The organism is Phocaeicola plebeius DSM 17135, assembly GCF_000187895.1.
In the GTDB taxonomy this organism is placed as follows: Bacteria; Bacteroidota; Bacteroidia; order Bacteroidales; family Bacteroidaceae; genus Phocaeicola; species Phocaeicola plebeius.
Genome location: NZ_DS990132.1, coordinates 1 through 115,343, shown reverse-complemented (window position 1 = coordinate 115,343; position 115,343 = coordinate 1). Strand labels below are relative to the sequence as shown.

The following is a 115,343-nucleotide window of genomic DNA, read 5'->3' as shown; positions in this document are numbered from 1 at the left end:
TGTGCAGTAGTAGAGCAGTTAGCATACATCCAGTCCATACCGTTCTTTGCAAACAGCGGCATCAATGACTGAGTCAGCTCTTCAACTGTTTCATTGAATGCTTCCGACGGAGTATGTCCGTTTTCACGAAGTACTTCATACTGTGCCAGCAGCAATCCCTGGATAGCTCCCATCAAAGAACCACGTTCGCCAGTCAAGTCAGAAGTAGCTTCACGCTGGAAAGTAGTTTCAAACAAATAACCTGAACCGATACCGATACCCAATGCGATGGTACGTTCGTATGCCTTACCCGTAGCATCCTGGTAGATAGCATAAGAAGAGTTCAAGCCACGGCCTTCCAGGAACATGGTACGCAAAGAAGTACCTGAACCTTTCGGAGCTACCATGATTACATCTACATCTGTCGGAGGAACTACGCCAGTACGGTCATTCCAAGTGATGGCGAAACCGTGAGAGAAGTACAGTGCTTTTCCTGCAGTCAGACAAGGCTTGATAGTAGGCCATACAGAAATCACAGCTGCATCCGACAACAAACACATAATTATAGTAGCTTTCTGGCAAGCTTCTTCAATGCTGAACAAAGTTTCTCCCGGTACCCATCCGTCAGCCACAGCTTTGTCATAGGTCTTACCCTGACGCTGTCCGACAATGACGTTGAAACCGTTGTCACGCAGGTTCAAAGACTGGCCCGGTCCCTGTACACCGTAACCGATAACTGCAATGGTTTCGTCTTTCAATACTTCACGTGCTTTTTCCAATGGAAACTCTTCGCGGGTCATTACATTTTCAATAACTCCGCCAAAATTCATTTGTGCCATAATTTTCTTACAATCTTTTTACGCAGCCTGAAGCTGCTAGTTGTTAGTATAATGTTAATCTCTAAAAATCACTTTACTCCGGACTACGACCTCCGAGCCGTTTTTCTTCACCTCTACATCGTATTCGTTTTCGCCCGTCTGCTCCCGATAGAAGCTCAAGGTATCTCCGTAATAACTTTCAGCCACATAGGCCATCTCAAACCTACGGATACGCTTTTCACGGAACATTTCCATAGGGAACAAATCCAGAATATGCTCGATGTACTTGATACTGTTCACGTGGCCGTTCAAGTCAATGTCACTGTATTTCACCTGACATTCGCCCACCAGCTCCGGATGACTCACCTTGATGCGTCCGGGTTTGTCAATCGGACAGTCCTTCACGCACACATAGTCAACTATCGACCCGCCGTGCAGTGTCAGCAAATCGGCCGGCTTGCGGGTTTCCATACTGATCATGGCCCATATCGAACGAGCATAACCAATGGCTTTTCCGTCTTTATCCAGGATGGCAAAATTTCGGTCCGTAAACAGACGGTACACATTTTCCACCCACGTCTGTATGGAGAAACTTTCGTATGCGCGAGGCATATCCTCCAGTTCAATTGCCAGTCGGGAAAGTACCCACGTGTAATGATTCTCATTCAGCGTGGCAATACCAAATCCTCTGTCGGCTGCATGAAACCCGGCGCAGTTCAGCAAATGGTTGCCCAATACGCCCATGGTCAGCCGTTCCATAAAATCCACATGAAACGGTTCGGCTACAAACCGGTAAGTTCCAACTTTACTGTCCTCTGTCATATCTCAATCTTTTTGATTCTGATACCGTTCTTCGCGGTGTGCCAGGTACTCATTCACCCGTTCAAAGCAACTTGTCGAAACGGCAATACGCCCGGAGCGTACAAACTGCAACACACAGTTCAGCTGTTTCAGTTCCTGATACAACGACGTGATGTCATCGCTCATTCCCACCATTTCCACGATTGAAAAAGTAGGATTCACCTCTACGATATGAGCACTGTAACGACGAATCACCTTCGAAGCTTCCGGATTGGCCTGAAACTCCGGAGTAGCAACCTTGTACATGGCTACTTCACGCTGGAAAATCTCCTTATCCGTGAAATAATGCGCCTGAATCACGTCTATCTTCTTCTCGATTTGTGTCACCACCTTATCTATCACATCTGGAGTAGTCCAGCAAGTAATGGTATATTTGTGCACTCCCTTTATGGAAGAAGCCGACACATTCAGACTTTCAATGTTTATCTGACGACGGGTAAACACAGCCGTAATCTGATTCAATATACCGGCAATGTTTTCCGAATGAACGATGATTGTATATAAAGTCTTGTTGCTATTCATAATTCACCTCCTTCTCCTCTCAACATTCCATTAACATATAGTTGACCGAACTTCCCGGAGGAGTCATCGGCAACACGTTTCCTTCTTCTACCACACAAACCTCCAACAGGAAAGGACCGTCGGTCGACAACATTTCCTGAATGCCGTCGTTCAGTTCCTCACGGCTCATCACTCTTCGTGAAGCAATTCCATAAGCCGAAGCAATCTGCATGTAATCCGGATTCATCATCGGAGTAAAGGAGTAACGGCGATTAAAGAACATAGCCTGCCACTGACGCACATTACCCAAGTAATTGTTGTTCATCAATATAATCTTAACCGGAGACTTCTGTTCCATCACCGTACCCAGTTCCTGCATGGTCATCTGTAAACCTCCGTCACCCATAAAGGCACACACCGTACGATCCGGACGACCGAATGTCGCACCAATGGCAGCCGGAAGACAGAAGCCCATGGTTCCCATACCACCGGAAGTGACGATACTGCGAGGTTTAGTGAATTTGAAATAACGGCAAGCCATCATCTGGTTCTGACCTACATCGGTCACCAGAATCGCTTCATTATGGGTAGCTTCGCTGACTGCATTTACCACTTCACCCATATTAATCGGTCCGTCCTTCGGGAATACTTCTTTTTCGATTACCTGATTGAATTCCTTCTCCTCGTATGGCTTGAAACTTGCAATCCATTCCTCATGTTTCTGCGGCTGAATCAATTCAGTAAGTAAAGACAAGGTGCGTTTGCAGTTTCCTAATACCGGTACATCTACCGCCACATTCTTTCCGATTTCTGAAGGGTCTACATCCAGATGAATTATTTTGGCCTGCTTGGCGTACGTTTCCAGTTTTCCCGTCACACGGTCATCGAAACGCATACCTACGGCAATCAGCACATCACATTCGTTGGTCTTCACATTCGGGCCTAAATTACCGTGCATACCCAGCATACCTTTATTCAGGCGATGATTGCTTGGCAAAGCCGACAAACCCAGCAAGGTGCATCCACACGGGATATCTGCCTTTTCTACAAAATTTTGCAACTCTTTCTGAGCATTACCCAATTCTACTCCCTGGCCAACCAGCACCAACGGACGTTTAGCTGCATTGATTAAGGCAACCGCCTCAGCTACTGCCGTAGAATCAGTTTCAGGATCCGGGTCATAACTGCGAATGAAATCGACGTTTACCGGCTCATAATCCGTCATGTCCACCTGCGCATTCTTGGCAAAGTCGAGTACCACCGGTCCCGGACGTCCACTACGTGCGATATAAAACGCACGAGCCACTGCCCAAGCCACATCCTCCGCACGGCGAATCTGATAGCTCCATTTGGAAATCGGCTGCGTCACGCCCACCAAGTCAACTTCCTGAAAGGCATCCGTACCCAACAACCCAGCTCCCACCTGACCGGCAATCACCACAATCGGTGTACTGTCAATCATGGCATCGGCTATTCCTGTAATGGTATTGGTAGCCCCCGGACCACTTGTCACCAGGCAAACACCCACTTCTCCCGATACACGGGCAAAACCTTGAGCCGCATGTGCAGCCCCTTGTTCATGACGAACCAGAATGTGATTCAATCTGTCGCGATGGTCATACAACGCATCGAATACCGGCATGATAGCCCCTCCCGGATAGCCGAAAAGCGTCTTCACACCTTCATGCTCCAAAGAGCGCATCAATGCTTCCGAACCTGATATTTTTTCTTTACTCATAAGCCTCTCTTTATTCTACGATTCTCACTCCACCTTTATCTGCTGAACTCACCATGCTGGCGTATGCCTTAAGTGCCTTCGAAACTTTCCGGTCGCGTGTCACCGGTGTCATCGGACGCTGAGCCAGTTCTTCATCCGAGAGCTTCACATTGATAGAGCGGTTAGGAATATCTATTTCAATGATGTCACCATCTACAATCTTACCGATGTTACCTCCGGCAGCAGCTTCCGGAGAAATATGTCCGATACTCAGTCCGGAAGTTCCTCCACTGAAACGTCCGTCGGTAATCAGCGCACATTCTTTACCCAAATGTTTGGATTTAATATAAGAGGTAGGATACAGCATCTCCTGCATACCCGGACCACCTTTCGGACCTTCGTGAGTAATGACTACTACATCGCCGCTCACAACCTTACCTCCCAAGATTCCCTCACAGGCAGCTTCCTGTGAATCGAACACCTTGGCCGGTCCGGAGAACTTCCAGATGCTTTCATCTACTCCGGCTGTTTTTACCACACAGCCATCCTGTGCGATGTTTCCTTTCAATACAGCCAAGCCACCATCCTTGCTGTACGCATGCTGCAAATCGCGGATACATCCGTTGGCACGGTCGGTATCCAGTTCCTTATAAGTGGCATTCTGTGCGCCTAACTGAATACAGAACTTTCCGCCCGGTGCACTTGAATAAATGCGCTGTGCTTCTGCATCGACTTCCGGTACACAAACAGCATATTTTGCAATAGCTTCCGCCAGTGTCGTACCGTCTACACGGCGAACCGTAGTATCCAGCAATCCGCCTTTGGCCAGTTCACCCAGAATGTTCAGGATACCTCCGGCACGGTTCACATCCTGAATGTGGTACTTCTGTGTATTGGGAGCCACCTTGCAAAGACAAGGCACCCGACGTGACAACATATCAATGTCGTCCATCTTGAAATCCACCTCCGCTTCGTGAGCCACAGCCAGCAGGTGAAGCACCGTATTGGTAGAACCACCCATGGCAATGTCGAGCGTCATGGCGTTCAGAAAAGCCTGACGAGTGGCGATACTGCGTGGCAGCACACTGTCGTCTCCTTCCTCATAATATTTATAAGCATTCTTTACAATCAATGCGGCTGCATCCTTGAACAACTGCTTACGGTTGGCATGAGTAGCCAAGATGGTACCATTTCCCGGAAGTGCCAGACCGATGGCCTCATTCAGGCAGTTCATAGAGTTGGCAGTAAACATACCCGAGCAGCTTCCGCATCCCGGACAAGCATGACGTTCAATTTCAGCTACGTCTTCATCGCTCACCGTAGAATCGGCCGACTTAATCATGGCATCAATCAAATCCAGATGCTGTCCGCCCCACTCTCCAGCCTCCATCGGTCCGCCAGACACGAACACAGTAGGAATATTCAGACGCATGGACGCCATCAGCATCCCCGGGGTAATTTTGTCACAGTTGGAGATACATACCATCGCATCTGCCTTGTGTGCATTCACCATATATTCTATGCTGTCGGCGATGATGTCGCGCGAAGGCAAAGAATACAACATTCCGTCATGCCCCATCGCGATTCCGTCGTCGATGGCAATGGTATTAAATTCAGCCGCAAAGCATCCCAGCTTCTCAATTTCTGCCTTGACCTGCTGACCGATTTCATGCAGGTGAGTATGCCCCGGTACAAATTGTGTAAAAGAATTCACGATGGCGATAATCGGTTTTCCCATCATTTCCTTTTTCATTCCATTGGCCACCCACAACGCTCTGGCACCTGCCATGCGGCGACCTTCCGTGCTCATCGAACTACGTAACTGATGTTTCATTTTCCTCACTCTTTAATTAAAAAGCCTCTCTCATCGTCTGGTGAGAAAGGCTTTCCATATTATCATAACTGCATGATTACATACACGAAACCTTCTCACCTCTTGGTGCCACGACCACGACGCGAATAATATGCAGGACTGCCAGGTTTACCAATGTATTCAGTGTAATCATATCTGTCTCTTCTCGTTTTTTGTTTACAGATGCAAAGGTAAAGGGTTTTTTGTAACATGCAAATAAAATGACACTTTTTTTTCGAATAAATTATTATTCGTAAGAAACAACACATTTTTTGTTGTCAGTTTATCACCTCCATTATTTCTATATACTATATATATTCCTACTGCTTCTCCCCCTACAAACCTCCACGCTTTCAACTTTTCTCCTCCTACAGAAAGACCTTTTTCAACATTCATTTATTTAAGAATTCCTCTCGATATACCTTATTTTATTTCATTTAAAGAAACCAATTCTTATTCTTTTTTAATATCTGCGCGTTTTTTAGAAAAAACATTTGTATATTGATGATTTTTTATATCTTTGCCACCAATTAAAATTCAACTTTAAAAACAACTAAAGCTATGAAACATTTTGGAAAAATGATTGTTGGTGCTTGCACCGTTTTAACCTTAACTTGTACACCTGCTCAATTGCTTGCTCAAAGCCTTTCACCTTCCACTCAGTGGGAATGGAACAAAGGTACCATCGTTATAAAATCTCCAGAACGCCCTACAGGTCAGGAATCCGTAATCGGTTTGACTGTACCTAAAATGAACGTTGTACGTGTAGGTTTCGTAGGACTGGGAATGCGTGGTCCGGGAGCTGTGGAACGTTTCACTCACATTGCCGGAACTAAAATCGTAGCTTTGTGCGACTATGAAAAAGAACGTGCAGAAAGATGTCAGAAATACCTTCAGAAAGCTTGTCTGCCCGAAGCTGCAGTATATTCAGGCGCAGAAGGATATAAAGCACTCTGTGAACGCGAAGACATTGACCTGGTATACATTGCAGCCGACTGGGATCACCACTTCCCGATTGCCAAATATGCCATGGAACATGGAAAGAACGTAGCCATCGAAGTTCCGTCGGCTATGAATCTGGAACAGTGCTGGGAACTTATCAACCTGTCTGAAACCACTCGCAAGCACTGCATGATTCTGGAAAACTGCTGCTATGACTGGTTCGAAATGAACACCCTGAACATGGCACAGCAGGGAGTATTCGGAGAAGTACTTCGCGCACAAGGAGCTTACATCCACAACCTGGATGATTTCTGGCCTTACTACTGGAAAAACGGAAAAGAAGACAAACTGGGATGGCGCTTGCGTTACAACAAAGAAAACCGTGGCGACGTATACGCTACTCACGGCCTTGGCCCTGTAGCTCAGGCATTGAATATTCACCGTGGTGACCGTATGACTACCCTGGTAGCAATGGATACGAAATCGGTACACGGAAAAGCATTGGTAGAAAAAGCAACCGGCGAACCTTGCGATGAATTCCGTAACGGTGACCACACTACTACACTTATCCGTACAGAAAACGGTAAAGTAATCGAAATCCAGCACAACGTAATGAATCCTCAGCCTTACAACCGTCTATATCAGCTGACAGGAACAAAAGGATTCGCTAATAAATATCCGGTAGAAGGCTATGCAGTAGACGCTGCTCAGATGAAAGCTTCTGGCGTACAGCCGAAAGTAGACAACCTGAGTTCTCACTCATTCCTTCCGGAAAAAGAAATGGAAGCACTGGTCAACAAATACCAGCATCCTATCTTGAAGAAATACGGTGAAATGGCAAAAGAAGTAGGTGGACACGGTGGTATGGACTTCATCATGGACAGCCGTATGGTATACTGTCTGCAGAACGGTCTGCCATTGGATATGGACGTATACGACTTGGCTGAATGGTGTGCATTGGCCGAACTGGGAGCCATCTCTATGGACAACGGATGTGCAGCTGTAGCATTCCCCGACTTTACTCGCGGACACTGGAACGACGTGAAAGGCTTCCACCATGCATTTGCTACTCCGGAAGATGAAGCTGCTGCCGAACTGGCTGCTGAAACTGCTACCCTTTCACTCAAAGCACAGGGTATGAAGGAATGGTTGGCAAAATCAAAGAAAGCTGAAGTATCAAAAGAAGAAGCTGAAGCACGCGTAAAACAACTTTCTACTCAGTTGGAAAAGACACAGAAGAAAGCTAACGGTGCTGAAAGCAAGGAACTGAAAGATGCCGTAAAACAAGCAGAAAAGATGCTGAAACAAGCTCAGAAAATGCTGAAATAATCATATTTTACCAAAGGTATTAGTTCCTATATACCTAAAACTAAAGGCCGGTCTCAATTTTGAGAATCCGGCCTTTTTTATGCGGCTATCGTAAGATACGACATACTTCTTTAATTAAAAAGAATCCAGTATAATGAATACTTCAAAAAATATCTCGGTACATTTATATTTATAATAGAATTTATACCTTTGATTGCAATATTACTTTTCTGATAGTCCCCGACACACTAAGTATCGGCAGATAGATAAAGATACCGATAACCGACATAACCAGTCCACCGATGGTTCCGGCGGCCAGCGGGAACCAGAACGGGGTCTTGTCGCCTATCATGAACGGCACGAATCCGAGGATGGTCGACATCACCGTCAGGAAGATGGGAATGACCTTCACATTCCATGCCTTGGTATAGGCCCTCAGCGGTGGCAGCCCCGGGAAATTCCTGCGAATGGCATTATACTCGTTCAGGATGTAGATGCTTGCGTTCACCGTAATACCGCACAGCAGCACGAAGGAAGCGAAACCTCCCTGGTCGAAGTTCAGTCCGAACAGATAAAACGTGAGGAACACCCCGATATACGACACCGGAATCACGAAGATGATGGCCAGCGGCTGGATCAGCGAGTTAAAGAGGATGGCCGATATGAAGAAGATAATGGAAATGACAATCAGCAGCAGGAAATACTGGCTGTGGTCTTCCTTCCCCCAGCTCCAGTAGACACTGTCACTCTCCACGGTATACCCCATCGGAAGGCGTTTCCGGAGGGTCTCGATGTCCTTCTCCAGCAGTTTCTTGCCCTGTTCCGACGAGCCGATATACTCATATTGCAGGCAGAGCCTGTACTGCTGGTTCTCCTTGGCCACCTGTTTCGGGGCCTGCCCTTTCGCCAGCACGGCCAGATCAGAGAGCTTGTACTGCTTGCCCTTCACCAGAAACGGCACCGACATGAAAGCCCATACATCATAGTCCCGACTCTGGGCGGACGACAGCCGCAGATACTCCACGCCGTTGTCGTAAAGGATGCTGCCCGCCAGCTGGTCGCGCATGAATACCGGACGCAGCACCGCAAACAGGTCGTAGGCCGTCAGGTTCTCCTCCGCCATCCTGCGCTTGTCAAACTCCAGATAGAACTCCGTATAGTCGTCCTTCCACCACGAGAACTCCGAACTGACGGTCACCTCCTTGATGCGGCGGTGGGAAAGCAGCAGCTTCTTCATCTTCTCAGCCCAGCGGCCCAGCTCGTCGTAGTTGTAGCCGTACATCTTTACGCGGAAACTGCCGGCACTCTCCCGCACGTCGTTGCTGAAGCCCTGGTCCTGCAATCCGTACACGCTCCAGCTTCCCCCGCCCAGGGTCAGCGACTTGCTCACCACGTCCGACTTCAGCACATAGGGAAAGCCCGTATGGCTGTACTCCTTCTTGAAGAACACCTGGATACTCGCCCGGCGCGCATTGTACACCGATGTCTGGAACTGGCGTATCTCCTTGAACCCGCTCAGGTAGGTCTCCATCTTCTTGATCAGCACGTTCATCTGCTCCAGCGTACTGCCGTTGGGCAGGGTGGCGTTGATATACAGCACCACCTCGCTCTCGTCACGGTTGAAGTAGCTGCCGTCGTACACCTTCTCGGCAAAGAGACGGAGAGAACCGCCCAGCACCTTGTCCACTACAGGCTTGATGTCTTCCCGGTAGGTCGTATTGTCGAAAATCTTATTATACCATTCCGCCCATGCCCCCTTCTGCTCCGCATCCTCTATCTTCTCCGGAAGCATGAACACCGGAAGTCCGAAACCGAGCACCAGCAGAAGGAAGGCGACCGCCCGATAGCGGCTCAGCAGCACGATCATCCCCCGGTAAAAGCGGGTGAAATGCACGGCCCCCCGCTTCACCCACAGCCGCGGATGCGCCGGCTTTCCCCTTTGCAGACCGATTTTCTCTATCATCGGAGGCACGAAGAACAGGGCCACCAGCAGCGAGATGCCCAGGTTGACAATCACCACCGCCGCAAAGTCCTGCAGGTTCAGGCGTATCTTCTCGTCGAGGAAGAAGATGATGACCAGCGCCCCGATGGTAGTCAGCGTGGCCGCCAGCACCGACATGAACGCCTTCAGGTTGCGCCTTCTCAGAATATGGTCGGTCATGACGATGATGTTGTCTATCACCAGGTTCAGCGAGATGGTGATGCCCGCCAGCGAATAAAGCTGAATTTCCAGCCCCAGCGCATAATAAAGGATGACGGCCACGGCAATGTTCACCGCCAGCCCGGCCACTATCAGGAAAAGATACCGCAGGTTGCGCGTAATCACCGCCACGAACAGCAACAGGATCAGCACGGTGATTCCCGTACGGAAATAAATCGTGTCCAGCTCCTTCGAGATGTATTCCGTGGCATCATAGCCCGTATGGATTTCGTACCCGGCCGGCATCACGGCCTCCGCTTCGGCTATCACCTTCCTGACCTTCTCCGCCAGGGCCAGCTGGTTGGCCGTTTCCGAGGCGGTGACGGACAGATACACCGAGTTCAGCCCGTTGATGCGGTAGTACGATGTGGGTTCCTCCTCCGTGCGCGTCACCCTGACCAGCCGGTCCAGCGGCACCATGCTCCCGTCGGCCGCCTTCACCGCAATCTCCGAAGGGACAAACCCCTCCGGACTGCCTTCGGTGGTACGCACCAGCCGTATCCATTCCGTCCCGCGGGCCGTCTCCAGCTCACAAATCCCCAGAAACTCCCGGCCGTACCTCTCCTCAATGGCGGTCAGGATATCCTGCACCCCCACCCCGATACGCTCCAGCTGCACATTGTCGTACACGATACGCCACTCCATGGGCGTGGCACCGCTCAGTTCCACCTTATACACCCCGTCCAATGCCGCAACCAGCGGCTTGATGTGCTCCTCGCCGTACTTCTGTATCACGATGGGCGTGGCGGGAGCGTTCAGCGTGTAGGTCATGAAAGGACGCGAGGCGTTCCCGTCGCTCCGCTGCGTGGAGATGAGCGGATAACTCACCCCTTCGGGAAGCTGCGCCCACAACTGCCGGATAAGGGTGGACACCTCAAAGCGGGTCACCCCGATATCCGCATGGCGGTCCAGCTCCATGTCGATGCGCCCGCCCCCGTTGTCGGAAGTGGAACTGATGCTACGGATACCGTTCACCCGGGCCAGCATGCCCTCCAGACGGCTGGTGACCTCCGTCTCCACCACCCGGGCCGAATTGCCAGGCATGGAGAACGACACCGACAGCCCCGGCATGTCGCGCGAAGGCGAGAGCTTCACCGGCAGCAGAGGCGCCAGCGCCAGTCCCACCAGCGACAGGCACACGAACGTCACTATCAGGGTGAACGACGACCAGACCAGCGGCCGGCCTTCTGTTTTCTCTTTCCTGCTCATAGCCCCTTCATCTCAAACGGTTCTCAAAATCAAAACGGTCGGAAAGTGACATGCCCGTCTCAAAGTCGTGCAGCGTGAGCTTGCGGATCTTGTAGTAGTTCAGCCAGTAGTTCTGGAGCGCCTGTATGTAGTTCTTCCGCGCCTCCTGCTGGCGGTTCAGGGCCAGCGTCAGGCTGCTGATGTCCGACTTGCCGATGATGAAACGCCTGCGCGTCTGGTCGTAGGCCAGCTCCGCCAGGTCGAGCGCCTCCGAGGCACTGGCTATCAGGTCCTGCTGCACGTTGAAGTCACTCACCGTCATCATCACGTCTTCCTCCAGGCTGATTTCTTCCTGACGGGCGGCAATCTTCACCACATTCAGATTATTCTTGGCCATGTTGTACTTGCCCTTTCTCACGCCCCAGTCTACCAGCGGAATGGAAACCGTGAACGACACCAGGTCCTGCTGAAGCAGGTTCCGGTACGCCGCACTGAAGTTGTCGGCCACCTGGTTGAAGCCCACGCTGGCATTGAAACTGGCGTTGAAGCGCGACTCCTTCCGCGTGCGGTCCACCTCACGCTCCGCCTCCAGCACGTTCTGGCGCTGTTCCAGGTACGTCGGATTGTTCTCCCGCGCCAGCACCATGGCCCGGTCGGCCGGCACGTCAACATACCGCGGACGCGACGGAAGCTCCAGCTCGATGTACGCGTTGCGGTCCAGGTTCAGGAAGGTAGCCAGGGCCGACATCGCACGCTTGCGCGCGATCTCCGCATTCTTCAGCGTGTTGCGCGCGTTCACCTTGTCCAGCTTCAGCGTCAGCAGGTCAGCCTGTGAGATGGCCGCAATCTTCTGGCGCTGCTCCCCGACGGCATACAGCGTATCGGTGGTGGCCACATTGTCCCGCGCCAGCTCATAATCGGCCTGCGCCATGGCAAGGGTAAAGAAATAGCTTACCGCTTCCTCCGACACGCTCTCTGCATTGTAGAGATACTGCTTCTTCACCTTCTCAAACTTCAAAGGCTCTATCTTCCGGTCCCAACGGAAGGCATTGAAGCCCAGCAGTTCCTGCTGGTAGCCTATACGGAAAGGGATGCTGGAAAACTGCGTCGATTTCGTATCGCCGAAGTTCCGCATGTAGTCCAGCTGCGTGTCCACATAGAACGTACCGCCCAGCAGGTCGAAGTTCTGCGCCACACTCAGCCCCGCGCTGGCGCTCAGCATCTGCTGCTCGCGGTACACGTCGACATTCTCCTGCGAGTCGTAACGCTGCGTGATGTAGCGGTAATACTGCGCCGGGGTCATGTTCAGCGTGAGGCTCGGCAGACGCGCCGCCTTGTAGCTGCGGTACTCCCAGTAGCCCGACAGGTACATGTTCTGATAACGGAAAGCCGACAGCGAGCTGTCGTTGGCCATCGTGATGGTCTCCTTCAAATCCAGTCGCAGCACGTGCTGGGCCTTCATTCCCGCCGCACAGAGCAGCAGGAACAGTATGCTAAATCTTCTTGACTTCATGTTTTCTATAGATAAACCAGTAAATAAGCGGAATGACAAAAAGGCTGATGACGAGGCCCACCATCATGGTGCCGATCATCGCCACCGAAAGCGGACGCTGCATTTCCGAACCCAGGTCGGACGTGAAGAGCAGGGGCACCATGGCGAACACCGTGGTCAACGTCGTCATGATGATGGCCCTCAGCCTCCGGTGTCCGGCCGTATGGATGGCCTCCAGCAACGGCATGCCTTCCCTGCGCAGCTCGTTGATGGAGTCCAGCTTCAGGATGGAGTCGTTCACCACGATACCGCAGGAAACGATGATGCCGATGGCCGACATCAGGTTCATGGTATGCCCCGTGGCCCACAGCAGCACCAGTCCGAAGGCGATGTCCATCGGAATCTCCGCCAGCACGATTAGCGGCTGGAGGAAGCTCTCAAACTGGGCGCAGAGGATGAAATACATCAGCAGCACCGAGATGAACAGAATCACCGTCAGCTCTCCCATCATCTTCCTGTTCGAAAAGAAGCTTCCGCCGAACGACACCTCCCAGCGGCTGTCACCATCGACCGCCCTGCGTATGCCGTCCATCACCTGCGGCACATCCTTCACCTCATAGAAATTCACCGGAATGTACTCCCCGTTGCGTCCGGCGGTAATCTCCTTCAGGTCCTCTCCGGGAACGATGCGCACCAGCTCACGCAGCGGGATGTAGTTCCTTTCTCCCGAAGCCGCGTCCGTCCGGGTCTCCACCAGCGTCTCCGCCAGGATGCGGTTCACGCTCATCTCCCTTCCGGCGATGCCGATGGGCAGATACTGCTGGTACGAACGCAGGGTAGAGACCTGGTTGTCCTTCAAGGCCGTACGGAGTACCCTCACCACCTCGTTATAGTCCACATTGTACAGGAGCAGGCGGCTGCGGTCCACCTCCATGTCCAGCTGGCTGCGGAAAGGCGTGCCCTCGGGCGCACAGCCGGTCTCCCGGGCCATGGCATCCTCTATCTCCCGCACTTCCCCCGCCTCCGGAACCGATGCGCGGTCGGCCCTGCGGAGCTGCGCCACCAGGTCGGGTTCCCCCGTAACGAAAAGCTTCTCGAAGATAGTCACCGGCGGCGAAAAAGTCACTACAGCCGCAGGGTAATCCTTCCGGACGGCCTTTTCCAGAAATCCGGTCAGTACCGGAATCTGCTCCGGCTCCGCCGTCCGGAAATACAATTCCGCCTCGGAAGTGGAAAGTTCGTTCTCCGTGCCCAGCAGATAGTCCTGCATGCCCACGTAGGCCGTATGCTCCACCACCAGCGAATCGGCCTGGGCCAGCATGGCGTTCACCTATGGGGCATAGAACGAAGCGGTTTTTTCAATGATCGGGGAAAATGGGCGAAAGGCTTTGAGAACCAAAGGGTTTAGGTGTGGTCTGGAAAATGGGCTGAATATTTCGAAGCGGTTTTTTCCTTTACATGGGCTTACATCTGCTTTACGTTTGAGGAGCTTTTCTTCGGATCTCCGGGCGATTGCTTTACATTGGGCTTGCAGATGGGGCTAAAACGGCCTGGAAAGGCTTTGTTTTCGGCTGTGTGGCTGTTTTATGGCTGGGTTGATGGATTTTGTTATATGATGATGTGAACGGCTGTGTGGCCGTTTTTTTGTGCATATTTTAAAATGTAATGCCTTAAAATTCTTCCAAATAAGCATTATTTGGTATATTTGCAGCATAATAGAAACGAATATGGCAAAAGTGATTCATGTGCATTTGCTGCATAAAATAGACGGGACGAAGCAGAAAGACTGGTATTTCAGCAGTATATCGGCTGTTTATACGGTTCTGACGGCAGATCAGGTGGGAGCAACCAAGAACTACCTGCTTCATGCCGGGCTGTCTGGTAACGGCACAATATGCACGAAAAAGGCTATAATTAAGCAATCTACGCTCATTTCGGGCGGTAGTAAGGGCAATGGTTAGAACGACATAATAACGCCGTTAGAAAGGCTTGTAGGCGTTATTTCTTTGAATGCTGATTGGGGAGCTTATGGCTCCCCTTTTTTATGCCCTTACGGGTGGTAATTTAGAGTTTAGGGTTACTATTACGGTTACTGTTTAGGGTTACTACTTTAATGAGTTTAGGGTTACTTTTAGGGTTACTTTTTCGGATTTTGTAGGGTTAGCCCGAAATAGGAAAGAATGTAGCAAAAGTAAATAAGTGCCGTTTTTCGCTGTTTTCAGATAGGAAAAACGACACTTATTTTATCGATACACATTATATATATAGCGCGAAGCCTTTGATTTACAGTTGTTTTGCGTCCTGATACTCTGTAAATGCCTCTAAAAGTGTGTGCGTGCGTCTTATTGTGCCTGTTGGGTGATATGACGCATGTGCTTCCTCATTAGAAGAACTTGCTGATGCTTCCAATGACTTCAAAGACATTCATGATGCGTGATTTGTCGAATTCCTGCTCATCGTAGTCCTCTGTATTAATGGGAATGAAGCGCAACTTGCTTGGATCCGGCGACCTGCGCAGGATTTTAATGGTACGGATAGTGTCCAGTACCACTGCATAGATTTCTCCATACTGGATGTCGTTGAGTGTGCACTGTCGCAGGGCGATGATGTCGCCATGGTTTATTTTGGGCTCCATGGAGTGGCCGGTGACATTGCACCAGAGGCTGGCTTTTTCGAATCCCCTTATTACGATGTTGGTGGCGGGTATGTTTACCTGAGAGTTGAACACCTCATCGAATCCCCCAATAAAGTCCACATCGTAGTATGGTGTGCCGACAGATGGGTTCATGGATGTGGTAGGCATGAACGAAGGATTGGCTTCGTCTATTGTTTTAATGCCGTTCAAATCATCTTTCAACATGCTTCCTGCACCAGTAAGCAACCATCCTGTTGAATATCGGGGATAATTTTCAACTATTATACTAAGCCATTTGGCTTGAATGTCGGTCCCGTTATTGATTGCTCTTGAAAGCACGCCTTTACTTGCGCCAATAGTTCTTTCCATGGCGCCAATAGTTATCCCCTCATTGGAGGCTATTTCTTGTATTCTTGATAAAATATTGCCCATAATTGAAAATTATCCCCGTTTTTATTTCTAGGGTTGAAAATTATCACTATATTTGCAGCGTGTTTAAGATGTAAACAGCGCGCCAAATATACAAAAAAGGCGTGTGATTAGCGAATTTTAAGGATTAAAGTTAATGAAAGAAGAATTGATTTTGAAGGTGAAGCCGGAAACGCTGGATAGCCTTATAAATGCTTTGGTTGATATAACCAGTGAAATGAAAGCAGCTGCACCCGACCCGCAGGTGCGATTCGGGGATGAAGTTTATATGACTTGTCTGTGTCTGGAGAATACGGTATTGGGCGCTATTCGACAGGTAGAGCTGAAGAAAAAAGAGGGCAAAGAGATTGCCGGATAACTGGCAGCCCGGAAAGACGGGCAGGGGCGGCAGGCACGGACGGAAAGTTGGTAAACCGAAATGAGAAAGCGTAGAAAGCCGCAGGGGTTCGATTCCCCTCGCCCCACGATATTAACCTCTAAAAATTAGATTTATGGCAAAGAATTTCAATCAAGGGAGAGCTGAACGCCAGTTCAAGCAGAAGCTTCGCACGATGATAAGCAGTGCGGCCCATACACAGAACATTGCCGACCAGACTATGGATTTGGCCGGACAGTTCATGACAGAGGATGCGATCAGCAACTCGAATGCCTACCGGGTGATAGAGAATGTGAGCTGTGCGTGCGAAGAAGCCATGCAGGTGCTGATTGAGGAACTGAAAAAGGGAACACGCCTTTACGAGATACTTCCGGATGATTCGGATGACATCAAGCGGAAAGCTATTGAGGAATTATAAATAACGACTAAAAAGCAAGCGATATGAAAGGATATATTTTAAACGATTACGAACGGTCTATCAGTATAAAGAATCTGAAAAGTATCATAGGTACTCCTATGTACAAGAAACTTGCAGCAGGGACTCTTAGATTTGGGGCTTCAAACAATGGGAAAGGCGAACGTCTTGTCTTAGTGGATAGCATTCCTTTGAAATATATGAGCCAAGAAGCGAGAGCGGCTATCCTCTTCTGTTCGGAGAGAATGGTTCAGCCCGTAATATGCGCGAAGAACAAGAAAGGTCCCCGGGCTTATCGTAAAGAGAGGACAGTGACTGTGCTATCTGAACCAGCGGAGGTAATTGCCGAAATTCGTCAACTACTATACCAGCTTGAATGCCAAGTGCCTGAAAATAGATTCCCCGCATCTCACATTCCTCATCAGGGTGATACCAGTGAGTATTCCGCTTGCACTCGAAGCCGAGCGGAAGCAGGACATCGATTATTTTCTGCGCAATGTCATTGCAAATGCTGTCGGTTATCTTGCCCTCTGTGCGATGAGGGTCTATTATAATGGAAATTTCAAGTAAGAACATGGTGTTACCGTTAATAAACAGCGGTAAAGATAATAATAATTAAAGGAATTGATGTATGAGAAAGCAGATTTTGACAGATAACGAGACAAAGACCTTCCTGATGAAGACCTTTAAGTGCAGCCGTCAGGCTGTGTGGCAGGCACTGAATTTTGTCCGTGACAGCGACCAGGCCCGCCGGATCCGTACCCTTGCCCTGAAGCGAGGCGGTAAACTGACCGACGGGAACTTCATCCCGAACTGCGAAACCACCTTTGAAGAGTGCGAGAAAACCATGACCTGCACCTTCGGTCCCCGTGTAAAACTGGTAGTCCACCGGAAGACCAACGATGTGGCCGTGTACGTGGACGGAAAACGGACCGAAACCTACCAATGTGAGTTTGTATCAGACTTCATGCAGCTGCAGCACGAGACCCAACAGATGGCAGCCGCCTTATAAACAGAAATGAAATGGAGTATTATGGAAAGATATTGTGCATATCCTACAATGACCTGACCTACGACGACCGACCGGTGATGGTGAACGGGAAGGCTGACTACAGCAGAAGCCGCACGCTGAAAGGCGTTCATCCTTCCACTCTTTCCGAAGAAGAACTTGCTCCCATCCTGTCGGTACCCAATTACAAGAAATTAGCGGCAAAGAAAGAAATCAACGTAGTGCGACCCGGCAAGGGGCTTGGAAGTTATGCACTGGTAGAGATAGCGACCATGCCACTGCGGTTTCAGGAAAGGATAAAACTAAAATACGGAGATATGAAAGAGGACATAATCAGAAACTGGCTCGGCAGCCATTACCACATTGATGCGAAAGCCCGGGAATTCTACACCCGGTTCCGCTTTGACAACGGTGATGCCCTTCCGCCGGAACACATCCAGGAATATACGGTGAATGCTTCGGTGATTGAAGCTGTGATGCGTGCCATGGAGGATGCCACCTTTATGCGGAAGGCGATGAAGGCAGGACCGGTGAACTGGGGCGAACTGGCAGGAGCTATCAGTTACTATCAAGCAGAGTTCGGTCATACCTTACCTGTGAGTTCCAACCGCTTCAAGAAGCGTGTGAATGACTTCAAGGCCAACGGCTACGAAAGCCTTATCAGCCGCAAGTTCATGAACCAGAACCGAAGGAAGGTGACCTACGACATTGAACGCCTGCTGCTGAGCATCGATGCCCAACCGGAGCAGCCTTTCAATACCACTGTGTGGGAGCAGTACAATCTATTTGTACAAGGAGAACTGGAGCTATATGACCCCGAAACCGGCGAGGTGTTGAATCCGGCAGACTTTACCGACAAGGATGGAAATCCGCTGGTATTGAGCCCGGCTACGGTAGCCAACTACCTGAACAACCCCAAGAACAAGGCCCTCAGAGCCAAGCTTCACATGAGCCAATGGGATTTCAACAATGCCTACCGCCCCTACCATTTGCGCAGCATCGGTGAGTTCTCATTGAGCAAGGTGAGTCTTGATGACCGCGACCTGCCTCGCCCGATGAAGGACGGCAACCGTGTGAAAGCCTATTATGCCTACGATGTGGTGAGCGGCGCTGTGGTAGGATATGCCTACAACCGGTACAAGACTACCGAGTTGTTTTTGGACTGTATGCGAAACATGTTCCAGACCCTGGACCGGAACGGCATGTATATCCCCGCCGAGCTGGAAGTGGAACACCACCTGGTAAGTGATTTTGCCGACGGCTTGATGCAAGCCGGTACCGTTTTCCCCTTGATCCGCTGGTGTAACCCCGGGAACTCTCGTGAAAAACGTGCCGAGCATAAGAACCGCGAAAAGAAGTACGGCGTGGAGAAACGCACGCAGGTAGGTATCGGTCGCTGGTGGGCCAAGCTGGAAGCCAACCGCCCGAAGGAAGAGAAGGTGTATGACGAAAAGAACAACACCTACAAGGTGAAGGCCTACAGCTATGAAGAACTGGTAGCCGATGATATACGCGCCATCCAGACCTTCAACGCGCAACCTCACCCCAACCAAAAGCGCTATCCGGGCATGAGCCGTTGGGACGTGCTTTGCGCCCACCAGAATCCGAACCTTGCACCTTGGGACAAGGCCGTTCTTTACCGGTTCATCGGGCAGCACACCGAAACAACCATCCGGCAGAACACCTACTGCACGGTGATGTACAACCAATACGGACTGCCCAGCCCGGAAATCATCGAAAAGCTGGAGCCGAGGAACTACAAGGTAGATGCCTATTATCTGCCCGATGCCGACGGAACCATCAACGAGGTATATATCTACCAGAACGGACGATATATCGCCACCTGCAAGCCCGTAGCCCGTTACAATGAGAATACAGCCGAGCAGACCGAGTACGACAAGGCAGCCTATACCGAACAGTCCAAGTATGTAGCTCAATTCGACAAGATGATGAAGGACGGCAAGATTAAGCGTGTGGGCATCCTTGCCAAAGAGGAAGCAAAGCTGATAACAGAGGTACAGGCGGAAGCCGTTCCCCTTCCTACCCAAGCCGAGGAAGAAGATTACTCAGCCTATATGGACATCAGTGCCTTCGAGCATGATGCAGTAGCCAAGATATAATTAACGACGTTAGAACGAATTTAAAACAGCATTCAAATGGAAATAACAAATGAAGTAAAGCAGCGTATTGTGGCAGCGATAGCCGCCGACCGTGAGAATTACCCCAGTGACAACCGTCATGCTACGGCACTGGGCATAGCCCCCAGTGTGTACAATACCATCAAGCGGGGCAATTATGAAAAGCAGGTCAGTGATGCCAACTGGGTAGGCATAGCCCGAAGACTGGGCGTACAACTGCGTACGGAAATGCCCTGGCAGGCAGCACAGACCCCGACCTATGTGTTTGTGAGCAAGCAGCTGGAAGTGTGCCAGGGAAGCGGGCTGAGCGCCATCCTGTGCGATATGCCCAATATCGGCAAGACCTTTACAGCGAAAGCTTACGTGAAGCAGCACAAGCACGCCGTATATGTGGACTGCAGCCAGGTGAAGACCAAGTTGAAGCTGATACGCTACATTGCCAAGGAATTCGGCGTGACCAGCAACGGACGCTACAGCGACGTGTATGAGGACTTGGTAGCCTACCTCCGCACGATAGATACGCCCCTGGTTATTCTGGACGAAGCCGGCGACCTGCAGTATGAAGCCTTCCTTGAACTGAAGGCCCTGTGGAACGCCACCGAGCGCTGCTGTGCGTGGTATATGATGGGTGCAGATGGGCTGAAGGAAAAGATCAACCGCGCCATCGAAGGCAAGAAGGTGGGTTATACCGAAATGTTGAGTCGCTACGGTGACTCCTACAGCAAGGTGACCCCAGACGATGCGCAGGAACGCGAAAAGTTTCTGAAGGCACAGGCTGCCATTGTAGCCAAAATCAATGCCCCGGACGGTGCCGACATTGCCAAGATCGTTCACAGCACCGGAGGCGGCTTGCGGCGCGTATATACCGAAATCGAAAAATTAAGGAGGATGCAAGCATGAAACTGAAAAGAGCCTACAGCCCCGGTGAGGTGCTGAACATGAAAATACCCCGGTATGAATTTACCGGGGATTGGCAAGCCTCGATAGGTAACCCTGCCAAAAGCGGCGTGTGGATTATCTGGGGTGCCAGCGGGAACGGAAAGAGCAGTTTTGTGATGCAGCTGGCCAAGTACCTGTGCGGCTTTGGACGCGTGATCTATGACAGCCTTGAGGAAAGCACCGGCCTTTCGTTCCAGATGAGTCTGAAACGACATAAGATGGATGAGGTGCGCAAGCGGTTGGTTATCCTTGACCGCGAGTCGATGGAGCAGCTGGAGGAACGTCTGCAGCGCCGGGGCAGTCCCGGCATTGTGATTATCGACAGCTTCCAATACAGCGGCTTGAACTACAAAACCTACAAGGAGTTCAAGGAACGTCATCCCAAGAAACTGTTTATCTTCATCAGCCATGCCGAGGGGCTTCATCCGGCAGGTAGAAGCGCCCGCAAGGTGGAATATGATGCCGATGTGAAAATCATGGTAAGCTGTTTCAAAGCCTGGTGCAAAAGCCGCTTTATGGAGCGGCCCGGTGAGCCCTACGTGATATGGGAAGAAGGTGCTGCCAAAACATTGAAGGACGATAATATGGAGGATTATTTGAATGATGGAATGGGAGAATAAGCTGTACCAGATACTCCTGAAAGAACAGGAAGCGGAGGCCGTGGTGGACGATTGGGTAGAACGTAACATACAAAGCGACCTCCGTCTGCGCAGGACCAAGACAAAGGGACACGTAGTGATAGAAACCAGGGATGTGATGTTTGCTCGGAATATTCAGGTATGGCATCCGTCCTGCCAAATAAACATTAAAGATTTGAAGTGATGGAAAAGAAAGAAGAAAAGAAAGTGTGCTGCATCTGCGGCAAAGAGTATGAGGGCTACGGATACAATCCGTTCCCGGTGAAAGAAGAAGGCTGCTGCTGCCAATCGTGCAACTACAGTGTGGTGGTTCCGGAACGGTGGGAACGACACAAGGCTTTTCAACGTGGTGAAGCGACCGGTGCCGGGAAAGTGTACATCAGCGGAGCCATCGCGCACTATGATATGAATGAGCGCAAGGAAGCCTTCAGCCGTGCCGAGGAGAAACTGATGGCACAAGGCTATGATCCTGTAAACCCTTTCAGGAACGGATTGCCGGATGAAGCTCATTGGAGAGCCCACATGCGGGCCGACATTGCCCTGTTGCTGGCTTGTGACTATATCTACATGCTGAAGGACTGGGAACTGAGCAAGGGAGCCAAACTGGAGCTTGACGTAGCCAGTTCGTGTGGCATTAAAGTATTGTTTGAATAACCTTTTAATAGTGAATGTATGGAAGAAAAACAGAAAGTTCAGGTCGTATTTGAATTTGACCGTTCCGAGTATGACGCGTATCTCTTTTTGATGAATCAAAAGAAGACGAAAGAGGTAGAGCAAATATGGAACACCATGAGCGGTGAGCCTGTGGTTGCGGATATTGATTTGTTTGAAGAGGACAGCCAGTCTGTAAAACTTATGATGATAAGTTTGGCAATTCTTTCAGTGGAGAAAAAAGTGAAAGGATGATATGGCACAGGAAGTAACCAATTTCGCCCGGTTCTATGCATTGTTCAACAAACTGCCTTATCAGGGCGATCGGGAGGAATTCAAAAAACAAATCGTGCTGCAGTACACGTGGAACCGGACAGACAGTCTGAAGGAAATGACGGCCAAGGAGTATGAAGTTTGTTGTACTGCTCTGGAGAAACTGAGCGGACAAGACGAATGGCGGCAGAAACTTCGCGAGGAACTGCGACGGAAACGCAGCGTCTGCCTGAAGCTGATGCAACAGTTGGGTATAGACACCACCGACTGGAACCGGGTGAACGAATTCTGCAACAACCCCCGGATAGCCGGCAAGCCCTTTGTTCAGGTTAGTACAGCCGAGCTGGAACAACTGGCCATCAAACTGCGAGCTATCCAACGAAAAGGAGGTTTAACCGATAAATAGAGCAATATGGATAAAAAAGCACATGAAGCGCTTGAGCGTATAAGAAAAGACGTGACCCTTACGACATCCGATATGGAGAACCAGGATGCAGCGGAGTTTTTCAACGAACTGGCCGACTGGGCGTATGCCAATGGGGAGGCCATGCTGATAGACGATGAACCGGAAAAGCAGGATGATTATGAGGATAGATGACCAAGACAAGCTGATAAAAGCGGGGTTCTGTATAATACGAAAGGATGATTATCCAGGCCCGAGGATAAAGATGTGTACCGGCATAAACGGTGGCTGGAAGACATACAAGAAGTTTGAAACCAAAGCAGAAAGAGACAGGACATTCGCTTTGCTGCTGAAGGATGACAAAGTAATAGCTGATTAACAACTAAAATGATTTAAAATGGAAAAGAACAATCAAAGTGTGGACATCAAGTCCCTGAGTAAAGAACAGCGAGCAGCCCTCATGGCCCAGCTGCAGCAAGAAGAGAAAGAAGACCGCATCGCCCGTCGTGAAACTTACGAGGCATTACGCGGTGAGTTTATGCACGAAGTAAAGACCAACGTTCTTGAGATGGTGAATACCGTGACCGGGTTCCGCGGATGGCTGGAAAAAGAAGCCGATGCCTTTACCAAGGTGATGAAGGAATACGGCCAGGTGAAAAGCGACGAACAGCGCAGCTATACCATTACGGACGGAGACTTCCGTCTGGAAGTGAAAAGCAACAAGGTGAAAGGCTTCGATGAACGAGCCGACATGGCAGCCGACCGTCTGATTGACTATTTGAAGCGCTACATGCAGAACAGCGAGAAAGGTTCTGATGATCCGATGTATCAGATGGCCATGACCCTGCTGGAGCGCAACAAGATGGGCGACCTGGACTACAAGAGCATTTCAAAGCTGTATGAACTGGAAGATAAGTTCGATGAAGAGTATGCAGACATCATGCGCCTGTTCAAGGAAGCTAATGTAGTGCAGCGCAATGCCACCAACTACTACTTCAGCCGCCGCAACCCTGAAAACGGCGTATGGACCCGCATTGAACCCAGTTTCTGCCGTTTGTAGCCGAAACCCGTTAACCCTATAAACAGAAAGCGCCGCAGTTGTTATAATTGCGGCGCTTTTGTTCTTAAAATAGATGGAAATCAGTTATTTTTGTAAGAGAAATAAAATGTATGGGCAAAGGACGGGATAAAGAACTGATCAAGCTGCGTGACGAGGCACTATGCCGTCGTTACTACTATTGGACAGAAATACAGCGGTTGCGGTTCGACGATGCTTTAAAAGTGTTGTCGGAGCGCGAATTCTTTATATCCGAGGAACGTATCATGACCATCATCCGCCGGAAATCACGTGAGGGAACAGACTACAATCTGAAGCCTGTTCCCAAGGTGAAAGCCCCCCGTCTGACTGCCGCCCAGCTGGAACTATTCCCCATAAGATGACGGCATGGCCGATTCATCGTGCAGTGTGAATGAGAACGTCATTTCATAGACCTTGATGTAATGCGGCATGGCATACGAACGGCTTTTCTCGCGTACCAGCGGCGAAGCGTTGTCCGTGCATTGCAGACACTGCAGCGACTTGTATAATTTCTTGGCCAGCTGCTGCCTTTCCCTCACCTTGTCATACGTGCCGGATGCGTAGCTTGTATCGTCGTAACAATCGATGGCCAGCCGGACGGTCAGTGCGGATTCGCTTTTCTGTGCCCCGTATCCGAGGTCGTGCCAGTCGGAGTTTGTATTTCCGATTAATACACAAGGGAAAGTGACCGGGTACTGGTCTTCTTCTGCTCCCATTTCCAATTGTCCGTAGTCCTCGTCGATGAGAGAGAGTTCCGGCATTTCCTGTGCAATCTGTTCCATGATTGCGATAAAAATTTCGTCCATATCGTTATTGGTTTAAAATGTTGGTAATTTCCTGGTCCACCTTTTCCCGGATACGCCGGTTCAATTCTTCGCTTTCGCCCATGAACTGGCGCTGCGGGATGCGGATGTGCAGTTTCTTTTTTTGGGTAAGCGCCATGTTCCTCCAGAACTGTGCCTGCGGATTCAGTTCCTTCGGCTTGGAACGTCGTTTGACGCGTTTCTTTTGCCCTGTGCCGGTTTTTTTTCTTTTTCCCGAAGCCTTGTAGAACTTGGCCCATGCAAAGCGCCTCATGCGGTCTGTGACGGTGACATCGATTTCCCCGCCCCAGTTGTTGATGGGTGCATAGACCACCTCGTTGAATACCCTTACCCGGTAGTCTGCAGGTGTATATCCGACCGATTTGAACAGATGTTTCCTGCCGGAGAGCAGCGTTCCATAATTGCTGGCGGCATCGGAACCTCCCGAGGACAGCCGTTTGGCTTTGGGCCAAGGGTGAAGACCGCCATTGACAAATCCACCCTGCCGGAAGTTATCCTGAAAATGGTCTTTGGCCATTCGTCCTACCATGACTGGCATTTTGCGGCGCATCATACTGTCCAGCCTGTCACGTTTCCGCTTTATCATTTCCGTAAAATCTTTTATGTCCATAATCATCAGTAATTCAAGAATAATTTATAACTTTGCAACCGAGGCTTCCAATATGCCTTTTATGCGTTATGAATATACCGGAACAAGTAAAGAACGAGGCCCGTGTACTTATTGAGCAATACGGTGACACCTTCGAATACCTTGGTATTTATGAAGGCCAGGAAGCCTATGTGTTCAAGTTTCCGGGGGACTCCTGTACCGGTTATCCTTTCGTCTATCTGTATGACGGTAAAGACGCAACCGAAATAACCGGTCCGTTATCCCTTGACGTTATCGATTCATGTATCGAAAATATCGAGGAAGGAGACATCGAATAGCTTATTGTCAATTCTCAGGACTCCCCTGCAGTTGTGGGAAGTCGCAGCTCCTATTTCACATAAATATTTTACGTCTTTCCATTCCATTCCTGAACCGGCAGAATTATCGCTTTGGGGTTCGATATACCTTAGTTCACCATCCGCAAACCGTTGCAGGATTGTAGCATGACCTCCTCCACTTTTCCAGCCGATGCACAATTCATACACGCCTTCTTCCTTACATACCTCATTGAAATACTCCATGTACCTTTTAGGGGTCATTTTCAGGTATCCTTTGTGCGCAAGCCAGCTGTTTATACTTATATGTTGCGCCGGAGTACCGTCGGTGTTTTTCCAGACTTCAAAAGCACGTCCATTACTCAGATATTCAAGTTTAGACCCTGCGACATTGCCTTTGGCGGTAATATCCCATCCACGTAATCGTAAAGCGTATGCCGGTGCGCAAGTCTGGCAGTTGATACTGTATGGAGTATCCCGTTTTTTATCGTAATCGCTGTTCTTCCGGTATCTGTTTCCCCTTTTATCGCGGTATATTCCTTTGGAATCCAAAATATACTCTTCCACATGTTTGGGATTTGCATTCTGTTTGTCCGCCTTATCCACATCCATAGGTTTTCCTTTTTTGATTTTAAGAGCCTTTTCCATTTCGAGGTTGTTCCGGGCAATGGCCATTTTTTCCTCCCCGGTAAGGTAGTCCGGCATTTCCGCAATCATCTCGTCAATACGGGCCATAAGTTTATCCACCGCTTTTTGGGCACCCTTGTGGGCTTCTGCCTGATATGGATGATTGTCGGAAAACAGTTTGCCGTCCGTTCCCGGATTGTTATCCAGTCCGGGCTGGGGCTTGTTCTTGTCGTCTTCGTCCGGAAGTGGTGTCGGCTCCTCGTCGGTGGCAGTGAGGTCGCACTTGCAGTTCCACCGGTCGCCCGGTCGGTGGATGTTCCAGAACGTGTCATCAATCGGCCGGATGGTATTCCAGAACGGGCGGTGGTCAGCCCCCGGATGAATGGAGGTGGACGGTAGCCATTTGAGGTTGGGCAGAATATCGCGTTCGCGCAGGAACTGTTGCCAGTCAGCCGCCTGATGCGCCCGGATGACCGCCGTATCATACTCCGTCCGCAGCCAGTGACGAACCTGATGGGAAGCAATGGGCAAGACTTCCTGTACCCATTTGTCGAACGGTTTTAAAATGCCGTTTGAATCCAATAAAAGTCGTGCCATGTCATTCTGCATACGATGTACCTTGAATGCCGAGAATACGGCATTGTTCCGGAGTATGGCATTTCTGAAATCCTCGTCCGGAGTAATGGCCTTGGATTTGCTGAACCCTTCCTTTGCCGCCTTGTCCATCTTTGCCCATATTTCATTGAACAGGTTGATTTCGATTTCGGTTGCCGGATGAAAGTCCCTGCTGTATATGTTCAGCAAGGCACGCCGCAGCACCTCTTCGGAGAAGTCAAACTCCATGGAGATGCTGCCATTATCAGCCGTATACAGTCTGTCGACTACCAGTCTAAAGCTGCCCCGTCTGCCGGGGCTTTCACGAAAAAACCTTTGAGCCAGTTCCGGAAGTTTCTTTTCTGTTTCGGTGTCGGTTCATCATCCCGTCCCTTATTCGCTGGCTCCGGCTCCTTCTTCGGGCTTGGAATCTGGTCGGCTTGTTCAGCCGTCTTTTGTTCCGCCTTCAGCTGCTCGTAATTGGCCGGTTTGTCGATACCGAATTCCTCATAGAGATAGTCGTCGTCGATGGGGATGTTGAAGTTCTTCTTCAGCTGCGTGAGGATGGATATTTTGGTACCGGCATCCGTTTCCTTCGGTTCGGGGAAACAGAACGTACCCCCTTCGGTGTTGATGCCCATGCGCAGCAGAATGTCCGTCATGTCGTAATTCAGCACGTTGAGCACGTACTTCCGGTCGGCCTCCAGTACCTTGTCCTCTACTTTCTTATGAACCGTACCCAAAGCCTGCGTGCCTTTTTCGGACGATTCGGTGGTCAGCGTATTGCCCAGTATCAGTTTGGAAATTTCGTTGTTGCACCGCTCGCAGAGGCGTTCATAGACATCGGCAGACCCTGTTTTGTTTCCGGCTTCCGTGAGTTTGAGTTCCGTGTCCTTGGCATGGAAGAACTGCGCCAGACTTCCGGCATTGGCCGCATCCTCCATGGCCCGCTGGCGTGACTCGTCGTCGTCGGAATCATAGATATATTCCTGGATAGGCATGCCGAATACCTCGGAGAACTGTGCCCAGTCGCCCGTAGTGTTACGTTTGTAGATGACCCAAGGTGCAGCCTTGGCCAACAGCCCCAAATCGGACGGTGAACCCACAAACAGCAGGTCGGTATATTCATTCCAGGAATGGCCGGTAATGTCCGTCTGGTGGCGCAGGATGAGTTCCCTGACCGGATCCACATGCTTGCGTGGTACCAGGTCATAATCCACCCACTCCTGCAGCTTGTAGAACTGGCAGAGCGAGAAGCCCCAGAATTTCGCATCAAGGATGTCACCCACCAGCCGGTTGAACCAGGGCGACTGTATCTGTTCGTTGATTTTATCGTCGGGCTTCCCGTCCACCCGGAATTCCATGTTGGAGCACAGCACGGCATTCTTTCGCTTTTCGAGCACACAGGAAAGGTGGGTATCCATCAGAATGTCCTCGTAGAGGTCATAAAGTTTGTAACGTCGCGAGAAATCGACATTCTCGGCCACCCTTACGGCTGCCATGTAGTCGGAAATGTCCAGCCCGAAGCGTTTGGGCTGTGTGAGCACAATCACATTCGGTCTCTTTTGTCCCGGCAACGTGAAGTTTCCCCCTACGGTGATGATGCCGGCTTTGTTGTTTTTTCTGTTTTTCTTTTTCATGATGCTTGCTTTTTACCAGTGGTTCGTTCGTTTGCGGTTGCTTTGAATGCGGAAATCCGACCTGCCCGCCCTTTGTTCCTCGGGCAGCAGCGGAGCCCCTTCGATTGAAATGTCCTCGTCGGCCACCGCCTTCATCCATTCCACCGCCCGTTCGTAACGATCCTTGCGTACCTGGGAAAGTTTCTGCGGGTTGTGGATGCAGAAGATGTGATAGACCGCCATGTCGATGACCATCATCAGCACGAGCTGGTTACGGTTCTCGCCGGTGGCTGCAAAAATCTTGTTGCAGTCGTAGCGTTTGCCCAGATAACACCGCATTTCGGCAATGGCCCTGTCCTCGCAAACCTCAATGACCGTTTCGTCTTCGCGAACCAGTGCGTCGAGGATGTCTCGGTGGATGCTCGCATCGTAATCGGTAAGTTCAACAAATTTGCTCATAGTCCTATTGTTTTAGAGTTGTCATAATCTTTTCTTATTCCGTTTTCTTACATCCTTCCGTGATCGGAATACGGGCGGTTCAATGCGCCTGATCAGTTCGTCAATGATACGGTTCGCCCCTTCGACCGCATCCGGTCCGTCGGCCGGATAGCGCATGGTCAGGGTGAACAACTTGAATTGATCCTCCAGTTCCTTCATGTGCGGATTGTCCCGTTCAGCCTCGTTGAGGATGAGGTTCCCCTCGCGGTTGAGCGGTTCAAGGTTGGCCTCGATGCGCGTAGCCTTGTCCGTCTTCTTCTCCTCGTCGCCCCGGATGAACAGCGCAATCTTCTGTTCGCGGCGTACTTTTGCCACCAGCGGTTTGAACACCTGTTGGAAGAAAGGGTCCTGCAGCTTGTTGTTCTCCATGTAGCAATAGACATTGGTCTTGCCCCCGACAAATTCAAGCATCCGGACATACCAGTCAATGAACTCCGCATTGAGCGCCTGTGCCAGGAAAGTCTTGATGACGTAAAGCCTGCCACCCAATTTGCCACAGAGCGAAACCGTCTTGAAGGATTTGCCTTTCTTACCCTTGCTTTCGCCCGGTGCCGGGTCGCCATACACCACGAGGAACTTGAATTTGGAGAGTGCCGGAACCTTGCCGTATGCAATGTTTTCGAATACCTCTCCCACGGAAATCGGGTTGTTGAAATATTCTCCCTGTGCCGCCTTTTTGGATATTTTGGACAGTGTGCGGTCGATGTCCTCTTCCGAGTTCTTTTCCGGCCATGTGGAAAAACCGTTTTTGTCGCGGATGTTCACGATGTCCCAGGAGTCGGCCATTTCGCCCGCCCTCACCACGCAGCAGTCCTTGGCGATGATGTTTCCGCAGAAGATGACCAGTGTAGGTTCGGAAATGGACCTTGTGGGATACAGCGCATTTTCCCACCAGTCCCAGCGCTTCTGGATGATGTCCGGGTTCTTGGTATCCTCGTCCGTATCAAAGTCATCGACCAGCAGTACGTCGGGACGTATGGCCTCGTTTCGCGAACCACGCGGAGATTGTCCGGCACCCAGTGCGCGGAAAGAGACCTTCCCTTTGGTGGTGAATTCATCCTCGGTCCATGAGCCCGGCAGTTCCTGTTTGCCGTAGTATGCCATGATGCGTCCGTTGGCTTCGAGATTGGCCCGGTAGGGATCGAGCAGGCGCACCGCATTGTCCTTGCTGTTGGAGGTCAGAATCACATTCTTTTTGCGTCCGGTAAGCGTGAGATTCATGACGATGAACATGGTGACGGTGGATTTGGCCAGCTCACGGCTCCAAGAAAGCACCTCAAACCATTCATCGTGTGCAATGATCCGCCGGATAGCCTTTTTCTGGAAGTCGGCAAATTCATATTTGACATAATTCGGAAAAAAGAACTTGATCCATTCTATGGGATGTTTCTCAAGATATTCCCGGTGTTTTTCCCGTTCGGCTGCCGTCATGTTCCTATCGACCGGTGTAGCCCTTGCGATGTCTTCTTTGTACTTCTCCCAATCGAGGAGAGCGAGTCTGTCAGTCTGTTTCATTGTCTATCCCTTTATAATTTGTCTTTAATGTACGCATCGGCCAGGCGTGTAATTTCCTTTGCCTTTTCGAGGTCGGCCGCCCGTACCCAGTCGATGAGCCCGGTGAGGACACTGATGATGTCGGCAATGCCCACTTCCTGCTCCATGTTGCGTATGGCCGCCGACAGTTTCCCGAGGATGTCAGCCTCCTTGGATGAGGGGAACCGTTCCCCTTCGGGCCGTTCGGCGATGGCCTTGTTTATTTCGGCCACCTGCCGGTAGAGGTTAGCCACCTGTTCCTGCCTTGTGAGCGTAAGCCCCACCTTCTGTTCCTCCCACTTCCCGGCCCGTACCCAGTTGGACACGGACACCCGTGACACGCCCACCCGGTCGGCGATTTCCTGCTGTGTGAGGTTTTCCTTGAGGTACAAAGTTTTTGCCCATTCCTTTTTCTGGGCATTCGTCAAATCTGCCATAAATCGTCCTTTTTAGTTGTAAATCACGTTACAAAATTGCATGAAAAAGCGGGGTTTGTAAAAGCGCGTACGCATGATGACGGGTTACAGCGTTATGATAACGCCAGAAAACGTTATGATGCGGACGCGGTTTCTTGGTGCCATGGGAATGTTCTATTTTCGCACCATCGAAAGGCGGGGAAACCGCTGGTAAAGACATGACGATGAGCAGATTTTTCAATATTACAACGAGTGACGACGGCACCAGTACGATATTCCTGTACGGGGACATCGGAGACTATACGGAGGTGCAAAGCGGGCGCATAGCCCAGGAACTGATGGAAGCCGAACGCGTGAGCCGACGCATCCATGTGCGTATCAACAGCAACGGCGGGGAAGTGTACAGCGGCATTGCGATATTCAACGCCCTGCGCCATAGCCAGGCCGACATCCGCATTTATGTGGATGGCATAGCCGCCAGCATGGCCAGTGTGATAGCCCTTTGCGGCAAGCCCGTAGAAATGAGCAAATATGCCCGTCTGATGCTGCACAGTGTGAGCGGCGGGTGTTACGGCAACAAGCAGGACCTGCAGCGTTGCATGGAAGAGATAGAAAGCCTGGAAGGCAGCTTGAGTGAAATCTATGCCGAGCGGCTGGGCATGAGCAAGGAAGAAGTGAAACAGACCTATTTTGACGGCGAGGACCATTGGCTGACCGCCAAGGAAGCCCTGGACCTTGGTTTCATAGACGACATCTATGATGCAGACCCCGTGCCGGCAGACAGTACACCGGCGCAGATATATACTTTATTCAATAACCGGCTCGTTGAGCCACAAAAAAACAGAGAAGACATGAATCTGGAAGACGTAAAGAAACGCCCGCGCTTCAAGGACTGCGCGAGTGATGCGGATGTGTTCCGCCTGATGGACCAACTGGAGGAAGAGGCAGGCAAGGTACCTATCCTTACGAAAGAGAACACCGACCTGAAGGCCAAGGTGAAGACCTACGAAGACAAGGCTGAAGCCGAAGACCTTGCCGCCCGCAAGCAGCTGCTTGACGCAGCCGAGCAGGACGGTCGCATTGATGCGACTACCCGCCCCATCTACGAAAACCTTTTGGCCAATGACCGCGAGAACGGCGAAAAGGCCCTGGCCCAACTGCCGGTAAAGCGCCGTGTGATGGAAGACCTGCATCTGGAACCGAATGGTGAAGAAAGCCCCTGGAACAGGCGTATGCGAGAAATTAAGGACAAACGTAAAAAGTGATTGAACTATGGCAATAATTGTAAGAAACACGAATTACAGCGGCGAGGTACTGGAACAGTTGCTGACGCTTGCCGCTACGAGCAATGAGATTGTGGAAAAGGGGCTGATCATGGTGATTCCCGGTGTGGAGAAGAAAATCAGCCTGCCGCGCCTGAAGACCGGCAAGATGCTCCAGAAGCGCAAGGAGAACCCCGGCGTGGAGGATTCGAAGGGCAACTTCAACTACGACGAAAAGAGTCTTGACCCGGTGGACTTCATGGCCTTTACGGTGTTTAACCCCCGCACGTTCGAGAACATCTGGCGCAAATGGCAGCCGAAGGGCAACCTGGTATTCTCGGAACTTCCGCCCGAAGCGCAGAACGCCCTGCTTGCCGAGTTGGCCAAGCGGGTACAGTTTGAACTGGGTGACCACTATGTGAACGGTGAATATGGGGATGATGACGACCACTTGTTTAACGGCATCCTGACCCAGATGGCCAAGGATACTGAGGTGATTGTGGTGGACAGCGCAGAATCGACCATGCTGGGCAGACTGAAAGCCATGCGTGCGAAGATTCCCGTGGCCATCCGCAACAACCCGGACCTCCGCATTCTGATGAGCGTGAACGACTTTGACAAGTATGATGACGAGCTGACCCAGCGCGAGTCCAAGAACACGAGCGAAACCGATGTGAATGCCCGTCGCTACAAGGGCATTACCATTGAGACGCTTGCGGCCTGGCCCGATGATCTGATTGTGTGCACCCTCTGTTCGCCCGATGCCGGCGGCAACCTGTTTGCGGCTGTGAACCTGCAGGACGATGAAGACGTGATTCAGATTGACAAGATCTCGAACGCGAGCGAACTGTACTTCTTCAAGATGCTGATGAAGGCTGACACGAACATTGCCTTCGGTGAAGAAGTGGTGGTGCTGGACAAGCGAAGCAACCCCGTGTTCAAGGCGAGCGAGAAGAAGATTTCAGTTGACCCTGCCAGTGTGACCCTTGAGGCAACCGGTGGCAGTGAAGAAGTGACCGTGACCGCCAGCGGAGAATATGAGATAGGCAGTGCCCCTGCCGGCTTCAAGGTGGAAGCGACGGATAAAGGCGTGAAGATTTCGGCCGGTGCAAACAGTGGCAGTCAGAAAACCGGTACACTGACCCTTACGCTCAATGCCGACCGCAGCAAGACGGCCAAGATTACCATTACCCAAAACCAGAAAGGATAAGATGGTATGGCAAAATTGAAGTATCTGGTAATTCACTGTACGGCAACCCCGGAGGGGCGTGAGGTATCATCGGCGGACATCCGGAAGTGGCACACTTCGCCCGTAAGCCAGGGTGGCAGAGGTTGGAAACAGGTGGGCTACACCGACCTGTTCCACCTGCAGGGCGGTGTGGAACGCTTGGTGAACAACAACGAGGATGCGCAGGTGGATCCCTGGGAAGTGACCAACGGAGCCAAGGGGTACAACAGCGTGAGCCGCCACATTGTGTATGCCGGCGGTGTGGCCAAGGACGGCAAGACCCCGAAGGACACCCGCACCGGCTGCCAGAAAAAGGCACTGGAGAAGTATGTGAAGGACTTCCATCGCAGATTCCCGGATGTGCGCATTGTGGGACACAACGAGCTGGCGGCCAAAGCCTGCCCCAGTTTCGATGTACAGAAATGGCTGAAAGAAATAGGTATTAACCAATAATAAAAGAAGCAATCAATGAAACGAATTATGCTGTTTATGATGCTGATGCTGGGAACAGTATCGGCTGTGATGGCCCAAGGGGCCGATGTTCCGGCAACGGACTATGACGCAATGATTGGCACCTTTGCCGGTTTCGTCGGCGGTGTGGTGGTGCTTACTGAAGGGTTGAAAGGTTTGTTCCCCAACATGAAAGGCTGGGTGACGCAGCTGGTGAGCTGGTGTGTGGGCTTGGTGTGCGCGATGCTACTGTGGTGGCTTGATGCCGGATTTGTGAGTGATGTGAGCTGGGACATTGCCTTGCTCTATGGTTTTGGTGCCTCACTTGTAGCCAATGGGGTAGCCGACACGGGACTGGTGCAATGGGTTATCGGACTATTCCGAAAGAAACGCGAGGAAGCAGAATAAAAGGTTGACTGACTAAAAAACGGGTGGTATGGACTTTAGCGAGATCATGAACATTATTCTTAGCGGCGGCCTTGTGGGCACTGCAGCAGCCATCGGTTCCCTGCGTGCTACGGTGAGGAAAGCGAAAGCGGAAGCGATGAAAGCCGAAGCCGACGCAGAGGGTGTGCGTGTGGATAACGCAGAACATGCCACCCGCGTTTTGGTGAGCAATATTGTGGTACCCTTAAAAGAAGAACTGAATGCAACAAGAAAAGACCTGCAGGCCAACAAGCGCGAAATGGCGCGACTGCGCAAGGCCATTGACACTGCCAACAGTTGCCGCCATCATGATGACTGTCCTGTGCTTGGCGGGCTGCGCAAGCAGCAGGAAGAGCACGACGGTGGAGAAGATACAGACGGAATCGGCAAGCACCGACAGCGCGAGCGGAAGCCGACGGGCGGGACTGGTGATGGCGGGTATACCGGCGAGTTCGGTGAAGCTGTCTATACCTGCGGACAGCCTCCGTAAACTTCCTGAAGGTGCCGTGTACCGTGGCAAGAGCGGACAGGCGAATCTGACCGTAGGCAGCGACGACAGCGGGAACATCGTGGCCGAAGCCTCGTGTGACAGTCTGCAACAGCTGGTGCTATGGTATGAAGAAGAGCTGGCGCGCATCCGTAGCGAAACCAAGAGCGAAATTTCAAATGACGTTCAAACAGTAGAAAAACGCCCTCCGAACCGGATGCGGACGTTTATCACAGGTGTATTGGCCGGCTTATTGGCCGGTGTGTTATTAACCATCAAACTTTATAAACGATGAACAAGAATTTCATGTACGGCATAGGAGCCGTAAAGTATAAGGATTTCACAATCGGGTATATTGAAAAGAACTCGTTTGACCTGGGCGGCAAGAAACCCGAGGCCGCGAAGATCGAGGCCGAACAGGTGCAGGGTGCCCCGGTGCTGGTCATCCCACAGAGTAACGGCGGCATCGCCCCGACGTTCAATGTGATCCAGATGAACTATTCGAACCTGCACAAACTGCTTGGCGGCAGCCTGCATTATAAGAAAGAAGACTCGGAAAAGAAAACTCCGATCGGCTGGACAGCCCCGTCGGAGGTGCTTGTCATGCAGGGACCATGGGAACTCTCCCTCGTGTCCGGACAGAGCGTACTGATTCCCAACGCCACGCTGCTTTCCAATCCTGCAGGCAAGCTGACCCTTACAGAAACCTCCAAGATAGAGGTTACGCTCGAAGTGGCGATGCCGGAGGACGGTTCGCAGCCTTACGGCGTGTTCGATACGGAAGCAATACCGGACGAGTGGGGGCAGTACAAGCTGCCGCCGGCGGAAGCCGCGGCTGCAGCATCGCTCCAAAGTGAGGAGGGCTAACGTATGGCTGACCGTTTGGAACAACTGATAGAGATGGAGTGTGCGGACGCGCTGCTTGACAGCGGCGTGTCCGTACCTCTTAAAAGGTGGAAGCTTCCGTGGCTGAAACGCCCGGTGGAGGTGCGTGTGACGATGAAGCGTCCGAGGCTGCGGGGTCAGATTCTGCTGGCGCGGGAATACCTGAAGACGGGTGTCAAACCCGATTGGCAACCGAAGGACAAGACCGAGGAACTGGCCTTTGTGGCGGAGCATGGTAAGGCTGTGAGCCGCCTGCTGGCCTATATGGTATGCCGGGGATACGTGTCGCGGCACGTGGGCATCGGGGTGACAGCGTGGGTACTGCGGAACTTTGTGGAGTGGCGTTATCTGACGGCCATGTTCCGAACATTCGAGCGTCTGATGGGCACGAAGGATTTTATGCGTATTATCAGCTCGACAGCGCGGGCGAACCCGATGACTCCGAGACTGAGCCAGGCAAGGAAGGGGAGTTAAGAACCCGGTATGAAGGTTCCCATAGCCCTTTCGGCTTCGTGTGGCAGATTGCATCGGCGACCGGCTGGAGCGTGGATTACATCCTTGATGGGGTGAATTACCAGACGCTGATCATGATGCTGAGCGACGCGCCGCGGTATGTGCGGAAAAAGCAAGGCGGCGGAAACGGTGCTCCCAGACCGGAACACAGCGCCGAGGATGAAGCGAACGATATAGTAGGATTTTTTCAAAGCAAACTGGAATGAGCAAACCTGTAGAAGTTGAATTTTTGATGAAGGACAAACTCACGCCCGGCATGAACAAGGCCGAACGTGAGGCGCTGGAACTGCGTAATACCGTCAGGCTGCTGGAGGCTGAACTGGAAAGGCTGCGCCTTGCCGGGGAGACGGCTGCCCCCAATCTGGACCAGAGTGCCAATATCGCGCAGATCCATGCACTGGAGAAGCAGCTTGAGGAATTGCGCGGCAAACTGAAACTGCTGCAGGAGGAATCGGAATCCGTGCAGGTCACCCCTGCAGACATGCCCAATGCACAGCGCCAGTTCAACGGGCTTCACAACAGCATCCAGCAGATGGCCCGTGAAATGCCTTCTTTGGCCATGGGACCGCAGATGTTCTTTCTGGCCATATCCAACAACCTGCCGATTTTTACGGACGAACTGGCCCGTGCCCGTAAGGAATATGATGAGCTGCAGAAGTCAGGCAAGAAAGGCACACCGGTATGGAAACAGGTCCTGTCCTCGCTCTTTTCCTGGCAGACGGCCATGACCACCGGCATCATGCTGCTGGTAATGTACGGTGATGAAATCTGGGATTGGACGAAAAACCTGTTCAGTGCCAAAAAAGGCGTGGATGAATTCAACGTATCAGTCAAGGAAATGACCGAGATAGAGAAGGACGGCCGTGCCCAGATGGTGCGTACCCGCTTCGAACTGAAATCGGTCATCGATGAAATAAAGAACTTCACCGGCAGCAAGGAACAGGAAAAGGCGAAGGTAGAGGAACTGAACCGCAAGTACGGGGAATCTTTCGGGTATTATAAAACACTTTCCGAATGGTATGATACCCTTATCCAAAAGAGCGAGGACTATGTACAGGTCCTGCTGCACCAGGCCAATGTCCAGAACCTTGTAAAAAAAGCTGCAGAAGCCGATGAAGAGGTGAATAAAATCAAGGCGCAGAAACCGGAAGAGGCGGAAAGCGCCATGGGTTTTTTCGGGAAATGGGGACAATATATCATACAGTCAAGCATGGCAGAATCCGGGCAGTTCTATGATGCACAGGCTGCCATTAAGAAACATGATCAGGAAGCTTATGACATACTGTTGAAAAATGCCGAAAACAAACGCGACGGTTATCTGAAAAAAGCGGAGGAAGAGGTAAAGAAAGCGGCAGAAGCAGCCAAAAAAGGAAATATCGGCGGACATACCGACCCCGAACAGTCCGGGAAGAATCCGGAAGCGGAAGCCAAGCAACGGCTTGCCACAGAGCGCAGGCTGGCGCAGGATCTTGCCGCCCTGCAGGCCGAGAACCGGAAGGAAGAGATAGACCGTATGCAAGCCGGTACCGAAAAGAAACTGGCACAAATCGAATATGACTATAACGCCCGGAAAGAAGAGATAAACCGGCAGGAAGCCGACTGGAAGCGTGAGAACAAGGAAGCCGGTCTTTCCACCGGAGATAACGGACTTACCCGGGAGCAACAGGATGAACTTGAAAAAGCCCGTGCCTCAAACACCGAGTCAAGGAAAAAAGCGGAGGCGGACGTGTACAGGGAAGAGGCGGAAGCCATGCGTGACTATCTGAAGGAATACGGGACCTTCCAGCAGCAGAAACTGGCCATCGCTGAAGAATATGCCGAGAAAATCCGCAAGGCACAGTCCCAGGGAGAAAGGCTGACTTTGGAGAAGCAGCGTGATGCGGCTGTGCACAAAGTGGACATGGAAGCCCTTACCCAGAAGATAGACTGGGGAGCAGCGTTCGGGGATTTGACCGGTCTGCTTGCAGACCAGATGAAGAACCTGCTTGGCGAGCTTAAACAGTATGTCAAGACGGATGAGTTCAAAAAAACGGGAGCCGCAGACCAGCAGGTCGTTTACGATGCCATCGAACGGATTCAAAGCATGCTCCCCGGTGGCAACGGGACATTGGATTTTGCCCGGCTGCAAACGCAGATGCACGCTTTGGGGGATGCCGTAACACGCGTGCAAAATGCGGAACTGCAGCAGGAAGCGGCATTCATTCGGTTAAAAGCAGCGCAGACCGATTACAACAAGGCTCTTGAAAGCGGTAACCAGGCAGAAATAGAACGTACTAAAATCGCTCTTCAAATGGCCCAATCGTCCAGCATTTCAGCTGACGAAGAATACCTGAACGCCACCTCTGAAATGAAGGCGCTTGCCGGGGAGGTGAAAAGTGCCTCCCGGGACACGGTTGACGGGTTGAACATGGTATCCGACGGGTTGCACGGCTTTGCGAGCGGAACCTTGCAGGGATCATTTGAAGGAATCCAGAACATGCTTACCGGTCTTTCAAAACTGAATATCGGAGGCAAGGTCGGCGATGCCATCAGCCGGATGTCCGAAACCCTGTCAAGTGCCGGAGTCATCGGACAAATCATATCGGCCATTCTCTCCATACTGGATTTGCTGAAAGACGGTATTGGCCCGATTATCTCATCATTGATAGATACCATTTTCAATGCGATAACCGGAATACTCGACAATATCCTCAGCGGAGACCTGTTCAAACAGATAGGCGGTTCCCTTGTGAATGGTATCGGAGGACTGCTGAACACGGTGTCTTTCGGAGGTTTCAACAAACTGTTCGGCATCGGCGGGAACGCCAGGGAAGTGCAGGCGGCTATAGACCGTCTTACGGACCGGAACGAGAAACTGCAGACTTCCATCGAAGACCTGACCGATACCATTAAGGCAAGCAAGGGGACAAAATCGGTGGAAGCTTACCGGGATGCTTACAAATACCAAAAAGAAACGAATGCAAACTATCTGCAGATAGCAAAGGAACAGGCACGCTACAGCGGAAGTCACCACAGCTGGAACTACTACTGGGGCGGTTTCAACCAGGCACAGATAGACAAACTGAGCGGACAGATCGGCCGCCAGTGGGACGGGAACCTGTGGAGCCTGAGCCCGGAGGAAATGAAGGCACTGCGCAGCAACGTGGATATGTGGACGCAAATCCAGAATACCGGTAAGGGAGGCTATGGCGGGCGACTGACCGAGAAACTGGATGACTACATAGACCAGGCCGGCAAGCTGGAGAAACTGACCGACCAGCTGTATGAAGGGCTGACGGGCATTTCGTTCGACGGTATGTACAGCAGCTTCATCGACAACCTGATGAACATGAAGTACGGTGCCAAGGATGCGGCGGAGGATATATCCGAGTACTTCATGCGGGCGATGCTGAGCAACAAGATCGGTGAGATGTACAGCGACAAACTGAAAGGCTGGTGGGAGAAGTTCGGCAAGGCCATGGAGGACAACGAACTGACCGAGGCGGAACGGAACGCGCTGATGGAAGAGTACATGCAGTATATGGATGAAGCCCTTGCCCTGCGTGACAACCTGGCGGCAGCCACCGGTTATGACAAGACGCAGCAGGGCGGTACGAGCCAAAGTGCGAAAGCGGGCGGCTTTACGGCCATGACGCAGGACCAGGGCACGAAGCTGGAGGGCATGTTCACCGGCGGGCTGCAGCACTGGAGCAGCATGGACGACCGGCTGGAAAGCGTGGTGGAGAAGATGGACACGGCTGAAGGGCATCTGGCCCGGATAGCCGAGAACACCGGTGTGAGCGCCGGACACCTGGGCGAACTGAAGGAAGTGATAAAGAAAATGATACGTGACGGACTAAAAGTGAAGTGATATGGGCAATATACTGAGCGGACTGGTGCTGGTGAACGGCACGGACATCTGGACGGAATACGGCGTGTTCCTGGTGGAAGACCGGCGCGGGGGCATGGAGAACCTGACGGCCATCCTGACCCCGAGCAAGGCCAAGAAGGATACGGCTGTGGACATACGGGAAGAGCACGGGGAAAAATACAGCCCCGTGCTGACCCCACGGAATGAAGCGCGTGACGTGACGCTGCATTTTGCGCTTTACAACAAGACCCAGGCAGGCTGGATGAAGCAGTACTTTGCCTTTGTGAATTTCCTGAAGCAAGGGAAGGACGGCTGGCTGGAGATCCGTTTCCCCCAGCTGGATCTGCAGCTGCGGGTGAAGTATGCCGACTGTACGAAGTTCACCCCGCTGACCTATCTGTGGACGGAAGGTGTGCATGCCGGAAAGTTCCGGGTAAAGTTCCGGGAACCGAAACCGATTATATAACCATTCAAACGCTATTAGAATATGCTTCTAACGATATATGATAAAGCCGGAACCAAGCGTGCGGATGTGGCCGTGAACGACAGCTCGACGCAAAGCAAGGAAGTGCAGGGAGACAATGTGCTTTCCCTGTCGTTCAGCTATTATGCCTTCCTGCCCCTGGACGTGAACGACTACACGGACTATCTGGGCGAACGGTACTGGCTGACAGAACGCTACACGCCGAAGCAGGTGAGCGATGGTGAATGGGAGTATAACCTGAAGCTGTACGGTATCGAGAGCCTGATCAAGCGGTTCCTGGTGCTGGAGACGACGGACGGGGACACCAACCCCCTGTTTACCCTGACGGCCACGCCCCGCGAGCATGTGGCGATGGTGGTGAAGGCTATCAATGACGGCATGGGCCACATTACCGACTGGAAGACGGGTACGGTGGAAGGTACGGAGCTGATTACGATAGACTACGAGGGGATGTACTGCGACGAAGCGCTGAAAGCCATCGCGGAAAAGGCAGGCGGCAAGGTGGAATGGTGGGTTGAGGGGCAGACTGTGAACGTGTGCCGCTGCGAGCACGGGGAAGAAATCACCCTTGGCTATGGCAAGGGGCTGACCTCCCTGGAAAGAGATACGAGCAACACGGCCAAATTCTATACGCGCCTGTTCCCGGTAGGCTCGACCCGCAACATCGATGCGGAGAAATACGGCAGCCCGCGTCTGATGCTTCCCGGCGGCAGGAAGTACATCGAGCAGGGCGTGGAGGAATACGGCATCTATGACCATTACGAGCAGGATGCTTTCAGCGGCATCTTCCCCCGTCGGGTCGGTACGGTGAGCTCGGTTCGCAGCGAGGAGGTGGCAGACGATGAAGGAAACAAATTCACCGTCTATTATTTCCGGGACGGGGAACTGGACTTTGACCCCAACCAGTACGAGCTGGCGGGTGAGACAAAACGTGTGTCGTTCCAGACTGGCGACCTGGCCGGACTCGGGGAGAGTGACGACCACTATTTTGAGGTGAACTACGACAGCGCGGCACGTGAATTCGAACTGATCACCATCTGGCCCTACGATGACGACACCCAGCTGCCGGGCGGCAAGCTGGTGCCGCGGGCAGGCGACACCTATATCCTGTGGAACATCCGGATGCCGGATGAGTATTACCGGCTGGCCGAAGAGGAGTTTGCGGTTGCGGTGGACGAGTACAACAAGGAGTACTGGCTGGACATTGCCGCCTACAAGGCCCCGACGGACCCTGTGTATATAGAGGAGCACGGCATCGACCTGTTTGTGGGCCGACGGGTGAAGCTGGAGAGCCGGAAGTATTTTCCGGAAAAAGGCTACCGGCAGAGCCGTATCACCAGAATCAGCCGCAAGGTGAACGAACCCGGGCAGATGGACATCGAGATAAGCGATGCGTTGCAGGTGGGCAAGTTTGACAAGGTGACGGACAGCATCGGTGCGCTGAAGAGTTATACGAAATCAAAGACGGAAGGCGCAGCCCTTCCGGACATCATACGGAGTTGGGACAAGACGTTGCCCACGGACAACAACCTGTTTTCAGCCAGGCGCAGCCAGAAAGAGTTCCTGAACAAGAGCAAGCCGGATACGGCCAAAGAACCCATCCGCTTTCTGAAGGGAGTAACATTTGGCGAGGCTTCCGGTGGCAAGCCCTGCGGCAGCGTGGACGGTGAGGGCAATGCCGAGTACCTGACCGCCGTGATCCGCGAACTGCTGCGTAGCACGGAGTTTGTGGACGGGCTGACCGGTGAGGGCTGGCAACTCTGGATTGACCAGCTGACCGGATTGACGAACCTGACGGTGGACAAAGTGACTGCCCGGCAAAGCCTGGTGGCACTGGAACTGCTGATAGAGAAGGCCCGCAGCGTGTGTGGGCAGCTGGTGGTGTCGGCAGCCAACGGCAAAATCAAGGACGTGGTGAAGCAGGGCGACAACTACCGCATCGTGTTTGAGCAGGAATCGGGTTTTGTGGCCCATGACCTGATGCGCTGTGCCGTTACAGGCGGAACCCGGCTAAAATCCTACTGGGTGGAGGTGGCCTCGGTGATAGCCAACGGGGTACTGGTCCCGGTAAGCGAGTTTGGCGGGGTGAAGCCGGAGGCAGGTGATGAGTGCGTGCTGATGGGCAACACGGAAAACCCGCTCCGGCAGAACCTTATCTCCATAGCGGCCACGGAGGACGGGCAGCCCCGTATCGACATTCTGGACGGGGTGAAGGCCAAGAACTTCAACGGCTGCCTGCGCTGTCGGTTGGGTAAGCTGGACGGCATCAAGAGCAGCGCTTTCCCGGCAGACAACCAACCGAAGGGAAACGGCCTGTATGCTGACAACGTGTGGCTGAAGGGCACGTTTGTGCTGATGACCGGCGAGGACATCCTGACGCGGTTTGAGATAACCGAAGGCAAAATCCATTCGGCCGTGGAAAGCTTGCGCAAGGAAATACGCGAAGACCAGAGCTATCTGGACAACAGCAGTTTTGCCGACGGCATGGACAAATGGAAGACGGGCAGCAAGGCTACGCTGTTCACCCTGGGCGGACGCTGGATCTGGGCGAACGGAGGCCCTTACGGCACAAAGCCGGACGGGCATGCCGAGATACGGACCGACGGCAAGGTGCCTTATGCCTATATCCGGAACAATTACATCATGCAAAGACTGAAAGACTTCCGTCTGGTACCGGAGTACCGGCAGACGAACAGCCAGGGCGAACGGGTGCCCGGCGTGGTGTATCTGTCGTTCAGCTACCGGGTTATCAAGGCCGGAAGGTTGAAAATAGAATTTGTGGGTGCTGACAAGACCGGATTTGAGAACTTCAACATGTTCGGCCATGAAGAAGACCTGCCCGTGGGCGGTGAGAAGATGTTCACGCTGGACGGGCTATGGAACGGCACGGGCGACTTCAAGCTGTCGTTTACGGGCGTGATTTACATTTCGCTGCTGGTGTTCAGCACCAACAAGGCGGACGCACTGGCCTATAAGTACCGCACGCTGTTCGAGCAGAGCGAGCGGCTGGTGAAGATTTCGGCCGCCGTGTTCGACAAGGACGGTGAGGCGCTGAAAGAGACCGGGCTGGTGATCAAGCCGGAGGGCTCCGGCCTGTACGCGCAGGATAGCACCGGCAAGGTGGCCCTTATCGGTGTGAGCGTGGAAGGGACCGGGGCGGACGGTGGGAGCGTCAGCAAGATAAAGCTTACCGGTGACGAGATTATACTGGAGGGGTCGGTCACCGCCAACGGATATTTCAAAATACTCAAGGATGGAAGCATCGAAACCCGGAATGCCAAGGTTTACGGAACCATATATGCCGATGACGGGAAGATCGGTGGCTTTACACTTGACGACGGGCGGTTGTACTGGAAAGCCGGTGACTATTTCGGCAATGACTCGCGCAGCCTGAAACTCGGCGTGTCGCAGTCAGATATGGAAGGCATCGTGGATGTGGCTTTCAACGCGGCCACCCAGGGGCGGTTCGGAGTGAAGGCCGTCGGTTCCAATATGGGCGGTGCCGCCATCTATGCCTCCAGCAAATCGGATGGGCTGACCTATCCGATAAGTGCCAACACCTATGCCGGATATTTTGACGGCGGCGTCCATGTGAACGGTGCCGTGTACAGTAATGATATGCTTTCGAACAATTACGGCACGGGCTGGACGCTTGGCAGTGACGGTACTTATACATACAGGAAAGGGGTGAGCGGAAATTTTAGATGGACTATAAAAGGTGAATTCGGCATGTCCACGAACTACAATCTTGAGGTGGTTAACGGCATTGTAGTGGGCATGACACACATATAACAAATTCGGTTGAGATATGAAAGTGAATTTTTATGACAGTTTCAAGGATTTTGACGGCCTGCCGTTGCAGATCAATGGTGAGATGCAAATTGTCGGCCGTATTGTAGCGCAATGCCTGTTCAACGGGACGGGGATCCGCCCGAGTGGCAACCAGCAGACGGATGCCGACAAGAAATTACGGGCATACCGCCTGTGCATACAGATAATGGATGCCGACGGGGAAATTGATATAACGGCGGAAGACGCGGTATTGATAAAGGAAGCGGTTTCCGGGCTTACCCCGGGGTGCTATTCACAAGTTGTAAAACTGATAGAGGGATAGGCTTATGGCAGAAATGACACAAGAAGAACTGGTCCAGGAAGTGCTGGACCGTGTACTCCAATCTTCTACCGGCGTGGAGGACTTGGAGACCGTCACCTCGCTGAGCGGTGTGAAATCACTGCCCGGTGAGAAGGACGGCAAGATGGTGAACGTCCCCCTGGAACTGATAGGCAAGCCTGCGAACGATGCCGCCGCCCGTGCCGAGGCTGCCGCCAAGAAAGCGGAAGGAGCCGTAGCCGGACTGGAGGAAAAGACCCAGGCCGCGACAGAAGCGGCCACCAAGGCCAACGAAGCGGCAGCCAAGGCAGAAAATGCCGCTGCCAAGGTGGAACAGACTACGGCAGCAGCCGTCGGCGGAGCTACCGCACGCTTTTCCTCATGGATGGAAACAGGCAATGTTTTACCTGACAAGAGTACCAAACCGGGCGGCAGCGTGGTGTATGTGGCGGATGCCGGGAAGTTCGCCTACCACATGGATTCCACCCTGTACGGGGACTGGGACGTGGCGGGTGTGCCTCCTGCCGGCATGTTCATGAATGCTGACCGGACAGCCATCCTGCCGGACAAGCTCTACCTGTTGGGCGATGCCGTATATACCGGAACGGGAGGCAGCCTGAGACTGCTGGCCTACCGGCATGAGGTGATGAGCGGGGAAGCTTACGAGGCACTGCAGGACAAGGATGCGAATACGCTGTATCTGATTTATGAGGAGGATTGACGATGATAACCATAGGCGGTAAGGAAATAACGGCTGCGTATGTGGGGAAACGTGCCCTGTCGGCTGTCTATGCCGGGGCAAGACTGGTATGGTCTGCGATAAGCAGCTGTTTCGGACTTGGATACTGGAAAGGCGACGAGCCGTGGAACGGATCGGACGCATGGAACGGTAGCAGTAAAACTGATAAATGAATGATTATTATAAAAGGACAGTATTATGGCAAAAAGGAAAATAAGCGGAATCATCAACGCGACTGAACATCCGATGAATCTTGAAACACCATGGAATCAGAAACAGCCGGACGGCACCTATCATGCCTATGCAGGCGATGACATCGAAGCGTTCCTGAAGAAGGAACTGTCAAACCGTACCCCTACCGAGGAACTGGTGAGCGGCGAGACGAAACCTCCTACATCCGGAACGGTGTTCGATGCGATGGTGGGTACGGTGACGGACGTGGATGTGCAGGACAGCGAGGACGGCACCCAGTACGTGATGACCGTCAAGCAGAAGGACAACCAGGGCGGCGAGAGCTCGAAGGAAGTGCGCTTTTCCAAGTACACGGATGACGACAAGGTGGTGGTGAACATCGACCTGACGGACAGCGGCGGTGCGGGACTTCCCGCCTCGCAGTATCTGGCACTGGGCAGCGGCTTTGTGGTGAAATACTCCGTGGGTGTGGGTACTGCCGGTGGCGGTACGGTGGACGGCTACAGCGACCTGAAAGCCCGCGTAATTGTGAAACGCGGTTCGACCGTCATCAGTGAGTTTCGGGATGCGGAGTTTGTGGGTGTTACAGCTGGACAGAGCTATACCTTTGACGCTTCGCCCTACCTTCAGGATGCCACCGCCTATACCGTGCAGGTGGAAGCGCAGGCAACCTACCAGGGCGGCACGCTGATGAAGACGGCCACGGCCAAGGTGACCATGGTGGCTATGGAATTAAGTACCACTTATTCGGTGGGTAACGGACTGGCCGACGGGGGATATAAAAATGATGTGAACATTCCATTCACAGCCAAGGGTACGAGCGGAGAGAAGAACATCTACTACCGCATCAACGGCGGACAGGCCTTTACCCTCGGCCTTTCGGCCGGAAGCGGTGTGCAGCAGAAGAACGTGACCGTTCCCCTGTCACAGATGCAGGACGGAACGAACGTGGTGGAAGCCTATGCCCTGCACGAGAACTCCGGTGTGACAAGCGAGGTTCATTACCTGACCCTGCTGAAGGCCGGAGCAGGTGTGACGGCCTATGTCGGCATGATGTTCAGCCACCGGGCTTCCGGATTCCAGCGCGACTGGAAACATCCGGAGCTGGAGGCCGAGCAGTTCACTGCCTGGGACTTCACGTATGCCGGCTACGAGCGTGATGCGTACACGGCACGTGTGAAGGTGATGAATGGGGACAGCATTGTGAAGGAAGACCTGCTCCAACGCGGTGAGACCGGCAGCTACGGACGGACGAACGTGAACGTGGAACCGCTGGACTACCGTGTGTCGTGCGGCGATGCCGTGCTTGAGGTGAAGGTAAACACCACATCGCACCCCGACATAGAAGCCACCCTGGCCCCGGATGCCGTGTGCACGTTCGATGCTTTCGGGCGAAGCAATACGGAAAACAACCCGGCAAGCTGGGTGAGCGGTGACAAGCGCATGGAGTTCCGGGACGTGCTGTGGAGCGTGAACGAATACGGTGCCGGTAGCGGCTGGCACAAGGACCGCCTGCTGCTGTCCGGCGGTGCAGGCATGACCTTGACGACTGACGGCGGTTACCGTCCCTTCAACGAGGCGGAGAAGCCCGAAGGGTTTGCCATACGCGATGTGGGCATGACGCTGGAGATAGAATACAGCACGGCCAACGTGACGGACACGAATGCGGAGCTGATCACCTGTCTGGGACAGCTGGACAACGGGAATCGGTACGGGCTGATTGTGACTCCGGAAGAGGCCAAGTTCCTGACCGGTGTGGTGACCGAGGCGATGGATGCCGGACAGGTGCTGCGCTATGAGGACTCGGTGGGTACGAAGTTCCAGCCTGGCACGAACATCCGCATTACCTACGTATTCTATCCCAATGTGCAGACGAACGAACAGCGGACGCTCATCGGTTTCTATGTGAACGGTGAGGAATCGGCTGCCTCGAAGTGGCTGGACAAGGTGAACTTCAATATCCAAAGCCAGCTGGAGTTCAAGTCGGCGGGTGCCGACCTGAACGTGAAGAGCGTGCGCATCTATAACAAGGCGCTGACCTCGGACGAGGTGCTGAACAACTACATCGTGGACCGCAACCACCTGGAGGATGCCGACGGGGAACCGGGCGTGCGCTCGCTGGATGAGGACAACCGCGTGCTGAACGAAGGAGACACGGTGAGCATGGAGAAGCTGATGGGGCTGATGAAGAAGCGCCGGAACTCGATCCTGGTACTGATAGGCACGGGCAGTGTGGGAAGTGAAACTCCGAGCGAGAGCGACACGCTGAACGTGGTGGATGCACTGGCCCAGCTGAACGACAAGAAGGCCAACAAACTGGTAAGGGAGGTCCGTTTCTATAACGGAGAGGACAGGACGCTTGACTTTATCCTTACCAACGTATATGTCCGTATTCAGGGTACTTCTTCCGTGAACTATGCCAGAAAGAACTTCCGTTTCTACTTCCAGAAGACGGCAAGCGGCTGGACGGTTACATTGAGCTACGGGGAGATTGACGGAAACGGCAGGCAGAAGAATCCGGTGGTAACTACCGGCAAAAAAAATCTCTTCAAGTTACGCAGGAACTCCGTAGGCGCGAAGCTGGCATGTTCCAAATGCGACTTCTCGGACTCGTCCATGACCACCAATACCGGAGGTGCGAAGCTTATCAATGACGGGCTGAAAGAAATGGGGCTGCTTACTCCTGCCCAGCGTTACGCCAAAGACCATGGGCTGGATGATGATTACCGTTCGGCCATCGACGGCCTGCCGTGCGACCTGTTCGTAGCGAAGAGTGTCGACGAAGACCTGACCTATTACGGCCAGTACAACATGAACAACGAGAAGAGCGACAGCTACCCCATCTTCGGGCAGGATGAGACCATCGGCGGCGAGAAATGGGGCGAGGGCGACACGCTGAACTACCTGGAAGCCGACGAGGAAGGACACAAGCAGTACCTGCCTGTCTGCTTTGAAACGCTGAATAACTCGAATCCGCTGTGCCTGTTCCACTGGTTGCCGAGTACCGAACCGGAGCATAAGGATTTCATGGACTATAACTTTGACGGAGGACTGGAATTTAATCATCCGAAAGATACCTTCTGGACGGACGGAGGCGGTGACGCGGAGGAAGAACCGAACCTGAAAGACCACCTGGGTACGGATGACAAGTACGACCGTATGTACAAAGCCACCGACCGCATGATGAGCTTTGTCTACCGGTGTGTGAAGGAAACGACTGCGGGCAAGAATATGGTTTACAGTACGGAATCCCATTCGTTCGAGGGGGTGGACTATGAGGACGACGGCGACAAGTTCCCTACCGCCAAGTGGCAGAGCGATACGTTCAGGAAAGAGGCCGGGAAGTATTTCGACCTTCCCCACCTGATTGCCTACTATCTGTACGTGCAGTTCAACCTTGGCGTGGACCAGCTTGCGAAGAACATGCTTATCCGCACATGGGACGGTGTGAAATGGTCGATTGACTATTATGACGGCGACTGCCAGTTGGGTTCTGACAACAAGTCGTTCCTGACCGGGAAGTATGACGACAACCGCCAGACGAAGCGCGACGGGGCTTATGTGATGCAGGGTCATAACTCGTGGCTGTGGAACCTCATCGTGGCCAATTGCTGGGACATGATTGTGGAGATTATGGTGAGCGGATGGAACGGGGGCGCAAGCTTCATGAGTGCCTTCAGTATCCAGAAAGCCATTGACCATTTCGATACCGAACAGATGAAGAAGTGGTGCTCACGCCTCTATAACAAGTCCGGTATCTTCAAATACATCTACCCGTTCCTGAACGAAATGCCGGTAGGTGCTGACGGTGCCAAACAGACGTATCCGCAAATCTACGGTCTGAAGGGTTCGTTAAAAGCACACCGGAACTACTTCATCCAACGTCGCTACGATTTAAAACAGGTGGAATACGGCTATGTATCCACGCTTGGCGCCCAGTTCTACCAGTCCACGTCCTCGCTGGACAAGGCCTACACGCTGAAACCGATGCAGTACCGTCTGACCATTCCGTACCGTGTGCAGCTTTCCACCAGCAATGGCGTGCAGGCCGACAGCGGCGTGGTGGATGCGGACGTGCTCCACTCGTTGCAGCTGACCCGTGCCTTCGGTGAGAACGACCCGCTGAAGATTATCGGTGCAGCCAAAATCAAGGAGCTGGTTTGGCATGAGGATGCGTTCGCAATCGGCTTCAACTTCGGTCTGCTGACCTCACTGGTAAAACTCGACATGAGCGTGGAGAAAGCCAGCGGTTACCGGAATGGCTCGTTCATGGCTTCGACGAACGGCATGCTGCTTCTGGAAGAAGTGAACTTGCGGAACAACCGGCTGGCCCGGAACGGGGACAACGGCAATGTGGCTACTTTGGACTTGAGCTGGCAGGGCCGCCTGAAGAAACTGGACGTGAGGGGTACGGGGCTGACCCGTGTGAAACTGGCCACCGGTGCGCCCGTTGTGCAGTTATGCCTGCCGGACACGATTGAGGAACTGTTCCTGGAATATCTGACCAAGCTGTCCGACAGCGGCCTGATACTGGAAGGCATCAATAATGTGCGGGGCTACCGCTACACCAACTGCCCCGGCATCGACGGGTTCGCTATGCTGGAACGCCTGCACCAGGCCAGACTGAACGGCAGCGGCAAGCTGGAGCGCTTCGTGCTGGAGATAGACCGGGAAGACGACGGAACCCTGCTGAAGAAGTATTACGACTACGGAACGTATACGCAGACGGGTGCTGTGGATGACCGGCATTCGGGACTGAGGGGCAAGCTGACCCTGACGAAGTATCTGGCTGATGAGGAACTGGAGAAGTATGCCGCCCGTTATCCAGAACTGACCATCAAGCAGCCGCCCTATACGATGATCGAGTTTGACGACAGCGTGGCCGACGATGCCAATATTTCAAACCTGGACAACAAGACGGGATACAAGTTCGGGAATGCGTACAAAATGAGCGGGCATGTGAATGCTATCCTGTCCAAGCGCCACCGCGTATTGGCCAAAGTGACCAGGATGCCTACGAGCCGGAAGGTGGAGATGGCCGGGCAGCAAGTGGAGGTGAACAACCCGGACGGCGAAATGACCTATTTCCCCCTGCATGACGAAAGCTCGAACTTCTATGCCGATGCGGAGGACATGAACGACTGTACGGTGGCGAAGCTGGACGGCAGCGAGGGAGACTGGATGATGTATGAGCCGTTTTACTGGAGCAAAGGCATCAACGATTATTTGAACAACAAGAAGTACGCCTGCTACAGCAGCTACCCGGAGGACGAAATGCCCCCTGTCCCGGAGGCGACAGTACTGACGCTGGATGCCATTAAGGAAACGCAGGGCGGCTGGCTGGGTGAACGCAAGATTATGAGCGGAAAACCTACGTTGATGGAATCCTATACGACTGACAAGGCTTATTCGGTATGTAAGGTGGACGTATCCGGCTACAGACGTGTTCGATTCCCGAGCGTTCCAGGAACGGGACTTATAGGCAGCGTATTTGTGGATGATGCAGGAAATATCCTGAAGAGCCTTGTGGTGCCGACCATCGGCTTGAAATTTGAAGCCGGCATGTATCTGATAGCAGACGTTCCGGAACGTGCGACCGCTCTGCATTTCTCCATTCTGAACACGGCTGAGTTTGACTGCGTGGTACTGAGCAACAGCGACAAGATAGAGGACATGGAACCGGATTGGGTGGCCAATGAGGAGCATCTGTGTGCCGTAGTGGGCAGTTCAGTAGTGGGAAGCAAACTGCGTGCCTGCATCACCGGAGCTTCGACCACGGCAAGCATGACCTGGACGGACTTCCACTATTACAGCCAGCAGCGTGGCATGCAGCAGATAGATGCCCTGATGCACAGCCGCATCGCGAACCTGAGCTATGCAAAGTACGGGCGTAGGGACATGCAGGAACAATGCGGTGCCGGTCAGCATAACAATAACCGGACAACGGGTGGAACGGCCGACCATGGAATGACAGACACCATCGGCTATGACGAAGCGTATGTCATCAACAACAAAATCACGAATTCGCTGATTGACGGCCTGGTGCATCAGTATGCCTGGTATAAGAGCCGGGACGAATACGGACAGGCGACCGTGGTGCAGGTGAACAATATCTGCTGCCTGGGCTACGAGGACATCTACGGCAACAAGTATGACATGATGGACGGCGTGGATCTGCCGAATGACAGCGGCAACCAGGGCAAATGGCGCATCTGGATGCCTGACGGCAGTATCCGTATGGTACAGGGCAAGAAGGACAGCGGTCAGTGGATTACAGGCGTGGCGCACGGCAAGTATATGGACATGGTTCCGGTAGGTAATTTGAACGGATCATCTTCCACCTACTATACCGACATGTACTGGATAAGCACCGCTACAGTCCGTGTGGTCTATCGCGGGTGCAGCAATGCGTATGCGAATGGCGGTGTGTCGCATGCGTATGCGAATAACGATGCTTCGAGTACGGGTGCGTATGTCGGCTCGCGTCTGGCCTTCCGCGGCAAAATCGTCCGGGCGCAAAGCGTGGCAGCGTACAAGGCGATACGCGAGGTGGCGTAAGCGCAAAGCGCCAAAGCGTGGAGCGAAGCGACTAAAACGAAAGAACGGGATTCGGATGGTTTCCGAATTCCATTTAAAAGGTATTCAAATGCCGGCGAAGCCGGTCGAAAAAATAGAATTTTGAGGTATATGAAAAAGATTATCGCATTTTTAAAAATGAGTAACCGTTACAAGCATCTTATCGGTGGTTTGATGGTAGGTCTATTGGGATTTACTCCTTGGACGGCCTTTTATGCTGCGGCCATTGCAGCTTCCTGTCTGGAACTGAAAGATACTCTTCGGGGAAGTCCTTGGGACTGGATTGATTGGGGGCTCACCGTCGCGGGTGGCAGTATATCCGTTTTATTTTGGATGATAGTGTAATTCGTTTATCTGTTTTGCCTGTTAAATCAGTAACTTTGCAAGCGGTAGAGTTCCCCAATAGTCCGTGTGGTCTATCGCGGGTACAACAATGCGAATGCGAATGGCGGTGTGTCGAATGCGAATGCGAATAACGATGCTTCGAGTACGGGTGCGAATGTCGGCTCGCGTCTGGAAATCTAACAAATCGGCGTACAGCAGCGGGGACGTGTCCCCGAAGCGGTGCCGAGGGGAGCAAGCCACAGCAACAGCACCAGAAAAGGTGGAAAGCTGAAAAATCACGCGTCGGGTGGAGTTTGGTAGGCTGTTATCAGTTCGAAGAAGTCAGACCCGGGGAAAGGAAGGCCCTCATCTTCCATGTTTATTAACCAATAGCTTATGCGCAGGGAAGGATATATTATCGAGGAAATCATCGAATACTCCAATATGTCGGAGGCATTCGATTCGGTACTTCGCGGAACCGATCGTAAGAGGTCAAGGCAGGGACGATTCCTGCTTGCCCATAGGGAGAAGATTATCACCGAACTGACGGCTTCCATTGCGGACGGCTCATTCCGGCTGGGCGGCTACCATGAGAGGGAAATTGAAGAATACGGTAAAAAACGTATTTTGCAGATCCTGTCCATGAAAGACCGCATCGCTGTGTTTGCCATCATGAATGTGGTGGACCGCCACCTGCAAAAACGTTATATCCGGACAACCGGTGCAAGCATCAAAAGGCGCGGTACTCATGACCTGATGAACTGCATACGTACCGATTTGCAAAAAAATCCGGAAGGCACGCTTTACGCATACAAATTTGACATCCGGAGGTTTTATGACAATGCGCGGCAGGACTTTGTTATGTGGTGCTTCCGGAGGGTGTTCAAGGACAAAAGGCTGTTGGTCTTGTTGGAGCGGTTTGTTAAGCTGCTGCCGGAAGGTATCAGTTTCGGACTGCGCAGTTCACAAGGGGCAGGAAATCTGCTTCTGTCTGTATTTTTAGACCACTATCTGAAGGATAAGTACGGGGTTCGTTATTACTATCGCTATTGCGATGACGGACTGGTACTCGGTAAAACGAAAGCGGAATTGTGGAAGATTCGTGATGCTGTTCACGGGCAAATGGGAAAAATAGACTTGGAAATAAAGCCGAATGAACGGGTGTTCCCTGTGGAAGAAGGCATTGATTTCCTTGGCTATGTTATCCGTCCCGACTATGTAAGATTGCGGAAACGCATCAAACAGAAGTTTGCCCGGAAAATGCACGAGGTAAAATCGAGAAAAAGACGGCGGGAACTGATTGCCAGTTTCTACGGCATGACGAAGCACGCCGACTGTAATAAGTTGTTTAAAAAATTAACAGGCAAAGAAATGAGAAGTTTTAAAGACTTGAATGTCGCTTACAAGCCGGAAGACGGTAAAAAGCGATTCCCCGGAGTGGTGGTAAGCATCCGGGAACTGGTAAACTTACCCATTGTAGTGAAGGACTTTGAGACCGGTATCAAAACCGAGCAGGGAGAAGACCGCTGTATTGTGGCCATCGAAGTGAACGGCGAGGCAAAGAAGTTCTTCACCAACAGCGAGGAAATGAAGAATATTCTCGCACAAGTAAAGGAAATGCCGGATGGTTTCCCGTTTGAAACGACCATCAAGACAGAGACATTCGGCAAAGGTAGAACCAAATACGTGTTTACATGAGAAGAGTTGAAGGAAGTTCCGGGGTTTCGCTGATGGAATGCACGAACCCGGTTAAAGACAAATGGCGCATCCGATGGGATGTGCAGGAAAAAGAGAACGGCTCTGCCTCCTACATGGAAGAGGAGTTCGGGCATAAGCCTACTGATGAGGAAATCCACACATTGGTTATGTCCTGGTATAACAGCCAGACTGATGCGGCTATCCTATCCGGATTCGCCTATAATGGTGCCCATGTATGGCTTTCTGTGGAGAACCAGTACAACTATAAGGCAGCATACGATTTGGCCGTTCAGACGGGCGGAGAAACCCTGCCAGTGACGTTTAAGTTTGGTTCGGATGAACAACCGGAATACCATACTTTTACTCAGTTAGAAGAACTGAAAGATTTCTATACAAAAGCAGTAGGATTCATTCAGACAGTTCTGGCTGAAGGCTGGGAAAAAAAGGACAAGTTCAATTTGGAATTATATCGGATTGAGTGATTGACAATCCCTTCGGGGGAGGGATAAAAAAAGCCCCCGGCCTGTTAATATAGACGCCAATCATTTATTAACACAAAACGCCACGAGAGTGCGCGACCGGGGGCAATGCCCTCTGCCGCACTCTCGTGGCGTTTTTACGCATTAAATAAATGATTGGCATTGCAAAAGTACAAAAATGATTGGATATGACATTGTTTGAAGCACTTAAATTTAACAGAGAACCGCTTGAAATGCTTATAAGTTTGGGCGGCAAGCAGGATGACCTTCGATTCATAGACTTATATACGGAGTATGAGGTCATGAAAAAACAAGGTGAAAAGACCACTTATGCAGTGGCGTTTTTGGCAAATAAATATTCGGTAAGCGAACGTAAGGTGTATGATGTTATCAAACGGTTTGGAAAGCACTGCACGCTCGGTGCAGTGTGATTGATGTGCCGGGGATGCCTTGTGTTGTCCGGTAGAGCTACCTTTGTACAACCAAAAATAAAGCTCATGAATAAGTATTACCAGACATTAGACAAGATACTCCAAACGGGCAAAATCCAGACCAATAGGAAAGGGCGTATCAAGTATCTATTAAACGAAAGGCTCATGCTAACCCCCGCTGATTTACTTGACATATTTGAAAGCCACGGGATAGCCAGGAAAAAGCTGAAAGAGGAATTGAAACTGTTTATGCAAGGAGTCCGGGATGTGGAAAAATACAAAGAGGCAGGGATTACCTGGTGGGATTATTGCGGCCATACCCTTGTAAACAGCTATCCAACTTACTTTGAAAAGCTTCCCCCCCTCATAACCAGGATTAACCGGGAAAAGCGCAACAGCAAGAATTATGTCCTGTTTCTTGGAGAAACCGGGGTGGAAAGCAACCAGGCACCCTGCCTGAGTCTTGTGCAGTTCCAAATTGATGAGGGAGAATTGGTGCTATCTGCATATCAGCGTAGTTCTGATGCGAACCTTGGGCTTCCGGCTGATATTTATCATCTTTATCTGATGGCAAGGCAGGTGGAGCTTCCCCTGAAGTCCATAACCCTTGACCTTGGAAATGTGCATATATATGAAAATAACATTGACCGGACTCTGGAACTGTTATCCGGAGTTGAAAACATTAAATTTGACTTGAACGTATGAAGAATATGAATTTATCTGCACCACTGCCATTTGTAGGCCAAAAAAGAATGTTTGCTAAAGAGTTTATTAAAGTTTTGGAACAGTTCCCTGAAGATACCGTGTTTGTGGACTTGTTTGGCGGTTCCGGACTTCTTTCGCATATAGCCAAAAGAAGCAAGCCCGATGCTACTGTTGTCTACAATGACTTCGACAACTACCGGTTCAGACTGAAAAATATCCCACAGACAAATAAACTGCTTGCCGATATTAGGGAGCTGGTGGGTAATTCGATACCCAAACATAAACCAATTAAAGGGGAACTTAGAGAACGCATTTTTAAACGTATCGAGGAAGAAGAACTAAATGTTGGGTACGTGGATTTTATAACCTTATCATCCTCACTTATGTTCTCCATGAAGTATAAATTGTCTGTAGCCGAAATGCGCAAGGAAGTCCTTTATAACAACATTCGCAAGACCGGTTATCCGGAGTCTTCTGACTACTTAAAAGGGCTTGAAATTGTATCATGCGACTACAAAGCAGTATTCAACCAATATAAGGATGTTCCCGGAGTCGTCTTTTTAATTGATCCGCCTTATCTTTCCACTGATGTTGGTACGTACAATATGTATTGGCGCTTGTCTGATTATTTGGATGTTTTAAAGATACTCGAAAAGCATTCCTTCGTTTATTTCACATCCAATAAATCCTCCATACTTGAACTGTGTGAATGGATTGGAGCAAACAAAACCATTGGCAATCCTTTTGAGGGTTGTACAAAAAAGGAATTCAATGCCCACATGAATTATTCTGCCGAATATACAGACATGATGCTGTATAAGAAACAGGAAAAATTAGTTCATAAAACAGCTGCTTAGCACTGAACAAAGATACAATTTTTCAAGTAGAAGGCCAAACTTTTGAGCCTTATTTTAATGCCGTTATAAAGCCATTTTTTATGAAATTATAAAGCCGAAACAGAGGTCATTACAAAACTTTTGTTTCGGCTTTTTGAGTGTTGCGCGCTTTCCTTTTTTGAACGCTTCGTTTTGTCCTTTTCCCTGAAAATCGAACGCTTCGTTTCGGATTCTGCGGAAATTTGGATTTGCGGATTATACACCCTGCGGTTGTTCTCGTCCACATGGATATTCTCGTTCCATTCTATGCCCACCACCACCTCGTTCTGGTCAATCTCCGGCATACGCTCCTTGTCAATCACCATGAACATCAGCACACACAGCGGCAGCGATACGATGGCAAGAAACATGGTAACAGTCTTATGTGCAAACACCCACTCAATACCCGCGTCATAGAACCGTGTCAGCCATTCGTTCTTCAGCAAGTTCTTAAAGTTGGCGGTAAACCAGTTGTGCTTCCTGATGCCCGTACGGTAGAACAGCACATACAGCACGGGCAGCAGCATGATGCCCGTAAAATACGACACCATCAGTCCCGACGTGATGGAAAACGCCTCGTCCATGAAGATGGCCCCGGCTATCCCGCTCATGAACACCAGCGGCACGAACACCGCGATGGTGGTGAGCGACGAGCTCAGCATCGGCGTAATCATCTCCGAGGTTCCCGCCACGGCCGCACACTTCAGCGAATACCCCTTCTCACGGTACTGCGACACGTTCTCCGTCACGATGATGGCATTGTCAATCATCATACCCACCGCCAGGATCAGTCCCGAAAGCGAGATCACGTTGAGCGAGACCCGGCAGAGGTAGAAAAAGAAGAACGTGATCACCACCGAGGCAATCATGGTGATGCCGATGACCAGCGGCGAACGCACGTCGCCGATGAAGAACACCGCCACGATGAAGATGAACAGGAAGCCCAGCGTGAAGTTCTGCTGCAGGTTCGATATGGTATAGTCCAGCAGCTCCGTCTGGTTCCGGCTGATGCTGAACTCTATGTCGGGATAGATGCGGGAGAAATAGTCCGTGGTCTCCTTCAGCTCACGGCGCAGGTTGTCCATGTTCTCCTCGCCCTGCTTGATGATGGCCAGCGTCACCGCCCGCTTTCCTCCCGCCAGCGAGCGCCCCGTCTCGTTGCGGGTAACCGTCTGCACGTCGCAGATGTCCCCCAGCTGCCTCACCTGTCCGTTGCGGTTGAACCAGATCTGCCGCACGTCCTCCGGCGTACGGAGGATGGAGGCGATGCGGATGTTGTATTCATAATACCCGTCGCGCACCAGCATGCTCCCCGGCTCCACGTTGTTCGACGAGAGGATGGCCTCCAGGTCGGCAATGCCCATGCCCAGGCTCTCCATCCTGCCCATATCCGGCACGATGCGCAGCATCTTCTGCGGCACCCCCGTCATGTCGGCCATGGCCACCTGCGGCAGCTGTTCGATGCGCCGCTTCACCACGTTCTCCGCCAGCGTGCACATCTCCAGAAAGGCGTCCCCGTCCGTTTCCCGGTAAGGCACATCCTTCTTCAGCGTCATGTTCAGGTAGAACACCGGGATGTCCGTCGCGCTCGCCTTGACGGCCTTCGGCCTTGCCGCATCCCTGGGCAGGCTGTTCATGGCCGCGTCAATCTTCTCGTTCACCTCGATGAAGGCCAGGTCGGTATCCGTGCCGAAACCGAACGACAGGCGGATGATGCCCGAACCGTCGCGCGTCTCGCTCCGCATCTCGCTGAGCCCCGACACCTGCATGAGCTGCCTTCTCAGTGGAGCCACCATCGTGTTCTCCAGCTCGCGGGCCGACGAGTTCTCCCCGCTCACCTGCACGGTGATCTGCGGAATGTCTATGTCCGGAAGCAGCGATACGGGCAGCGAGAAGTAAGTCACCAGCCCCACGATGAAGCAGGCGGTGAAAGCCATGAGTACCGCTATCGGTCTTTTTATCAGAAATCTTACCATAGTACGGACATGTTTTAAGGTATCACTTTTACGGGAGCCTCATGCGCAAGGTTCACATTTCCGGTCACGATGACCTGTACCCCTTCCTCCATGCCCTCGCCTGTCACGGTATATTCGGTCATGTTCTCCAGTCCGGTGGTCACATAGTTCCACACCGCCCTGCCGTCCTTCAGGGTAAACACCACCTGCTTGCCCGTGCGCAGCACCACCGCCGTCTTCGGTACCACAAGCTGGCCGGGAACGGAGCGTTTCACGCTTACACGCACGTTCATGCCGTCGAACAGTCTTGCACTGCCGTTCACCCTGGCCCTTACACTCACCAGCCCGTTTTCGTCCACCAGCGGGTTGATTTCCGACACCGTACCGCTGCATGCCCCGGCTGTCCCGGCAAACGGGGCCACCTCCACCCGGTCTCCCCGCCTGACAAGCGGCAGCTCGCTCTCCAGCACCTTGAAGGCCACCTCCATGCCCCCGCTTCCTATCACGCGGCAGAAGGGCTTCGTACCGTCCGGACGGTTGAAACCCCGCGTCTCCAGATTGGCCACCACCCCGTCGAACGGTGCGGTGATCACCGCCTGCTCCAGCTCAAACTTTGCCAGCTCGTATGCCGCACGGCTCTGGCCGTAGCCGCTCTTCACCTCGGCAAGCCGTACTATGTCTTTGGGGATTACCTGCATGCGGTCGGGCGCATACCCCTGCCCTATCAGCACATCCTTCATCTCCAGTTCCGACTGGCGCAGGGCTATCTCCGCCTTCTCCAGGCTGTTCTTCAGGGTGAACAGGTCGAGTTCGGCTATCTTCTGACCCTTCTTCACCGCATCGCCGTTCTTCACATAGATATGTGCCACAGGCTCCGATGTGAGGCGGAACGAGAGGTCGGCATACTGTGAGGCCGTCACCTTACCGTTGCTCACCAGCTCATGGTTGAACGTGGTCCTCTTCAGCGTCATGACCGTCACCTCGTTCGCCTGTGAAGGCAGAACCGTTTCCACTCCTTCCTTTTCCTTTCCGGAAGTGTCGTCTTTTTTCTCACCGCAGCCTGTCAACATTCCGGCGGCAAGCAGCAGCACATATACGTAGTGTGTTCTCATACATATCTCATTTAATCCAAATCCAACTTATATTTTCTGATTACAAAATCGTCATCCTTCATTGTCGAAGCAAACATATATTTATCATTCCTGTCAATACAGAATGAACAGACAGGCATATCCAATGTATATTTGTGCAGCAATTTACCATCCCAATTAAATACATATAAAATATCACTGAAATAATTGGGTAAGCCTTTATACAAATTTTCCTTCAAAGCTTCTCCATGCGTATAGGGAGTCATAAGACAATAAATATAGTTTTCAGTCACTTTAGTTACAGCCCCCCTCAAACAACGGTCATCAATAACCCTTCTGTCATTAGACGCCTTATAAACCGGATAATCTGCACATAGAGGTATTCGTTTAGATAAATGAGTTCCATCCATCTCCAAAATCTCTATAAATCTGCCAAGTCTGCAAGTATAAACGAACTTGCTTAACGATGGATGTTTAGCTAGTTCAGCATCGCAATATACCAAGAAATCAGCCGGTTTCACATAAGTAGCTACATTTATACCAGGAAATGTATAATTGATGGCTTCAACTTTATTCCTCTTAAAATTTATGGCTGATAAAATCTTATTATCGGTAAGTTCCCCTCCTGTTGCTATACAGATGCTGTCATTAAACATCACAAAATTGGGAAAGAATAAACAATTATGATTTAGTGGCATATCGACCACTTCCCATTTATCCTTATCAAAAGGATACTCTTTTCTTATTTTATATACCTTACTGATTGTACCAGAATAATTAGCGATAAACAATGAACTGTCCGTAACCTGATAAGAAGGATTGACAACCTCCCATGCTCCATTGCCTTTGGTTAAAAAAGAACCTTTTTTCCTCAAACTATTACCATCTAACTCATATATAGCATACAACTTATTTTGGGATAACTCTTCAATAAGAAACTGATTCTCGTCTATGAAATCTATTTTCATTCCCCAAATATCTGAATCACACTTCAGATATTCACCCTGAAGCTGAATTGTAGGCAATTTCTGAATTGTGTTATCTTTATCCTTGCTTTTTTTCGAAGAACATGAAAACAACAAAAGACACGTACAGATTATATAAAATAAATGCTTGACCATAATACTTTTCTTTTAATGTCTAATAACGAACATATTTAAAAAATAAATCTATAAACCGGGGGCATCAGCACCGCTTCGCTCTTTTACATTATCATTTTTAATTTTATTTTCGCTGTAATTATTGCTTGCTGGTTATCTGATAAACGTCTTTAACATTCTTATTCTTCCTTTTTAAGCGTAACTACTATAACTTTCAGGCCTTTCAGCTTCTTATAACGCTCAATCATCTTATAGTTGTTAGTTATTTTGACAGATTCTATCTTCTCCGGTGGAATCAAAGATAAAGGACTCTTGTCTGGATCATGTACATAAATTTTATTATCAATGACAGTGACTATCGTTGAATGTGTTATCGAATCACACTGATATTCTATTTCAACTTTAGCAGAATTTCTTTCCACTTGTTGCGCGTTAAGTTTTCCCCCAAAGCACAAAAACAAGCTCAAAAACAACCCCAAAAACAAACTCAAATTCATATTATTATAAATCATAAATATTAATGGTATTAATTACATAATCGGAAGTCTCGGGACTGATTCCCAATAAAATAATCTGGTCTTCACTGGCCGTAATCATACTGTATTCCTGTGGAAAAACAATCATTTTTACCGGGTTTCCCTTCCAGTCAAATGAAGCAACTTATCTCCTCCGGTTATGTAAGAATCCCTATCTTGAGACTGTTTCCCGCTGAAAAGCCCGACACAATACTTATCTGTTACGGCCATACCGAAAAAACCGCTCACATTCTCTCTCAGAAACGATACCGATGAAGAAGTGCTCGTGGAACTATTCACAAATTGAGGATATGAAGCCACATTCTGTTTCAAAAGCTTGGGGTGGCTTATATCGCTCATGTCATAAAACATTGCTATTTGTCCATCCCTCTCCCCTACAGCGAACACTTTTTCTTTCGCATTATACACCATCCCCGCAGGTTGGTAGGCAAAAGCATTATCCTGATAACTGCAACCGGGCTTAGAATCATCCTTAGGATAATCTCCAAAAACACTTACTTTCTGTCCCTCCTTGTTGTATATAACGAAATGCTTGTTTTCTTCAATAAGACCAGTCGCAACAAAATATTCATTGGACAAAGCTATAACCTTAAAGGGAAACATTTTGTCTGAATGTGCAAGCTCAATGCTCGAACAGCACACCGTATCCTTCTCATAAGAAAACCAAGCAAATTCTTTCTTATTCTCATCATACAGCCCCAACTTCCCATCAAATGAACTGGCTGCCGAAAACCATAAATACTCATGAGGTCCTTGCCCCCTGTTGGCAAACCGACCAATATACTTCCCAGTTGTCCAGTCAAAAGCCGTAACCAGCGGCGATGAATACATATCTACCATAAAAAGTTTCCCACCAACATAATACATGTCAATAGGCTTCCGTATACTGTCTACATCAAAAGAAGGTTTATGCACTTCCACTTTTAGGGATTCAGGAAACAAATCACACATAGAGACAAAAGACTTGGTACAGGAAGATAGTACAAGTCCCCAGAACAAACTGTAAATGAATACTTTCATTGGAATGAAAATGATTAGTTCGTAATACTAATAAGAATAAAAAATAATCTCAAATAGAGGATATGAAACTATCTTGCTCATAAGCAAGCTGCAACGTAAAACCCTCATTTTTTTGCTTTAATTTCTCTTTATCATATGACTAATAATATGACAAATTTTTATTTTAGTTTTAATCTACTATAAGGCTCTCAGCTTTATATTTCACCGTCAGAACTGCACTTTTCTCATGGGTTAATCACATTTAAATTTATTTCATGTTCGGTAATAAAAATTCCGTTTCATGCTTCTACCACTGAATTTAGCTTAAAGCATACCGTAAAATCAAGAAAGCTTCTTCATTTTGTAACTCCCCTTTTTTTATACAATACAGATATCTATCTTGATCTATACAAAAGCCAGAAGTCATTCCCTGCCCCACTTCCCAAACATGGGTCACCATCCCATTCCAATCAACTTGTGCAATTTGATTATTCATAGCATCACCTGTTTCACCATCTTTCAGACTACGACGAAAATAAGCATAATCAGAAGTTGCATAGCATTGAATATAACCCACATAATTTTTTCGATCTAATAGTTTACGAAACTGCTTCTCATTATTATCACCGTCTTTCCCTAAACAAATAACATTTTGTAATTTACCTTGCAAATCATACACTTGAATCATGTCAAAATAATACATTGAAACAAATATTTTATGCAAATTCAAATTACATAAGACATTTGCACTATACATTAACCATAAATTATCTTGCACTTTGTCTGTTAAAGCTGATGAAGGTTCTGGATACACAGGCACATTGGTTATTCGCCTTGTGCGTAAATCATAGATTTGAAACAAAGAATTTTTCTCTCCAATATGTTTTCCCACCAAGTACTTCTGATTTAAATTCAGACTTCCCCATCCTAAATAATCTTCAGGCAATTTAGTAAAAGAACCCAATGAATCAGAATATGCTATGAATCTGTTCTTCTTATTCATATCGTACATTTCAATTCCTTTCTGTATTGCCCTATTCTCATAATTATTACGCACAAATTCAGGAGAAAGAACATCTTCCGGACCATTCCCTACCGTCCCCATCCGTTTTAACAACTTGCCAGTCCGTTTATTAAATAAATGAATAAAAGTATCCGCTTTTGCCATAACAACATATAACACATCATCATATATATCCATTTCCACAGGATACTCCTCCATCAACATAAGGACTGTATCCGGTGAATTAAGTTTCTCCACAGAAACCACCCTGCTACTATCTGTATCAACCCTAGCTTCATCTGAATAAGAAGAATCTCTTTTTGAGAGACACGATGAAATAAATATACACAAGAAAAGAACTGAAAATAACCGTTTCATACACAATTCTACTATTTATTACTCCTTAATTTTATATTATAAGAAACTTACAAGCAATAAGATGTTCTTGACCACCAATGGATATCCAGAGGTTCATGCTTACATGGAGTTCCACACTTTACAGCCTTAGGCTTATCTGCATCATAATTCGCATTCCAACAAGGATCCCCTGAACCTATATTTTCACCACTAGCCAATGCTTCCACATTAGCCATTGCCAAATCTGACATTTCTACTTCCTGCTGTGAAGCATATACACTATACCCAGCAACCAAAGCAGATACGGATGCGAAAACTAATTTCAAGAAATTCTTTTTCATTTTACTTTAAATTTTGTTTGTTGACTTTTTTTCGTTTATTCACACATGAAGCGACCAATCCCAATTTACTAAATCCAATAATAGATGAATCTACTTTATTCAAGACTGAGGCAAAGGGAAACATACCAATGTCGGCTCTGGATTATTGGCAATGCCATAAATAATGCCCGATTGTTCATCTACGCAAAAACAGAGCAAAGGCAAGTCGAGCTGATACAGAGCCAAGCGATTCCCTGCCCAGTCATAGACATAAATATAGCCACATTCCCATTCTGCCAAACCATAATCTTTAAAAGAGCGACCGGAATAAAGTGCATAAATACGGGATTCAGTCACCGATAAATCCCGATAACAGACAGGAAGTTTCCCATTATGAACCACAGAATAGGAAGCCTGTCCTCCACTATAATCAGGTTTATAGTCTGCATAACGGTCTATCACAACCTTATTCCGTACCAAATGCCTGTCACGAATCTCGTATAGAAACAGCATCTTGGCACACATGGTAGCAAAAGCCAACCGGCCTTTAGGAGTCACCCTTATAGTTCCTTGATACGCCAACGCACGATTAAAAACGGATATTTTTCTCTCATTCTCATCCTTATACGGATATTCTCCAGCTCTATCCACAGGTACTCCCTGGTTGTCAAAAATAGCAAACATCGAATCATTGAAACAGCCATTACCTACAAATTGATCCTGCCCGTAAGGAATGACATCAAAACTCCATGCATCCGTCCATTTTTTCACAGTGGAACTTTTCATACGATTGTTCAGACTGTCCCATTCCATCATCTTAATTTCCTGTTTCATTACATCGTATCCACATACCGTTTTATCATCATAAGGCTGAAGGCTTGTAGGGTGAATAAATTCATCCGGACCCTGCCCTTTTGCTCCAAATTGTCCTACATATTTCTTCTGTTTCAAATTCACATAATGAAACATTGAGTCCGACTTATAATCCATAATCAGCAAACCGTCTCCCATTTTTTGTATACCACCAGGAGATCCCAATAACAAATCGGGTATTTTAATCGTCTCATGTTGCAAGGTTTGGGATACAATCTCAGTTTCTGTAGATGATGAACCGCAACCTGCCAATAAAACAAGAAGACAACAGCTTATAAATATTCGATTCATATTTATCAAGATATAAAATCAGGTATCAAATTCCGTACGCATTGTTTCTCATCATAGAACGACACCCTCTTGTCAGAAAGAAGTCCGAAATGAAGAGAAGCATGCTGATTCATTTCAAAAAACCTTATTCGTTCCCACCAGATAAAGCAAACTCTACTAACAGATTCTCCTCTCTGTTGGCTATCGCATAAACCATATCATCAGAATTGGATACACATATTTGCGACAATGGTAAATCCGTTTCATATTTGCTCACAGGGTTACCATCCCAATCTATCTGATATATCACATTTCCCATAAAGGCTTTTTCCTTATAGTCTTTCAACGTCCTATCCGAATACAACAGATAAACATATCTGTCCGTAGCATAAGCACTGATAAATCCCATCTTGTTTTCTGCACTCATAGGAGCGGTACGATATTTTTCATTCTCTTCAGTCCTGTATATAGGATATCCTCCGACCCACTGGTATGTTCTGACTATCGCTTCCGGCTGTACAGAACACAGCATAAAAATAGGAGCAAAATTTATGGCATAGACAAACTTATCCAAAGAAGGCTTTGAACGTAACATTCCTTGATAGGCCATTCCTCTTAAACGGTTATCTATCTTCTTTTCTTTATCATCTCTGTAAGGATACTCATAAAAATACTTTTCATCGCTTCCCCCTTCGATCAACGCGAACATGCTTTTCTCATAAAATCCCAGCCCCACAAATGTGTTATTATACTTCGATAATAACATGTCAATGCTGTTAATCGTATCACTGGTTATTTTAGTATAATACGGCAACCCCTTCTTCACATTTTCCAGATTTATCCGTATCAGACTATGTTTATAATAGTCATATACGCAGACACACGAATCGGTTTTATCCTTTTGCAAGGAAGCCACCTGTAGGAAATCCCGACTTCCCTGTCCTCTTTCCCCAAACCGGTAGATACGTTTATTGTCTGACAGATCGACCATCGTAAACAGACTGTCTCCCAGATCATCATAAAAAATGACAGAAGAATCAGCATATATCATATAGAAAGGCCTGCCCATAATAAGCTCTTCCGACAAACAGTCCTTAACAAGCACACTTTTTTTATGAGTAAACAGGGCATCAAAATCTTCCATGCTTTCAGATTTTTGACAGCCGACAAGGACAAGCATAAAAAACAAATACAGAAAAACTCGATTTTTCATAATCATCTTAACAGAATAATTGTAAAAATTGAATCAAGAGATTTATCCCTTCATAAATTCAAAGGAAACCGAACCAGAACCGGGTCCGGATGATAGGCTATCGCATACAAACTACCGTCATCTTTGGATACCTCGATTACCTTCAATGGCACATCCGACTGATAACGTTTCTGTAGCGTACCGTCCCATCCGTAAACTTCTATCGTATAACCACTGAATGCCGCATCCTTATCATCCCGGTAGTTTTTTCCGGAATAAAGCGCATATACATACTTCTCCGTGGCACACACATCCAGATAGCCTACAGGAGTGTCCGTTTCTATTGCCGGACTATTATATTTATATTTTGGGAACGATTCCTGAATCTCTTTGACAAGATTCCAGTGCTCACCGGACTGCTCATAAAAAGTCAGGATCTTGGCTTTGTATATGGCCTGCACAAAACGGTTACGGCGAGGACTGGCTGCCAGTTTACCCTGATACACATCACCAAGGACAAATCCGTCTACCTTCCTTTCTTCTTCATCCCGATAAGGATATTCACCAAAATCACCTACTTTCTTTCCATTGCCGTCCAAAACGGTAAAACGGTCGTGCTTATGCAAGCCGGTTACAATGTAACGGTCGTGCTGCACCGGCAGCATCTCAAAGCAAATCAAAGAGTCCGCTAAAGAGAACAAAGATCGGAATGAGATTCCCTCATCCCCATGCTGCATCATGAAACATTCCTTCTTGCTCACGTCAAACAGAATCGGACGATTGTTTATATCCGGATTAACAGCACCAACAAGCAGAAACTCACCCGGTCCCTGCCCGATTTTGCCATATTCGGACACCTTCTTGTTTGAAAGATGTACGAAATGAAGGAAACCATCCTGATTCGAGTCTACGATGACCAACACCGAATCATTCTCCCAGGACATGTCCTTTACTTTACCCAACAACAGTTGGTCTTCATCAAGCACTACTGAATGATGCAAGTCTATTTCAGGCACGTCTTTTCCCTTATCAGGCTTGCAAGATACCAGACATGTTAAAAGTACTATATTTAAAATATATTTGTACATTAATCAACTCAATTTAAAAATAACGGAATACTCAATCAAGGTAAAGAAAATTTTACAAGAACAGGGTCAGGATTATTTGAAAATGCATATATCGCCCTGTCATCCTTATCCACACAGAACCGGAATACAGGCAGATTCAAAATATATTTTTTATATGCCTTACCCCTCCAGTCGAATACATAGACAATAGTTCCTTCAAAAGATTTCATGCCCTCTTCTTTATATGTCTTACCTGAATATAACAGATAAACAAAGTGATTGCTGGCAGTGGCATCTATAAACGTCCTGATATTATCGGCACTGATAGGAGCCGCCCTTGCATCACCTTCCTGCATGGGTTGATATTGCGGATAACTATATTGATATTCACATACTTTTCTTACTGATGTGGAGTCTATATGATAAAAATATACAATTTCAGCACTGTTTACAGCATAAACAAACTTATCATTCGAAGGATTATTCTGAAGAGTTCCCTGATAAGCCAGCCCCCTTAAACGGTTCTCAATCTGTTTTTCCTGTGCATCGCGATAGGGAAAATCTCCTAATTTCTGCAATATCTGATTGTTCTTTTGCAGATAAAACATGCAGTCATCGTAAAAGCCAAATGACAGTTCTGTATTAAATTTTGTAGGAAACAGCTTGATGGTACCCGGAAAAGTATCTTTATAGCAAACTTCCGGCTCATTCCTTTGATTCAGGAAGTCATCGACACTCAAAGCAGACAACCTTTTATTCGTATAGTCAAATACGGCACTAGCCGTATCACCACATGGCAAATATTCCATAGGCATTATAAATTCATTACCCCCTTGGCCTTTCCTCCCTAAACCAAGCACCTTATTGCCATGATTCAGGTCTACCAGATGAAATATATTCTCCCCAGCTATATCGTCATACACAAAAAGCATCGAATCAATATATTTCATGCTAAAAGGTTTCCCCCATAAATGTCCATCTGTATTCAGCACTGTGCATTTTATTGTATCACCTCCTGAGAATAACGCATCAATACTACTTTTATCCACATTCTGAGAACATGAGAATAAGCATACAGAAAAAACTACAACAAGACTTCCTAACATAATCCAATAGGTTAAAATAATGAATAAGCCAATTTTGTTTGTACCAAAATTAGGGAAAAATGGAGATACAAAATCTGAAAGTTTTCTGAGAAGAAATTATTTCACTGACAAACAACTGTTTAGAATTCCCTTTTTCAGAAAACTTTCAGATTCAACATCTAAAAACTAAAAAAAGAATCTTTTTCATACGCACTCTCATAATTAAATATACCAAAACAATTTCTGCTTTCTCAAATGTGTCCTGTCATTAAAACGAATACCTTACCAAATAAAATATAGCATCAATCCATAAAACAGAAACACATCTCAAAAATAGATATTTATATGATTACAAACCGACCCAAAGTATAGATATAAGATAGACAGGCTTCTAAACCAAAAGGCAAGGAAATACTTGTATATTAAGCATTTAAAAAATAATCAGACTCTTATAAATAGACAAATGCATTCATCAATATTCCCAAAGCCAGACATCAAGACTTTTTTCCTTCAGATTTTCACCAAGCACTGAACAAATCTTATTCTTTATACGTAATTTACTCCTGGATACTGAGGCAGGAGCTATATTCAAGAAAATAGAAATTTCAGTAATGGAAAAACGGAGTTTGATTAAACTACATAATATTATTTCATGTTCGCTAAGGACAGACACCTCTTTCGACAAACGTTGTGTAAATTTCTGAAAAATATTGTCAGCTATTTTACACACATCCTTCAGTTCTGTTTCATTCAAATAGACAGGTTGCAGATGAAGTTTACGTAAGAATGGTGCTTGCGTCAACAGCAAAGAGCATAGTTCTTTTTCCCTCTTTTCCAATAACAGAACCCTGTCAGATAAAGTCTTTACATCAGACAGTTCACGACCTGAGATGGAATAGGAAGCAATCTTTTCATGTAGCATATTTTTCTCCAACGACAAACGCTCATTTTCCTTTTTCAGCTTCTTAAGTGCCTCTACCTGCTCAACATAAAGTTCTTCTTTCTTATTGTTCTGCTCGAACTGTGACTGAAGTTCTGCAATATATGATTCGTTCTTTTCAACTTCTAATTCTTTATCATGTAGTTGCAAGGCTAAACGGGTTAACTTTTCTTCTTTCTGATGTATGGCAATTCGTTTGTGCAGATAAATATAAATAAGTAAAATACCCAATAACAGAACTATTACTATAGTAAACATCCACCAATAAGTGATATTAGATTTTTCCAGTTCTAACCTTTGCTTTTCTGTTGTCAGTCTTTCATTGTCATATTTTTCCTTGTATGCTATAATCTCCTTGCCTTTGTCAAGGGTTGTTATAGAGTCATTATAGAATAGCAATGAATCACAATAGCTTGTCAAATATTTATGGTACTTGGGCTGATTCCCTAATTTGTACAAGAACTCATATACGGAAGCTTTTGTATAGATATTATCGGTGAGCAATGCTTTATTAAGATAGAAGTAAGCTGAGTCATATTGCTTGAGATAGAAATAATTTTTTCCAATCAATGATGATGACTGGAATTTCACAGGAAAGGATTTTAGGATTTCCAATGATTGTAAGAACTGTGAACTGTTTTTATAAACAAGAGCTATTTCCGTCTGGATGTCATAATAATATGCTTTATTATTAAGTCCTAATTCAACGGCTATATCGCTACATTTCTGATAGGTTTCAATAGCTTTGGGGAGTTCATTTAAGATACAATAGCATCTGGCCAGATATTGTAATGCCCCCATCTGATACCGCTTATTGGAATCCTTCACTGCATAATCGTATGCTTTAGTACATGCTTCAAGTGCGTATGCATTGAGTCTACGATATAAATATAGTTTTCCCAAAGAAGACATAATAAGATATCCGGTTTTATAATCTTCTGTTTTCTCTACTTCTGTTTTACCTTCCAGATAATACTGCATGGCTTCCTCTATATTGCCAAGCTCATAATTTATATCACCCATGTAAAGGGCTGACATTGCTTTTCTACGGGCATTATCCGTAGACTTGTAATAATCGTACGCTATCTTCACAAGCGAATCGGAAGGAATTTTCATTATCAGCTTCACCTTTGCTTGTGAGGTCAGTAGGCACCACAGCGCATGATTCTCTTTGTCTTTACGTGCAGACGGTATCGGCATGGACTCCAATATGTGCAGCGCACTGTCGGGATGGTCGAACATCACCTCCTCCGCTTTTGCAAGTTCTGGCGTTTGCTTTGTTACTTTATGATTCTGGCTGCATCCTACAGTCATTAAAGTAGTACAGATTATGATAATTATATGGGTTCTTATTTTCATGATTGGGTCCTTTTGTTGCTAAATTACAAAAAGTATCAATTCTACATTTTACATATTTCTGAATATTCATAAAGATTTCCTTCACAATACTTTATTTCCATAGGTTTAGAGCGACCTATTCGTTACCCCCCCAAAAAAATCGTATTCTGTCTTCTTAGGAAAAACCGATATCCTTTTCATCTTAATTACATTTAAAATTTTGTCATGACGAAATTAAGTATAAAAATTGTCTTTGTAAAAATTGTTCAGGACCTCCATCCATACAAGAAACACAATCCACTATAATACAAACACATGCAATCAATAAATGTCAGTTCATGTCAGTTGGATCCAAAGGGAGAATCAGACGATAAGCTCCGTTTCCGTCACTATGCAACGTAACGGATGAGAATTGTTTAAGCTTCTTCCTAAAGCGTTCAATCATTTTATAAAAGCTGTCCAATGAATATTCTTCAAGGTCTTTACCCATAATCTGATAAATCTCATATTTGGTCAATGTATGGTCGGATGCTTTGAGAAAGTGCTCCAACAGCACAGACATGGCAGGGGAAAGTTTCTCAATGACACCGTTACCATCACAAAACAAACGCTGTTCGGCATCAAAAAACACATCGTGCTCCAGTCTGTAGACACGGGCCTTTATATGTCTGGTCTTATTGCGTGATTTGGCAGGAAGTAGCGCTTTTTCAACTATCTTTTCCACCACCACAGTTCGTTTCGAAACCAACTGATTCAGTCTGCCGTAAAACAACCAGAAAAAAAATATACATACACCAAAGAAGGACAACCGTTATAACCATTCCACCCGGTAAAAGACTCCACCAGGAATAAGAAATATAACCGGATAATTCCACCTCCAGACGATAACCCAAATAGGTGGAGACCAGACTATCCGACGGAGCAAACTCTTCCAGTGCTCCCGAAGCAAAGGTTGAAACTTTTCTCGACAAATCGGTTATTCTGGAACATACCCCTGTTTTACCTTTTATATCGGATAATGCCAACTGCTTATCCCAGGCATAGTGCAAGGAATCAAAAGGAAATGGATATTTCTCAAGAATTAAGCTGAGATAAATATTCTTATCTCCATCTTTAAAATAAGCATTATTCCGCCTGTGTAAAGGAAGATGATAAACATGAGTTCCATCTTGTAATGCAAACACCACAGAATCTGGAATATCGGTTTCTAAAGTCTTTTGCTGAAATAAAGAAGTGATAGTATGGAAACCATATATCTCCATTTTATCCAATTTCTTCAGTTCGTTTCCCACTGCCTCAAGAAAGACAGCTTTAGCCTGCCGGCTCCATGCTTGCTCACGTTGCTTACACGCATTGAATATCAATATACCATATACTATAGTAAAAAGCATACAAGCAACTAGTACTCCTATCCTGATAATATTCTTTCTTTTAACTATATATGTCGTATTCATTACATTACTTTATACACATATACAAAAATATGTCTTTTCTCTTGAAAACAACTGTCTCTCTGCGCATTTTTTAATTAAGGATATACAATACGGTTAAGCAGGATGTATGATACACTACATCATTGAATGACAATCCTGTTTTAGTCATGGTAAAATGTAAATTATAAGCATCTATGGACACCAACAATCGAATCTGAAAACCAACATTAGCTATCTCTCAAAATCGAGTTCTTTATTTCTTCCATCCGTCGCTACTATGCCAGTCAGTCTGCTATCGTACCTGTTTCAGATGGAATTCTCCATTCGCAAAATAACTGGAAGTAACCATCGTAAAAATGCCACAAATGGCTGATTAATATAGCAGCTACCAGTTCAGACAAAAATTAAATCCTTTATACATTGTATTACATTTGCAATACAATGTAATACACATAAGAAAATGGAAGCAGTAATAAGAAAACAGACCTCATTTCGGTTGCGTGAAGACTTGCTAAAGGTCTTACAGGAAGAAGCCCAAAAAGCCAACAGAAGCCTGAATAACTACGTGGAAAGCATGCTCATGGATGCTGTCTATTCAGAACCGAACGAAGAAACAAAAGCGGCCATCAAGGAAGCACGTACAGGGAAATATGCTGGCACCATAAACACCAGCAGCTTGGAAGCCTTTATAAAATCCTGTGAAGAATGAAGACACTTACGCTATTCAACACAGTTCAAAAAGGATTTCAAAAGATACAGGAATAACCCCAGCAAGCTAGTAAAGCTACTGGAAGTCTTTCGGATGCTCGATAACGAAATAGAACTTCCGGAAAAGTATAGGGTTCACATGCTCAAAGGAGAGTATATGGGGTGCATGGAATGCCATATTGAGGGGGATTTTCTTCTGATATGGCTGGATGTTGAAACAGGCATCATCGACGTGTTAAGACTCGGCAGTCATTCAGAACTATTCAAAAAATATTGATTTTAATACGAATTTTGCATCAGATTCAGTATGTCCCATTCTGGAATATACTGAATCTTCCAATAATTCTCCACTTCTTACTGTTTGCTTCCTATCAACTATCAGATATCCAGCAAAGACCACTACAAAGAAGCAAATTATTTCACTTCAGTTGCTACATTTGTACTAGGGATACTATAGGCTGAGAACATATTTATACAGATATTTATGATTCTCTCCTATGCACCATAACATATTATTTCTAATATGTATAGAAATAACGCTGTGGTCTAAAGCATATCGTTTGACTGGTATTCCTTCCCAATTATAGACCAGTACGATATTACTGGTATAGGCTGAACTTTCTTTATCCAATAATGACGAACCTGAATATAATAAATAGACGTATGATGCATCATACGACAATGACAAAAAGCCTACCGCTTCCTCTTTCCTGTGGGCTATAACAGGTCCTTTCTGAGGAATGGCAAATTGAGGAAAATGATAATATCTATGCGCCGAAGGTGATAGATTGTAGGATTCATCAATATTGTAAAAATCTATTAATCCTTTATATGCGGCAACGAATTTATTTTTATCCGGATGCACCCCTATTAAAGTACCAGCGTACAATGCTGCTTTCTGGTAAGGCTGCAGTGGCTGAATGTCTTTATTGCTTTCAGTTTAAGCATCGCATTAAAACTTCTTTATAATTGATTATTACAGCTTTGCCATTAAAGTTCTCATCCTACAATTATAAGCATCAATGGGACCAACAATCGAATCCGAAAACTGACATTAGCGGTCTCTCAAAATCGAGTTCTTTTATTTCTTCCATCCTATGATGCTATTCTGTTCGCCAGTCTGCTATCGTACCTGTTTCAGATGAGAACACTGCTCCTATTTTATAGAGTTTACGTTGGTCTGCTTCATACTCCCGCGCATAGTCTTTTTCATTTATCTGACGTAAGGCTTCTTCGGCTGTTCCATCCAGTTTAAACTCGAATACATAAACAAAGTCTGGAGTTTCCACAATACAATCTACCCTGCCGTGACTCTGCACTTTTTCCGTATATACCGTGTACACGCTGATAAGGCGCATCAACAGATAGAACGTGTAGTGGAAATAACGCTCCCGTTCACGCTCATTTTCCTTACGGCGCATGGTGTACGGGATGCTGGCTAAAAAGGAAGTAAGATTTATACGAAAATCGTCCAACTCTCCTTTTTTAAGGCATGACACTGCATTTCGTATCCATGAAGGAGTATCTCCATTCGAAAAATAGCTAGAAGCAACCATCGTAAGAAAGCCACGCTTCACCTCCTTATTGGGATAATCCAAAAGGAAGGTGTTTTCTTCCAAATCGAAATCCTTTATCGTCAAGTAACCGCTTTGGTAAATCATTGGTAACGGTTGTTCCACGTTGGCCTTGTAGTCGATGAACTCTTCCGCAGAATAATACTTGCCCGTGATTTCGTTCATATTCTCGTCGGTGTGAGACAGCAGCCGGATAAGATAAGTCGGTGTACCACTCTTGAACCAGTAATCACCTATTCTACCCGTGGAGAAGGCATTAAGAAGACTGAAAGGATTGTAAATATCAGCCATGCAATCACTGAAATGATAGCCGTCATATTGTGCCTTGAGCATCACCCGCATTTCATCGTACGAACAATGGTACACCTCCGACATGGCCTCCATCGGCTCTCGGAAAGTAGTGTCCAGTTCCTCCTGAGAGATGCCGCAAAGCGTCTCATACTTGCCGTGCATACTAATGTCGAAGGGCTGATTGAAACCGCTGAATACACTTACCTGCGAAAACTTCGTCACCCCGGTCAGGAATACAAACTGAAGATGCTCGTCGGCACTCTTGAAAGCGGAATAGAAAGCTTTCAATGTATTTCGGTTCCGCTCTTCCAAAGAAGCATCCGCATCCAATACATCCAGGATTGGTTTGTCATATTCATCAATCAGGACAACGGCTCTCCTTCCGGTATGCTGATGGGCCGCACGAATCACCTCTGCAAAGAAATCGCCCAAACCAAGGTTACGGCTCTTTTCGGGCAAAGCATACTGATCTGCCCATGAAGAAATATAATAGCCGAGCTTTCTTTCCAGTTCCCCGGGAAGCGTGAAATCTGTTCCGTTGAAATCCAGATGAAATACAGGATAAACTTTCCAATCCTGCTCCAGCGCGTCTATCTTCAACCCTTTGAACAGTTCTTTCCTTCCTAGGAAATAGTTCTTCAAGGTAGAGACAAGAAGACTCTTCCCGAAACGGCGCGGACGACTGAGGAAGTAAATCTTGCCTTCCTTTACCAGACTGTAAACCAAATCTGTTTTATCCACATAGACATAGCCGTCTTCTATCAACTGGTCGAAACTCTGGATTCCTATAGGGTACTTCATCTTGAAACAATCTTACAATTTGACTTTATATGCACTCTTACAAAAATAACTCTTTCTTTTGAAAGAGGCTGTCATTTGGCTCATTTTTTCTTCCATAGGAAAACGCACTTGTGTTCAGACTGGAACGCACTTGCGTTTAAGGTAAAACTCCTTTGTGTTTCAGATTAAATGCCTTTGCGTTTGAAGTGAAACGTACTTGCGTTTTCTTCCAAACTCCAAAGAGTTTTTTAAGGGGTACATTTTCTTTCTAAAACAACAAAAAAAGAATGTCATTCCCGAAGCAAGAAAGACTCCTGAAAGCCTTTGCGGGAATGACATTCCTTATTTCAATTAATCTTTGGCGGCGCACTCACACGCCCGGCATCTTAAATACCCAAAGATTTCTTCACAGCATCTACTTTTTCTTTTGCATCAGCTACGGCACCTGCATAGCACTTCGGACAGTGCATTTCGCCCTTGATTTCCATGTAGAACTTAATCTTAGGTTCTGTTCCGGAAGGACGTACAGAAACTTTTGTACCGTCGGCTGTAAAGAACTGAAGTACGTTTGATGTTTCCGGCATATCCAGGTCTGTAGCTTTTCCAGTATTGTCGGTAGCCTTCAATGTCTTGTAGTCTTTCACCAGTACCACTTCCGAACCACCTAATTCTTTCGGCGGGCATGCACGGAAGTTGTCCATCATGGCCTTGATTTCGTCAGCACCTGTCTTACCCGGTTTCACTACGTTGACTGTTACTTCCAGTGAGAAGCCGTATTCTACGTAGATTTCCATCAGCACGTCATACAAGGTCTTGCCCTGATCTTTAGCCCATGCACAGATTTCAGCCAGCAATGAACATGCAGAAACAGCATCTTTATCACGTACGAAGTCTTCTGCCAGGAATCCGTAGCTTTCTTCACCACCACCGATGTATTGTTCCTGACCTTCGCGCAGACGAATCTCACGGGCAATCCATTTGAAGCCGGTGTAGCAATCGAGCATCTTGATATGGTTCTTGTCGGCTACCTTCTTAATCAGTTCCGTAGTAACGATGGTTTTCACGATGAATTCATTGCCTTTCATCTTGCCCATAGCGATACGGTTCTTGATGATGTAGTACAAGAAAATCAAGCAAGTCTGGTTACCGTTAATCAATACCCATTCGCCCTTGCTGTCCTTGCAAGCCATACCTACACGGTCAGCATCCGGGTCGGAAGCCATCACGATGTCGGCATCGATTTCTTTTGCCAGCTTGATGGCCAATGTCAGTGCTTCTGCATTTTCCGGGTTCGGAGATACCACTGTAGGGAAGTCACCGCTCTTCACCATCTGTTCGGCTACGCAATGTACGTTTTCAAAGCCCCACAATTTGAGTGACTGCGGAATCAGTGTCATTCCGGTACCGTGAATCGGAGTGTACACAATCTTCAGGTCTTTCTGACGCTGGATTACTTCCGGGTCGATAGACAATGTGTGTACCTGACGCAGGTATTCGTCGTCAATTTCCTTGCCAACAATCTGAATCAGTTCTTTATTGCCCTGGAACTTGATTTCGCTTACGCTGGTAATCTTGTTCACTTCGTCGATGATACCTTTATCGTGCGGAGCCAGCACCTGTGCACCGTCTTCCCAGTATGCCTTGTAGCCGTTGTATTCTTTCGGGTTGTGAGAAGCAGTGATGTTGATTCCGCTCTGGCAGCCCAGGTGACGGATGGCAAATGACATTTCCGGAGTAGGACGCATATCTTCGAACAAATATACCTTGATGCCGTTGGCAGTAAAGATGTCGGCAGAAATTTCTGCAAACTTACGGCTGTTGTTACGACAGTCGTGACCTACCACTACTGAAATGTCTTTTTTCCCGGCAAAACATTTGTTCAGGTAGTTAGCCAAGCCCTGAGTGGCAGCACCTACCGTGTAGATGTTCATTCTATTGGAACCGGCTCCCATGATACCACGCAAACCTCCTGTTCCGAATTCCAGGTCTTTGTAAAACGCATCAATCAAATCGGTCTTATCCGGATTTTCAAGCATGGCTTTTACTTCGGCCTGTGTTTCGGCATCGTATGCTGCGGTCAACCACGTTTGAGCCTTCTCTGTACACTGTTTAATTAATTCATTGTTTTCCATGATTATAATGTTTAATAAATAATAAATCGTTCCATAAGAGAGAGACAAAAATAAAAGATTCAAAGAAATTATCCTAATAAAAACCTTCGTATTTTTTAGAGTCATTCCAAAAAGATTGTAGCTTCAGGATTTCTTAATATCTTTGTAACCGCTTAACAAATACGAAAAAATGAGACAAAAAATGATACTGGCACTGGTTTTGGGAGGAATGCTGTCTGCCCAGGCCCAGCACGTCCAGGAGAGCAACTTCTGCTCTCCTTTTGATTTTCCGATTCTGCTCAGTGCCAATTTTGGAGAACTTCGCCCGAACCATTTTCACAACGGACTGGACATCAAGACGCAAGGCGTTACAGGTAAACCGATTCACTGCATTGCCGACGGCTATGTGTCGCGCGTGGCAGTGCTGCACGGAGGATACGGACAGGTCATTTACGTGACGCATCCCAACGGACTGACTTCGGTATATGGACACGTGATTTCATTTGCAAAAAACATACAGGCTTGCGTACGCCAATATCAGTATGCGCATGAAACGTTTGTGTGCGACCTGAAATTCCAGCCCGGACAATTCCCGGTGAAGAAAGGAGACATCATTGCCCTGAGCGGCAACGAAGGGGCTTCGGCCGGACCTCACCTGCACCTGGAGCTGCGACGCACCGAAACGGGGGAATATATTGACCCGATGCCGTATTTCAAACATCTGCTGAAAGACAGCAAGGCACCTGTAGGCAGCCTCATCGGTATTTATCCCATACAGGGAAAAGGGGTGGTCAACGGGTCCAGCCATAAGAAACTCCTCGCCATCGGCAACCTGAAACAGCCTGTACACGCATGGGGAGAGATTTATACCGGCATCAGTGCCAAGGATTACATGGACGGTACGTCGAATTTCTACGGGGTACACTCAGTCACGCTGTATGTAGACTCCGTACAGGTATTCAACAGCACAACCGACAAGGTGCTGCCCGATGAAAACCGGATGATCAACGGCTTTACCGACTATGAGGAACTGACCCGCACCCGCCGGCTCATCATGCGTTCCTACAAGCTTCCGGGCAACCGGCTGCGACTGCTGCACACCAACGAGAACCGGGGGGCTGTGACCATCGACGAGGAAAGGGATTATCACTTCCGGTATGTACTAGAAGACAATTTCGGGAACCGCAGGACCTATCAATTTATCGTAAAAGGTAAACGGCAGGATATTCCTGAATACAAGCCGGAAGCCAATGAAATGCTATACTGGAACCGGACCAACGTCATTCAGAAACCGGGTATGGAACTGGTGGTGCCACGCTATCATGTGTACGAGAATGTGCCACTCCGTACAGACATGCGGGGAGACAGTTCACGCATCGCCTTTGACTACATACTGGATGCCGGACGGACACCCATCCACAGCTACTGCGACTTGTCCATCGGCCTGCGCCACATGCCCGTGGCCGACACCACGAAATACTACATCGTGCAGAAAGCCGGAAAATGGCGAAGCTCCATGGGAGGAAAATACGCCAACGGATGGATAAAGACGCGCGTACGCTCACTCGGCACCTTCTCTGTGGACGTGGATACCATTGCCCCGCAAATCACTCCTATCGGTCAGGGCGGATGGCGCACCAGCCGAAATATCCGTTTCCGGATAAAGGATATGGAATCGGGCATCGGAAGCTACAAGGTATACATCGACGGCAAGTTCGTTTTGTTTGGCCTGAAAAAAGGCATTTTAGTGATTCAGGACCCGGAGAAAGTAAAGAAAGGGGTACCGCACAAACTGGAAGTGACGGTGACCGACCAATGCGGAAACATGACACGCAAGGAATACAAATTTTAAAACCGCCTTTTATTTTTAAATCATAAAAAAACAATCTGTTCGTATGAAAATGAAAAGATTACTGCTGGCTGTCCTTCTGCTGACAGCATACATGGCCAACGGATGGGCATGTACAAACTTCATCGTAGGAAAGAAGGCTTCGGCCGACGGTTCCGTCATCGTTTCTTACTCTGCCGATTCTTACGGTATGTTCGGCTATCTGTGCCATTTCCCGGCTGCACAGCATGCTCCGGGCACCATGCGCGACATCTACGACTGGGACTCAGGCAAATACCTCGGTAAAATCAAGGAGGCCAAACAGACGTACAATGTCATCGGCAACATGAACGAATTTCAGGTTACTATCGGAGAAACGACTTTCGGCGGACGTCCGGAACTGGTGGACAGCACCGGCATCATGGACTACGGAAGCCTGATTTACGTGGCACTGCAACGTTCACGCACTGCCAAGGAAGCCATCAAGGTGATGACTGACTTAGTGAAGGAATACGGTTATTACAGCAGCGGTGAGTCTTTCTCCATTGCCGACCCGAACGAAGCATGGATTATGGAAATGATTGGTAAGGGACCGGGCGTGAAAGGAGCCGTATGGGTGGCTGTACGCATTCCGGACGACTGCATTGCCGCACATGCCAACCAGAGCCGCATCCATAAATTTGACATGAACGACAAGGAAAACTGTCTGTACTCGCCCGATGTCATTTCATTTGCCCGTGAGAAAGGTTATTTTAGTGGGGTAAACAAGGATTTCAGCTTTGCCGATGCCTATTGCCCACTCGACTTCAGCGGCTTGCGTTTCTGCGAAGCACGTGTATGGAGTTTCTACAACATGTTCAGCAAATCAACCGGACAGTCTTACCTTTCTTACATTCAAGGTGACAGCAAGGAACCGATGCCTTTGTACGTAAAGCCCGACAACAAGGTTTCCGTACGCGACATCCAGCACGCTATGCGTGACCACTACGAAGGTACGGCCCTCGACATTACAAAAGACATGGGAGCCGGCTGCTTCCAGATGCCTTACCGTCTGTCTCCATTGACATTCAAGGTTGACGGTCAGGAATATTTCAACGAACGCCCCATCTCTACTCAGCAGAGTGCGTTCGTATTCGTATCGCAGATGCGCTCTACCCTGCCCGACGCCATCGGGGGTGTACTTTGGTTCGGACTGGACGATGCCAACATGACGGTGTTCACTCCGGTGTACTGCAACACCGACAAGGTACCTTATCCGTATCAGCAGGAGAACGGTGACTGCGTGACTTTCTCATGGGACTCTGCTTTCTGGATTTACAACTGGGTAGCCGACATGATTCGTCCGCGCTACAACCTGATGGTAGAAGACATGCGCACCGTACAGAATACGCTGGAAGATACCTATGCACAATCGCAGGAAGGCATTGAAAGTGCAGCCCTGAAACTGTATCAGCAGAATCCGGCCAAGGCTAAAGAATACCTGACCAACTATACGCACATGACGGCTCAGACTGCCGTAGACAGCTGGAAGAAGTTGGGAGAATTTTTGATTGTACGCTACAACGACGGTGCGGTAAAACGCATGCAGAACGGACAGCTGCAACGTCCGGAAACAGGAAACACGGCTCCGCTGGACCGTCCGGGATACAGCAAGGAATTCTTGCAGGAACTGGTAAAAGCAACCGGCGAACGCTATAAAATGAAAGAGCTGAAGTAGGATATTTTTCTGCTGCTTTCTCATTCTACAATCAAAAGTTATGATTATTTTTGCAAAAAATAAAGCATATAAGCGAATCAGAACAAGCTAAATGATAGAGAAACATATTGTACTCGAAGATATCGACCCGGTAATCTTCTACGGCCCCAACAACGCCCACATACAAATGATCAAGGCCCTGTTCCCGAAACTGAGAATAGTGGCACGCGGCAATGTCATCAAGGTCATGGGAGATGAGGAGGAAATGTGTGCCTTCGAAGAAGCCGTTCTTGCACTGGAAAAATATTGCGTGCAATATAACTCGCTCAATGAGGAAACGATTCTCGACATCGTAAAAGGCAATGCGCCTAAAACGGAAAAGGCGGGAAACGCCATCGTGTTCAGTGTGACGGGTAAGCCCATCATCCCCAGAAGCGAGAACCAGCTGAAACTGGTGCAGGAGTTTGAAAAGAATGACATGATTTTTGCCATCGGTCCCGCCGGTTCGGGTAAGACCTATACCGCCATTGCACTGGCAGTACGCGCGCTGAAGAACAAGGAAATCAAAAAAATCATCCTGAGCCGCCCTGCCGTGGAAGCGGGCGAGAAATTGGGTTTCCTGCCGGGCGACATGAAAGATAAAATCGATCCTTACCTGCAACCGCTGTACGATGCCTTGCAGGACATGATTCCGGCTGCCAAGCTGAAGGAATACATGGAGCTGAATGTCATCCAGATTGCCCCGCTGGCCTTCATGCGTGGACGTACGCTGAATGATGCCGTAGTTATTCTGGACGAAGCCCAGAACACGACTACCCAGCAAATCAAGATGTTTCTCACCCGTATGGGTATGAACACCAAAATGATTGTCACGGGAGATATGACACAGATTGACCTTCCCGCTTCGCAAACTTCCGGACTCGTGCAAGCCATCAAGATTCTGAAGGGTGTAAAAGGCATCAGCTTCATCGAACTGAACAAGAAAGACATCGTACGCCATAAACTGGTGACACGCATCGTGGAGGCTTACGAAAAATTCGAGGAAAAAGAGAAAGCAGAAAGAAAAACTACGCGTACGGCTAAAGAACCGGAAAAAACGCCGCAGGCATAAACCATAAATGGATTCTATTCATTACTAAACATAACAAGACAATGAGTAAAGCATTAACAAAAACAGACTTTCACTTTCCTGGACAGAAAAGTGTGTATCATGGAAAAGTACGTGATGTGTATAACATCAATGACGAAAAGTTGGTAATGGTTGCTACCGACCGTATCTCGGCGTTCGACGTCGTATTGCCGGAAGGTATCCCTTATAAAGGACAGATGCTGAACCAGATTGCAGCCAAATTCCTGGATGCAACGACTGACATCTGCCCGAACTGGAAACTGGCTACTCCCGACCCGATGGTAACAGTGGGCGTAATGTGTCAGGGATTTCCTGTTGAAATGATTGTACGCGGTTACTTGTGCGGAAGTGCATGGCGTGCTTACAAGAGCGGTGTACGCGAAATCTGCGGTGTACGTCTGCCGGAAGGCATGAGAGAAAACGAAAAGTTCCCTCATCCGATTATCACTCCGACTACCAAAGCTGAAATGGGATTGCATGACGAGGACATCTCTAAAGAAGAAATCCTGGCGAAAGGTCTGGCTACTCCTGAAGAATATGCCACACTGGAAAAATATACATTAGCTTTGTTCGAACGCGGTACTCAGATGGCTGCTGAACGCGGCTTGATTCTGGTGGATACCAAATATGAATTCGGAAAGCACAACGGTGAAATCTACTTGATGGACGAAATCCATACTCCGGACTCCAGCCGTTATTTCTATTCTGAAGGCTACCAGGAACGCTTCGAAAAAGAAGAACCGCAGAAACAGTTGTCTAAAGAATTCGTACGCGAATGGCTGATGGCCAACGGATTCCAAGGTAAGGAAGGACAGCAGGTTCCTGAAATGACTCCGGCTATCGTAGAATCTATCAGCGACCGCTACATTGAACTGTACGAACACATCACTGGCGAAAGCTTCGTGAAGGGTGAAACAGAAGACCTGACCAAACGTATCGAAAAGAACGTAACAGATTATTTGACTCTTTAATATCCCTATCTCCCTTTAAGGCGGCTCGTGCTACCTTAAAGGGAGATTCAAAATTTATCCCATCCTAATATTTTTCGCATGTCTCACTATCCACAAGAAAAAATCAAGCCATATAATGAAGATGAGGGCAAGGCTGCTCAGGTAGAGAAAATGTTCGACCATATCGCCCCGGCCTACGACAACCTGAACCACCTGATGTCATGGGGAATCGACAAAAGCTGGAGAAGAAAGGCCATCCGCCTGCTGAAGCCCTATCACCCGCAACGCATCATGGACGTGGCTACCGGAACGGGAGACTTTGCCATTCAGGCCTGCCAGATGCTGCAACCTGCCGAACTGATTGGTACGGACATTTCGGAAGGCATGATGAACGTAGGACGGGAAAAAGTGAAACAGCTGGGACTGGACAAGCAGATTTCTTTTGCGAAAGAGGACTGTACAGCTTTGTCGTTCCCAGACAACCGGTTCGATGCCATTACCGTAGCATTCGGTATCCGTAATTTTGAACACTTGGACCTCGGCCTGAAAGAAATGTACAGGGTACTGGTTCCCGGAGGACATCTTGTCATCCTGGAACTGTCGGAACCAGAACATTTCCCCATGAAACAAGGATATGCAGTTTACTCCAAGGTGGTGATACCTGCACTGGGAAGACTGCTGTCGAAAGACCGTAGTGCCTATACTTATCTTCCTGAATCCATCAAGGCTTTCCCTCAAGGAGAAATCATGCAGGAAATTATCCGGAAAGCCGGCTTCAGCCAGGTAGAATTCAAGCGCCTGACAATGGGTACTTGCACACTCTATTTCGCTACCAAATAACTAAATTCTTTGAACCTTATGAAAAAATTTGGCTTAATCGGCTATCCGCTCGGACACTCATTCTCCAGAAATTTTTTCAATGAGAAGTTCCATTCCGAGAATATTGATGCCGAATATGTGAACTTTGAAATTCCAAGCATTGATGAACTTCCGCACATCATTCAGGCAAATCCTTCGCTTGCAGGACTGAATGTGACTATCCCTTACAAAGAGAAAGTTATTTCCTATCTGGACGAACTGGATAAGGATGCACGCGAAATCGGAGCGGTGAACGTAATTAAAGTGGAACACACCAAGGGAGGCACCAAACTGAAAGGATATAATTCGGACATTATCGGGTTTGTGCGTTCCATCGAAGCGCTGCTGGAACCTTATCACAAGAAGGCATTGATCTTGGGTACCGGAGGAGCTTCCAAAGCCATTCATCAAGGACTGAAGCAACTGGGACTGGAGGTGCTGTTCGTTTCACGCAACAAGCACAATGACATGACCATTACTTACGAAGAAATTACACCTGAAATCATGCAGGAATACAAGGTGATTGTCAACTGCACACCGGTGGGTATGTATCCGAAAGCGGATGAATGTCCGAATATTCCGTATGAACTGCTGACTCCCCAGCACTTGCTGTATGACTTGCTGTACAACCCCAACACCACGCTTTTCATGAAAAAAGGCAGCGACCAGGGAGCCATCGTAAAGAATGGCCTGGAAATGCTCCTGCTGCAGGCATTCGGGGCTTGGGACATCTGGAACAGCTAAACATTTACCCTAACATGACACTGAAGAAAAAAATTGGCTGGACGGCAGGCATTCTGCTTGTACTGATAGCGGGTATTTGCATAGGAGGAAGCCTTTACCTGATAGACTTTTCACTCCGCCCGGAAAACCGGGGAAAGAATATGGAGGAATCTGAAGCGTTCATGCGAACTGAATATCCGCAGATTGTTCCCTGGCTGGACAGCCTGCAACAGCATCATGCCTTGCGGGATACGTTTATCACCGCACCAGACGGAATCCGGATGCATGCGTTTTATGCACATGCTTCCCGCCCTACCCGACGTACGGCCATCATCGTACACGGATATACAGACAATGCCATCCGCATGTTCCATATCGGCTACCTATATAACCACTCGCTGGATTACAACATTCTGCTGCCCGACCTGCGTTACACGGGACTGACAGAAGGAGATGCCATACAGATGGGCTGGCTCGACAGAAAGGATGTGTTGCAATGGATTGATACAGCTCCGGCTTTGTTTGGCGACTCGCTGAAGGCGGTGGTTCACGGTATTTCGATGGGGGCTGCCACCACAATGATGGTGTCGGGAGAAAAAACACCTGAATACATCACCTGCTTTGTGGAAGACTGTGGCTATACCAGCGTGTGGGACCAGTTCAGCAAAGAGTTGAAAGGCCTTTTCGGACTCCCCCCCTTCCCGTTGCTCTATACGGCCAGCTGGATTTGCCAACTCCAGAACGGATGGAACTTTCAGGAGGCGTCTGCCCTCTCGCAAGTAGCTCGCTGTACGAAGCCCATGCTCTTCATCCATGGCGACAACGATGATTTTGTACCCACATGGATGGTACACAAGGTGTATGCCGCCAAGCCTTCTCCTAAGGAAATCTGGATTACAGAAGGCGTAGATCACGCACATTCCTACAAATTGTATCCGGATGAGTACACAGAAAAGGTAAAAGCGTTTACTGACAAATATGTTCGCTGAAACAGATAAAAACAAACCGGGTGTTTCAACTTGCCCAATGAAACACCCGGTTTGTTTTTATTCCTTCTATAATATATAGGCACTTATGCCTGAAGTTCTTCGCATTCTTTCAACCACAATGCAGCACTGGCATCACTCGGCATACGCCAGTCTCCTCGCGGACTCAAAGATACGGAACCAACTTTCGGCCCATCGGGCAAGCAGGAACGCTTGAACTGTTGCGCAAAGAAACGGCGATAGAAGTTGGTAAGCCACTTCTTGATAGTCGTGCTGTCGTACACCCCACGGAAGGCAATCTCGGCCAGATAGAAAATCTTTGCCGGACGGAAACCAAAGCGCAGGAAATGGAAGAGGAAGAAATCGTGCAATTCATACGGTCCGACCAGATCTTCTGTTTTCTGCTTGATGTTGCCGTTCTCATCGGCCGGAATCAGTTCCGGGCTGATAGGTGTATCGATAATATCCAGCAAGGTGTTTCGTGAAAGCGTATCTACACCGGTCTGGGCCACCCAGTTTACCAAGTAGCGAACCAGGGTTTTAGGAATGCTGGCATTTACTCCATACATGGACATGTGGTCACCATTGTACGTAGCCCATCCCAAAGCAAGCTCTGAAAGGTCACCGGTACCGATTACCAGTCCGCCAATCTTGTTGGCATAATCCATCAATATCTGGGTTCTCTCTCTGGCTTGACCGTTTTCGTAGGTCACATCATGCACGGACATATCCTGACCTATATCCTGAAAATGCTGGATGCAGGCATCCTTTATACTGATTTCTTTCGTAGTAACCTGCAGAGAGCTCATCAGTGAAAGTGCATTGTGGTAGGTACGGTCTGTGGTACCGAAGCCCGGCATGGTGACTCCCACAATACCCTTACGAGACAGATTCAACTTATCAAAGGTCTTGACACAAACCAAAAGCGCCAAGGTAGAATCCAGTCCACCGGAGATACCTAACACCACCGTCTTACAATTGGTGTGTACCAAGCGCTTGGCCAGTCCGGCTACCTGAATAGAGAAAATCTCCTCGCAACGTTCGTCCAGCTGGCGTTCACCAGAAGGCACAAACGGATGAGGTTCTACCGAACGGGTAAGAGTCAAATCGCGGGAAGCAACAAGTGCGGTAGAGATATGCTGCATAGGATGCTGGTCGCGATACATACGTACGCTGCTGGAGAAAGTGGTATTCGTCAGACGTTCTCCTCTCAAACGCTCCACATCTATCTCGCTGACCACAAGCTGTTCTTCAAATGAGAAACGGTCGGAAGCGGCAAGCAGGCTTCCATTCTCGTAAATCAATGCGTTTCCGGCAAAAACCACATCGGTGGTAGATTCCCCGAAACCGCAGGATGAAAATACATATCCAGCCAGACAACGAGCTGACTGCTGTGCCAACAACGAACGGAGATACTGATGCTTGCTGATATTTTCGGTATCGGCAGACAGGTTGAAGATAATCTCCGCGCCTTTCAGGGCCAGTGCAGAGCTGGGAGGAACAGGTGCCCATACGTCCTCACACAACTCAATTCCGAAACATACATCCGGTGTATCGAACAGCAGGTTTGTACCCATCGGCACCACCTGACCACACAAACGTACATTCATGGAATCCGGATGGGCCACAGCAGAAGTAAACCAGCGTTTCTCGTAGAATTCTTTATAATTAGGCAGATAAGTCTTAGGCACAATACCCAGAATCTTACCTTTCTGAAAAACCACGGCACAGTTCATCAGCGTGGAATTGACCACGACCGGCATACCGACAATGGAAATAATGTCCAGCTGACGGGTATTATTGACAATCTGCATCAAAGCCAGTTCAGCCTGCTCAAGCAATAAACTTTGCGCAAACAAATCTCCACAGGAATATCCTGTCAGGTTCAATTCCGGAAAAACAATAATCTGAATCCCCTTTCCATCGGCTATTACAATCTGTTTTTCCGTCTGTTGTGCATTGAATTTGCAGTCGGCTACTTTCACTGCAGGAACGGCAGCCGCTACTTTTACAAAACCAAATCTCATATAATTTGTTATATATAAATAGATATGCAAAAATAAACAGAATATTTGAACATCTACACAGAATAAAGAGGGAGATTTTAAAGAAAAGGCATAAAGCAAAAAAAATAAAAAACAGAGGAGAGTATTTGTGGTTATAAAAAATCTTTGTATATTTGCCTTCGAATTAGAATTGTAACAATTACATAATTGAAAATAGATATGACAGCATACGAATACTTGCTCAGTTACCACATCAAGCCGTCTGTACAACGCATCGCCATCATGGACTATCTGTTGAACCATAAAACACATCCATGTATCGATGAGATATATACAGCTTTGTGCAAGGAAATCCCCACGCTCTCTAAAACAACGGTATATAATACGCTGAAGTTGTTTGTAGAACACGGCGCGGCAAAAATGCTGACCATAGATGAAAAAAATGCCTGCTTTGACGGAGATGTGCATCCGCATGCGCATTTTCAATGCAAGGTCTGCAATAAAATCTACGATGTAGAGATTCCACAGAATCTCAGTGAGGCAGAACCTTTCCGCAAAGAAGGTTTTATCGTGGAAGAAGTGCATCAGTATTATAAGGGAGTTTGCCCCGAATGTGCTGAAAAAGGATTGATGAATAACTAAGAATTAACTTATTAATATTATAACTAACTACTTAAAATTTTTGACTTATGAAAAAGTTTATCTGTACAGTTTGTGGTTACATTTACGAAGGTGAAACAGCTCCTGAAAAGTGTCCGTTGTGTAAAGCTCCTGCTTCTAAATTCAAAGAAATGGAAGAAGCTGAAGGTGGTTTGCAGTTTGTAGACGAACATGTAATCGGCGTAGCTAAAGGTTGCGACGACGAAATGATCAAAGACCTGAACAACCACTTCATGGGCGAATGTACTGAAGTTGGTATGTACCTGGCTATGAGCCGTCAGGCTGACCGCGAAGGCTATCCTGAAGTAGCAGAAGCTTTCAAACGTTATGCTTGGGAAGAAGCTGAACACGCTGCTAAATTCGCAGAACTGTTGGGTGACTGTGTATGGGATACTAAGACAAACCTTGAAAAACGTATGAACGCTGAATGCGGTGCTTGCGAAGACAAGAAACGTATCGCTACTCGTGCTAAACAGCTGAACCTGGATGCTATCCACGATACTGTTCACGAAATGGCTAAGGACGAAGCTCGTCACGGAAAAGGTTTCGAAGGCTTGTATAACAGATACTTCAAGAAATAATTGAAAGTATAGCTTTCATCACTAACGGAGGCCACCTCAATCACGAGGATGGCCTCTATTTTTTTCTCTTTGAGAACCATAAAAGCTGAATTCACAGTTCTTTAATCAAAGTCAGTACTCCTTAGGCAGTACCGGAGTACTTCTTCGTCAGTACTTCAGTACTTCCTTTGCAGTACTGAAGTATTTCCCTGAAAGTACTGGGAAAACATATTTTTCTACATATAAGAAAGGCTGCCCCAATTCTCCTGGAACAGCCCTGTCTTGTTTATATATCTACCCAAATGATTAACGGTTTGTCTTTCCCAACCAGGTCAGTCGATGCCAGATAGTTTCCAACGGGCCACGTTTGAAATGGCGGAACCACCAGTGAGCAAAAGCAAGCTGGGCCAGGAAAAATGCGATTCCGACCAATAAACTCAACGTAGTGCCACAAGATTTATGCAAGGCCAGTCCGTAACCGAAATACAGAAAACTTCCTATCACTGATTGCATGATATAGTCAGTCAGACTCATTCTTCCGTAGGGAACAAGTATCTTCAGTATCCGCCCCTTCCCCATCCAATACAACAAGAGGAATGCGGATACAATGGCCAGCATAAAGCAGAAGTTATACCAAGAATTGAAAATGGTCTTCAAACTGTCAAGCATCAAAGGCTGTGAAGTAATTGAGAAAATAAAACCTTTGAGAAAATAGAAAATCACCGCCAAAGGAAGTGAAAAGCATAACACATAAGTCCAGAATGTACGTGCCTTTGTCAGAGCTGCTTCAGAAGAAGAATCAAAATACCCCACACGTCCTATCCACAAACCAAGGATAAACAAAGAGCAGGTTTGGAAAACTCGTCCGTAGCACCAGGCCCAGTTCAGGCTGGCCAATTGACCGATTGTGAAATTTACCTTCACCATCTCCCACCAGGATTCACCTCCCAACTGAGGATATACATCACCCAACGAGAAAATCATCTGCTTCGGTGCATACTCAGGATTGACAAAACCACACAGCACTTTCAGCCATTCCACGGGCTGCAGCATCAATATCAGTGCCAGTATCAGTAATCCCTTGTTGCTCCAATGACGCACAGGTACAAGAATAAAACCTAAAATGGCATATAGCACCAAGATTTCACCCGGGAAAAACAAAGAATTGACAAAGCCGAAACCCAGTAATAGCAGCAAGCGCCACATATAGCGGTTCCTAAAATCTTCTCCTCTTTTTTCCGATCCCCGGCTCTGCAAATAGAACGTGAAACCGAACAGCAAGGCAAAAATAGCGTATGCCTTACCCGAGAACGTGAAGAACAACATGTCCCACAAGCTTTTGTCCAAAGCACCAAGCACCGGAGAAGTCGTTTCCGGAAAAGAATAAAAATTAAAATGTTCAATGTTATGAAGCAGGATAATCCCCATTACCGCGAATCCTCGTAACGCATCAATAGCCAGGATTCGCTCTTTCTTTTGAATGTTTTCCATCGTCTGTAAAATTAACAATAAAAAACGGGAAACCTGTTTTTAAAAAGCAGGCTTCCCGTTTCTACAATTATGGCACGCCATCTCCCACAAAAGAGAATGTGCCTTATCTCATATTTTTATCTTAGTTCTTTGCAGAATCATTTACGGCAGCCGGAGCAGTAGTAGCCGCAGCATCAGTCTTCTGAGGAGCAGCAAAACCTGCAGGAGCATTCAACGGATTTGTTTTCTGCTCTTTTACAGCCTGTTCCATGATTACTGAAGAACCTTCTGCCTGAGAAGGAACTACGTAAGAAGTAGCTACACTGATTACTACCATGAAAGCAGCCAAACCCCAAGTCAGTTTTTCAATAAAGTCAGTTGTCTTACGAACTCCCATAATCTGATTAGACGAAGCAAAGCTGGAAGAGAGTCCTCCTCCTTTTGAATTCTGTATCAGTACCACGAAGCACATCAATACAGCAGCAAGTACCATTAATACAACAAATAATAAATACATTTTCTTTTATTTTGATTTAGCGTTAATAATCAATTTTTCCAAAAACCTGATTTGGTCTGCAAAGTAAGTATTTTTTTTCGGATATTTCAAATTTAATTTTTTAATAATTTCCAGCGCTTTATCATAGCGTTGCTGTTTAACATAAATTTTAGCCAAAGTTTCCGTAAAATAATCTTCCCCTTCTTCCGTATCAGACTCTTCTTTTTCTGTATCAGGCACCACCTCCTCCATTTTTACTGTCTCTGAAGAAGATTCCTCCTCCAACAAAGCAGTCTCCTTTATCGGCTCCACTCCTTTAGCTTCTTCACGGGCCGCCTGTTCTATAAAGTGGTCGATTAAATCCTGTCCACGAAGGGGATTTACAGATGCCGTTTCTGTATTTCCCTCCTTTTCCATCAACACAGAGGTATAATCTACTGCTTCTACAGGCAAAGGAAAGAGTTTTTCCACAGAAAGGTCCTTATCATCGGCCAGAAAACGGTCAATCAGGTCCAGCGTTCTGTCAGATGTTTCTGACGATACATTTTCTTTTTCAGCGACATGCCGGTTAATGACAAACTTATCCCCTTCAATGGCATAAAACAGGATACTCAAATCGGCTACAAACAAAGCCCCTTTGCGCAACTCATCTTTAAAAGATGGATCACGCAACAGATACAGATTCTTCAAATACAAAATACGAGCTGTCTGGAAAAAAGGATATTGCACCAGAAGCTGTCTTAACTCATACAAGCTTTCAGTGCCCAGCTCTTCCGGGTGTTCAATCCAATGCTGTAGTCGTTGTTGTACCATCATTCCTGCTCTTACCAGTTGGCTACAGTTGCATTAAATATCTGCTCCACGATTTCGTCAATCATCTGCTGTACAAGCTCTTCTTGCACGGACGACAACTGCTGGCTGGCATTGTATTCACGGCTGGCAGTAAACTGCTGGTCCGAAATATCTTCCGCATGATTGGTATTATTGACAAATCTCACATTTACCGTCATTCTCAACTCTGCCATCGTAGAATAACCATCAGAACCGACTCCTTTATTGTAAGCATCGTAGTTCGTAATTTCACCCGACAATTCCAAGTCACCTCCCTGACGAACCTGTTTCAGACGAGTCTGCTGCATATATTTATCCTGCAAAGCCGTGTTGAACATCGACTCCATCGGTCCCCATACAAAGGCAGCCGAGCGGTTCGGAAAGTTCTGGAAACTGATTGTCTTCACCTTATCATAGTTAATGGAAGATCCATTAAATTTATACGAAACCGTACATGCCGTAAGGATACACAAACAAACGGCCAGAAAATATTTACTCAGTCTGCTATATTTTTTATTCAAGTCCATATTCTTTGATTTTTCTATAAAGGGTACGTTCTGAAATTTTCAAATCATTCGCTGCATTTTTTCTTTTTCCATGATGACGTTCCAATGCCTTACGAATCATTTCCTTCTCCACTTCATCCAGTGAAAGATTCTCTTCAATGTATTCTTCCGTATCCTGCACATCATCCGACACATCTGCATGCGTAACCTTCACATTCGGATTTACTTGTGACACATTCGTTACTGGAGTCACGCTGGATACCTTACCCACTTCTTCGGCAGGATTTAGCACCACTGCAGAAGGCTGTATCAGGCTGGACGGAGTTTCAGGAATATAATGAACTGGCATAGACGACGGAGCAGTAACCGTTCCACCAGCTGCACGTTCGGCCATGATGTCATGTACTAGTTTCTTCAATTCAGTTACATCCCTCCGCATATCGAACAACACCTGATAAAGTATCTCCCTCTCGCTCTGGAAACCCTTTTCACCTTGCGGCTTCACGCCACCCAGCAATGCCGGGTATTTTGACACGGGTTGAGCAGGCAAATACCCCCGAAGAATTTCGGCAGTAATCTCACGGTTGGTTTCAATAATGGAGATTTGTTCCGTGATATTTTTCAACTGACGGATATTACCCGGCCAGGTATACGACACGAGCAACTGCTTGGCATCCTCCATCAACTGAATAGCCGGCATACGGTATTTTTCGGCAAAATCTGCAGCAAACTTACGGAACAAAAGAGGAATATCATCCGGACGTTCACGCAGTGCCGGCACTTTAATAGGCACCGTATTCAGACGATAGTACAAGTCTTCACGGAAACGTCCGTTCGCTATAGCTTCTGTAAAATCCACATTCGTCGCTGCCACAATCCGGACGTCTGTTTTCTGCACTTTGGAAGAGCCGACCTTTATATATTCTCCGCTTTCAAGCACACGAAGCAAACGGGCCTGAGTAGAAAGAGGAAGTTCACCCACCTCATCCAGAAAGATAGTACCGCCATTAGCCTCAGCAAAATACCCGTTACGGTCGCTGATGGCACCGGTAAATGCCCCTTTCTCATGACCAAACAGTTCGGAATCGATCGTACCCTCCGGAATCGCTCCACAGTTTACCGCAATATACGGTCCGTGTTTTCTCCGGCTAAACTGATGGACTATCTGAGGGAAGCTTTCCTTACCGACTCCACTTTCTCCCGTCACCAACACGGACAAGTCTGTAGGAGCCACCTGAATAGCCACATCAATGGCACGGTTCAACCCTTCACAATTGCCTATGATGCCAAAACGAAGTTTTACATTCTGTATCTCTGATTTCACCATATAGTCTTCGATTATATGGCAAATTTACAAAAAGTTTGAAACCCGTACATGCATTTACTCCAAAAAGTATAATTTAGAATACGGTACGAATCATGAAGCGTATGCCCCATTTGCTGGCAGTAGGCAGTTCATTATAATTCAAACGACGTACATATTCCACATGGAGCAACTTGAAAATGTTATGAATACCCGCACTAATCTCCACATAAGGCTTCTTGGGGTCCATGACATAGCTTGAGGTATGATAATTGCCCGCTGCATCGTAATGTCCCGGGAACAACATCAGTTCCGTATCATTGGCATTCTGCGGGAGCAACGGGTTATTCTTGTCGGTAAGTGTACCCCACAAACATTTCACGCCGATAAACTCACGCCATTTCAGCTTCTTCAGAAGAGGAATACGGTTGAAGATTTTTCCCTGCAAATTCCATGATACATCCAGCGACGCATAACGGTCGTTCAGAAACTCCATATTATTAATCAAGCTGAAAGTCTCGTCCTGAAGAATATAAGACAAGTTGGCCGCCGGCATAATCAGTAAGGGGAAAGGCACCTTATTCCATTGGATACCTCCTTTTACACAAGTATCAATGTTTCCCCAGGAACTCAGCCACCAGCGCTTGTAGAGACTCATTTCCGTCATGTTATAGGTATAATCACTACCTAAGATACCCTTCAATCCCAGCGTATGCTGCAAGGTAAAGACCGGTGCATCGAGATTGACCGGCAAACGGCGCTGCTTGGTATTGATGAATGTTTCTCCCGGTGCATAACGAAAAGCCAGCGTAGCCTCAGCCAGTGAAAAATCCTTCGTATTATAAGGAGAATGTACCCATTCCGTACCCGTCAGTGCACCCGATGCCAAATCCTGCTGCAACTGATTTTCCTGCGCCATGGTACGATAAAACAATTTTCCACAAGCCTCCAGATTGGTATGCTTCAGCATAAAGGTTGTTTTCAAGCCACTTTCCTTCTCCAGTTCATATTTCACGCTGGCCGTACGCTCGTAGTTATACTGATCGACCGATGTCACCTTGAACGAAGTAAACACATTGTCCTTGTCGGTTCCCATAAACTTGTCGGACGGCAACATATTATCGTACGAATACGACAGCGTCAACGAATTAATCGGATACTCACGGGGAAGGTATTCCTTCTTGTTAAAAGAATATTCCACCTCAGCCTTGTATTTAGACTTCTCATCTTTAAAACCATACGCATAATATCCGCGTAAAAAAAGATGAGGATTCAGGTTCGCAGTGGTTTGTGCAGAAGCTCTCAAACGCAACCCGTCAATGTAGTTGCTTGAAATCATCGTATTAATCGGACCAATATCCACCTTACTGGGCCTTCCCTTCACTCCTGTTTCAACAAAGTTTTCGATAAAGGCCTTGGCCACAAATATGATGTACTTGAATCCCTTAATCTTTGCCAAATTGTCCACGAACTGTCCCATATTATCCTCCGACTTCGTCAGCTCCGTCGGACGATATTCTTTCCAGAAAGAATCGTCACGCATCATGGCATTGACATCCTTTATCTCATCTCCCTTCTTTTTGAAAATCTTGGCTGGAATCTCGTCAAACCCAAAATCAGAATATCGCGTGGTACGCCTTACCTGAAAAGAGCCCAAAATTTTCTTCAAATAAGACAATTCACACAGCATGTCATCTTCCATCAGCACCCATTCTCCCGTAGACAACTGACCGAACTTCTGTTCAATAATCATGTTATCCACAAAGTTTATATCGGTCTTCTTCGGAAGATTCATGATACATTTATTCACACGGAAAGTAGAATCCGCAAGGATATACAAATGACCGGTAAAACCGAAATCCTGTGAGTTGTTGGGCACGAAAGTCAAGTGGAAACATTTTTCCTTGTCCACCATCACCGTATCCATGATGTAATACTTATAGAAATTGATACCCGCATTCGAAATCGGACTATCGAACGGGTACTGAAGGAAACGGAAGCGGTCCTGATAAATATTAATATCCTGGAACACATCTTTCAATACAGTCGACAGCATATCGCCCGTATTAAACAGTTCATTGACTCCCGTAGAGTTAATACCTTTTACAATTGTCTTTTCATCGTGGGGATTTTTCCGGTACAATTTTTCTGTCACCGTCTCGTCCACCGAAATAGGCAGAATATTCTTACCCGTCACACTACACTGCTCCACCTGGTCACGGAAGAAAGGATACTTCTTAAACAGGTTCGATTCACGCAACGAGTCGGTTGTAATATTATTTAAAGAGAATGTAATCTTCTGATACTTATTATAATGATAAAAATCATTCACACCCAAATCATTCAGTTTCTTGGCTGCAATAACTTTCTTCATCATTTCCACTGCCGGATTATTCTTTCGAGAATATTTTTCCTTCTTGGGCTTCACCACGACCTCATCCAGCACCAAGTCGGGCTTCATTTTGACATTCAATATCTTCGTCTTGGCAGACACATCACGTACCTCCGTACCATAACCCACCATGGAAAAAGTCAATTTATTCCATCCGGTATGAGCAGCTATTGAATATTTACCATCTATATCTGTAATAGTTCCCACCCCTTTTCCATCATAATATACATTCAAATAAGGGATAGGGTCACCCGTTTCAGAGTCTGTAACAACTCCACTGATTTGCGCAGAAAGTTTCACAACTCCCAGACACAACACGATTAAAAAAAGCAATCTTTTTATCATATATCTCATTAACACCTTAATAGTCCAGCTTATCAAGTTTGTAAAAATACAGAGTGAAATAATCTCTTACAAATTTCACTCCCCGAAAAACGATATTCTTACCTTTTTTTATGAATAATAGAATATAATTTCTTCTCTCACCTACGAAAAAACCGGCAATGGAGCGCTCTCCATTGCCGGTTTTATTTTTTACAAAAAAGACATTAAGCCTTAGTCAATTTCTTCGTCAGCTTCATATCCTCCCATCTCACGCAAAGCATTCTTCAGCATGACATATTGCTGGAACAAATGATTCACCGGAACTTCCCCTTCTGTATAATCATGCATCGGGCTCTTCAGGAAGAAGCTCAAGAAGCGTTGTGTTCCATAACGTCCGGCACGTGCAGCCAAGTCGCTCAACAATACCAAATCCAGACACAACGGAGCGGCCAAAATAGAATCCCTGCACAAGAAGTTAATCTTAATCTGCATCGGATAGCCCATCCAGCCGAAAATATCAATATTATCCCAGCCTTCCTTGTTGTCATTGCGAGGCGGATAATAGTTGATACGTACCTTGTGATAATAATCAGAATACAAGTCCGGCTGATTTTCAGGCACCAGAATAGATTCCAGTGTAGAAAGCTTGCTCACTTCTTTTGTATGGAAGTTAGCCGGTTCATCCAGCACAAGACCGTCACGATTTCCCAAGATATTGGTAGAGAACCAGCCTGACAGTCCCAGACAACGTGTACCGATAATCGGCGCAAAACCAGACTTCACCAAAGTCTGTCCCGTCTTGAAATCCTTACCGGCAATCGGCATCTTAGTCTGTTCTGCCATTTCCCACATCGCCGGAATATCCACAGTGGTATTCGGCGCACCCATGATGAAAGGAGCTCCTTCGGCCAAAGCAGCGTATGCATAACACATAGAAGGAGCAATGTGTTCGCGGTCATCCTGCTTCATTGCGTTCTCCAACGCAGCCAAAGTGCCATGTACACTTTCACAAACCGGTACGTAAATTTCAGTAGAAGCAGCCCAAAGCACAACGATACGTGCACAGTTGTTGTCTGCCTTGAATTTACGAATGTCTTCTCTCAACTGTTCCACCATATCCCAACGGGTAGCACAATCCTTCACATTGTTTCCATCCAGGCGTTTGGCGTAGTTACGGTCAAAAGCGGCCTTCATCGGCACAATCTTTTCCAGTTCATCTTTCACCGGATTGATATCCTTTTCACGCAACACCTCGCAGTTGATAGCCGACTCATACGCATTAGCCGGATATACATCCCATGCACCAAAAACAATGTCATCCAGTTTGGCCATCGGCACAATTTCATTATAATGCAAATATTTCTTTGCATCTCCACGTCCTACACGAATCTTATCATACTGCGTCATTGAGCCCACTGGCTTTGCCAATCCTTTACGAGTCATTAAAACCCCTGTCATAAACGTGGTAGCCACAGCTCCCAAACCAACACACAATACGCCCAGCTTACCTTCTGCGGGCTTTACATTCATTTTTTCCATTTCTAAATTTCTTTTTCTCCTAGTAACTTTACATTAATTCTTGCCTTTGGAACTCAGTCTTTTTCAAAAATCTATCCCAAAGAGCAGGAACAAACTGTTCAAAGTTAAGACTTTGTTTGATTCAATAAAGCTTTTATGAGCTTTTTTATTTGCTAATAAGTAAAAATAAGCCATAAATTCAGAAGAAAAAGCCATTAACCGACTTATCAGAGAGTAAAATAATGCGTATCTTTGCAGACGCATTTAAAGAAATACTCAACTACATGAATGATATTTGTTGCATTGGACACATTACATTAGACAAAATTGTAACTCCAAAACAAACGACTTACATGCCGGGAGGCACTTCTTACTACTTTTCACACGGTATACGCAGACTGAAAGATTTCAAAAACTACAAGCTGGTTACTGCTGTGGCTCCTAGTGAATATGGCATTATTGAAGAAATGAGAAAAGAAGGGCTTCAAGTAGAAGTCCTGCCAAGCCGTCACACCGTATATTTTGAAAATACATACGAAGAGAATCAGGACAACCGTTCCCAGCGTGTATTGGCTAAGGCTGACCCTTTCACTGCAGATGCTTTAAAAGATGAAAATGCACACATCTTCCATTTAGGAAGTTTGCTGGCGGATGACTTTCCACTTGAAGTAGTAAAGGAGTTGGCTCAGAAAGGTACATTGGCTGTCGACGCACAAGGCTATCTCCGGAAAGTGGAAGGTGAGCACGTATTCCCTGTAGACTGGCATGAAAAGAAAAAAGCCCTGAAATACATTGATATTTTGAAAGTCAATGAACATGAAGCTGAAGTGCTGACGGGATTCAAAGACCCTGAAAAAGCAGCAAAGCAACTGGCTCAATGGGGTGTGAAAGAAGTCCTGCTGACTTTAGGAAGCCTTGGCTCACTTATTTATGCAGAAGGAAAGTTCTATAAGATTCCGGCATACGCTCCTAAAGAAGTAGTAGATGCCACCGGATGCGGTGATACCTACGTACTTGGTTATCTTTATATGCGAAACAAAGGAGCTTCATACGCAGAAGCAGGATGTTTCGCAGCTGCCATGTCTACTATCAAGCTGGAGAAATCCGGTCCTTTTTCCGGAACAGAAGAAGAAGTATGGCATATCTTGAAAAGCAACAAACAAAAGCCGGAAGTACTAGTTGCCCAATAACCCAAATTTTTCATACAAATAACAATCAAGGGGGCCTGCTGATTTCAGCCTGCCCCCTTTTTTTACCTGTCATCCCTGACAGTTACCCCATCTTTCCTGTCAGATAAGCTCTTGTACGTTCATCTGCCGGATCTTTAAACATTTTCTCCGTATTGTCATACTCTATCAGTTCACCCATATACATGAACATGGAACGGTCGGAGATACGCATGGCCTGTGACATATTGTGAGTCACAATCAGGATGGTCACCTCTTTTTTCAGCTGGTCCATCAATCCCTCAATGTGCTTGGTAGCAATCGGGTCAAGAGCTGAAGTAGGCTCATCCATAAGCAATATATCCGGCTGAAGTGCCAAAGAACGTGCAATACATAAGCGCTGCTGCTGTCCGCCAGAGAGGAAAGTACCACGCTTTGTCAGCGAGTCCTTCACTTCATCCCACAGACATACGTTGCGCAAGTTACGTTCTACAATCTCATCTTTCTGTGATTTTGACAGATGAATACCGTTCAGGATATATCCGGCCAACACATTGTCGTAAATATTCATGGTCGGGAACGGATTCGGACGCTGGAACACCATACCGATGCGACGACGTTCTTCCATCGGGTGCATCTGAAGCACATTTTCACCATTCAGTAAAATTTCTCCCGTCACACGGATATTCTTGTACAACTCATGCATGCGGTTCACGGCACGCAGCAGCGTACTCTTTCCACATCCAGAAGGCCCCATGATGGCCGTAATCGTATTTTTTTCAATATCAGCCGACACATGCTTTACAGCCATTACGTCGCTGGTATATGATATACACACATCTTTTATTTGAAGAATCGGATCCTTTATATTTTCCATTTCTTTGCAATTCGTTTAGCTAATAAATTCAGACATAACACAAAAGTCAACAGGAACAAAGAAGCTCCCCATATCAGGCTCTGCAAGTTCGGGTCGTTGAAGAACTCCCAGATAAGCAAAGGAACAGCCGACATAGGCTTGGTCATGTTCCAGCTGATAGCGGCTCCACCCAGAGCAGTAAACATCAACGGAGCTGTTTCACCGACTACACGAGAGATGGCCAGCAAAATACCGGTAAAGATACTGCCCAATGCAGAAGGCACCATCACTTTCAGCATTACTCTCCAGTAACTACCTCCCAATGCCAGTCCGGCCTCTTTCAAGGTTTCCGGAAGCACCTTCATGGTTTCTTCCGTTGAACGGATAATCAGCGGAAGCATCATGATAAACAATGCCACACTTCCTGCAATAGCCGAATAACCTTTCATCGGGACAACTACCCAGATGTAAGTAATAATACCGATAATAATGGAAGGAGTACCCTGAAGCAAGTCGGTCAGGTAGCTGACAAACACAGCAAACCAGCTTTTTCTGTATTCTGATAGACAGATACCACATAAAATTCCTACCGGGATAGCGACTACAGCAGCCAGCAAAAGCATCAGGAAGGTTCCGATAATTCCGTTTGCAATTCCCCCCGGAATTGCTTCTCCGGCAGAAGCAGCCATCATCGCCTTATAGGCATTCGGAGTAGCCTCGGTGAGAAACGACCAGCCTAACTGTTTCCAACCCTTGATCAATACTTCTCCCAAAATCGCCAGCAAAGGAATCGCTGTCACACCCGACAATACGCAAACCAGAATATAAAGCAAGCGGCTTTTCAGGATACGTATCTTAATATTATTTCCATATAACATAAGCACAAATCTTTTTAGCAGATTACACGTGACGGGCACGACGAATCAAAATCTTTCCGATAATATTAATGATGGCCGTAATCAGGAACAGCAACAAACCGATGGCAATCAATGAGGACAGTTTCAGACCGTCTGCTTCACCAAACTGGTTTGCAATGATACTGGCCATAGTATTACCCGTGGTACGCAGTGTGTCCGGCATCTGGTTGGTATTTCCAATCAGCATGGTCACTGTCATCGTTTCACCCAGCGCACGTCCGATAGCCAGAATATAGGCAGAAAAGATACCGGAACCCGCCATCGGGAATATCACTCTCTTAATTACCTCTGCACGCGTAGCCCCCATGGCATAAGCTCCTTCTTTCAGGTCGGAAGGTACCATCTTGATGAATTCGGCACTCAAGGAAGCAGCATACGGCACAATCATGATGGCCAGCACAAACGCTGCAGTCAGAATACCGGAACCCTGCGGAGACAGGTTCAAGTGCATGAACACAGTACGAAGTACATAGAAGCCCCACAAGCCATAGATAATGGAAGGAATACCTGCCAGCAAATCAATCACCGTACCCAGAACGGCCGCAATTTTCTTTCCACGGAAATACTCACCGGTAAACAGTGCGACAGGAAGTGAAAAGGGAATACACATCAGCAACGCCAGTGCTGTAGTAAGCAGTGTACCCGTAATAAAAGGAAGAGCGCCATAACTTTCTTTACCGGCAGTAGTCACCCAGTCGTCAGAGAAGATAAAATGCCAGAATCCAAACTCCTCGAAAGCGCCGGAAGCGTCAACGGTGAGGGAGTAAATAATTCCCCCACCAATGACCGGTATCACAATAGCCGATAAGATAAGTAAGACTTTAAACAGTTTGTCTTGCATAACTTATTGTCTTATTTATTTAAGAATCGGCTGTCCATCGTATGTCACAGCTTTCAGGTTCTGAAGGCTCTGTTCGATAGCCTTCTTAGGCAGCGGTGCATAGTGTACGGTAGCAGTAGTCTGCTGCACGCTGTCGCTCAACATATATTGCATCAAATCCAAAGTAGCTTTTGCCTGTTCCATAGAACGGTCTGCATAGTGCTGTTCCTTGTAAATCAGCAACCAGGTGAAGCAGCTGATAGGATAAGCTCCTGCTGCATCCGCATCGGTAATTGAACAACGAGTATCCTGAGGAATGTCACCGGCAGCTGCTGAAATACTTTCAGTAGAAGGTACTACCAGCTCACCACGCTTGTTATATACGCTTGCGTAAGGAATCTTCTGAGCAAAAGCATATTCAGAACCGATATATCCTAATGAATAAGGAGTCTGTGCGATAATTCCTGCTACGCCCGGATTACCTTTGGCTGCCTGTCCGACCGGGAAATCCACGGTTTTACCTGCACCGTAAGTGTTTTTCCAGTTTTCACTTACTTTTGACAGATAGTCTGTAAAGATGAAAGTTGTTCCACTACCATCTGAACGGTATGCCAGAATGATTTTCTTTGCCGGCAACTGTACATCCGGATTCAGTTTCTGCAAACGTGCATCGTTCCAGTCTGTAATCTTACCTGCATAAATATCGGCAATCACGTCACCAGAAAGATTCAGTTTAACTACATCCGGCAAGTTGTAAGCCATTACGACAGCTCCCATACAAGTCGGGATGTGTACCACCGGCTGCATTTCAGCCATTTCCTTGTCGCTCAAGAAAGCATCGCTACCTGCAAAGTCTACGATACCGTCTTTCAAGTTGCGGACACCACCGCCACTACCAATACCACCGTAAGAAATCTTGTCACCAGAAGTTGCATTGTAGTTTTCGAAAGACATATTATAAAATGGCAATGGGAATGTAGCACCTGCACCTGTCAGTTCTACTGATTCACGACCATTAGCTGATTTCTGTCCACCACACGCTGCAAACGACAAAGCCATCGCTCCAGCAATTAAAGGCAAATAAAACTTTTTCATTGTGTTATACATTTAATATAAGTTACAAATCTATGTTATTCATTGAGTTAAATCGCAAACGAAGCATTCAGGTATACATAACTGGCTCTCTTGCCGCCTTCTGTTTTCGGCGACCACAACCGGAAGTTAGGAGCTAACTTGATGTATTTGCCCAATTTAAATTCGGCACCTACCATTCCGGCCATACCGTCCGCATCCTTGTTCCAGTCTTTCTCTGAAGAAAGCAGGTCCCAACGGCCGAACAGACTTATTTTCTTGCTTAACTGTGCAGACGCATAAACCGAAAAACCATCCTGATCACAATCAGGCACATATTTCGTGTTGGTCTGGTAGTTGTATTCCGCTGCCACCGAGAAGGCTGTATGCTTATATCCGACAAAAGCAGCCAGATTCGTAATACCTTTTTCCCCTTCTTCTACTGATTCATTATACGAACCGTATGCACGTACCGTCAGGCCCTCAACCGGAGTCAGTGTCACGCCGGCACCATATTGCAAACCGTCTTTCACCTGTACTTTTTTATATCCTTCTCCGTTGGCCACAATCACATCGGCCGAAACCACCTTGTTAAATTTATAGGCTACTGAAACTCCCAAGTCCGCACTGCTGCCGAACTTATATTCATCCTGGAAAGATTTCATCACGTAACGTTTTCCCCAGAAATCTTCCTGAACCTTAAATTGAGTCGTAGTGATTAATCCGGCATTCAGCGTCCAGCCGTTTTGCTTCCAGGTAATCTGTGCATTTTTCACATATCCGATGCGCTGATGGTCGTTTACATCTTTTGACTGACCGAAATCAAGTACTGCCTTCAACTGCAATCCGTGAGGCAAAGCATACTGATAGCCAATATAGGCACGGTCCAGATTAAACCCTCTGTCATCATTGACAGAACCAAAACCAGAATGCGCATCCGAAAATATGGTAATGATGGCATCTCCTTTTTTCTCACCCGGAGCCCGTTCTTCAGGTGCTCCATCTGCAAAGGCAGCACCCATAGTGCACATCCAGATGCTTAACAGACATAAAATTCTTTTCTTTGTTTTCATTTTTCCTATAGACTCATTTTTTTGACACCACAAAGGTCTCATATTAGTGTTACAAACAGATGTCATACGCTTAAAGAAAATGTAACATCCTGTTACATTCATATTACAAAATAAAAATATCGCTTTCTGAAATCAAAATCCGTTAACGGACGGTTGATTTTCAGAAAGCGATACTTTACTGATTATATGGCATTTACAAATTCTTCTTTTCTACAAACAAAGAAGATTCTGCAATATACTATTTAATTTCCAATGTAACAATTGATTTTGCAGGCAATTTCACTACAAGTCCATTCTTTGTCAATTTAGCGCCTTTGAAGTCGGCCAATTTCACCAGGTCAGGCTGTTCAAACGTATTGTAATCGTCAATCTTTTCAGATGTCAGAATCTGTCCGCTTACCGATTTAGCCTTTACATCACCCAACGTCAATGTGATTTCCTGTGACTCTTCCAGATCTACGTTAGAAAGTGACACATGAATAGCTCCTGATTTATCACGTGAAGCAGTCGCACTTACCATCGGTACGATACGGTTGTCGCGTACAATCTTACGTTCGCACTGCAAATCGAGCGGCAGATAAGTGGCATCCTGATGTACGTTATACATCTTGAACACATAGTAAGTCGGAGTCAGCACCATCTTGTCTTCTTTGGTCAGAATCATAGACTGCAATACATTTACCACCTGAGCAATGTTGGTCATTTTAACTCGGTCGGTATATTTATGGAAGATATCCAGACTCAAAGAAGCCACGAAGGCATCGCGCAAGGTATTCTGCTGGTAAAGATGACCGCTGATAGTACCCGGTTCTTCATCCCACCAGGTTCCCCATTCGTCTACCATCAAGCCAATCTGCTTTTTCGGGTCATATTTGTCCATAATGGCAATGTGACGCTTGAGCACATCTTCAATTTCGCGGCATTTTCCCATCGTCCAATAATAATCTTCGTCGTTGAACTTCGTAGCAGAACCTTTGCTTCCACTCCATCCAAGCACAGTATAATAGTGCAGAGAAAGTCCGTCCATGCGATGACCTACGTTTTTCATCAACACTTCAGTCCAGTTATAGTCATAATCGCTGGCACCGCTGGCAATCTTGAACAAGCGGTTGCCATCGTAGTTACGGCAATAAGTAGAATAACGGCGATACAAATCGGCATAGTATTCCGGACGCATGCTACCTCCGCATCCCCAGCTTTCATTTCCCACTCCGAAGTATTTTACTTTCCACGGTTTTTCACGTCCGTTTTCCAGACGCAATTTTGCCATCGGGCTTCCTTGTTCAGAAGTCATATATTCTACCCACTTGGCCATTTCTTCCACGCTACCGCTACCTACGTTTCCGCTGATGTAGGGTTCACAGCCCAGCATTTCACACAAGTTCAGGAATTCGTGTGTTCCGAAGCTGTTATCTTCTACGGTTCCTCCCCAGTTGTTGTTGACCATACGCGGACGTTTTTCACGAGGACCGATACCGTCCATCCAATGGTATTCATCGGCAAAGCATCCTCCCGGCCAGCGGAGTACAGGCACTTTCAAGTCTTTCAATGCTTCGAACACATCTTTACGATAACCTTTAATATTAGGTATGGAAGAATCTTCTCCTACCCAAAGACCTCCATAGATACATGTACCGAGGTGTTCGGCAAACTGACCATAAATTTCCTTATTGATGATTTGTTTTCCCTGCTCCGGATGAACAGTCACTGTGGCCTTCTGCTGAGCGCATAAAGGCATTGCGGCACAAAAAGCCAACCCTAGAATTGCATTTTTCATACTTATTGATTTTACTTGTTTATTTCACACTTTACAAATGTAGGAATATTTTCCATGTAATGGGTGTACATTTGACATTTTTCAGGAGGAGATTTGACCATTCTACATAAAATTACATGAAATGTACATCCATCCTTATCAGATTCTGACGCTTCACTGCCGCAGAAATAAAGTTTTCTTACTACTTTTACGCCCAAATTTAAAACCAGATGAAATCAAAAAAGACAATCATTATTTGTGCCCTTGTCACAATTCTAATTTTAGGAGGAGCAATCAGCACTATTTCCTTGCTGTTCAATCACCCTCTCCGCATAGAGAAAGCCACCTTTATTTATATAGATGGAGACGATACAGCCGACTCTGTGTACGTCAAACTTCAAAGAGATTTGAATGCCACGCATATGACAGGATTCAAAATGCTGGCTCGTCTCAAAAAATACGACCAGCAAATTCATACCGGAGCCTATCGGTTTGATGCATCCATCAATACACTGACCTTATTCCGCCGCCTGAGCAGTGGACATCAGACTCCGGTCAAAGTGGTTATCCCCAGTGTGCGGACCCTGGCACGTCTGACACGCTCGCTGGACCGTCAACTCATGCCCGATTCTACGGAGTTTGCCCGACTTGTCGGTGACAGTGCTTTCTGTGCTTCATTAGGTTTTAGTCTTGAAACGATGCCTGCGCTGTTCATCCCGAACACGTATGAAGCCTATTGGAATACGGATGCAAAAGCCTTTATCCAACGAATGAAAAAAGAATATGAACGTTTCTGGACACAGGAACGAAAGGACAAAGCCCAAGCCTGCGGACTGACTCCGGTAGAAGTCAGCACACTGGCCTCCATCGTGGAAGAAGAAACAGCCAACAAGAGTGAGATGCCGATGGTGGCAGAACTCTATCTGAACCGTCTACAAGCGGGAATGCCACTTCAGGCCGATCCGACCATCAAATTCAGCCTGCAAGAATTCGGACTGCGACGTATTCTGCACAAACACCTGGAGGTAGAAAGTCCTTACAACACTTACAAGCACGCAGGGCTTCCTCCCGGCCCTATCCGCATTGCTTCCATTCAGGGAATAGAAAGCGTATTGAATCATGCACAGCATGATTACCTCTACATGTGCGCCAAAGAAGATTTCTCGGGCACGCACAATTTCGCCGCTACCTTTGCTGAGCATCAGGCCAATGCCCGCCGTTACCAGCAGGCACTGAACAAGAGAAACATCCGTTAGGAAATGGACTAACGGACTGATTTCCAAAATTGCATAAAGCTGGAATAAGAGCCGTAGCACACCAGTCCGTCACCTTTCTGGAGTGCATAATCCTCAGGGAACGTATTGGCCACTTCTTTCTCAAAGACAGATATACCCAGGAAGTTTTTCACCTGTTTGCCCTGTACCAGAGAAATCAGTTTCAGACCGAATTCCTGTTCCAGATTCAGCTCATTAATGTGATAGCCTACCAGTTTCTCAGGAATTTCCAGCTTGAACACGTAGGTATTGCCGTCTATCTGGAAAAATTCAGCCCCGCCATCCAGCTCCAACTGCTGTGCCAGCAAACGTGCCGCATCCTGTTCCGGTGTCAGAATACGGTCTATCGAAAAGGCTTCGAGCACACCCTTGTGTACCTCGTCTACCGCCCGTGCATAAATCCGCTTCACCTTCAGTTTTTTAAGCAACGACACAATCCGGACCGAAGCACCAAAGTTATCGCCTATGGCTACGATTACCGCATCCACACTCTTCAGCGGAAGCACGGAAAGTGCCATTTCATCCGTCGCGTCGAGCACAAACGAAGCTGCCATGCGGTCCTTCACACTGTCTACGTGTAATCCGTTTCCGTCTGCACCTACCACTTCATGCCCCATGGCAGTCAGCTCCATGGCCAATGTGGCCCCATAATGTCCTAAACCAATAATCAAATATTTCATACATCAGTTGATGATAATGTTATCACTCGGATACCTGTAATTGCGTTTCTTCTCCTGGCGTACCAGACCGGTGAGCAAGGTAAATGCACCGACACGACCAATATACATCAGCAGAATCACCAGCAACTTGCTGCTATTGCCCAAGGTCGGTGTCAGGTCAAGGCTGGAACCGACGGTACTCAATGCCGAAACACATTCGAAAGTAATGGCCAGCAATCCAGCTTCCGGTTCCAATATGCTTAACAAAAAGATAGCCAGAAAAGTCATAAACAAATACAAAATCAATGCGGCATTCGAACGGCGGATAGAATCGTGCGACAGTTCCCGACGTAAAATTGCCACACGGTCGGCCCCGCGAACCACAGCCCACAAATTAATCAAGACCACCGCAAATACGTTGACCTTTACACCACCGGCCGTAGACTGCGTGCCCCCTCCTATCATCATCAGCACCACCATGAGCAACAAGGTTTGTGTAGACAAGGAGGTCAGCCCCACACTGGCAAAACCGGCAGTTCGCGGACAAGAGGAATTAAAGAAAGCATGCACCCACTTGTCTGCCACCGGCATGCCTGCAAAAGAATGGTTCCACTCCAGGGCAGCAATGGCCAATGTACCACCTATTAAAAGAAAGACAGTAGCCACCAGCACAATCTTCGTATTCAAATTATACAGATGTACTTTTTTCCGGAATCTTCCAGAACGACGCAACAGCCAGAACTTTCCGGCTTGCAGGTAATACGCCACCGTTTCGTACAAATTCACCAATATCGGGAATCCGATTCCTCCCAGTGCAATCAGCAATCCCAAAGTGATGTAAAGCAGATTATGTCCCTGCATGACGGCCGGATTGCCCATTCCACTGGGCAAAGTGGAAAAACCTGCATTACAAAAGGCTGACACGGAATGGAAAGCCGAGAAGAAGAGTTCTTCCTGCAAGGTCATCCCCAACGTGCCGTGCACACTTAGCCAGATAACAGCCATACCAACTCCTTCTATTGCCAGCGTAAAGCCCAATATATATAATAAGGTAGACAATAGCGAATTCAAGGAATTGGAACTAATCATGTCGCCCACCATCAGCTGATTATAAAGCGAGGTATTTCCCATGAAAAACATGGCGAAGAAACTTGTCAGCGTCATCACCCCGAGTCCGCCTATCTGAATCAGGAGAATAATCAGGATTTGTCCTTCCAGCGTAAAGGTGGAAGGCACATCTACAGTGACAAGCCCTGTGACACACGTCGCACTCGTAGCTGTAAACAGGGCATCCATAAACGAAATACCATGGTAAGTGGCCCGAGGAAGCATCAGCAGTCCGGTACCCAACAAAATAAACACCAGAAAACTGCCTGCCAGAATCAACGACGGATTGGTACGTTTGCCCAGCAAGCGCACCAGGATGCCCGAAAGCTGGGAGAAGGAAAGCAGCACCAGGATAGTTCCCTTATAATAAGCATGATGAAAGAACACCCATACCCAATATACCCCAGTCGTTTCCTCCGGCTTTTTGAATACCACAGGAAGCAAGGTCAGATAAAGCAGTATGGTAAGAATCCATGTCCACGGAGTAAACTTAAACGAGGAATCTTCCTGACGAAAGACAATCTGTATCGTAGTTGTAACTAAAAAGATGACCCATACCGTATGATACAGTGTATGTATCAGATGATGCTCTGAAGCTGAAATCCGGAAACCATATTCATACACAATGGTCAGTAAAAAGACAATGCCGCACAGAAAATTAATCCCCATCACCCAGTTAAGCAACTGGTTTACACGCGGCATAAGCAGTTTCTTATTATATAAAAAAAGTCGTTCCCAATAATCCATACTATAGTGAATGAATGTATTTACAAATGTATGGAAAAATCCATATACTTATGCGACAAAGAAAGGAGAAATCTGTTACCAGATTCTATTCAGTAAGAAAACAGATAAGAAAAAAAGCAAAATGAGTTGTTTGTTATCATTTATTTCCATATTTTTGACGAAAACTTAAAAATAGTAAGCAATTATGAGTAATAGACAGAAAAGATTCATCTTACCTGAAGATGAAATACCAAAATACTGGTATAACATTCAAGCCGACATGGTCAACAAACCCATGCCTCCACTGAACCCGGCTACAAAAGAACCGCTAAAACCGGAAGACCTCTACCCTATCTTCGCCAAGGAACTCTGCCATCAGGAACTGAACCAGACTGATGCGTGGATTGAAATCCCGGAAGAAGTACGGGAAATGTACAAATACTACCGCAGTACCCCGCTGGTTCGTGCTTACGGACTGGAGAAAGCACTGGGCACACCGGCACACATCTATTTCAAGAATGAAAGTGTCAGCCCTATCGGCTCACACAAATTGAACTCTGCACTGGCACAGGCTTACTACTGCAAACAAGAAGGGGTGACGAACATTACCACTGAAACGGGTGCCGGACAATGGGGAGCTGCCTTGTCGTATGCCGCCAAGGTGTTCGGACTGGAAGCTGCCGTATATCAGGTAAAAATCAGCTACGAACAGAAGCCTTATCGCCGCAGCATCATGCAGACTTTCGGCGCACAGGTAACTCCTTCTCCTTCCATGTCTACCCGTGCCGGAAAAAATATCCTGACCAAATATCCGAACCATCAGGGTTCACTGGGTACTGCCATCTCGGAAGCTATCGAATTGGCACGCACCACGCCGAACTGTAAATATACACTGGGGTCCGTGCTGAGCCACGTAACCCTGCACCAGACTGTTATCGGTCTGGAAGCTGAAAAGCAGATGGAAATGGCTGGTGAATATCCAGACATGATTATCGGATGCTTCGGAGGAGGTTCCAACTTCGGTGGAATCTGTTTCCCGTTCATGCGTCACACCATTCTGGAAGGAAAGAAGACACGTTATATCGCAGCCGAACCGGCATCTTGCCCCAAACTGACCAGAGGTAAATTTGAATATGACTTCGGTGATGAAGCCGGCTACACCCCGCTGCTGCCGATGTTTACCTTAGGACACAACTTTACACCTGCCAATATCCATGCCGGTGGTCTGCGCTACCACGGTGCAGGGGTCATCGTTTCTCAGCTGCTGAAAGACAATTTGATGGAAGCGGTAGACATACAGCAGCTTGACACATTTAAGGCCGGCTGTCTGTTTGCCCGCGCTGAAGGTATCATTCCAGCTCCGGAATCTTGCCATGCTATTGCTGCTGCTATTCAGGAAGCAGAAAAATGCAAGGAAACAGGTGAAGAAAAAGTAATTCTGTTCAACTTGTCCGGCCATGGTCTGATAGACATGAGTGCGTACGACCAGTACCTGTCGGGCAACCTGACCAACTATTCACTGAGCGAAGAAGACATAGCAAACAGCTTGCAGGACGTGCCTCAAGTATAATTTTTGACACGCTCCCAAAACGCAAGTACGTTTGAAAGAAAACACAAAGACGTTTTATCCTAAACGCAAGTACGTTTTGATTCAAATGCAAAGGCATTTTAGTACAAACGTACTTGCGTTTTTTCGTAAGCGAAAAACGTTTAGAATATACCAAAACGAAGGGTGCCGGAAAGAGATTTCTCATCTTCCTCCAGCACCCTTTATTTATTTCATCAACTTATCTAATTCAATTACAACAGACGATTTGTTGCTGTATCCGGGAATACCACGGTCGGCTTGAAAGTCTTGGCTTCCTCAAAGTCCATCAAGGCATACGACATGATAATCACCACATCGCCCACCTGCACCTTGCGGGCTGCTGCTCCGTTCAGACAAATACAACCTGAGCCACGTTCACCCTTAATGATATAGGTTTCAAAACGTTCACCGTTGTTATTGTCCACAATCTGTACCTTCTCACCGGCAATCATGTTGGCCGCATCCATCAAATCTTCATCAATCGTAATGCTGCCCATGTAGTTCAGGTTCGCTTCTGTCACCGTTACGCAATGAAGCTTCGACTTCAACACTTCAATCATCATCATCCGTTATCCTTTATATTTAATGTTATCAATCAGACGTACTTCACCGCAATATACCGTAATACAACCTACAATGTAATTGCTTTCGTCCCATGCTTTCACGGGCTGAAGTGTATTGCCATCCACAATCTCGAAATACTCCAGTTCCAATCCCGGTGCACGACGGATACAGTCTTCTACAAACTGCTTGGTTTCAAGCAAAACACGTGACTTGCTGAAATCTACACTGGCAAACAATGCCTTCGAAATCTGCAAGGCTTCCTTCCGCTGCTCTGCCGTAAGACGCGCATTACGACTGCTCAATGCCAGACCGTCTTCTTCACGTACAATCGGACATCCTACAATCTGGATGTTAAAAGGATACTTGCGTACCATTTCACGGATAATGGCCAGCTGCTGGAAATCCTTTTCACCAAAATAAGCACGGTCAGGTTCCACCATCAAAAATAATTTGCTGACAATCTGACAAACTCCGTTGAAATGTCCCGGACGGTATTTTCCTTCCATTACCGTATCCAGCGGCGCATAGCTGAACTGACGGGTATCGGGTTCAGGATAAACTTCTTCTACAGAAGGAGCAAAAACCAACGTGGCTCCACATTTCTCCAATAAGGCACAATCCGCCTCCAGTGTGCGCGGATATTTTAAAAGGTCATTCTGGTCGTTAAACTGTGTAGGGTTCACAAAATCACTGACTACCACTACATCATTCTCAGCTACGGCACGATTCACCAACGAAGCGTGTCCCGCATGCAAAGCTCCCATCGTCGGAACCAGACCGATAGTCTTTCCTTCTTTACGGAAAGCATCGAGTTCGGCGCGAAGCTCACTGATAGTTTGAATTAACTTCATCTCTTATTCCTGTTTTTAATCATAAATTCAGAAAACGGCTGCAAAGTAACTATTTATTTAGCACATAAAGAAACGGAAACGGAAAATTCTTTTGGCTTTTAGCGAATTTATCCTATTTGGAGGGTAGAACAAACACCATTATAGCACTCTGTTTATCAATACATTAACATACTATAAGGATTTATAAACGGCTGTCGGTTCGCTTCATTGGTGTATTTTTTGTATCTTTGCCAGTCGTTAAGAGCAACTATAATACAATGAGCGCGAAAAAAGTTTTATTCATTACACAAGAAATTACTCCCTACGTACCCGAAAGTAACCTGGCATTAATCGGCCAGAATTTACCGCAAGCCATACAAGACAAAGGCCGCGAAATCAGAACATTCATGCCGAAATGGGGCATCGTGAACGAACGCAGAAACCAATTGCATGAAGTAATCCGTCTGTCTGGAATGAATCTGATTATTGACGACACGGATCATCCGCTGATTATCAAGGTGGCATCCATTCAGGCTGCACGCAGACAAGTGTACTTCATTGATAATGATGATTATTTCCAGCATCGCCAGATGACATGCGATGAAAACGGAAAGGAATACGAAGACAATGGCGAACGTGCCATCTTCTATGCCCGTGGTGTGCTGGAAACTGTCAAGAAACTGCGCTGGTGTCCGGATGTGATTCACTGTCATGGCTGGATGAGTGCGATGGTTCCTCTTTATATTAAGAAGGCTTATTACGATGAACCTTCTTTCCGCGACTCAAAAGTGATATTCTCTCTCTATCAGGAAGGATTTAATTCAAATCTGGCTCCTAACTTTGCTGAACAAGTACTGTTCAAGGAAGTGACCCCAGAAGATGTCAGCATGATGAAGTCGCCGGCAAACTACGAAGAACTCTGCAAGCTGGCAGTAGCCTACTCTGACGGAGTAATCCAAAATGACGAAACTGTAAACCAGAATGTACTCGACTACGCACGAAGCCTGAACATTCCGGTGCTTGAATACGCTTCGGGCGATGCCTATGCAGATGCGTGCGACGCATTCTATGACAAGGTGTTCGTTTCCGAATAAATATGAACACACATAAAAAAGGACGAAAATGAAACTTAAGTTCTTGGCAGCAATCGGACTTGCAGCCACACTCTACAGTTGTGATGATACCACTACAGGTGTCGGTGAATTCGTGGCAGATGCAGATGAAATTACTGCATCGGCTCAAACTTTTGAGGCCACTACCAAAACCCTGAAATATACAGACCTGAACCCGAACGGAGTATTCTCCCGTACAAGTAGCGCATACTTGGGCAAATTCACCGATCCGGATTTCGGAACGTATACCACCGATTTTATCACACAAATCAATTGCACGGAAGATTTTGAATTTCCGGAAACCACTCAAAAAATTGTGGCAACTACATTGGAATTATCGTATGCCAGTTTCTTTGGTGATTCTTTAGCTCCGATGAAAGTGAGAGTGGACGTATTGAAAAAAGCAATTGATGACAATGGAGAAGATTTAGATTTATATTATACGTCCTATAAGCCTGAAGATTTCTACAATGCCAACGGATTACCTTTGGCTGAGCAAGAATATGCCGTTCGTGACAACTCATGGACAGATGCTGAAATAGACTCCATCAAAAGTGCCAACGGATATTATCCCCCTCTGGTTATCGACTTGGATAAAAAGAGTACATGGAATATTGGAGACGAGCAAAAGACTGGTACATTCAGTGAATACTTGTTAGCAAAATATAAAGAAGACAAGAACAACTTCAAAGATGCCAATGCTTTTATCCATAATGTATTGCACGGATTTTATGTACACAACACAGGAGGAGAAGGTTCAATTCTATACATTGGAGATATCTGGTTGCGCATGAAGGTTGAATATTTGGTTGAAAGACCTTCTACTGGTGTTGTTGACTCCACCGTTTATACTTCAATTCCTTTTGCGGCAACTAACGAAGTATTTATGTCTACGCGTCTGGACAATTCTGAAGATGCGTTAAACAGACTTGCTGAAGAAAAAGCTCATACCTATTTAAAAACTCCTGCCGGACTTTGCACGGAGGTAGAACTACCCTTACAGGAAATGTATGAGGCATTGGGTAATGATACTTTGAACTCCGTTTCTATGTCATTTACTAAGTACAAGAATGTGAGCGAAAACTCAGAGAATAATCCTTACAAAATGGGAACGCCACAGTATCTGCTGCTTATTCGTAAGAATGAAGTAAACGATTTCTTTGAGCAAAGAAAGAATTACGATAGCAAAACAACCTTCTTAGGCTCTTACAGCAGCACAACCAATTCCTATTCATTCTCACAGGTGAACCGCTTGATCAGCCAGATTTTCAGCGATATGAGAACCAAAGAAGAGCCGGCTGAAGGATGGGATAAATACAATACCATGGTATTGATTCCGGTAAAAACCGAAACAGACTCTCAAGGAAACACCATCGGTTTGTCGCACGACCTGGAAGTGAACTCAGCCAAACTCATAGGTGGCGAAGAAGGAGAAAAAATCAAGATGGAAGTTATCTATACCAAACCGAAATTCAATAAATAAAGAAATAAGAATATAAAAAAATCCGGAAGTAAAAACTTCCGGATTTTTTTTATGCCTCTATCTCAAGCTTTACTTCTTAGCTGTAGTAGTCTTCTTGGCAGCAGTTGTTTTCTTGGCAGGAGCTTTTTTAGCAGGAGCCTTTTCTTTCTCTGATTGTTCCTTAACCAAGGCCTGTAAACGCTTTACCTGATCATTCAATTGTACCAGCTCTTCTTCCTGATTACGTATGGTTGTCAACAAAGAATTCAATTCTTCATCTTCCATATCTACCGGATACAATGAATTTACACGAGCAATAAAGTCACCAAGGATATTCATGTAATTTGTGAAAGCATCATACGGTGAATCATAAATACCACGATCCAACGATACGCCCATTTGCTTGGTAGTCATGAAACGGAAGTTATTGCTTGCCTGCAGATAATCCCAATCCTGTTTGATTCTACGGTCAGAGCACAAGTGTACACGGAATCCACCACAGTGGCGATGT

At 47.6% G+C, this 115,343-nt stretch carries 107 protein-coding genes and 3 pseudogenes (1 of these 110 running past the window's edge); 55 read left to right on the top strand and 55 right to left on the bottom strand.

Going from position 1 to position 115,343, the window contains the following annotated elements; all coding sequences use genetic code 11:
* The 6 genes from ilvC to BACPLE_RS12670 all read right to left on the bottom strand — a co-directional run.
* A protein-coding gene (ilvC, locus tag BACPLE_RS12695) for a ketol-acid reductoisomerase (RefSeq protein WP_007562578.1) crosses the window boundary here: on the bottom strand, positions 1-818 show its 5' portion. Its footprint begins 226 nt before the window's first position; only the first 818 of its 1,044 coding nucleotides appear in the window; the start codon lies at positions 816-818; its stop codon lies beyond the left edge, outside the window.
* A 54-nt stretch (positions 819-872) separates the two neighbouring features.
* Positions 873-1,619 carry an acyl-[acyl-carrier-protein] thioesterase gene (locus BACPLE_RS12690; RefSeq protein ID WP_007562576.1) on the bottom strand — a complete coding sequence of 249 codons (747 nt, stop codon included), beginning with the start codon at positions 1,617-1,619 and terminating at the stop codon, positions 873-875.
* 3 nt (positions 1,620-1,622) lie between these two features.
* A complete protein-coding gene (ilvN, locus tag BACPLE_RS12685) occupies positions 1,623-2,180 on the bottom strand; it encodes an acetolactate synthase small subunit (protein WP_007562574.1) in 558 nt (185 codons plus the stop codon).
* Between the two features lie 19 nt (positions 2,181-2,199).
* Entirely contained in the window at positions 2,200-3,897 is a 1,698-nt protein-coding gene (gene ilvB, locus BACPLE_RS12680) for a biosynthetic-type acetolactate synthase large subunit (protein ID WP_007562572.1), read from the bottom strand.
* Positions 3,898-3,907: 10 nt separating this feature from the next.
* On the bottom strand, positions 3,908-5,710 hold the full coding sequence (gene ilvD / locus BACPLE_RS12675; protein WP_040313130.1) for a dihydroxy-acid dehydratase: 1,803 nt from the start codon (positions 5,708-5,710) through the stop codon (positions 3,908-3,910).
* 195 nt (positions 5,711-5,905) lie between these two features.
* Entirely contained in the window at positions 5,906-6,124 is a 219-nt protein-coding gene (locus BACPLE_RS12670) for a hypothetical protein (protein WP_007562569.1), read from the bottom strand.
* Between the two features lie 165 nt (positions 6,125-6,289).
* Here BACPLE_RS12670 and BACPLE_RS12665 point away from each other — a divergent pair, with 165 nt between their 5' ends.
* Positions 6,290-7,999: a Gfo/Idh/MocA family oxidoreductase gene (locus BACPLE_RS12665; RefSeq protein ID WP_007562568.1), complete on the top strand. Its 1,710-nt coding sequence runs from the start codon at positions 6,290-6,292 to the stop codon at positions 7,997-7,999.
* Positions 8,000-8,180: 181 nt separating this feature from the next.
* On the opposite strand, the gene BACPLE_RS12660 is transcribed toward BACPLE_RS12665, so the two are convergent.
* The 3 genes and pseudogenes from BACPLE_RS12660 to BACPLE_RS12650 all read right to left on the bottom strand — a co-directional run.
* Complete coding sequence (locus tag BACPLE_RS12660) at positions 8,181-11,387, bottom strand: efflux RND transporter permease subunit (RefSeq protein ID WP_007562566.1); 3,207 nt, start codon at positions 11,385-11,387, stop codon at positions 8,181-8,183.
* 7 nt (positions 11,388-11,394) lie between these two features.
* Positions 11,395-12,879: a TolC family protein gene (locus BACPLE_RS12655; RefSeq protein ID WP_007562565.1), complete on the bottom strand. Its 1,485-nt coding sequence runs from the start codon at positions 12,877-12,879 to the stop codon at positions 11,395-11,397.
* Positions 12,860-14,188: pseudogene (locus BACPLE_RS12650) on the bottom strand (efflux RND transporter permease subunit); the annotation flags it as partial. The gene BACPLE_RS12655 and the pseudogene BACPLE_RS12650, both read right to left, overlap by 20 nt.
* Positions 14,189-14,585: 397 nt before the next feature.
* On the opposite strand from BACPLE_RS12650, the gene BACPLE_RS12640 reads away from it, so the two are divergent.
* The gene (locus tag BACPLE_RS12640) at positions 14,586-14,819 is read left to right on the top strand and encodes a hypothetical protein (RefSeq protein ID WP_007562558.1); all 234 of its coding nucleotides are present in this window, start codon (positions 14,586-14,588) and stop codon (positions 14,817-14,819) included.
* 422 nt (positions 14,820-15,241) lie between these two features.
* On the opposite strand, the gene BACPLE_RS12635 is transcribed toward BACPLE_RS12640, so the two are convergent.
* Positions 15,242-15,925: a S24 family peptidase gene (locus BACPLE_RS12635; RefSeq protein WP_007562554.1), complete on the bottom strand. Its 684-nt coding sequence runs from the start codon at positions 15,923-15,925 to the stop codon at positions 15,242-15,244.
* A gap of 133 nt (positions 15,926-16,058) precedes the next feature.
* On the opposite strand from BACPLE_RS12635, the gene BACPLE_RS12630 reads away from it, so the two are divergent.
* Together BACPLE_RS12630 and BACPLE_RS12625 are read left to right on the top strand one after the other, a co-directional pair.
* Positions 16,059-16,280, top strand: coding sequence for a hypothetical protein (locus BACPLE_RS12630; protein WP_007562553.1), 222 nt, complete (start codon positions 16,059-16,061; stop codon positions 16,278-16,280).
* A 133-nt stretch (positions 16,281-16,413) separates the two neighbouring features.
* Positions 16,414-16,716 (top strand): hypothetical protein, encoded by a 303-nt coding sequence (locus BACPLE_RS12625; protein ID WP_007562550.1) that lies wholly within the window; start codon positions 16,414-16,416, stop codon positions 16,714-16,716.
* Between the two features lie 219 nt (positions 16,717-16,935).
* On the opposite strand, the gene BACPLE_RS19585 is transcribed toward BACPLE_RS12625, so the two are convergent.
* Positions 16,936-17,289, bottom strand: a complete 354-nt coding sequence (locus BACPLE_RS19585; protein ID WP_040313125.1) for a hypothetical protein — start codon at positions 17,287-17,289, stop codon at positions 16,936-16,938.
* Between the two features lie 55 nt (positions 17,290-17,344).
* Between BACPLE_RS19585 and BACPLE_RS12615 the strand changes: the two genes are divergently transcribed.
* The 12 genes from BACPLE_RS12615 (at position 17,345) to BACPLE_RS12560 (ending at position 24,204) form a co-directional block, all read left to right on the top strand.
* Positions 17,345-17,725, top strand: coding sequence for a hypothetical protein (locus BACPLE_RS12615; protein ID WP_007562546.1), 381 nt, complete (start codon positions 17,345-17,347; stop codon positions 17,723-17,725).
* Between the two features lie 11 nt (positions 17,726-17,736).
* Positions 17,737-19,842, top strand: coding sequence for a hypothetical protein (locus BACPLE_RS12610; protein WP_007562544.1), 2,106 nt, complete (start codon positions 17,737-17,739; stop codon positions 19,840-19,842).
* A 36-nt stretch (positions 19,843-19,878) separates the two neighbouring features.
* On the top strand, positions 19,879-20,760 hold the full coding sequence (locus tag BACPLE_RS12605) for an AAA family ATPase (RefSeq protein ID WP_007562542.1): 882 nt from the start codon (positions 19,879-19,881) through the stop codon (positions 20,758-20,760).
* Positions 20,757-21,419, top strand: a complete 663-nt coding sequence (locus BACPLE_RS12600; RefSeq protein WP_007562540.1) for an AAA family ATPase — start codon at positions 20,757-20,759, stop codon at positions 21,417-21,419. Before BACPLE_RS12605 ends, BACPLE_RS12600 begins: the two co-directional genes overlap by 4 nt.
* The gene (locus BACPLE_RS12595) at positions 21,400-21,621 is read left to right on the top strand and encodes a hypothetical protein (RefSeq protein ID WP_007562538.1); all 222 of its coding nucleotides are present in this window, start codon (positions 21,400-21,402) and stop codon (positions 21,619-21,621) included. Before BACPLE_RS12600 ends, BACPLE_RS12595 begins: the two co-directional genes overlap by 20 nt.
* Positions 21,621-22,091 (top strand): DUF4406 domain-containing protein, encoded by a 471-nt coding sequence (locus tag BACPLE_RS19905; RefSeq protein WP_007562536.1) that lies wholly within the window; start codon positions 21,621-21,623, stop codon positions 22,089-22,091. Before BACPLE_RS12595 ends, BACPLE_RS19905 begins: the two co-directional genes overlap by 1 nt.
* Positions 22,092-22,109: 18 nt before the next feature.
* The gene (locus tag BACPLE_RS12585) at positions 22,110-22,343 is read left to right on the top strand and encodes a hypothetical protein (RefSeq protein ID WP_007562534.1); all 234 of its coding nucleotides are present in this window, start codon (positions 22,110-22,112) and stop codon (positions 22,341-22,343) included.
* A 1-nt stretch (position 22,344) separates the two neighbouring features.
* Entirely contained in the window at positions 22,345-22,767 is a 423-nt protein-coding gene (locus tag BACPLE_RS12580; RefSeq protein ID WP_007562532.1) for a hypothetical protein, read from the top strand.
* Positions 22,768-22,773: 6 nt separating this feature from the next.
* Positions 22,774-22,959, top strand: a complete 186-nt coding sequence (locus BACPLE_RS12575) for a hypothetical protein (protein WP_007562531.1) — start codon at positions 22,774-22,776, stop codon at positions 22,957-22,959.
* Positions 22,946-23,143: a hypothetical protein gene (locus tag BACPLE_RS12570; RefSeq protein ID WP_007562529.1), complete on the top strand. Its 198-nt coding sequence runs from the start codon at positions 22,946-22,948 to the stop codon at positions 23,141-23,143. The genes BACPLE_RS12575 and BACPLE_RS12570 overlap by 14 nt, the downstream gene beginning before the upstream one ends.
* A gap of 18 nt (positions 23,144-23,161) precedes the next feature.
* Positions 23,162-23,824 carry a DUF3164 family protein gene (locus tag BACPLE_RS12565; protein ID WP_007562527.1) on the top strand — a complete coding sequence of 221 codons (663 nt, stop codon included), beginning with the start codon at positions 23,162-23,164 and terminating at the stop codon, positions 23,822-23,824.
* A gap of 110 nt (positions 23,825-23,934) precedes the next feature.
* Positions 23,935-24,204 carry a hypothetical protein gene (locus BACPLE_RS12560; protein WP_007562525.1) on the top strand — a complete coding sequence of 90 codons (270 nt, stop codon included), beginning with the start codon at positions 23,935-23,937 and terminating at the stop codon, positions 24,202-24,204.
* Here BACPLE_RS12560 and BACPLE_RS12555 read toward each other — a convergent pair.
* Positions 24,187-24,648 (bottom strand): hypothetical protein, encoded by a 462-nt coding sequence (locus tag BACPLE_RS12555; protein ID WP_007562523.1) that lies wholly within the window; start codon positions 24,646-24,648, stop codon positions 24,187-24,189. The two genes, BACPLE_RS12560 and BACPLE_RS12555, sit on opposite strands and share 18 nt — an antisense overlap.
* A gap of 4 nt (positions 24,649-24,652) precedes the next feature.
* Positions 24,653-25,276 carry a hypothetical protein gene (locus tag BACPLE_RS12550; RefSeq protein ID WP_172772470.1) on the bottom strand — a complete coding sequence of 208 codons (624 nt, stop codon included), beginning with the start codon at positions 25,274-25,276 and terminating at the stop codon, positions 24,653-24,655.
* A 68-nt stretch (positions 25,277-25,344) separates the two neighbouring features.
* Between BACPLE_RS12550 and BACPLE_RS12545 the strand changes: the two genes are divergently transcribed.
* Complete coding sequence (locus BACPLE_RS12545; RefSeq protein WP_007562519.1) at positions 25,345-25,593, top strand: hypothetical protein; 249 nt, start codon at positions 25,345-25,347, stop codon at positions 25,591-25,593.
* On the opposite strand, the gene BACPLE_RS12540 is transcribed toward BACPLE_RS12545, so the two are convergent.
* Genes BACPLE_RS12540 through BACPLE_RS12520 form a run of 5 tightly spaced genes read right to left on the bottom strand, consistent with a single transcriptional unit; the run spans position 25,555 to position 30,898 of the window.
* Positions 25,555-27,060: a toxin glutamine deamidase domain-containing protein gene (locus tag BACPLE_RS12540; RefSeq protein WP_007562518.1), complete on the bottom strand. Its 1,506-nt coding sequence runs from the start codon at positions 27,058-27,060 to the stop codon at positions 25,555-25,557. The two genes, BACPLE_RS12545 and BACPLE_RS12540, sit on opposite strands and share 39 nt — an antisense overlap.
* Positions 27,061-27,098: 38 nt before the next feature.
* Positions 27,099-28,451: a phage portal protein family protein gene (locus BACPLE_RS12535; protein ID WP_007562517.1), complete on the bottom strand. Its 1,353-nt coding sequence runs from the start codon at positions 28,449-28,451 to the stop codon at positions 27,099-27,101.
* A gap of 12 nt (positions 28,452-28,463) precedes the next feature.
* Positions 28,464-28,889 (bottom strand): phage protein Gp36 family protein, encoded by a 426-nt coding sequence (locus BACPLE_RS12530; protein WP_007562516.1) that lies wholly within the window; start codon positions 28,887-28,889, stop codon positions 28,464-28,466.
* 21 nt (positions 28,890-28,910) lie between these two features.
* Positions 28,911-30,443 carry a hypothetical protein gene (locus BACPLE_RS12525; RefSeq protein WP_007562515.1) on the bottom strand — a complete coding sequence of 511 codons (1,533 nt, stop codon included), beginning with the start codon at positions 30,441-30,443 and terminating at the stop codon, positions 28,911-28,913.
* A gap of 11 nt (positions 30,444-30,454) precedes the next feature.
* Positions 30,455-30,898, bottom strand: coding sequence for a helix-turn-helix domain-containing protein (locus tag BACPLE_RS12520; protein WP_007562513.1), 444 nt, complete (start codon positions 30,896-30,898; stop codon positions 30,455-30,457).
* Between the two features lie 203 nt (positions 30,899-31,101).
* Between BACPLE_RS12520 and BACPLE_RS12515 the strand changes: the two genes are divergently transcribed.
* The 22 genes from BACPLE_RS12515 (at position 31,102) to BACPLE_RS12410 (ending at position 56,574) form a co-directional block, all read left to right on the top strand.
* Positions 31,102-32,142, top strand: a complete 1,041-nt coding sequence (locus BACPLE_RS12515; protein WP_022199168.1) for a head maturation protease, ClpP-related — start codon at positions 31,102-31,104, stop codon at positions 32,140-32,142.
* A gap of 7 nt (positions 32,143-32,149) precedes the next feature.
* Positions 32,150-33,349, top strand: coding sequence for a BACON domain-containing protein (locus BACPLE_RS12510; RefSeq protein ID WP_007562509.1), 1,200 nt, complete (start codon positions 32,150-32,152; stop codon positions 33,347-33,349).
* Between the two features lie 6 nt (positions 33,350-33,355).
* Positions 33,356-33,820, top strand: a complete 465-nt coding sequence (locus BACPLE_RS12505) for an N-acetylmuramoyl-L-alanine amidase (protein WP_007562507.1) — start codon at positions 33,356-33,358, stop codon at positions 33,818-33,820.
* Positions 33,821-33,835: 15 nt separating this feature from the next.
* The gene (locus tag BACPLE_RS12500) at positions 33,836-34,225 is read left to right on the top strand and encodes a hypothetical protein (protein ID WP_007562505.1); all 390 of its coding nucleotides are present in this window, start codon (positions 33,836-33,838) and stop codon (positions 34,223-34,225) included.
* A 28-nt stretch (positions 34,226-34,253) separates the two neighbouring features.
* Positions 34,254-34,733 (top strand): hypothetical protein, encoded by a 480-nt coding sequence (locus BACPLE_RS12495; protein WP_007562503.1) that lies wholly within the window; start codon positions 34,254-34,256, stop codon positions 34,731-34,733.
* On the top strand, positions 34,699-35,025 hold the full coding sequence (locus BACPLE_RS12490) for a hypothetical protein (protein ID WP_224205180.1): 327 nt from the start codon (positions 34,699-34,701) through the stop codon (positions 35,023-35,025). The genes BACPLE_RS12495 and BACPLE_RS12490 overlap by 35 nt, the downstream gene beginning before the upstream one ends.
* Positions 35,022-35,597 carry a hypothetical protein gene (locus BACPLE_RS12485; protein ID WP_005798256.1) on the top strand — a complete coding sequence of 192 codons (576 nt, stop codon included), beginning with the start codon at positions 35,022-35,024 and terminating at the stop codon, positions 35,595-35,597. The genes BACPLE_RS12490 and BACPLE_RS12485 overlap by 4 nt, the downstream gene beginning before the upstream one ends.
* 3 nt (positions 35,598-35,600) lie before the next feature.
* A complete protein-coding gene (locus tag BACPLE_RS12480) occupies positions 35,601-36,089 on the top strand; it encodes a hypothetical protein (protein WP_007562497.1) in 489 nt (162 codons plus the stop codon).
* Between the two features lie 38 nt (positions 36,090-36,127).
* On the top strand, positions 36,128-36,334 hold the full coding sequence (locus tag BACPLE_RS12475) for a hypothetical protein (protein WP_007562496.1): 207 nt from the start codon (positions 36,128-36,130) through the stop codon (positions 36,332-36,334).
* Positions 36,331-39,978, top strand: coding sequence for a hypothetical protein (locus tag BACPLE_RS12470; protein WP_007562494.1), 3,648 nt, complete (start codon positions 36,331-36,333; stop codon positions 39,976-39,978). Before BACPLE_RS12475 ends, BACPLE_RS12470 begins: the two co-directional genes overlap by 4 nt.
* 1 nt (position 39,979) lies before the next feature.
* Entirely contained in the window at positions 39,980-40,444 is a 465-nt protein-coding gene (locus BACPLE_RS12465; protein ID WP_005798248.1) for a hypothetical protein, read from the top strand.
* Between the two features lie 21 nt (positions 40,445-40,465).
* On the top strand, positions 40,466-44,254 hold the full coding sequence (locus tag BACPLE_RS12460; protein ID WP_007562488.1) for a hypothetical protein: 3,789 nt from the start codon (positions 40,466-40,468) through the stop codon (positions 44,252-44,254).
* Positions 44,255-44,270: 16 nt separating this feature from the next.
* Positions 44,271-44,576 (top strand): tellurite resistance TerB family protein, encoded by a 306-nt coding sequence (locus BACPLE_RS12455; RefSeq protein ID WP_007562486.1) that lies wholly within the window; start codon positions 44,271-44,273, stop codon positions 44,574-44,576.
* 4 nt (positions 44,577-44,580) lie between these two features.
* Positions 44,581-45,294 carry a hypothetical protein gene (locus BACPLE_RS12450; protein ID WP_007562484.1) on the top strand — a complete coding sequence of 238 codons (714 nt, stop codon included), beginning with the start codon at positions 44,581-44,583 and terminating at the stop codon, positions 45,292-45,294.
* A gap of 2 nt (positions 45,295-45,296) precedes the next feature.
* Positions 45,297-45,485 carry a hypothetical protein gene (locus BACPLE_RS12445; protein ID WP_007562482.1) on the top strand — a complete coding sequence of 63 codons (189 nt, stop codon included), beginning with the start codon at positions 45,297-45,299 and terminating at the stop codon, positions 45,483-45,485.
* A gap of 25 nt (positions 45,486-45,510) precedes the next feature.
* Positions 45,511-52,062, top strand: coding sequence for a hypothetical protein (locus BACPLE_RS12440; protein ID WP_007562476.1), 6,552 nt, complete (start codon positions 45,511-45,513; stop codon positions 52,060-52,062).
* Positions 52,063-52,191: 129 nt separating this feature from the next.
* Entirely contained in the window at positions 52,192-52,425 is a 234-nt protein-coding gene (locus BACPLE_RS12435; RefSeq protein WP_007562474.1) for a hypothetical protein, read from the top strand.
* 375 nt (positions 52,426-52,800) lie between these two features.
* Positions 52,801-54,102: a reverse transcriptase domain-containing protein gene (locus BACPLE_RS12430; protein ID WP_007562471.1), complete on the top strand. Its 1,302-nt coding sequence runs from the start codon at positions 52,801-52,803 to the stop codon at positions 54,100-54,102.
* Positions 54,099-54,584, top strand: coding sequence for a DUF4376 domain-containing protein (locus tag BACPLE_RS12425; RefSeq protein ID WP_007562469.1), 486 nt, complete (start codon positions 54,099-54,101; stop codon positions 54,582-54,584). The genes BACPLE_RS12430 and BACPLE_RS12425 overlap by 4 nt, the downstream gene beginning before the upstream one ends.
* A 185-nt stretch (positions 54,585-54,769) precedes the next feature.
* Positions 54,770-55,012 (top strand): hypothetical protein, encoded by a 243-nt coding sequence (locus tag BACPLE_RS12420; RefSeq protein ID WP_007562467.1) that lies wholly within the window; start codon positions 54,770-54,772, stop codon positions 55,010-55,012.
* Positions 55,013-55,078: 66 nt separating this feature from the next.
* Positions 55,079-55,717, top strand: coding sequence for a thymidylate synthase (locus BACPLE_RS12415; RefSeq protein ID WP_007562465.1), 639 nt, complete (start codon positions 55,079-55,081; stop codon positions 55,715-55,717).
* The gene (locus BACPLE_RS12410; protein ID WP_007562461.1) at positions 55,714-56,574 is read left to right on the top strand and encodes a DNA adenine methylase; all 861 of its coding nucleotides are present in this window, start codon (positions 55,714-55,716) and stop codon (positions 56,572-56,574) included. The genes BACPLE_RS12415 and BACPLE_RS12410 overlap by 4 nt, the downstream gene beginning before the upstream one ends.
* 86 nt (positions 56,575-56,660) lie before the next feature.
* On the opposite strand, the gene BACPLE_RS12405 is transcribed toward BACPLE_RS12410, so the two are convergent.
* The 15 genes from BACPLE_RS12405 to BACPLE_RS12340 all read right to left on the bottom strand — a co-directional run bounded on the left by BACPLE_RS12405 (position 56,661) and on the right by BACPLE_RS12340 (position 72,172).
* Entirely contained in the window at positions 56,661-58,568 is a 1,908-nt protein-coding gene (locus BACPLE_RS12405) for an efflux RND transporter permease subunit (RefSeq protein WP_007562455.1), read from the bottom strand.
* A 14-nt stretch (positions 58,569-58,582) separates the two neighbouring features.
* Positions 58,583-59,659 (bottom strand): efflux RND transporter periplasmic adaptor subunit, encoded by a 1,077-nt coding sequence (locus BACPLE_RS12400; protein WP_007562453.1) that lies wholly within the window; start codon positions 59,657-59,659, stop codon positions 58,583-58,585.
* Between the two features lie 11 nt (positions 59,660-59,670).
* Positions 59,671-60,759: a BF3164 family lipoprotein gene (locus tag BACPLE_RS12395; protein WP_007562452.1), complete on the bottom strand. Its 1,089-nt coding sequence runs from the start codon at positions 60,757-60,759 to the stop codon at positions 59,671-59,673.
* A gap of 158 nt (positions 60,760-60,917) precedes the next feature.
* Positions 60,918-61,250, bottom strand: coding sequence for a hypothetical protein (locus BACPLE_RS12390; protein WP_007562450.1), 333 nt, complete (start codon positions 61,248-61,250; stop codon positions 60,918-60,920).
* The gene (locus tag BACPLE_RS19825; protein ID WP_007562448.1) at positions 61,240-61,362 is read right to left on the bottom strand and encodes a hypothetical protein; all 123 of its coding nucleotides are present in this window, start codon (positions 61,360-61,362) and stop codon (positions 61,240-61,242) included. The genes BACPLE_RS12390 and BACPLE_RS19825 overlap by 11 nt, the downstream gene beginning before the upstream one ends.
* Positions 61,363-61,364: 2 nt before the next feature.
* A complete protein-coding gene (locus tag BACPLE_RS12385; protein ID WP_081458133.1) occupies positions 61,365-62,294 on the bottom strand; it encodes a BF3164 family lipoprotein in 930 nt (309 codons plus the stop codon).
* Positions 62,295-62,592: 298 nt separating this feature from the next.
* Positions 62,593-63,654 carry a BF3164 family lipoprotein gene (locus BACPLE_RS12380; protein ID WP_235777932.1) on the bottom strand — a complete coding sequence of 354 codons (1,062 nt, stop codon included), beginning with the start codon at positions 63,652-63,654 and terminating at the stop codon, positions 62,593-62,595.
* 47 nt (positions 63,655-63,701) lie between these two features.
* Positions 63,702-63,959 (bottom strand): NVEALA domain-containing protein, encoded by a 258-nt coding sequence (locus BACPLE_RS12375; RefSeq protein WP_394357940.1) that lies wholly within the window; start codon positions 63,957-63,959, stop codon positions 63,702-63,704.
* Positions 63,960-64,073: 114 nt separating this feature from the next.
* Complete coding sequence (locus tag BACPLE_RS12370; protein ID WP_081458132.1) at positions 64,074-65,117, bottom strand: BF3164 family lipoprotein; 1,044 nt, start codon at positions 65,115-65,117, stop codon at positions 64,074-64,076.
* Positions 65,118-65,241: 124 nt separating this feature from the next.
* Positions 65,242-66,240: a BF3164 family lipoprotein gene (locus BACPLE_RS12365; RefSeq protein WP_157131893.1), complete on the bottom strand. Its 999-nt coding sequence runs from the start codon at positions 66,238-66,240 to the stop codon at positions 65,242-65,244.
* 119 nt (positions 66,241-66,359) lie between these two features.
* A complete protein-coding gene (locus BACPLE_RS12360; protein WP_007562433.1) occupies positions 66,360-67,376 on the bottom strand; it encodes a BF3164 family lipoprotein in 1,017 nt (338 codons plus the stop codon).
* Positions 67,377-67,411: 35 nt separating this feature from the next.
* The gene (locus tag BACPLE_RS12355; protein WP_081458131.1) at positions 67,412-68,461 is read right to left on the bottom strand and encodes a BF3164 family lipoprotein; all 1,050 of its coding nucleotides are present in this window, start codon (positions 68,459-68,461) and stop codon (positions 67,412-67,414) included.
* Positions 68,462-68,912: 451 nt separating this feature from the next.
* Entirely contained in the window at positions 68,913-70,739 is a 1,827-nt protein-coding gene (locus BACPLE_RS12350; protein ID WP_040313118.1) for a tetratricopeptide repeat protein, read from the bottom strand.
* A gap of 310 nt (positions 70,740-71,049) precedes the next feature.
* Positions 71,050-71,442, bottom strand: a complete 393-nt coding sequence (locus BACPLE_RS19730) for a hypothetical protein (protein WP_007562423.1) — start codon at positions 71,440-71,442, stop codon at positions 71,050-71,052.
* The gene (locus BACPLE_RS12340; protein WP_007562421.1) at positions 71,426-72,172 is read right to left on the bottom strand and encodes a hypothetical protein; all 747 of its coding nucleotides are present in this window, start codon (positions 72,170-72,172) and stop codon (positions 71,426-71,428) included. The genes BACPLE_RS19730 and BACPLE_RS12340 overlap by 17 nt, the downstream gene beginning before the upstream one ends.
* Before the next feature lie 439 nt (positions 72,173-72,611).
* Here BACPLE_RS12340 and BACPLE_RS12335 point away from each other — a divergent pair, with 439 nt between their 5' ends.
* Positions 72,612-72,860, top strand: a complete 249-nt coding sequence (locus tag BACPLE_RS12335) for a hypothetical protein (protein ID WP_007562419.1) — start codon at positions 72,612-72,614, stop codon at positions 72,858-72,860.
* 15 nt (positions 72,861-72,875) lie between these two features.
* Positions 72,876-73,136, top strand: a pseudogene (locus BACPLE_RS12330) (type II toxin-antitoxin system YafQ family toxin); the annotation flags it as partial.
* A gap of 174 nt (positions 73,137-73,310) precedes the next feature.
* Here the strand turns inward: BACPLE_RS12330 and BACPLE_RS19900 are convergent.
* The 3 genes from BACPLE_RS19900 to BACPLE_RS12320 form a co-directional block, all read right to left on the bottom strand.
* Positions 73,311-73,748: a BF3164 family lipoprotein gene (locus tag BACPLE_RS19900; RefSeq protein WP_007562414.1), complete on the bottom strand. Its 438-nt coding sequence runs from the start codon at positions 73,746-73,748 to the stop codon at positions 73,311-73,313.
* 214 nt (positions 73,749-73,962) lie between these two features.
* Positions 73,963-75,525 (bottom strand): ATP-binding protein, encoded by a 1,563-nt coding sequence (locus BACPLE_RS12325; protein ID WP_007562409.1) that lies wholly within the window; start codon positions 75,523-75,525, stop codon positions 73,963-73,965.
* A gap of 365 nt (positions 75,526-75,890) precedes the next feature.
* Entirely contained in the window at positions 75,891-77,636 is a 1,746-nt protein-coding gene (locus BACPLE_RS12320) for a phospho-sugar mutase (protein WP_040313114.1), read from the bottom strand.
* Between the two features lie 169 nt (positions 77,637-77,805).
* Here BACPLE_RS12320 and BACPLE_RS12315 point away from each other — a divergent pair, with 169 nt between their 5' ends.
* The 7 genes from BACPLE_RS12315 (at position 77,806) to BACPLE_RS12285 (ending at position 85,788) form a co-directional block, all read left to right on the top strand.
* Positions 77,806-79,467, top strand: coding sequence for a M23 family metallopeptidase (locus BACPLE_RS12315; RefSeq protein WP_007562402.1), 1,662 nt, complete (start codon positions 77,806-77,808; stop codon positions 79,465-79,467).
* Between the two features lie 43 nt (positions 79,468-79,510).
* Positions 79,511-81,160: a C69 family dipeptidase gene (locus BACPLE_RS12310; RefSeq protein WP_007562401.1), complete on the top strand. Its 1,650-nt coding sequence runs from the start codon at positions 79,511-79,513 to the stop codon at positions 81,158-81,160.
* A 91-nt stretch (positions 81,161-81,251) separates the two neighbouring features.
* On the top strand, positions 81,252-82,250 hold the full coding sequence (locus tag BACPLE_RS12305; protein ID WP_007562399.1) for a PhoH family protein: 999 nt from the start codon (positions 81,252-81,254) through the stop codon (positions 82,248-82,250).
* A 41-nt stretch (positions 82,251-82,291) separates the two neighbouring features.
* Positions 82,292-83,239, top strand: coding sequence for a phosphoribosylaminoimidazolesuccinocarboxamide synthase (locus tag BACPLE_RS12300; protein WP_007562397.1), 948 nt, complete (start codon positions 82,292-82,294; stop codon positions 83,237-83,239).
* 78 nt (positions 83,240-83,317) lie between these two features.
* Positions 83,318-84,058, top strand: a complete 741-nt coding sequence (ubiE, locus tag BACPLE_RS12295; RefSeq protein ID WP_007562395.1) for a bifunctional demethylmenaquinone methyltransferase/2-methoxy-6-polyprenyl-1,4-benzoquinol methylase UbiE — start codon at positions 83,318-83,320, stop codon at positions 84,056-84,058.
* 18 nt (positions 84,059-84,076) lie between these two features.
* The gene (locus tag BACPLE_RS12290) at positions 84,077-84,820 is read left to right on the top strand and encodes a shikimate dehydrogenase family protein (RefSeq protein ID WP_007562393.1); all 744 of its coding nucleotides are present in this window, start codon (positions 84,077-84,079) and stop codon (positions 84,818-84,820) included.
* A 14-nt stretch (positions 84,821-84,834) separates the two neighbouring features.
* Positions 84,835-85,788: an alpha/beta hydrolase gene (locus BACPLE_RS12285; RefSeq protein ID WP_007562392.1), complete on the top strand. Its 954-nt coding sequence runs from the start codon at positions 84,835-84,837 to the stop codon at positions 85,786-85,788.
* 83 nt (positions 85,789-85,871) lie between these two features.
* Here the strand turns inward: BACPLE_RS12285 and BACPLE_RS12280 are convergent, their stop codons facing one another.
* On the bottom strand, positions 85,872-87,812 hold the full coding sequence (locus BACPLE_RS12280; protein WP_007562390.1) for an NAD(+) synthase: 1,941 nt from the start codon (positions 87,810-87,812) through the stop codon (positions 85,872-85,874).
* A gap of 198 nt (positions 87,813-88,010) precedes the next feature.
* On the opposite strand from BACPLE_RS12280, the gene BACPLE_RS12275 reads away from it, so the two are divergent.
* A complete protein-coding gene (locus tag BACPLE_RS12275; protein WP_007562388.1) occupies positions 88,011-88,433 on the top strand; it encodes a Fur family transcriptional regulator in 423 nt (140 codons plus the stop codon).
* Positions 88,434-88,480: 47 nt separating this feature from the next.
* Complete coding sequence (locus BACPLE_RS12270) at positions 88,481-89,032, top strand: NADH peroxidase (RefSeq protein WP_007562386.1); 552 nt, start codon at positions 88,481-88,483, stop codon at positions 89,030-89,032.
* Between the two features lie 285 nt (positions 89,033-89,317).
* Here BACPLE_RS12270 and BACPLE_RS12265 read toward each other — a convergent pair whose 3' ends face one another.
* From BACPLE_RS12265 to BACPLE_RS12235, 7 genes are all read right to left on the bottom strand, one after another.
* The gene (locus BACPLE_RS12265) at positions 89,318-90,502 is read right to left on the bottom strand and encodes a DUF418 domain-containing protein (RefSeq protein ID WP_007562384.1); all 1,185 of its coding nucleotides are present in this window, start codon (positions 90,500-90,502) and stop codon (positions 89,318-89,320) included.
* A gap of 121 nt (positions 90,503-90,623) precedes the next feature.
* Positions 90,624-90,998 carry a preprotein translocase subunit SecG gene (secG, locus tag BACPLE_RS12260; protein WP_007562383.1) on the bottom strand — a complete coding sequence of 125 codons (375 nt, stop codon included), beginning with the start codon at positions 90,996-90,998 and terminating at the stop codon, positions 90,624-90,626.
* A gap of 6 nt (positions 90,999-91,004) precedes the next feature.
* Complete coding sequence (locus BACPLE_RS12255) at positions 91,005-91,790, bottom strand: hypothetical protein (RefSeq protein WP_040313156.1); 786 nt, start codon at positions 91,788-91,790, stop codon at positions 91,005-91,007.
* 11 nt (positions 91,791-91,801) lie between these two features.
* Positions 91,802-92,335 (bottom strand): LptE family protein, encoded by a 534-nt coding sequence (locus BACPLE_RS12250; RefSeq protein WP_007562379.1) that lies wholly within the window; start codon positions 92,333-92,335, stop codon positions 91,802-91,804.
* Positions 92,322-93,641, bottom strand: a complete 1,320-nt coding sequence (locus BACPLE_RS12245; protein WP_007562377.1) for a sigma-54 interaction domain-containing protein — start codon at positions 93,639-93,641, stop codon at positions 92,322-92,324. Before BACPLE_RS12245 ends, BACPLE_RS12250 begins: the two co-directional genes overlap by 14 nt.
* 73 nt (positions 93,642-93,714) lie before the next feature.
* The gene (locus BACPLE_RS12240; protein WP_040313154.1) at positions 93,715-96,354 is read right to left on the bottom strand and encodes a DUF5686 and carboxypeptidase-like regulatory domain-containing protein; all 2,640 of its coding nucleotides are present in this window, start codon (positions 96,352-96,354) and stop codon (positions 93,715-93,717) included.
* 210 nt (positions 96,355-96,564) lie between these two features.
* A complete protein-coding gene (locus BACPLE_RS12235) occupies positions 96,565-97,872 on the bottom strand; it encodes an inositol-3-phosphate synthase (RefSeq protein ID WP_007562374.1) in 1,308 nt (435 codons plus the stop codon).
* A gap of 263 nt (positions 97,873-98,135) precedes the next feature.
* Between BACPLE_RS12235 and BACPLE_RS12230 the strand changes: the two genes are divergently transcribed.
* The gene (locus tag BACPLE_RS12230; protein ID WP_040313111.1) at positions 98,136-99,041 is read left to right on the top strand and encodes a PfkB family carbohydrate kinase; all 906 of its coding nucleotides are present in this window, start codon (positions 98,136-98,138) and stop codon (positions 99,039-99,041) included.
* Between the two features lie 82 nt (positions 99,042-99,123).
* On the opposite strand, the gene pstB is transcribed toward BACPLE_RS12230, so the two are convergent.
* The 6 genes from pstB to BACPLE_RS12200 all read right to left on the bottom strand — a co-directional run bounded on the left by pstB (position 99,124) and on the right by BACPLE_RS12200 (position 105,531).
* Entirely contained in the window at positions 99,124-99,894 is a 771-nt protein-coding gene (pstB, locus tag BACPLE_RS12225; protein ID WP_007562369.1) for a phosphate ABC transporter ATP-binding protein PstB, read from the bottom strand.
* Complete coding sequence (gene pstA / locus BACPLE_RS12220) at positions 99,882-100,751, bottom strand: phosphate ABC transporter permease PstA (protein WP_007562367.1); 870 nt, start codon at positions 100,749-100,751, stop codon at positions 99,882-99,884. The genes pstB and pstA overlap by 13 nt, the downstream gene beginning before the upstream one ends.
* Positions 100,752-100,773: 22 nt before the next feature.
* Positions 100,774-101,631, bottom strand: coding sequence for a phosphate ABC transporter permease subunit PstC (pstC, locus tag BACPLE_RS12215; RefSeq protein ID WP_007562365.1), 858 nt, complete (start codon positions 101,629-101,631; stop codon positions 100,774-100,776).
* 15 nt (positions 101,632-101,646) lie between these two features.
* The gene (gene pstS, locus BACPLE_RS12210; protein ID WP_040313108.1) at positions 101,647-102,705 is read right to left on the bottom strand and encodes a phosphate ABC transporter substrate-binding protein PstS; all 1,059 of its coding nucleotides are present in this window, start codon (positions 102,703-102,705) and stop codon (positions 101,647-101,649) included.
* A gap of 47 nt (positions 102,706-102,752) precedes the next feature.
* Positions 102,753-103,754 carry a hypothetical protein gene (locus BACPLE_RS12205; RefSeq protein ID WP_185150570.1) on the bottom strand — a complete coding sequence of 334 codons (1,002 nt, stop codon included), beginning with the start codon at positions 103,752-103,754 and terminating at the stop codon, positions 102,753-102,755.
* Between the two features lie 238 nt (positions 103,755-103,992).
* Entirely contained in the window at positions 103,993-105,531 is a 1,539-nt protein-coding gene (locus tag BACPLE_RS12200) for an alpha-N-arabinofuranosidase (RefSeq protein WP_007562359.1), read from the bottom strand.
* Positions 105,532-105,740: 209 nt separating this feature from the next.
* On the opposite strand from BACPLE_RS12200, the gene mltG reads away from it, so the two are divergent.
* Positions 105,741-106,766 (top strand): endolytic transglycosylase MltG, encoded by a 1,026-nt coding sequence (mltG, locus tag BACPLE_RS12195; protein WP_007562355.1) that lies wholly within the window; start codon positions 105,741-105,743, stop codon positions 106,764-106,766.
* Positions 106,767-106,774: 8 nt separating this feature from the next.
* Here mltG and BACPLE_RS12190 read toward each other — a convergent pair whose 3' ends face one another.
* Both BACPLE_RS12190 and BACPLE_RS12185 read right to left on the bottom strand, forming a co-directional pair.
* Complete coding sequence (locus tag BACPLE_RS12190; RefSeq protein ID WP_007562353.1) at positions 106,775-107,464, bottom strand: potassium channel family protein; 690 nt, start codon at positions 107,462-107,464, stop codon at positions 106,775-106,777.
* A gap of 3 nt (positions 107,465-107,467) precedes the next feature.
* Positions 107,468-109,297 (bottom strand): TrkH family potassium uptake protein, encoded by a 1,830-nt coding sequence (locus BACPLE_RS12185; protein ID WP_007562350.1) that lies wholly within the window; start codon positions 109,295-109,297, stop codon positions 107,468-107,470.
* A 184-nt stretch (positions 109,298-109,481) separates the two neighbouring features.
* Between BACPLE_RS12185 and BACPLE_RS12180 the strand changes: the two genes are divergently transcribed.
* Positions 109,482-110,846: a TrpB-like pyridoxal phosphate-dependent enzyme gene (locus BACPLE_RS12180; RefSeq protein WP_007562347.1), complete on the top strand. Its 1,365-nt coding sequence runs from the start codon at positions 109,482-109,484 to the stop codon at positions 110,844-110,846.
* A 230-nt stretch (positions 110,847-111,076) separates the two neighbouring features.
* Here BACPLE_RS12180 and panD read toward each other — a convergent pair whose 3' ends face one another.
* Complete coding sequence (gene panD, locus BACPLE_RS12175) at positions 111,077-111,427, bottom strand: aspartate 1-decarboxylase (RefSeq protein ID WP_040313152.1); 351 nt, start codon at positions 111,425-111,427, stop codon at positions 111,077-111,079.
* A gap of 6 nt (positions 111,428-111,433) precedes the next feature.
* Entirely contained in the window at positions 111,434-112,279 is an 846-nt protein-coding gene (gene panC, locus BACPLE_RS12170; RefSeq protein WP_007562344.1) for a pantoate--beta-alanine ligase, read from the bottom strand.
* Positions 112,280-112,536: 257 nt separating this feature from the next.
* Between panC and BACPLE_RS12165 the strand changes: the two genes are divergently transcribed.
* Together BACPLE_RS12165 and BACPLE_RS12160 are read left to right on the top strand one after the other, a co-directional pair.
* On the top strand, positions 112,537-113,352 hold the full coding sequence (locus tag BACPLE_RS12165; protein WP_007562342.1) for a glycogen/starch synthase: 816 nt from the start codon (positions 112,537-112,539) through the stop codon (positions 113,350-113,352).
* A 28-nt stretch (positions 113,353-113,380) separates the two neighbouring features.
* Positions 113,381-114,853 carry a DUF4270 domain-containing protein gene (locus BACPLE_RS12160; protein WP_007562341.1) on the top strand — a complete coding sequence of 491 codons (1,473 nt, stop codon included), beginning with the start codon at positions 113,381-113,383 and terminating at the stop codon, positions 114,851-114,853.
* Positions 114,854-114,922: 69 nt separating this feature from the next.
* Here BACPLE_RS12160 and BACPLE_RS12155 read toward each other — a convergent pair.
* Positions 114,923-115,343 (bottom strand): annotated as a pseudogene (locus BACPLE_RS12155) (alpha-amylase); the annotation flags it as partial.

Excerpts from the sequence above, each read along its gene's own strand:
- BACPLE_RS12690 (WP_007562576.1), bottom strand. The coding sequence starts at position 1,619 with ATGACAGAGGACAGTAAAGTTGGAACTTACCGGTTTGTAGCCGAACCG.
- ilvN (WP_007562574.1), bottom strand. The coding sequence starts at position 2,180 with ATGAATAGCAACAAGACTTTATATACAATCATCGTTCATTCGGAAAAC.
- ilvB (WP_007562572.1), bottom strand. The coding sequence starts at position 3,897 with ATGAGTAAAGAAAAAATATCAGGTTCGGAAGCATTGATGCGCTCTTTG.
- ilvD (WP_040313130.1), bottom strand. The coding sequence starts at position 5,710 with ATGAAACATCAGTTACGTAGTTCGATGAGCACGGAAGGTCGCCGCATG.
- BACPLE_RS12670 (WP_007562569.1), bottom strand. The coding sequence starts at position 6,124 with ATGAATGTTGAAAAAGGTCTTTCTGTAGGAGGAGAAAAGTTGAAAGCG.
- BACPLE_RS12665 (WP_007562568.1), top strand. The coding sequence starts at position 6,290 with ATGAAACATTTTGGAAAAATGATTGTTGGTGCTTGCACCGTTTTAACC.
- BACPLE_RS12660 (WP_007562566.1), bottom strand. The coding sequence starts at position 11,387 with ATGAGCAGGAAAGAGAAAACAGAAGGCCGGCCGCTGGTCTGGTCGTCG.
- BACPLE_RS12655 (WP_007562565.1), bottom strand. The coding sequence starts at position 12,879 with ATGAAGTCAAGAAGATTTAGCATACTGTTCCTGCTGCTCTGTGCGGCG.
- BACPLE_RS12640 (WP_007562558.1), top strand. The coding sequence starts at position 14,586 with ATGGCAAAAGTGATTCATGTGCATTTGCTGCATAAAATAGACGGGACG.
- BACPLE_RS12635 (WP_007562554.1), bottom strand. The coding sequence starts at position 15,925 with ATGGGCAATATTTTATCAAGAATACAAGAAATAGCCTCCAATGAGGGG.
- BACPLE_RS12630 (WP_007562553.1), top strand. The coding sequence starts at position 16,059 with ATGAAAGAAGAATTGATTTTGAAGGTGAAGCCGGAAACGCTGGATAGC.
- BACPLE_RS12625 (WP_007562550.1), top strand. The coding sequence starts at position 16,414 with ATGGCAAAGAATTTCAATCAAGGGAGAGCTGAACGCCAGTTCAAGCAG.
- BACPLE_RS19585 (WP_040313125.1), bottom strand. The coding sequence starts at position 17,289 with ATGTTCTTACTTGAAATTTCCATTATAATAGACCCTCATCGCACAGAG.
- BACPLE_RS12615 (WP_007562546.1), top strand. The coding sequence starts at position 17,345 with ATGAGAAAGCAGATTTTGACAGATAACGAGACAAAGACCTTCCTGATG.
- BACPLE_RS12610 (WP_007562544.1), top strand. The coding sequence starts at position 17,737 with ATGGAGTATTATGGAAAGATATTGTGCATATCCTACAATGACCTGACC.
- BACPLE_RS12605 (WP_007562542.1), top strand. The coding sequence starts at position 19,879 with ATGGAAATAACAAATGAAGTAAAGCAGCGTATTGTGGCAGCGATAGCC.
- BACPLE_RS12600 (WP_007562540.1), top strand. The coding sequence starts at position 20,757 with ATGAAACTGAAAAGAGCCTACAGCCCCGGTGAGGTGCTGAACATGAAA.
- BACPLE_RS12595 (WP_007562538.1), top strand. The coding sequence starts at position 21,400 with ATGATGGAATGGGAGAATAAGCTGTACCAGATACTCCTGAAAGAACAG.
- BACPLE_RS19905 (WP_007562536.1), top strand. The coding sequence starts at position 21,621 with ATGGAAAAGAAAGAAGAAAAGAAAGTGTGCTGCATCTGCGGCAAAGAG.
- BACPLE_RS12585 (WP_007562534.1), top strand. The coding sequence starts at position 22,110 with ATGGAAGAAAAACAGAAAGTTCAGGTCGTATTTGAATTTGACCGTTCC.
- BACPLE_RS12580 (WP_007562532.1), top strand. The coding sequence starts at position 22,345 with ATGGCACAGGAAGTAACCAATTTCGCCCGGTTCTATGCATTGTTCAAC.
- BACPLE_RS12575 (WP_007562531.1), top strand. The coding sequence starts at position 22,774 with ATGGATAAAAAAGCACATGAAGCGCTTGAGCGTATAAGAAAAGACGTG.
- BACPLE_RS12570 (WP_007562529.1), top strand. The coding sequence starts at position 22,946 with ATGAGGATAGATGACCAAGACAAGCTGATAAAAGCGGGGTTCTGTATA.
- BACPLE_RS12565 (WP_007562527.1), top strand. The coding sequence starts at position 23,162 with ATGGAAAAGAACAATCAAAGTGTGGACATCAAGTCCCTGAGTAAAGAA.
- BACPLE_RS12560 (WP_007562525.1), top strand. The coding sequence starts at position 23,935 with ATGGGCAAAGGACGGGATAAAGAACTGATCAAGCTGCGTGACGAGGCA.
- BACPLE_RS12555 (WP_007562523.1), bottom strand. The coding sequence starts at position 24,648 with ATGGACGAAATTTTTATCGCAATCATGGAACAGATTGCACAGGAAATG.
- BACPLE_RS12550 (WP_172772470.1), bottom strand. The coding sequence starts at position 25,276 with ATGGACATAAAAGATTTTACGGAAATGATAAAGCGGAAACGTGACAGG.
- BACPLE_RS12545 (WP_007562519.1), top strand. The coding sequence starts at position 25,345 with ATGAATATACCGGAACAAGTAAAGAACGAGGCCCGTGTACTTATTGAG.
- BACPLE_RS12540 (WP_007562518.1), bottom strand. The coding sequence starts at position 27,060 with ATGGAGTTTGACTTCTCCGAAGAGGTGCTGCGGCGTGCCTTGCTGAAC.
- BACPLE_RS12535 (WP_007562517.1), bottom strand. The coding sequence starts at position 28,451 with ATGAAAAAGAAAAACAGAAAAAACAACAAAGCCGGCATCATCACCGTA.
- BACPLE_RS12530 (WP_007562516.1), bottom strand. The coding sequence starts at position 28,889 with ATGAGCAAATTTGTTGAACTTACCGATTACGATGCGAGCATCCACCGA.
- BACPLE_RS12525 (WP_007562515.1), bottom strand. The coding sequence starts at position 30,443 with ATGAAACAGACTGACAGACTCGCTCTCCTCGATTGGGAGAAGTACAAA.
- BACPLE_RS12520 (WP_007562513.1), bottom strand. The coding sequence starts at position 30,898 with ATGGCAGATTTGACGAATGCCCAGAAAAAGGAATGGGCAAAAACTTTG.
- BACPLE_RS12515 (WP_022199168.1), top strand. The coding sequence starts at position 31,102 with ATGAGCAGATTTTTCAATATTACAACGAGTGACGACGGCACCAGTACG.
- BACPLE_RS12510 (WP_007562509.1), top strand. The coding sequence starts at position 32,150 with ATGGCAATAATTGTAAGAAACACGAATTACAGCGGCGAGGTACTGGAA.
- BACPLE_RS12505 (WP_007562507.1), top strand. The coding sequence starts at position 33,356 with ATGGCAAAATTGAAGTATCTGGTAATTCACTGTACGGCAACCCCGGAG.
- BACPLE_RS12500 (WP_007562505.1), top strand. The coding sequence starts at position 33,836 with ATGAAACGAATTATGCTGTTTATGATGCTGATGCTGGGAACAGTATCG.
- BACPLE_RS12495 (WP_007562503.1), top strand. The coding sequence starts at position 34,254 with ATGGACTTTAGCGAGATCATGAACATTATTCTTAGCGGCGGCCTTGTG.
- BACPLE_RS12485 (WP_005798256.1), top strand. The coding sequence starts at position 35,022 with ATGAACAAGAATTTCATGTACGGCATAGGAGCCGTAAAGTATAAGGAT.
- BACPLE_RS12480 (WP_007562497.1), top strand. The coding sequence starts at position 35,601 with ATGGCTGACCGTTTGGAACAACTGATAGAGATGGAGTGTGCGGACGCG.
- BACPLE_RS12470 (WP_007562494.1), top strand. The coding sequence starts at position 36,331 with ATGAGCAAACCTGTAGAAGTTGAATTTTTGATGAAGGACAAACTCACG.
- BACPLE_RS12465 (WP_005798248.1), top strand. The coding sequence starts at position 39,980 with ATGGGCAATATACTGAGCGGACTGGTGCTGGTGAACGGCACGGACATC.
- BACPLE_RS12460 (WP_007562488.1), top strand. The coding sequence starts at position 40,466 with ATGCTTCTAACGATATATGATAAAGCCGGAACCAAGCGTGCGGATGTG.
- BACPLE_RS12455 (WP_007562486.1), top strand. The coding sequence starts at position 44,271 with ATGAAAGTGAATTTTTATGACAGTTTCAAGGATTTTGACGGCCTGCCG.
- BACPLE_RS12450 (WP_007562484.1), top strand. The coding sequence starts at position 44,581 with ATGGCAGAAATGACACAAGAAGAACTGGTCCAGGAAGTGCTGGACCGT.
- BACPLE_RS12445 (WP_007562482.1), top strand. The coding sequence starts at position 45,297 with ATGATAACCATAGGCGGTAAGGAAATAACGGCTGCGTATGTGGGGAAA.
- BACPLE_RS12440 (WP_007562476.1), top strand. The coding sequence starts at position 45,511 with ATGGCAAAAAGGAAAATAAGCGGAATCATCAACGCGACTGAACATCCG.
- BACPLE_RS12435 (WP_007562474.1), top strand. The coding sequence starts at position 52,192 with ATGAAAAAGATTATCGCATTTTTAAAAATGAGTAACCGTTACAAGCAT.
- BACPLE_RS12430 (WP_007562471.1), top strand. The coding sequence starts at position 52,801 with ATGCGCAGGGAAGGATATATTATCGAGGAAATCATCGAATACTCCAAT.
- BACPLE_RS12425 (WP_007562469.1), top strand. The coding sequence starts at position 54,099 with ATGAGAAGAGTTGAAGGAAGTTCCGGGGTTTCGCTGATGGAATGCACG.
- BACPLE_RS12420 (WP_007562467.1), top strand. The coding sequence starts at position 54,770 with ATGACATTGTTTGAAGCACTTAAATTTAACAGAGAACCGCTTGAAATG.
- BACPLE_RS12415 (WP_007562465.1), top strand. The coding sequence starts at position 55,079 with ATGAATAAGTATTACCAGACATTAGACAAGATACTCCAAACGGGCAAA.
- BACPLE_RS12410 (WP_007562461.1), top strand. The coding sequence starts at position 55,714 with ATGAAGAATATGAATTTATCTGCACCACTGCCATTTGTAGGCCAAAAA.
- BACPLE_RS12405 (WP_007562455.1), bottom strand. The coding sequence starts at position 58,568 with ATGGTAAGATTTCTGATAAAAAGACCGATAGCGGTACTCATGGCTTTC.
- BACPLE_RS12400 (WP_007562453.1), bottom strand. The coding sequence starts at position 59,659 with ATGAGAACACACTACGTATATGTGCTGCTGCTTGCCGCCGGAATGTTG.
- BACPLE_RS12395 (WP_007562452.1), bottom strand. The coding sequence starts at position 60,759 with ATGGTCAAGCATTTATTTTATATAATCTGTACGTGTCTTTTGTTGTTT.
- BACPLE_RS12390 (WP_007562450.1), bottom strand. The coding sequence starts at position 61,250 with ATGATTTATAATAATATGAATTTGAGTTTGTTTTTGGGGTTGTTTTTG.
- BACPLE_RS19825 (WP_007562448.1), bottom strand. The coding sequence starts at position 61,362 with ATGATTGTTTTTCCACAGGAATACAGTATGATTACGGCCAGTGAAGAC.
- BACPLE_RS12385 (WP_081458133.1), bottom strand. The coding sequence starts at position 62,294 with ATGAAAGTATTCATTTACAGTTTGTTCTGGGGACTTGTACTATCTTCC.
- BACPLE_RS12380 (WP_235777932.1), bottom strand. The coding sequence starts at position 63,654 with ATGAAACGGTTATTTTCAGTTCTTTTCTTGTGTATATTTATTTCATCG.
- BACPLE_RS12370 (WP_081458132.1), bottom strand. The coding sequence starts at position 65,117 with ATGAATCGAATATTTATAAGCTGTTGTCTTCTTGTTTTATTGGCAGGT.
- BACPLE_RS12365 (WP_157131893.1), bottom strand. The coding sequence starts at position 66,240 with ATGGAAGATTTTGATGCCCTGTTTACTCATAAAAAAAGTGTGCTTGTT.
- BACPLE_RS12360 (WP_007562433.1), bottom strand. The coding sequence starts at position 67,376 with ATGTACAAATATATTTTAAATATAGTACTTTTAACATGTCTGGTATCT.
- BACPLE_RS12355 (WP_081458131.1), bottom strand. The coding sequence starts at position 68,461 with ATGTTAGGAAGTCTTGTTGTAGTTTTTTCTGTATGCTTATTCTCATGT.
- BACPLE_RS12350 (WP_040313118.1), bottom strand. The coding sequence starts at position 70,739 with ATGAAAATAAGAACCCATATAATTATCATAATCTGTACTACTTTAATG.
- BACPLE_RS12340 (WP_007562421.1), bottom strand. The coding sequence starts at position 72,172 with ATGAATACGACATATATAGTTAAAAGAAAGAATATTATCAGGATAGGA.
- BACPLE_RS12335 (WP_007562419.1), top strand. The coding sequence starts at position 72,612 with ATGGAAGCAGTAATAAGAAAACAGACCTCATTTCGGTTGCGTGAAGAC.
- BACPLE_RS12325 (WP_007562409.1), bottom strand. The coding sequence starts at position 75,525 with ATGAAGTACCCTATAGGAATCCAGAGTTTCGACCAGTTGATAGAAGAC.
- BACPLE_RS12320 (WP_040313114.1), bottom strand. The coding sequence starts at position 77,636 with ATGGAAAACAATGAATTAATTAAACAGTGTACAGAGAAGGCTCAAACG.
- BACPLE_RS12315 (WP_007562402.1), top strand. The coding sequence starts at position 77,806 with ATGAGACAAAAAATGATACTGGCACTGGTTTTGGGAGGAATGCTGTCT.
- BACPLE_RS12310 (WP_007562401.1), top strand. The coding sequence starts at position 79,511 with ATGAAAATGAAAAGATTACTGCTGGCTGTCCTTCTGCTGACAGCATAC.
- BACPLE_RS12305 (WP_007562399.1), top strand. The coding sequence starts at position 81,252 with ATGATAGAGAAACATATTGTACTCGAAGATATCGACCCGGTAATCTTC.
- BACPLE_RS12300 (WP_007562397.1), top strand. The coding sequence starts at position 82,292 with ATGAGTAAAGCATTAACAAAAACAGACTTTCACTTTCCTGGACAGAAA.
- ubiE (WP_007562395.1), top strand. The coding sequence starts at position 83,318 with ATGTCTCACTATCCACAAGAAAAAATCAAGCCATATAATGAAGATGAG.
- BACPLE_RS12290 (WP_007562393.1), top strand. The coding sequence starts at position 84,077 with ATGAAAAAATTTGGCTTAATCGGCTATCCGCTCGGACACTCATTCTCC.
- BACPLE_RS12285 (WP_007562392.1), top strand. The coding sequence starts at position 84,835 with ATGACACTGAAGAAAAAAATTGGCTGGACGGCAGGCATTCTGCTTGTA.
- BACPLE_RS12280 (WP_007562390.1), bottom strand. The coding sequence starts at position 87,812 with ATGAGATTTGGTTTTGTAAAAGTAGCGGCTGCCGTTCCTGCAGTGAAA.
- BACPLE_RS12275 (WP_007562388.1), top strand. The coding sequence starts at position 88,011 with ATGACAGCATACGAATACTTGCTCAGTTACCACATCAAGCCGTCTGTA.
- BACPLE_RS12270 (WP_007562386.1), top strand. The coding sequence starts at position 88,481 with ATGAAAAAGTTTATCTGTACAGTTTGTGGTTACATTTACGAAGGTGAA.
- BACPLE_RS12265 (WP_007562384.1), bottom strand. The coding sequence starts at position 90,502 with ATGGAAAACATTCAAAAGAAAGAGCGAATCCTGGCTATTGATGCGTTA.
- secG (WP_007562383.1), bottom strand. The coding sequence starts at position 90,998 with ATGTATTTATTATTTGTTGTATTAATGGTACTTGCTGCTGTATTGATG.
- BACPLE_RS12255 (WP_040313156.1), bottom strand. The coding sequence starts at position 91,790 with ATGGTACAACAACGACTACAGCATTGGATTGAACACCCGGAAGAGCTG.
- BACPLE_RS12250 (WP_007562379.1), bottom strand. The coding sequence starts at position 92,335 with ATGGACTTGAATAAAAAATATAGCAGACTGAGTAAATATTTTCTGGCC.
- BACPLE_RS12245 (WP_007562377.1), bottom strand. The coding sequence starts at position 93,641 with ATGGTGAAATCAGAGATACAGAATGTAAAACTTCGTTTTGGCATCATA.
- BACPLE_RS12240 (WP_040313154.1), bottom strand. The coding sequence starts at position 96,354 with ATGATAAAAAGATTGCTTTTTTTAATCGTGTTGTGTCTGGGAGTTGTG.
- BACPLE_RS12235 (WP_007562374.1), bottom strand. The coding sequence starts at position 97,872 with ATGGAAAAAATGAATGTAAAGCCCGCAGAAGGTAAGCTGGGCGTATTG.
- BACPLE_RS12230 (WP_040313111.1), top strand. The coding sequence starts at position 98,136 with ATGAATGATATTTGTTGCATTGGACACATTACATTAGACAAAATTGTA.
- pstB (WP_007562369.1), bottom strand. The coding sequence starts at position 99,894 with ATGGAAAATATAAAGGATCCGATTCTTCAAATAAAAGATGTGTGTATA.
- pstA (WP_007562367.1), bottom strand. The coding sequence starts at position 100,751 with ATGTTATATGGAAATAATATTAAGATACGTATCCTGAAAAGCCGCTTG.
- pstC (WP_007562365.1), bottom strand. The coding sequence starts at position 101,631 with ATGCAAGACAAACTGTTTAAAGTCTTACTTATCTTATCGGCTATTGTG.
- pstS (WP_040313108.1), bottom strand. The coding sequence starts at position 102,705 with ATGAAAAAGTTTTATTTGCCTTTAATTGCTGGAGCGATGGCTTTGTCG.
- BACPLE_RS12205 (WP_185150570.1), bottom strand. The coding sequence starts at position 103,754 with ATGAAAACAAAGAAAAGAATTTTATGTCTGTTAAGCATCTGGATGTGC.
- BACPLE_RS12200 (WP_007562359.1), bottom strand. The coding sequence starts at position 105,531 with ATGAAAAATGCAATTCTAGGGTTGGCTTTTTGTGCCGCAATGCCTTTA.
- mltG (WP_007562355.1), top strand. The coding sequence starts at position 105,741 with ATGAAATCAAAAAAGACAATCATTATTTGTGCCCTTGTCACAATTCTA.
- BACPLE_RS12190 (WP_007562353.1), bottom strand. The coding sequence starts at position 107,464 with ATGAAATATTTGATTATTGGTTTAGGACATTATGGGGCCACATTGGCC.
- BACPLE_RS12185 (WP_007562350.1), bottom strand. The coding sequence starts at position 109,297 with ATGGATTATTGGGAACGACTTTTTTTATATAATAAGAAACTGCTTATG.
- BACPLE_RS12180 (WP_007562347.1), top strand. The coding sequence starts at position 109,482 with ATGAGTAATAGACAGAAAAGATTCATCTTACCTGAAGATGAAATACCA.
- panD (WP_040313152.1), bottom strand. The coding sequence starts at position 111,427 with ATGATGATTGAAGTGTTGAAGTCGAAGCTTCATTGCGTAACGGTGACA.
- panC (WP_007562344.1), bottom strand. The coding sequence starts at position 112,279 with ATGAAGTTAATTCAAACTATCAGTGAGCTTCGCGCCGAACTCGATGCT.
- BACPLE_RS12165 (WP_007562342.1), top strand. The coding sequence starts at position 112,537 with ATGAGCGCGAAAAAAGTTTTATTCATTACACAAGAAATTACTCCCTAC.
- BACPLE_RS12160 (WP_007562341.1), top strand. The coding sequence starts at position 113,381 with ATGAAACTTAAGTTCTTGGCAGCAATCGGACTTGCAGCCACACTCTAC.